The organism is Vibrio tetraodonis (genome assembly GCF_003350295.1).
Classification (GTDB): domain Bacteria; phylum Pseudomonadota; class Gammaproteobacteria; order Enterobacterales; family Vibrionaceae; genus Vibrio; species Vibrio tetraodonis.
Genome location: NZ_QLYY01000009.1, coordinates 57,070 through 172,412, shown reverse-complemented (window position 1 = coordinate 172,412; position 115,343 = coordinate 57,070). Strand labels below are relative to the sequence as shown.

Genomic DNA, 115,343 nt, shown 5'->3' with positions numbered 1-115,343 from the left:
TATCAAAATCAATCAATATGGTATTGAATCGAGCAATGGCATCGAACAATTCTGCGATGTAATCATGCGGCTCAATCTGAGTTGTGTATGGATTCCAAGTCACGCCCAGAGATTCAGTGATGAAGTCTTCAGAAAACTGATGCCAGTTTAACTCTGGATAAGCGGACAAATGGGCATTGTAGTTACCTACTGCACCATTTATTTTTGCGAGAATTTCGACACTAGCAATTTGCTTATACTGACGCTCCATGCGGTACGCAACATTGGCCATTTCCTTACCCATAGTTGATGGAGACGCGGGCTGACCATGAGTTCGAGAGAGTAGTGGAATATCTCGATATTCAACAGCAAGAGCTTTGATGGCATCAATGATGTTGCGTATTTCGGGCAGAATCACAGTCTCACGCGCTTCTTTTAGCATCAGTGCATGAGATGTATTGTTGATATCTTCAGAGGTACAAGCAAAATGCAGAAATTCATTAACAGCGTGCAATTCAGGAATGCCAGCCACTTTTTCTTTCAGGAAATACTCTACTGCTTTGACATCATGGTTGGTTGTGCGCTCAATGTCTTTTATTCTACGTGCATCTTGTTCAGAAAAGTTGGCAGCAAGATCGTTTAAAAACTGATTCGCTTCTGCGCTAAAAGCTGGGACTTCTACAATTTCGGCTGTCGCTGCAAGCTTTTGTAACCAACGGATTTCGACGATAGTACGGTATTTAAGTAGACCATATTCACTAAAAATCTCGCGTAAAGCTGTAGTCTTGCTTCCGTATCGGCCGTCTACTGGTGAAACAGCAGTCAATGCTGACAGTTCCATGATGTTCTCCTGAATTGAGTGTCTAAATGTCGTGAGCTTTATACCAATAACTTACACTATTGTCACGCACATTGCGCAAACGTTTGCTGTGATGGTTTTTTGGATAGAACAGCCAACTCTGAATGAATTAAGTTGGCTTTTATGCTTAAATTCTTGCTAGTAGGATTCGAGCTTGTTCAACCATTTTCTTTCGCCCAAAGATTAGGTGTCGCCTTTTGCCTCCTACTTGGCGCCATAAAACAGCACTGCGAATACCCGAAAGTAATAAAGCTCTGACTTTGTGCTGGTTATTTATTTGTTGTAGTACGGATGGTGTTCCTGTTACTTGTATTCTTGGGCCTATTGGACTAATCACGTCGAGATAGATACTGGCGAGATTACTCAGCATTTGTTCTTCTAGTAAGTCAAAATGATCAAGCTGTCTGTCAATCATTTGGATTCGGTCTCCCAGTTGAGACATCGCATCTTTACGTCCACTTAGCTTTCTTTCAAGTGCCATCAAACTGATGATGTAACGAGTAACTTCACTACCAGAAGGGGTACTATCTATCCCTTTAACAATGCATTCTAGCCCGATTTTTAAATTTGACTCTCGGCCAAAAACACCCACAGTATTGGCTGGGGAGGTGCTTAAAATTGCTTTTAGCGATGCTTCAAATGCGTCAGAGTCACAGTGACCGTTTTTCGCTACTTGTTGAACGAGAACAACAGCTTGGCAAATTCCGGCAAAAGCGATAGTTTGGTCATAAAGTGCATTAGCCACAGACAGTACTCCTAAATACGTTCTTTAATAATGCCACCACCTAAGCACGCCTCACCATGATAAAATACAGCGGATTGGCCTGGTGTAACGGCGACTTGAGGATCATCAAATATGACTTTAATGGTGTTGTCGTCGACCGGAATAATGGTACAGGGTATATCGGCTTGGCGATAACGTGTTTTGACAGAACATTGGAAAGGTTCTGTGATTGTTTTTCGATTGACCCAATGCAGTTGTGAGGCAATTAATCCCTGAGATTTTAGTAAAGGGTGATCGGCACCCTGCACGGCAATCAGTACGTTTCTCTTGAGGTCTTTATCTGCAACATACCAAGGGTCTTCATTACCGCCGCCACCTTTTTGGCCACCTATATGTAGGCCTTTTCTTTGACCTAGAGTGTGATACATAAGCCCTTGATGCTCCCCGATCACCTTGCCCTCTGGAGTTTCAATTTTCCCCGGTTGTGCTGGAAGATAACGTGAAAGAAAGTCAGTAAACTTACGCTCACCAATAAAGCAAATACCGGTCGAATCTTTTTTCTTAGCGGTAATGAGATCTTGCTCTTCTGCTATTTTTCGCACTTCTGGCTTTTCTAATTCACCAACAGGAAAAAGGCTACGAGCAACTTGCTCATTGCTGAGTGTATATAGGAAATAGCTCTGATCTTTATTAGAGTCTAAACCACGAAGCATTTTTACTTCGTCTACATTGTCTGAAAACGTCCGGCGCACGTAATGGCCCATTGCAATGTAGTCTGCATCAAGTACTTCGTCGGCAAACTCTAAAAACGCTTTGAATTTTATTTCCTTGTTGCAGAGGATGTCAGGATTTGGAGTACGCCCAGCTTTATATTCTGATAAAAAGTACTCAAAGACATTGTCCCAATATTCCGAAGCAAAGTTAATTTTATGTAGGTAGATACCCAACTTGTCACAAACCGCTTGCGCATCTGCTAAGTCTTCGGCTGCTGTACAGTATTCCTCGTTATCATCTTCCTCCCAGTTTTTCATGAACAAGCCTTCTACTTGATAGCCTTGCTGTTTGAGAAGAAAAGCGGAAACGGATGAGTCGACACCGCCGGACATGCCAACGATGACTTTCTTTTTACTGTTGTCAGTATAGTTCTGAGACATTTCAAAACACCACACAAATTAACTGGAGGCAAATCTTAACAGAAAGCGTTAGCGGGTGACAGTTTCTCGGTTGAAAACACTGTTCATTTCTTAGTTGAGAGTTCATGGGGAGCGACAACTTTCGCCAAAGCTAGCCAGTATAATTCGGTGATTTATTATTTTATTAATAATGCAAACGTTTGCTAAAATTGAAAGGTTGCTGCATCTGATCGCACACGGTAGAATCCAAACCCTTTTTCATCCCTTACTCAGAAAATTTGCTATGAAGTTCCCAGGCCAACGAAAATCTAAACATTATTTTCCTGTCCATACACGTGATCCTTTGGTTAGCCAGTCTCAACAAAGTAAGAAGGTATCGAGCACACACATTATTGGTATTGATCAAACTTTGGTAGATATTGAAGCCAAAGTAGACTCGGAACTTATTGATAGATATAAGTTGAGTAAAGGGCACTCATTAGTTATTGATGATGACACAGCGGAAGCTCTCTATAACGAGTTGAAAGAAAACAATTTAATTACTAATGAGTACGCTGGTGGTACCATAGGTAATACGCTTCATAATTATTCAGTCCTTGCCGATGATCGCTCAACACTTTTGGGAGTGATGAGTCAGGACATTAAAATTGGTAGTTATGGTTATCGCTATTTGTGTAATACCTCTAGTCGTATGGATCTTAACTATTTACAAGGTGTTGACGGTGCAATAGGAAGGTGCTTTGCATTAATTTCAGATGATGGTGAGAGGACCTTCGCAATTAGTGAAGGCCAGATGAATCAGCTTCATGCAAATAATATCCCTGAGTCTATATTCAAAAATGCATCAGCATTAGTGCTGACATCTTACTTAATTCGTTGCAAGGATGGTGATCCTATGCCAAATGCAACAATGCAAGCTATTGAGTATGCAAAAAAGTATAGCGTTCCGGTTGTGTTAACTTTGGGGACAAAATATGTTATTCAAAATGACCCTATATTTTGGCAAGCGTTTTTACGAGACCATGTAAGTGTAGTGGCCATGAATGAAGATGAAGCTGAAGCATTGACGGGAGAGTCTGATCCTCTTGTTGCTTCCGATAAAGCTTTGGAATGGGTTGATTTAGTATTATGTACGGCGGGGCCGGTCGGATTATTTATGGCTGGCTACACAGAAGATGCAGCTAAACGTCAAACCTCTCTTCCTTTACTTCCTGGCAGTATTGCTGAATTCAATCGTTATGAATTTAGTCGACCAGCTGAAAAGGCAGCATGTGAAAATCCAATTAAGGTTTATTCTCATATATCACCTTATATGGGTGGGCCAGAGAAAATTAAGAATACAAATGGTGCAGGAGATGCTGCACTTTCTGCTTTATTACATGATATGGCAGCAAATAAACACCACAGAGAAAATGTGCCTAATTCTAGTAAGCATGCTCATACTTTTTTGACTTATTCGTCATTTTCACAGGTTTGCAAATATTCTAATCGCGCTAGTTATGAAGTGCTAGTACAACATTCTCCGCGTTTATCGAGAGGATTACCCGAGCGAGAAGACAGTTTAGAAGAAGCGTACTGGGAACGCTAACATATTGATGATAATAAAAAAGCCTCATGAAAATGAGGCTTTTTTATATTATAAAATTACATATTTAAAGTTTATTTATATATGTAATTAGATTAGGAAATCATCCAGAGATTTGCCAGCATCTAATTTTTCTTGGATTGCAGAAGGCGTACGACCTTGGCCAGTCCAAGTTTTCTTCTCACCGTTACTGTCTACATACTTGTATTTAGCAGGACGCGGTGCACGCTTAGATTTCTGTTTACCTGCAGACTCTCCAGCCAATGCAGATATAACCATGTTTTTATCTAGCCCTAACTGTTTAATTTGTTCAGCAATATCCGCTAGCTTAGCTTCTTGTGCCGCTTTTTCCGCTTCCTCTGCTTCCTCTGCTTCTTTGCGCTCTGAGACAACAGTTGATAGTTTGTCTAGGGCTTCTTCCAGTTGCTCCAGTGTTAGCTCACGAGCAAATGCACGTAGGCTACGAATGTTTAATAAAGTTTTTGTTAGTTCCGACATATAGTTTCTCACTTAATTAAGGAGTCGATGGAATAAATATTAAACCCGTATTATCTGCAATACAATATTTTATAGTTAAATTCTTATAAAAAGTTATTATTTAATGTCTTAACATTAGAATAATGAGACCTTTCTTATTAACTGATTAAAATTTGTTACATAAAATATCGAAGCTTTTGTGATTATGACAATACTTATTGCCAATAAGTTTCATAATAGAGTGATATTTATTTATACAAACATGTTATTTAGTGCTACCTAGTTTGATGATCGTTATCACTGCACCAAGAATTTTTTCAGTAAATTACTTTTTTACACCCTATTATTCATATTTTTGCCTGAAAAAATATGAAATAGAGACTAATTGCATAATTAACAAAGATGTTTTTCTAATCACATGAATCAACTTGTTATTATAGCAGCTATTAATAATATGTTTGAACTATTAAAAACTTACTAACAACCTGATATCGGGTTCACTTGTTATTTCGCTGAGTCTATTGAAATCAAGGCCTAGATAAGTACAATAGCGAGCACCTGAAGCGATGCGTTGTGATGGTTTTGTTAAATTGTCGTGGTTTTTTGCTAATTTTAGTTTCAAATCCCAATCATCGCGGTAGAGGAGCAGGGCAAATAAGTAGGGCTTGTTGGGGTGATGCCAATGAACAAGTGTGAAAGGTTGTTTTGCCGAAGTGGGTTTCCATATCAAAGGAGCTTGCTGGGGTTGCACCCGAAAGGGGTAACACTGCCATAGTCTATTACTTTTAACACTATGGAGCGCTACTGTAGGGCTAAAGATAGGTAAACTAATGTCTTTTGCTTCGTCCGCCACTTATTGTTCTGGAATTAATCCTTCAATCAGTCTGCAGTAGATCTCTAACCATTAATTACTGGTTTTTGAAGATCATGAATTTAATTGATTTTGCATCATCGCCGATATCGCTGTTGCCACCACTAGTGGCTCTTAGCTTGGCAATTATTACTCGACGCGTCCTTTTATCTTTGGGTGTGGGTATTATCTTAGGAGCAGCGCTTCTAAATGACTATTCACTCGGCAATACAGTAGGATACGTTGGCTCAACAGTTTCTAGCGTATTCGTTGAGGATGGCGGTATAAATACTTGGAATATGAGTATTTTAGCCTTCCTAGTCTTGCTGGGTATGATGACAGCACTGTTGACTTTATCTGGTGGTACCCTAGCTTTTGCTGAATGGGCTCAATCCAGAGTCAAAAGTAAACGTGGTTCAAAACTATTGGCTGCGTTCTTAGGCGTATTTATTTTTGTTGATGACTACTTTAATAGCCTCGCAGTTGGAGCTATTTCTCGTCCTGTCACAGATAGATTTTACGTTTCTCGAGCAAAGCTTGCTTATATTCTTGATTCTACCGCGGCTCCAATGTGTGTGATTATGCCTGCATCAAGCTGGGGCGCTTACATCATCACGATTATAGGTGGTATCTTGGTCTCACATGGGGTTACAGAATATTCCGCCTTAGGCGCATATGTCCGTTTGATACCAATGAATTTTTATGCGGTATTTGCTTTGCTGATGGTGTTCGCCGTTGCTTGGTTTGGACTTGATGTAGGAAAAATGCGCAAACACGAAATAGCGGCATCTCAAGGTCGTGGTTTCGGGCAACAAGAAGCAGAAGATACTCAACAAGCTTATGAGATAAACGAAGAACTCGATATCACTCAAAGTGAGAAAGGCAAAGTATCTGATCTAGTTCTACCCATTATCTTTCTTATCGTCGCGACCGTTGCATCCATGCTCTACACAGGTGGACAGTCTTTAAGTGCTGATAGTAAGCCTTTTACTTTACTTGGTGCATTTGAAAATACAGATGTTGGAACATCACTGGTTTATGGTGGTCTTGTCGGACTCGCTTTGGCATTAATCACGGTTGTGAAGCAAGGTATAGCGGTAGGTGAGATTTCTCGTACGCTTTGGATCGGTGCTAAATCTATGTTCGGTGCGATCCTGATCCTAATATTCGCTTGGACAATCGGCTCTATTATCGGTGATATGAATACCGGTAAATATTTGTCGACTCTTGCACAAGGTAATATTGGTGTCCATTGGCTTCCTGTTATTCTTTTCCTTCTCGCAGGTCTCATGGCGTTTTCAACCGGAACATCATGGGGTACTTTTGGTATCATGTTACCTATTGCTGGTGATATGGCCGCTGCGACAGAAATTGGTTTAATGCTACCTATGCTCAGTGCTGTGCTTGCTGGTTCAGTTTTTGGTGACCACTGCTCTCCGATATCTGATACCACGATATTGTCATCAACCGGCGCGCGTTGTGATCACATCGATCATGTGTCTACACAGTTGCCGTATGCGCTTTCAGTCGCTGCTGTATCATGCGTTGGTTTCACTTCGCTTGGAATAACAGCATCGATTGGCATTTCATTTTTAGCATCTTTTGTGACATTTATTGCTGTGTGTGTTTTGCTGTCTTCTTTGTCTAAAACTAAGATGGCGAGTTGCCCAGATGTATAATTGAACCCAAAGTTTTTAAGGGAGCAAATGCTCCCTTTTTATTTGTATAAGACAAATTCAAAAAATCTTTAATTTTTAGTTGAAAAAAAAATCATCCTTGGGTAGGGTGTTCGTTAAGCAAGCCAACTAAGCAATATATAAGTATGCGTAATTCTACAATGAACATTCATCACCATCATCACCCAGACTAGTCTTTCGGGAGATGCGCGCATACCCGGGAGGCAAGAAGCTCCCGGAGGAATAAATCGCTAACACAAGATTTCAACCCTCGGGAGATAACTCCCGAGGGTTTTTTGATTTTTACGATTTAAGATTTGATTTATACAGGGAAACGAGTAATGACAACACAACGTTTGAGAATAGCGATTCAGAAAAAAGGTCGTTTGAGCAGAGAATGCCAAGAGCTACTTAAAAAGTGCGGTGTTAAGTTCAATATCATGGGAGAGCGTCTGGTTGTCCACTCTTTGAATATGCCAATCGACCTTTTGCTTGTTCGTGATGATGACATCCCCGGCTTAATTATGGATGGTGTCGTAGACCTTGGCTTTATTGGCGAGAATGAACTAGAAGAGGTTCGTTTAGATCGACGAGCACTTGGCGAACCATGTGAATTTATCCCACTTCGCCGACTAGATTTTGGTGGTTGCCGCCTCTCTATCGCAATCGATAAAGATGAAGAATACAGCGGACCTCAAGATCTTGCAGGTAAGCGTATTGCGACCACCTACCCGCAACTTCTTAAGGCCTATATGGATAAGCAAGGTGTTCCGTTTTCCACCTGCATGTTAACCGGATCGGTCGAGGTTGCACCGCGAGCAGGTTTAGCCGATGCGATTGCCGATCTTGTCTCAACAGGCGCAACGTTAGAAGCTAATGGACTAAAGGAAGCAGCGGTAATTTTTGAGTCTAAAGCGACTTTAATTCAGCGTGTGGGGGATTTTGAATCAGATAAGACAGCGTTGATCGAAAAACTTCTCACGCGAATGCAAGGAGTTCAACAAGCCAAAGAATCAAAATATATCATGCTACATGCACCAGTAGGTCAGTTAGAGCAGGTAAAAGCCTTACTTCCGGGCGCTGAGGATCCAACCGTTCTTCCTCTCTCATCCGATAAAGAAAAAGTTGCGATTCACTTAGTGAGTACGGAAAACCTGTTCTGGGAAACGATGGAGCAGCTCAAAGAGCTGGGCGCCAGCTCAATCCTTGTTCTGCCAATTGAAAAAATGATGGGGTAGTTGCAATGAAAACCGTTGTCTGGGAATCTTTAAGCCAAGTACAGCAAGATTCTATTTTGAAGCGTCCTGCCATGCAAGATGGAGCGAGCATTACTTCTGCTGTTTCAAATGTTATTGAGCAAGTTAAGGCTGACGGTGATAAGGCGTTATTTTCCCTTACCGAACAGTTTGACCGTATTCAACCTGAATCAATACAAGTCGCTTCTCAAGATATTGAACAAGCCTCACAACGCTTATCCTCTCGAATGAAAGCAGCACTGGAACAGGCTTACTCAAATATTTCCAAGTTTCATACCGCGCAAAAACCACAGCCAATTAAAGTAGAAACCCAGCCAGGAGTAGTATGCGAACAAGTTTCACGCCCGATCCAGAAAGTTGGTCTGTACATACCTGGTGGTAGCGCGCCACTACCTTCAACGGTATTGATGCTGGGCGTTCCAGCAAAGATTGCTGGTTGTCGTAAAGTGGTGCTTTGCTCTCCGCCACCGATTGCTGATGAGATCCTTTATGTCGCCAAACTCTGCGGCATTGATGAGGTTTACAATGTGGGTGGTGGTCAAGCTATCGCGGCCATGGCATATGGAACAGAGACAGTCTCAAAAGTCGATAAAATTTTTGGTCCGGGTAATGCTTATGTGACAGAAGCGAAGCGTCAAGTGAGTAATGATTTTCGTGGAGCATCAATTGATATGCCAGCAGGGCCTTCAGAGGTGCTTGTTATCGCGGATGAAAGTGCTGATGCAGATTTTATTGCGGCAGACTTATTGAGTCAGGCAGAGCATGGACCTGATTCTCAGGTAGTGCTTGTAACCCCATCGCCAATTATTGCCGATCAAGTTACAGATGCAATTAGGCGTCAGTTGATAGACTTACCGCGTGCTGAAATTGCAGAACAAGCGCTTGCGTCTAGCTTAGTGATTATTGCTGAGTCTTTAACTCAAGCTGTATCAATATCCAATTACTACGGTCCTGAGCATTTAATCGTTCAGACTAAAAATCCTCGCGAGCTTCTTCCTTTGCTTGATAACGCTGGTTCGATATTTCTTGGTGACTGGTCCCCAGAATCAGCAGGTGACTATGCGTCTGGAACCAATCATGTACTTCCAACTTATGGTTACACCCGTACGCACTCGAGCCTTGGATTATCGGACTTTACAAAGCGTATGACAGTACAGGAACTATCCGCTGAAGGCTTGAAAAATCTTGCGCCGACCGTGATAACCATGGCAGAGGCGGAAGGCTTAGATGCTCATAAACGTGCAGTGACTATTCGAGTCGAAAAATTGAAATCTAAAGGATAATCACAGTGGAAAAGTTAGTAAGAAAACAAATCCAAACTCTTACTCCCTATATGTCTGCTCGCAGAATAGGGGGAAGTGGTGATGTGTGGCTCAATGCCAACGAGTCACCATTCAATAACGAATACAAAACCGATTTTGCACGTCTTAATCGCTACAGTGAGTGCCAGCCTAACGAGCTTATTTCTGCCTATGCCGCTTATGCTGGTGTAAGGCCTGAGCAGACCATTACCACTCGTGGAGCCGATGAAGGGATCGAGCTGCTAATTCGCGCTTTTTGTGAGCCAAGAGAAGATGCTATTTTATACTGTCCACCGACTTACGGTATGTACTCAATCAGTGCTGAAACCATGGGGGTTGAGCAAAAAGTAGTGCCGTTGACATCAGATTGGCAACTCGATTTAACAAAAATCGAAGCAAACTTAGATAAGGTGAAACTGATTTTTATTTGCTCCCCGAACAACCCGACAGGGAACTTAGTTAAGCGTGAAGACATAGTAGCACTTCTTGAGATGACCAAAGAGCGTGCCATTGTTGTCATGGATGAAGCCTACATAGATTTTTGTCCCGAAGCTTCAACGGTTGATTTGCTGTCTCAATACGCAAATCTGGCCATTTTGCGCACTTTATCCAAGGCATTTGCTCTAGCTGGACTACGCTGCGGATTTACCTTAGCAAATCAAGACCTAATCAAGATCCTGCTCAAAGTTATTGCGCCATACCCAGTTCCAGTTCCTGTTTCCGAAATCGCCACACAAGCACTGTCTGAAGCGGGCTTAGCACGAACCAAATTCCAAGTACTGGATTTGAATGCTAACCGCGCTTATTTGCAAGTGGGTTTGTCTATGATCTCGGGCCTAGAGGTTTTTGAAGGCTGGGGTAACTATTTATTGGTTAAGTTTCCCGATGGCACCGCCCTATTCAAAGCGGCATGGGACACAGGTGTTATTTTACGCAATTCACCGATTGAGAACTGTGTGCGCATCAGTGTTGGTAACCGTGATGAGTGTGAAAAAACGCTCGGTTTTATAAGAAATTACTACTCATAGTTAGTGAAAAAATACAGTGCGCTGACTAAAGGTAAGCGCTAAAAATTGCAATAAGGAAATTCGAGTGAGCAAACAACAAAAAATCCTTTTTATCGACCGTGATGGAACCTTGATAGTTGAACCACCAACTGATTTTCAGGTAGATAGATTAGACAAACTCAAGTTAGAGCCCTTTGTCATCCCAAGTTTATTGTCCTTGCAAGAGGCGGGCTATCGTCTTGTGATGGTTACCAACCAAGATGGGTTAGGGACAGACAGTTACCCACAAGAAGATTTCGATGGACCACATACTATGATGATGGACATCTTCGAATCTCAAGGGGTAAGGTTTGATGATGTGCTGATTTGCCCACACTTTGAACATGACAACTGTTCGTGTCGCAAACCAAAATTAGGGCTTGTTAAAGAATATCTCAGAGCAGGCAAGGTTGATTTTCAGAACTCAGTTGTTATTGGTGATCGTCAGACGGATCTACAATTAGCAGAAAATATGGCCATCAGAGGCATTCAATACCATCCACAGACAATGGGCTGGCAGCAGATTGTCAACGACTTAACTATCAAAGCACGAGTTGCAGAAGTAGCGCGCACCACCAAAGAAACAGATATCAAAGTTGCGGTTAACCTTGATCAGCAAGGAAGCAATGATATTTCAACCGGACTAGGCTTTTTTGATCACATGCTGGATCAAATTGCGACGCACGGCGGGTTTCAGATGGTGTGTAAAGTCGATGGTGATTTGCATATTGACGATCACCACACAGTAGAAGATACCGCTTTAGCTTTGGGACAAGCACTAAAAGAAGCCTTGGGTGATAAACGTGGCATTGATCGATTTGGTTTCAGTTTACCCATGGATGAGTGTTTGGCCCAATGCGCGTTGGACTTGTCTGGTCGCCCTTACCTGAAGTTCGATGCGAAGTTTAGCCGTGAACAAGTAGGAGATTTATCTACTGAAATGGTTGGACACTTTTTCAGATCGTTAACAGACACTCTAGCTTGTACGCTACACCTTTCTTCATCTGGCGATAACGACCATCACATTGTTGAAAGTCTGTTTAAAGCTTTTGGCCGCACAGTTCGCCAAGCGATTAAAGTTGAAGGTACTGAGTTACCTAGTAGTAAAGGTGTACTTTGAAGGAGAACCATGCAGTGAAAGAACAGAAAGTGGTTATTATCGATACAGGTTGTGCCAATGTGTCATCGGTAAAATTTGCCATCGAACGTCTGGGTTACACAGTGACTATTTCAAGTGATCCTCAGGTTGTGTTATCGGCCGATAAATTGTTTTTACCCGGTGTAGGCACCGCAAGTGAAGCGATGAGAAACCTTCAACAACGTGATCTTGTCCGCTTGGTTAAACAAGTCGACAAGCCGCTTCTGGGTATCTGCTTAGGTATGCAACTTTTGGCCAAGGCCTCTCAAGAAAAAGGCCAGAAAGCAGATGAGTTTGTTGAGTGTCTTGGGCTTTGTGATAGCGAGGTGATTCGGCTTGAGGCAGACGATTTGCCTTTACCTCATATGGGCTGGAATACAGTGTCTGCTAAAACAGGCCATCCCTTATTTAAAGGTGTTGAAGAAGGGGAATATTTCTACTTTGTACACAGTTTCGCAATGCCAGTCGGCAGCGACACGATAGCTGAAAGTGATTATGGCAGCCCTTTTTCAGCAGCGGTGCAAAGCGGCAACTATTTTGGTGTCCAGTTTCACCCTGAACGCTCTTCTAAAGCAGGGGCCAAGCTTATTCAAAATTTCTTAGAACTTTAAAAGGGATTGATTGTGATTATTCCAGCTCTTGATTTAATCGAAGGACAGGTGGTTCGCCTTTATCAAGGTGATTATGGTCAAGTGACCGAATACAAAGTTGATCCAGTGGAGCAATTTAGCTTGTACCACCAAGCGGGTGCAAATTGGCTTCACCTAGTTGATCTGACTGGCGCAAAAGATACGGCTGCGCGTCAGCTTGATTTGATTGCGAAACTGCTCTCAAGTACTCCAGCAAATATTCAAATTGGTGGCGGTGTTCGCACCGAGCAAGATGTAGTGGATTTGCTAGAGGCAGGAGCGCAGCGAGTAGTCGTCGGTTCGACGGCAGTGAAACAACCTGAACTGGTAAAAGGTTGGATGAAAAACTACGGTGCTGAAAAAATCGTTCTCGCTTTGGATATCAATATCGACCGAAATGGAGTACGTAAAGTAGCAGTTTCCGGCTGGCAAGAAGACTCAGGCGTAACCATTGAGGCGCTTATTGAAGACTTCCTAAAGGTGGGCTTAAAGCATGTTCTATGTACTGATATTTCACGTGATGGCACTTTGCAAGGCTCCAACGTTGAGCTTTATGTTGATTTATGTAAACAGTATCCGCAGGTACAGTTTCAATCTTCAGGGGGAATAGGTTCACTTGTTGATATTGAAGCCTTGAAAGGCTGTGGTGTTGCAGGCGTGATTGTTGGCCGTGCGTTGCTTGATGGTAAGTTTACAACAGAGGAGGCATTTGCATGCTGGCAAAGCGAATAATCCCATGCCTTGATGTCCGTGATGGGCAGGTTGTCAAAGGTGTTCAGTTTCGTAACCATGAGATCATTGGCGACATTGTGCCTTTGGCAAAACGATACGCTGAAGAAGGAGCGGACGAGTTAGTGTTTTACGATATCACCGCTTCAAGTGATGGCCGTGTAGTGGATAAGAGCTGGGTGGCGAGAGTTGCTGAAGTGATTGATATCCCTTTCTGTGTCGCTGGTGGTATTAAGTCGTCGCAAGATGCCTCGAGAATATTAGAGTTTGGTGCTGATAAAGTTTCCATCAACTCTCCCGCATTAGCAAAGCCGGAATTGATTACTGAACTCGCGGATAAGTTTGGTGTTCAGTGCATCGTGGTCGGCATCGACTCGTATTTTGATAAAACCTCAGGCCGATATCAGGTTTATCAGTTTACTGGTGACGAACAACGAACAAAGGCCACGCAGTGGGAAACTCGTGATTGGGTCCAAGAAGTTCAAAAGCGAGGAGCAGGAGAAATCGTACTTAACATGATGAACCAAGATGGCGTGCGAAATGGATACGATATAGAGCAGCTCAACATGGTGCGTCAGGTGTGTAATGTGCCGCTTATTGCTTCTGGTGGGGCAGGAAAAATGGATCACTTTGCTGCGGCCTATTTAGAAGCGAATGTAGATGGCGCCTTAGCCGCTTCTGTTTTCCATAAACAAGTGATTAATATTGGCGAATTGAAACAGTATTTAAAACAACGGGTTATTGAGGTACGGTTATGACGTTCAAAGTGGAAGAAGCCAGTTTGCTAACCGAGAGAATCAACTGGAGTAAAGTCAATGGACTTGTGCCTGCTATCATGCAGGACTTTCGTTCCAGCCAAGTACTTATGATGGGGTACATGAATCGGGAGGCGCTGGCTAAAACGGTCGAAACAGGCAAGGTAACGTTTTTCTCCCGAACTAAGGAGCGCCTTTGGACTAAAGGTGAGACATCGGGCAATGTGTTACAGCTGGTCAATATGTCCTTAGATTGTGATAACGACACCCTGCTTGTTAAAGTTGAACCTATTGGTCCTACATGTCATTTAGGCAACACCACTTGTTGGGATGTTGATCCTCAAGAGGAGTCACAAATGGTATGGCTTAATCAACTGGAGCGCTTGCTTGAAGCGAGAAAAAATGCTGATCCGGAATCTTCCTATACGGCAAGCCTATACGCTAAAGGAACTAAGCGTATTTCGCAAAAAGTCGGTGAAGAAGGGGTTGAGGTTGCGTTAGCTGCGACATCTGGAGACAAGTCTGAGTTGGTCTGTGAATCTGCAGATTTGGTGTATCACCTTATGGTATTACTTCAGGATCAGGGTCTTTCAATCAACGATGTCATTAACAAATTAAAACAGCGTCATGGTTAACGGTGTTTTTACCTAACTTTCACTCTAAACTTGTTTTTCTGTGACTTAAGCTATTTATCTTCTGCCTGTGCAACATCTGGGTAGGCGGTAAATAGCAACTTATTTAGTTCTATTTTTAATTGATACTTATAATACTAACCAATCAGCGCCTATAATTGCCTTAACTGATTATCGAGAAAGAGATAATGATCAACTTCTTTAGGGCAGCCCCACTTTTGACACGATTTGTTCTTACCTCTTTTGCATTCTTACTACCTGTTGTTCTTGGTACTATTCTTCTATTTGTTTTGGCACAGGACAGCTTACAGCGTGAAACCAATCGTTCACTCCAATCTGGCGTTGTATTACTTGATAGACTTTTGTGGAATGCGGACGCTGCCGCTCAAAGAGCATACCCGTTTACTCATGGGCAGTGCGATGAGGTTTTGCCTTATATTCGAGACTTAGTTGTCATCATCCCCGATGTTAGGATGATAACTTTGATTAAAGATGGACGAATATATTGCAGTTCGTTACTTGGAAAAGTTGACTCTCCGTTACCCGATTATAGGCTGGTTGATAACTCTTTAGTCCTTATACCAAGCTCCCCTATTAACCCAAAGGAGCCCGCCCTTAGCTTTGTAATAACTCATGGCAATGTGAGTGTTGCTTCTTCTGTTGCTGGTTATTACCTAAAAAATATTTTGACGTTGACTAGCCAAGAAAGATTGATTCACTTACAAATTGGCGATTCTTGGATAGATAAAACAGGTAAAGTCAGTACAAGCTCGATAAGAAGCACCTTAGTAGTCAACTCCAAACACTATCCATACTCCTTGAGTGTATGGCTATCGCATGACGATTATTTGGACTTTATGGTATCTCATAAGCAGACCGCAATGGCTATTTTGATACTCTTTTGCGCAGCAATATCTTGGTATACCTATTGGGTTACCGGAAAACCCGAATCCATGAAGGACAAGATAGAACGAGCTATTCATAACAAAGAGTTTGTCCCTTATATTCAGCCTTACGTTGACAGCCAATACAGGGTTGTCGGTGCAGAAGTCTTAATGCGTTGGGATGATCCACAAGAAGGTCTTGTCCGCCCTGACTTGTTCATCCCCCTAGCGGAAGAGACTGGCCTAATCATACCAATGACTCAATCAATTATGACTCAGGTGAGCGATCAGATTTCGCCTCATCAAAAGTTATTGAGCGATAATTTTACAATATCATTTAATATCTCAGCTAAGCACTGCGTGAATTCTGATCTCTTGGCAGATAGCCTAAGCTTTCTTAACGCTTTTTCACAAAATCAAGTTCGTTTATGCTTGGAGCTGACAGAGCGAGAATTAATCGAAAATACGCAAGAAGCTAGCAACTTATTTAATGCTTTACATGATAACAAGATTCAGCTAGCGATAGATGATTTTGGCACTGGACATTCGAGTTTGAAGTATTTGCATCAGTTCCGGTTCGATGTATTGAAAATCGACCAAAGTTTCATTCGCATGATAGGCACAAACTCAGTATCTGCGCATATCGTTGAAAACTTGTTGGATCTCGCCTCAAGACTTGGGATGAAAACCGTAGCCGAAGGTGTCGAAACAATTGAACAAGTTGAATATCTTACAGCTCGCAATATTCATTGTTTACAAGGCTATTATTTTGCCAAACCAATGCCTATCAAAGATTTTATCCAATTTATTCAACACTCCGGCTAATCTAATGTATAGCTACCTCTCAAACATAAAGTAAAAGCTGTAACCCACAATTAAAGCAGGTATGGCTGAATAAAAGGTTGCAGCAAGGGCTGCCCTTGGAGCAAGAGCGATTGCTGGGAATAACGCATCTCCGTCATTTGATATTGCATTGGCTAGTTGTGTGGAAAGAGGAACTGCTCCTGAGATATAAAGACTCGTTACCAGTATTTGCGGTCCACAACCAGGCAGTATGCCCACAGCAAGGCCGACTAAAGGCATCCACACTCCCCACCCAGAAAAGGCACTTGCAAGGTCAATATTACCCAGTGCGGTCAATAATTCAAAAGACATGAATGCGACTATCACCCAAGCGGTAACAAAATTGGTGTCTTGAGCCGCCTTTTGTAATGGATGAGAAGTGACGGTCTTTGTGTCTTCAGACACGGTAGAGCGATAATCCTTGATTTCTTTGGTCAGTGACCAAAGTAACATGCTGATCACAATGAGTATTGCTCCTAGCCACTCCATTGTCTCCGAGGGTAAAGCAAGCAGTTGATTAATGTCGATTTGAAATGATCCCAATAAAGCAACAACTGTCGCTGGAACGATTAGCCATTTCCAAAATGCACCTTGAAGGTTAATGGCTTTTTTCTCAAAACTACTGTGTTGGTTACTATGTGATAGGCAGATTTGAGAGCCATCTGTGGTATCTTGATTGAGTGGACGTAAGAAGTCATCGGTATGAATAACATTAACTACCCAACCAGACAGGCATCCAACGACAATACCTATACTGACAACCAGTACGCCTATATCAGGCTTACTTGCGATAAGTAAGAAAGCAGCGTCGCCCATTGTTGATGTCAATACAGCGACAATAGCACCAAAGCCCACTTTACCACTGACAAACTGTGTGGTTACAATGATGGCGCCTCCACACCCCGGAAGGGCACCAAGCAATGAGGCAAACAGCACTTGATAGGCTCGAGAGCTCTGGTATAGATTGACTATTTTATTATCTTTGCTCATCCATAGGGAGAGGTAATGATAAATAGCAAGAGTGAAAGCGACATAAGCCGAAACAGCCCAGAATGCATCAGAAAGGGTTACTACCGTTACCATTCGCGTTGCATCATTTAAGAGTAACGCGATGAGTATGGACGGCAACAGGAGCCTTTTATAGGCTGGACGAAACTGAGAAAAGCTCAGCCATGCAGGCAGAGAAAAAGAGAGTCTAACCGAATTCATTGAGCTACAAATGCAAATGATAATGCTTATCAATTTAGTTTTGTGTGACACTAATTGCAACAAAAAATTGTGATTTGGGCATTTATTTTTTCTAACCCATGACAAATCTCAAAATTCAGGTAAAGTATCCCGTTTTGTGAGTAATTGCCCAATATGGGCCTATTTTAGTCGTAGTAGGAAAAAAGATGATTCTAGTTGTAGGTCACAAGAACCCTGATAGTGACAGTATTTGTAGTGCATTAGTAGCGACTGAGCTATTAAAAGCACGTGGTTTGGATGCCATGCCGATTCGCCAAGGTGAAATAAACCGCGAAACTCAACATATTCTTGAAGTTGCTGGGGCTGAGCTACCAGAGCTTCGCACTTCTGTTGCGGGTGAAAAAATTTGGTTAGTCGATTACTCAGATTTAGCCCAAGCTCCAGATGACGTGGCTGAAGCAGAAATTTTGGGTATTGTTGATCACCACAGGTTAGGTGATGTGATGACGATTAACCCAATGGAAGCTTGGATCTGGCCAGTGGGCTGTACCAACACTGTACTTTTCAACATGTTTAAAATTGAAGGGCATGAAATCACCGCTCAAATAGCAAAACTAATGATGTCCGCCATCTTATCTGATACGGTTGGCTTTGCTTCTCCAACTTGCACGCAAAAAGATAAAGATGCAGTAGAGGAGCTAGCCAAGATAGCAGATGTTTGTGATATTGATAGTTTCATAAAAGATCTGTTGATTGCTAAAACAAACATTGAAGGGCTATCTGCTGCTGAGTTAGTTGAGAAAGATCTTAAAGGCTATCCATTCAATGGTCGTGATGTTGTGGTAGGTCAGGTTGAACTGGCAACTCTAGAACAGGTTGATGGCATGATTGATGCGCTAGAGCAAGATTTAGAGCGTCGCTGCGAACAAGATAATCTCGCTTTTTCTGCCGTTATGTTGACCGATATTACGACTGCACAAACTCGACTATTGTATAAGGGTGAATGGGCAGAGAAGCTGGCTAAACATGAGTGTGATGGCATCCTGATGATGGAAAATACCTTGAGTCGTAAGAAACAAGGTTGGCCTTGGCTACAAACTGAACTGGTATAATTACTTAGTTAATATCGTCAAGCGCCAGCAGAAATGTAGGCGTTTTATTTAAGGAAAACTCAATGTCACAATCACTATCAGCACAAGAGATTGAAACTGTACTTAAAATGCGTGAAGACGAGCGATTTAGCTACGCAATCAAAGAAATCGTTAAGCACAAGAAGGTTTGGATACTCACTGATGAGCATGGCTGTGTGATGCTTAATACCGAAGACGAAGATTGTGTCCCTATTTGGCCTCATCATGAATTTGCTAGTTTATGGGCGACAGGAGAATGGCAACACTGCAAAGCCGAGTGCATTTCAACCGCAAAGTGGTTCAGTCGTTGGACACGCGGCTTAGAAGATGATGATTTGTCTGTAGTGGTCTTTCCTAACCAGAATGAAGAAGGGTTGGTTGTATACCCAGATGAATTTGAATTCGAACTGAGAAAGGCAGAGAAAAAACGTTAGTTGATATACTCATTCACACATAGGTGATATCAGTAGGCGATAAGCTTATACAGCTCCGTTGATTTCGCCTCTTTGACTGCATTTTTCAACACACCTTGGCTCTGATAGCGTTTGAGTATAATATCGACCGCGCGTTTTGTATCGACCAAGTTCATACCTGATTTTAGCTCTGGTTCGTAAAGTATTTTAAGCAATATCACGTCTAATGGAGAAAGCAGGTCTTCGGGCGTTTCATCATTAAATATGGAAGGGTAGGCGGCTTTTGAATCGTTAGGGAGTCCCATTGTTTGGGTGACTTCTTCAACAATACAAGCTAGCAGCTTGCCGTGTTCCCTTGCTTGATCAACCGGTATAATAATCACTGCTGAGTCAATTTCATTGGTCGTCTTGTTTGTTCTGTATCCCGCTTTACATATTGCGCCGTGAGCGTACTTCAGCGCTTCCTCTCCAAGCTCTCGTTTAATATCATTGTACCACTTCGATTGCTGAGTATAGATCCACACAATGTTTGCATCGGTTCGTTTTGACACTCTCGTGATCCTGTGCCCTGTAATCGAGGAGAGATCACTAATATGGGTATTGGCCAGTTGGTTATGCAAAGCTTGATCTGCGACTTTATGCTCAATCCATATTCGCACAGGCTTGTTCCATTTGGTTAGGCGCTGGATACCCTCAGAATACTCATTTTTTAACGCGACTTCTAAAAACGCTTGTTTGACAAAGTCAGTATCTAGCCAAGTTTGGTTCGCACATAGAGCGTTGCTAGTTGCCCCCAAGCTAATTAACAACCCTAATACCATCCTTGGTGCGTAGTACATAATCCTGAGCCTTTATTTAAAGCATGTGGCTTTGTTGAAATGACTCTCAACCATACGTTGAGTGATAATGTTATTTGGACAGGTTAGGATCTCCTGAGTATTGCCAGCTTCAACAACTTTACCGTCATGCATCACCATCACTTGGTCTGTGATGTGTTTCACCACGCCTAAATGCTGAGAAACGTATATGAAGGATACGCCCATTTCTTCCTGTAACTCGAGGAACAGATTAATGATTTGGGAGCGCATCGCCATATCCAATCCATTGAGCGCTTCGTCAGCAACAATGACTGAAGGTTGTAGTATTAAAGCTCGTGCTAAGCATATTCTTTGCTTTTGGCCTGCTGCGAGCATCTGAGGGTAAAAGTAGGCGTGTTCAGGAAGTAAGCCCACTTTGAGCAACACATCTTTTACTCTCGACATTCTCGCTTCGGGTGTCATCTCGGTGTTTCGTTTCAGTGGTCCTTCGAGAAGATGCCCGATTTGCAGCCGTGGATTGAGAGAGGTATTGGGATCTTGGAATATCATCCTGATTAGTTTACAGCGGGTAGAGTAATCTTTGTGCTCTAATCGCTCACCATTAACTTTTATCTCACCTTCTGTTGGTTCAATGACCCCCGCGAGCATTCTCGCAAGTGTCGATTTACCTGAACCATTCTGACCAATTAAGCCTAATGTTTGTCCTACTTCAAGTCTAAAACTGACCGGTTTTACTGCTTGATGAACTTTTTTATGGAAAAGACCCGCTCTGGTGACAAAGGTTTTGCTGAGTTGATCGACTTCTAGTAAGGCACTCATACTTTTTTCTTCTCCATGTTCAGCGGGAAGTGGCAGGCGAATTTGTGCGTTTTTACTCGACGAGTTTTAGGCATTTCAACACACTGGCGCTGCGCATGCGGGCAACGAGGGCCAAGCCTACACCCAATCGGTAAGTGCTGTAATGGAGGTATGGCTCCCGGTAGAGACTCGAGTTTCTGTTTGTGCGGAATAGCTTCGCTGAAATCTGGCATTGCCTTAAGCAGAGCAACGGTATAAGGGTGCTTGGGTTGGGCAAGAATCTTTCTCGTATCGGCTGATTCTACAGATTGGCCACAGTACATAACGGTAATTCTGGTCGCCCACTGCGTGATTGTTGTAAGGTCATGTCCTATGAGCATGATCGACGTGTTATTGATTTGATTCATACGACTGAGCAAACGCAATATTTGCGATTGAGTGATAGGATCAAGATCATTGGTCGGCTCATCGGCGATAAGAAGTTTTGGTTTAGCCGCGATCGCCATGGCTATCATAACCATTTGACACTCACCATCAGTGAGCTCATAGGGATAGCTTGACATGATCTCGACGTGATTCTTAATTCCTACTTTGTGCAATAAGGTAATCGCTTGTTTTTTGCGCCATTTAAATCGCTCCCACCATTTTCCTGAGAATGCATGTGAGGGTATGGACTCGATTAACTGTTTGCCGACTTCTTCAGAAGGGTCAAGACAAGTAGAAGGTTCTTGAAATATCATCGCGATATCTCTGGCGATCACCCGCCTGCGCTCTTTGGCTGTGAGTTGTAACAAGTCAACATTACCTAAACGCATCCGATCAGCGGTGACTTTCCAGTTCTCTTTGCAAACACCGACAATGGCTTTTGCGACAAGACTTTTACCTGAGCCTGATTCTCCTACTAAGCCACGAATCTCACCTTCGTTCATGGTTAGACTCATGCGATCGACCGCCTTTACTAACCCTTGAGGGGTCTCAATTTCGATCGTTAGATGACGAATATCGAGTAATGGCATTATTCTATCCCTGCATTGAGAGCTTGGCGGACCCCTTCACCCACGAGGTTGATCACAACAACGGTAAACATAATGGCTAAACCAGGCAAGGTAACTGTCCAAGGTGCTAGGTAAATCAACTCAACGGAATCGCCAAGCACGGCCCCCCATTCTGTACTTGGGGCTTGAGCGCCTAACCCCAAAAAGCCAAGCGCTGTGATATCTAAAATGGCTATTGATAGTGCAAGAGTAATTTCTGATGCGATAACGACCAGTATATTGGGCAATATAGAGTTCCAAAGTAGGTAAAAGTCGTTTGCGCCATCAAGGCGGGCGGCGATGATGTAGTCTTTTTCAACTTCGGTGTGCACCGCAATATAAATGGAACGAACGAAACGAGGGATCAAGGCTAAACATATCGCGAGAAGGATATTAAACTCGCCAAAGCCAAGAAAAGCGACAAATATGATAGCGAGCAGAAGTGAAGGAATTGACATTATCGTATCGAGCAAGTGGTTGAGAACGCTCGATAACAGACCTTTCGTCATTCCCGCCAAAATACCGATTAAGCAACCTACGATTGTGGCAACGAGTGTAATGATAACCGCTGCACCAAAAGTAAGCTGAGACCCGACAATTAGGCGGGAAAGAATGTCTCGTCCTAGGTCGTCGGTTCCTAGAAAATATTCCACAGTACCGGAAGGATCCCATGATGGAGGGATAAGCAGTTCGCCAGTTTGAGCCTGAGGATCATGTGGTGTGAGCCAAGGTGAGGTTAGGGTAATGATGATGATAATTCCCAGACACCAGAGTCCAAACATTGAAAGCCCGTTCGAACGGTAACTGCGCCAGAACCGCTCGAATTGCGTAGGAATACGCTCTTCCTGATAAATATTATCGGTTAGCATACCACTCTTTCCTTACCAGCGGGTTGACCATAGCACCCATTAGATCCGATAAAATATTGGCCGTCAGTACCAAGGTTGCCACTACCATTACCCCTGCTTGAATCGAAACATAGTCTTCATTAGACAAAGCATCTAATAGCCATCGTCCAATACCGGGCCAGTTGAAAATGGATTCGGTAATAATTGCGAGTGTTAACATGCTTGATAACTGCACGCCGATTTTAGGAATGATCGGGGGAATGGCGTTTCTTAACACATGTTGGGTGACAATTTCGTAGGTAGCAAGCCCTTTAATTTTTGCCGCTCGAATATAGTTTTGGCTCATGACATCGGCAACCGATGCCCTCATCAAACCGATAACTTGAGTGGTTGGTGTTAAGGCCAACACCAAGCATGGCAGTATCAGATGCTCGAGTACGCTTTTAAGCGCATCTGCACGGTATTCACCTTGAGTTAAAAATGAGTCTATGACGGCAAATCCAGTAAAGTGGTCGATTTCATAAAGGAGGTCGTAACGCCCTGCAACCGGGAAAAACTCAAAATGGAGTGAGAATGCCATGATCATAAGCAGTGCGACCCAGAAAATAGGGGCTGAATAACCTGACATAGAAGTAAATGAAATAGCAGTATCGATCCATTTCCCTTGTTTCATCCCAGCCAGCGTCCCAACTGGAATACCAATCAGAAGAGAAAAAACGAAAGCGATTAAGCATAACTCAAGAGTGGCTGGAAACACGACAGCAAGTTCATCCACTATCGGTACCCCATTTTTGGTCACGCCGAAATTGAGGTGCATTAGCTCACCTACATAGGTCATCCAACCTTGCCAAAAACTTTCCATAAGCCAAGGTGAGTCAGGATCTAATCTAAGCAAACTAAAGCCGACCATAGACAGGATAAGCATGGTGATGATAAAAAGATTAAAGCGTTTAAGCGTGTAGAGAAACATTATTTTATCCTCTCTACGGTATCAAAAGGCTGGACATTAAACGGGCTCACTTTAAATCCTTTTAATGACGAATCGTAAGCCTGAAATTGCATTCCGTGACTAAGAGGAATCACAGGAAATTCTTCGTTAAGTATGTTTTGCGCTTGTTTATATAAATTGAGTCGGTAGCGTGGTTTGTCGACCTCAAGCGCTAGATCGAGCAAAAAGTCGAAATCGGCGTTACACCAGCTAGAGACGTTAAGACCCACTTTTTTAGAATCGCAAGACAGTAAAGGCCTTAGGAAGTTATCAGGGTCACCTGTATTGGCGATCCAGCCCGTCAGATAGAGATCAACCTCTTGGTTATTAGCAACATTAGTCCGATCGAAGCGATCGTCTGTGAGTAGTTTTAACTTGATGCCTATATCGGCAAAATTTGCTTGAATTAATTCCGCTGTTTTTCTTGGACTTGGGTTATAGGCTCTTGGCTCAATTGAGACTGACATGGTTAACTCTAAACCTTTACCGAACCCTGCTTCCTTGAGCAAAGCAATGGCATAGTTTCTGTCGTAGCGAATTTGGACACTGTCTTTCAGATAGGCCCAGGAGTTGGGCGGAAGCACCGAATACGCTTGGCTTCCAGTACCATAATAGACAGATTCAAGTATGTTCTGGCGATTGATGGCGTAGTTTAGCGCTTTTCTCACTCTAGCATCACTGAGTGCGGGATTAGTGGTGTTGACGGCGATAAAGGAGATATTCATCGCCGGTTTTACCATAAGCTTGATGCTCTCTTGTTTTTTGATCGTCGGGATTTGGCTTGATAGGGGAGAGCTTAATACGTCACATTCGTTGCGTAGTAGCTTGGCCAGAGTTCCCGTGCCGCGGTGAGAAATATCAAATACGATTTGACTCATTTTTGGCTGACCTTGCCAATAACTATTGTTGCGTTTTAGTCGTATCAGGTCGTTAACCTGATAATCAGTTAAATAAAATGGCCCAGTACCGATAGGGTGAGTATCTATTTTAGGTTTGTCATCGGCGAGCATGAGGCTTCTGGCATATTCTGCTGAATGAATAACCGCATGACTGGTCGCGATATTAGATAAAAATGTATTGTCTGGACGGCTCAAAGTGAAGCGCACTTGATGATCTGAGAGCGCCTCAATATCGAGCAAAAGGTCTTGGAAATCGATACCGCTAAACCAAGGATAGAGCCCGCTCCCCACATTATGATAAGGGTGTTTCTCATCGATAATACGTTTGAAGCTAAAGACCACATCTTCAGCGTTTAGTGTGCGTGTCGGTGAAAACCATGGCGTAGTTTGAAAAGAGACGTCTTTACGCAAATCAAATACATACACTGTCCCTTCTTTATTGACTGACCAACGGGTTGCAAGATTTGCCACTGGTTTGAAATTGTCAGGGTCAAGAGTTAACAGCGTATCGAAAATTTGCGGACTCAGTGTTTCGGATGTGATCCCGCTATCGACAAGTTGCGGATTAAAGCTGTCAGGGCCGCCCTGGCCGCAGTAAACGAAGCCAGTTTTGCGAATCTTATTGTGATCAATGCCATCACCACAAGCGGAGAGTAAGGTAAGGCCACACAGACTTAATGTCAGTTGAATAAATGCTTTCATAGCGAGAACGATTGTTATGGGCGAAGCACGATATAACGTGCCATTATGCCCTAATAGTTCAGTAATTTACCATTGTTAGTTAGGGATTATTGACTTTTATGTCCAACAAGACAAATCAGCTCACAGTTGAAATGTCATACTTTCGAATCATGCCTCTTAGCTGATGATAGCTCAGACCCAGCATATCGGCAGCTTTACGTTGGTTAAACTTGCTTTGCGTTAATGCCGCAGTGAGTAAGTCGATATCCTGATCTTGCTGCCATGTTTTATAGTCCATTGGGAAGTGGTAGCTGGCTGTGTTTTTTGTCTCTGCGGGGTCTTTTTCCTCGCCATTCGGTTGGGCTTCTTGCCACTGATTGATGAAGGGGTCGAATATCAGGCTATCGATAGGCTCATGATGACGGCCATTTTGGTAAACGGCTCTTTCAACAACATTCTTTAGTTCACGGACATTTCCCGGCCATTGATAGTCAAGTAGCGTTTGCTCTGCGTGTTGTGAGAAACCAACAAAGTACTCAAGATCGAGCTCACGACACATTTTAATGGCGTAATATTCGGCCAGTAACAGAATGTCTGCTTTTCTTCGGCGCAGTGGGGGTAAATGAATCACGTCAAAAGCAAGCCTATCAAGCAGGTCAGCTCGAAAGTTACCTTGTGCAGCCATTTCAGGGAGGTTGGCATTGGTAGCACAGACGAGGCGAACATTAGCGTTAAGGAGTTGGTGCCCGCCCACTCGTTCATATTGACCGTATTCAATGACTCTTAGCAGTTTCTCTTGAACCAAGAGTGGCGCCGTGGCTAGTTCATCAAGAAACAAGGTGCCATTTTCAGCACGTTCAAAGCGACCTTTATGTCTTCCCTTGGAGCCAGTAAAAGAGCCTTGTTCGTGACCGAACAGTTCAGAGTCAATCAGGCCTTCACTCAAAGTTGCACAATTGAGGGAGATGAGGGGCTGGTCCCAGCGTTTGGACAAGTAGTGCAAACGCTGAGCGATAAGCTCTTTACCAGTGCCTCGCTCTCCAATTATAAGTACGGGTCTTTCTATTGAGGCGAGTTTAGAGACTTTGTCGAGGACTTCAAGAAAGGCTGGAGATTCGCCGATAAGGTTTTGTTGCATTCACTCGCTCCCTTGGTGAAATTTACCTAATGTTGGTTAAATTCATCATAGATGAATCACGCTATCAATACAAAATATATTAACTGATTGTTTTATATGACTTTTAAAGTTGGCATGTATCTTGGAATAGGAATAAGGGTTACATTCATCTGAATAATGTTGATAATCTGGCTACAACGACAATGGCCAGAGTATTGGATAAGGAGCTAAGTCATGGGTATTTTTTCTCGTTTTGCTGACATCGTGAATTCAAACATCAGCGCGCTACTGGATAAGGCTGAAGATCCAGAAAAAATGATACGTCTTATTATCCAAGAGATGGAAGACACACTGGTTGAAGTTCGTACTAACTCAGCAAAAGCCTTAGCGGATCAAAAAGAGCTGGCACGTAAAGTCAACGCGATTGATGAACAAATTGATGAGTGGCAAAACAAAGCAACGCTGGCGCTTACCAAAGAGCGTGAAGATTTGGCCAGAGCTGCTCTGATAGAAAAGCAGAAATTGCAAGATATGCTCAAGGGCCTACACACAGAACAAACGCTGGTTGAGGAGACAATCGAAAAACTCACTGGCGAAATCACCAAGCTAGAAAGTAAAATCACAGAAACTCGCGCCAAGCAGCAAGCGCTGGCAATTCGCTCTCAAACCGCGACGGGCCGCCGTGACGTGCAAAAACACTTGCATACAGCACGTACTTCTGAAGCCATGGCAAAATTTGAGCAGTACTCGCGAAAAATTGATGAGCTGGAGGCCGAAGCCGATGTCTACGCACAATCTGGTGACGCCAAGTCTTTAGACCAAGAGTTCGCTGAACTTAAAGCTCAAGATGACATTGAAAAAGAGCTTGAAAGCCTAAAGCAGCAAGTCAAAGGCAAAAAGTAGTTACTGATTAAATCCAGCCTCACACAAGCTGTTATTGGTAAATGAATTGCTCTCACCGATAACAGCGCAAAAACCCGGTTATCCTTGCTTAGCTAAGGGCAGACAATCGAGCTAAGCAATCCGTATTTAGGAGTTTTATATGTCATCATTTTTTTTAGCAGGGCCATTGATTGTTTTTTTGATTTTTGTGGCGCCACTTTGGTTGATATTGCATTACCGCAGCAAGAAAAAAACCGCTGGTGGCCTGTCAGAAGATGATTTTAATCGGCTGCAAACACTATCTGAAAAGGCAGAACAGATGCAAAAACGCGTCGACACTCTAGAGCGAATATTAGATACAGAAACGCCAAACTGGAGACGTCGCTATGAATAACAGAGAGCTGTATAGAGATACACAGAATGGCAAACTTTCTGGCGTATGCGCTGGCATTGCCAACTATTTTGGTTGCGAAGTTTGGCTTGTCAGAATCCTAGTCATCTCAGCCGCTCTTTTGGGAGGTAGCTTTTTGGTACTGCTCGCCTATATAGCCATGACCTTTATGATAGAAAAGCAACCTGATAATTATGTGATGTCCCTTAAAGCCGAGCAGGAGCACAAGCTAAAAAACAAACCTTGGCAACAAGGCCAGACTCCTGATGCATTGCTAAATACGATTGAAAACGACTTTGAGCAACTAGAAGGTAAGGTGCGCGAAATAGAAGCATACGTCACCTCTGAGACCTTCAAAGTAGACAAGGAATTTAGTCGTTTATAAATCAATTGTGGGAGCTAAAGTGACATTTAACAGAAAATAACTAATTATTATAATAATTTACTGGTAAGTATTTGGCAGTCGTATAATCATTCATCTATCTTTGGCCTTGTTGACCTTTTAGGTTGGTTTTTGCGTTGGGCGAACATTCAACCAAAATGCGCAGGCCTAAATATTTCTTTGTGACTATTGGATGACTGATTATGCAATCAAAGCTATTGCTTCTTGCCGCAGCCGCTTTATTGGGTGGTTGCGGTAAAGAGTTACCTCCCGTTCCTGAACCTGACTCTCGGCCCGCAAAACTCTTTACTGTTTCAGTCGGCAATGCACAATTTGAAAGACATTTTCCCGCAACTTCTGAAGCTGGTGATAAAGCCGTTTTGACCTTTCGAGTCCCCGGCCAGCTGCAATCGATAGATGTTTTAGCTGGTCAGCCTGTTGAGAAAGGGCAAGTACTGGCAACCTTAAATCCGGATGAATACGCCTTACTTGCCAAGCAAGCGGAAGCTCAGTTTCGCCTTGCCGATGTTCAATACGAACGATACAAAAAATTGCGCCTTGATAAAGTGGTGTCTGAGCAAGACTTTGATCAAGCCAAAGCCAATCATAATTCAGCAAAAGCGACGTTAGAACAGGCCCGCGCCAACTTACGTTATACCAAGCTTATCGCCCCCTATGATGGCACAGTATCAATTGTACCCGCTGAAACTTATCAATATATCGCTGCCAAACAAGGCGTGATGAACATCCAAACCAATAGTCTAATGAAGGTGCAATTTCAGTTGCCCGATCATTTGTTAAACCGTTTCGCCTCTGGAATTAATCTTACCGCAACCATGAAGTTTGATGCTTTTCCTGAAAAAAGCTACCTACTGGAGTTCCAAGAGGTAGACACAGAAGCAGACCCTAAAACTGGTTCCTATAAAGTGACTATGGTGATGGAGCGTCCCCTGGATATAGGGATCCTTCCCGGAATGGCAGGGGAGGTTAACGTCAAAGTCGACTCTATCGGTGCGACGAAAATTCCAAGTTCCGCGATTTTTGAACAAGACGGCAAAACTTGTGTTTGGCGCGTCGACTCCTCCGGCGTGGTCGGGAAAGTCAGCATAGTACTGGATGACAAGCGTCAGGTGAAAAGTGGTCTTGATGATGGCGATCTTATTATTGTTTCCGGAGTGAACGGTATCGAGCCTGGCATTAAGGTTCGTGAGTGGGTCAAGGAGAGAGGGCTATAACATGAAGTTATCTATAGGTCTTAGTGTGCTCGCTTGCGCTATCGCACTCACTGGGTGTGGTAAGAAAGTCGAGTATGTTGACTTTGGTATGCCCAAAGTCAAAGCCGTGCAAGCCAGCAGTGATGTAGAGCAAGACAGTTTGTACTTTCCGGCGGTAGCCAATGCTGCCGAGCGCGCTCCTTTAAGTTTTCGAGTCTCTGGTGAAGTCAGCAAGCTCAATGTCAAAGAGGGCGACAGAGTGAGAAAAGGCGATGTGCTAGCTGAGCTTGACCCAACGGATTATCAGCTAGATGTTGATAACGCGAGCGCTAAGTACTCAGTCATCAATAGCCAATATAAACGCTCAAAACCTCTGGTTGCTAAAGGCTTGTTGGCGCGTTCTCAGTTCGATGAAATTGCGGCGAATCGCTTGATCGCTCTAAGTGAATTGGAGCTCGCTCAGCTGAGATTATCCTTCACCAAACTATTGGCGCCTGTGGACGGGATTATTTCGCGGGTTAATCTCGATCAATTTGAAAATGTTCAAGTTGGCCAGCAGGTGGTCAATATACACAGCATAGATAGCGTTGAAGTGCTGATTCAACTTCCAGATAGCCTCTACACCAATCAGCCTGAGCCAGAGACTTTATCTCGCATCGAAGCCTTGGTAAAAGTGCCAAGTGGTAATGAATACCCAGCAAAGATTAAAGAGTTTACCACAGAGCCAGATCCGAACACGGGCACTTATACCGTTACCTTAGCTCTGCCTATGCCAGAGCAAGAATACATATTAGATGGTATGGCGGTGGAGGTGACCACAGACAACTATCAGATTGGTATGAGCCGAAGCAATGGCGTATTAATCCCGATTGAAGCTGTGTTCAATGCCGATGGGGATGATATAGGTAGAGACAATAAATTTGTTTGGCTGCTGGATGAAAACAATACAGTGAGCAAGCAAAAAGTTACCGTTGGCAAAGTCACTAAAACGGATTTGCAAGTGGTTAGCGGTTTGAAAAACCAGCAGCAAGTGGTTGTTGCGGGCATTTCAAGACTACAAGAGGGAATGAAAGTGGAAGTGATTAAGCAGGAGACGGGAAATGAGTGAGCAAGTAAACCATCAGTCTTCGCAAGATGAAAACATTACTGGTATCGCCGCCTATTTCATTCGTAATCGCGTCATTAGCTGGATGATTTCGCTGATTTTCCTTATCGGTGGTGTGTCGGCTTTCTTTGGTCTGGGACGCCTAGAAGACCCTGCCTTTACTATTAAAGATGCCATGGTGGTGACCTCTTACCCAGGGGCAACGCCGCAGCAGGTCGAAGAAGAGGTCACATATCCGATTGAAAAAGCCATTCAGCAATTAACCTATGTTGACGAAGTGAACTCCATCTCCAGCCGTGGTTTGTCGCAAATTACGGTCTCGATGAAAAACAACTATGGGCCTGATGACCTGCCACAAATTTGGGATGAGCTGCGTCGCAAAGTCAACGATCTCAAAGTGCAGCTTCCCCCCGGTGTCAATGATCCAAAAGTGATTGATGACTTTGGTGATGTGTACGGCATCTTGCTGGCAGTGACAGGTGATGGCTACTCATACAAAGAGCTGCTCGATTATGTCGATTATCTGCGCCGAGAGCTTGAATTAATCGATGGCGTGAGCAAGGTATCTGTATCGGGCCAGCAGCAAGAGCAGGTGTTTATTGAAGTCTCGATGAAACGCTTAAGCAGTCTTGGTTTGGCGCCCAATACCTTCTTCAATTTGTTGTCGACTCAAAACGTGGTGTCTGATGCTGGCGCAATTCGAGTGGGCGATGAGTATATCCGCATCCAACCAACGGGAGAGTTTGAAAACGTCGACCAGCTTGGTGACTTGATCATCACCGAAAGTGGTGCCCAAGGTTTGATTTACTTGCGAGATGTAGCCGAAATCAAGCGCGGTTATGTGGATGTTCCTGATAACATCATTACCTTTAACGGCCATCTTGCACTTAACGTCGGCATTTCTTTTGCCCAAGGCGTGAATGTGGTGGAAGTGGGTGAGCGCTTTGATCGAAGACTTGCCGAGCTTAAATACCAACAGCCAGTAGGTGTTGAGATTGCTGAAGTCTATAGCCAGCCCAAAGAAGTCGACAAATCCGTCAGCGGCTTTGTGGTCAGCCTTGGCCAAGCGGTTGCCATCGTTATTATTGTCCTGCTGTTTTTTATGGGGCTTCGTTCTGGACTATTGATTGGGCTTATTCTGCTGCTGACCGTATTTGGTACTTTCATTTTCATGAAGTACTTTGCGATTGATCTGCAACGTATATCTCTTGGAGCACTGGTGATCGCGCTTGGTATGTTGGTTGATAACGCCATTGTGGTGGTCGAAGGCATATTGATAGGCACGCAAAAAGGGCGATCGCGAATGCAAGCGGCGACCGATATCGTCACGCAAACTAAATGGCCACTACTTGGTGCAACCGTGATTGCCGTAACCGCATTTGCGCCAATCGGTTTATCGGAAGATTCAACCGGTGAGTATTGTGGAACCTTGTTTACGGTTTTACTTATCTCTTTAATGCTCAGCTGGTTTACCGCTATTTCTTTAACGCCGTTTTTTGCCGATATGTTTTTTAAAGGGCAAAAAATCAATGCTGATGGCGAAGATAACGACCCATATAAAGGTATGGTGTTTACCCTTTACAAAGGGTTCCTTGAATTTTGTATGAAGCGTGCTTGGCTCACCGTGGTTGTCATGATCTTAGGCCTTGCCGCAAGTATTTATGGCTTTACTTTTGTTAAGCAGTCTTTCTTCCCATCATCGACTACCCCTATGTTTCAGGCCGATATTTGGCTGCCAGAAGGCACGGATATTCGCGCGACCAACACCAAACTTAAAGCGCTGGAGTCTTGGTTATCTGACCAAGAGGGGGTCGAGCATATCACCACCACGGCAGGTAAAGGTTTACAGCGCTTTATGCTGACCTATGCGCCAGAGAAGAGCTATGCCGCTTACGGTGAAATTACGACTCGGGTGACAAGCTACGAGCAGTTGGCAACGCTGATGTCCAACTTCAGGGCGCATGTGGAGCAAAACTTCCCTGAAATTAACTACAAGCTCAAGCAAATTGAACTTGGCCCAGGCGGCGGCGCAAAAATTGAAGCGCGTGTGATTGGTTCTGATCCTACTGTGCTGCGAAGCATCGCAAAACAGGTCGAAGACATTATGCACGCAGACCCAGGTGCGACCAATATTCGTCATGACTGGCGTGAGCGAACTAAAGTGCTAGAGCCACAATTTAACGAAGGTCAGGCAAGGCGCTATGGCATCACCAAAGCCGATGTCGATGAGTTCTTGGCCATGTCTTTCTCTGGTAAGTCGGTGGGTGTGTATCGCGATGGCACGACGTTAATGCCGATTGTGGCGCGTTTACCTGAAGAAGAGCGGATTGATATTCGCAACATTGAGGGCATGAAGATCTGGAGCCCAGCGCTGAGTGAATATATTCCACTTCAGCAAGTCACTTTAGGGTATGACATGCGTTGGGAAGATCCGATCATAGTGCGTAAAAACCGCAAGCGTATGCTGACTGTAATGGCAGACCCAGATTTGCTTGGAGAAGAAACAGCCGCCACATTGCAAAAGAGACTGCAACCTCAAATTGAAGCGCTTGAGCTGCCTTCAGGCTATGCGCTGGAGTGGGGCGGGGAGTATGAGTCTTCTGGTGATGCGCAAGCCTCGCTCTTTACCACTATGCCGATGGGTTACTTATTTATGTTCCTCATCACTGTGTTCTTGTTTAACACAATCAAAGAACCACTGATTGTGTGGCTCACAGTACCATTGGCCATCATAGGTGTAACAACCGGGCTTCTTGTGCTGAATACACCATTTGGCTTTATGGCGCTGCTGGGTTTCTTGAGCCTGTCGGGTATGCTGCTGAAAAACGGTATTGTCCTTTTGGACCAAATCGAGATCGAGATGCAGTCAGGTAAAGATCCTTATCTTGCGGTAGTGGATGCCTCGCTTAGCCGTGTGCGCCCAGTGTGCATGGCGGCAATTACGACCATTTTGGGCATGATCCCGCTACTGCCTGATATCTTCTTCAAACCTATGGCGGTGACCATAATGTTTGGATTAGGGTTTGCCACTGTATTAACTCTAATTGTTGTGCCAGTGCTTTATCGAATCTTCCATAAAGTACAAGTGCCAAATTAATTGATATAGAAAAGCGCCTCCACAGTGAGGCGCTACTAATAAGTGACGTAGGAAAGAAAATGGATACCACATGTGCTTGGGCGATGAATCATCCGCTCGAAAGAGACTATCACGACAAAGAATGGGGCGTTCCCGTTTATGATGACCGAGTCTTGTTTGAGTTTATTACTCTAGAAGGCGCACAAGCGGGCTTAAGTTGGATCACGATTTTGAAAAAGCGAGAAGGTTACCGCGCGGCATTTCAAAACTACGATATCGACAAATTAGCCAAGTGTGATGAAACATCGGTCGAAGCGATCATCAACCAATTTGATGTGGTTAAACACAAAGGAAAAATCAACTCAGTCTTTAGCAACGCGCGCGCCGCAAAGGCTCTGATTAAAGAATACGGCAGCCTATCAAACGCCTTGTGGCAGTTTGTCGATGGCAAACCCATAGTCAACCACTGGAGCGCCATGGAGCAAGTCCCCGCTTCCACAGAACAATCCAAAGCCATGAGTAAATTTTTAAAAAAGAATGGTTTTAAATTCGTCGGTGAAACTATCTGCTACGCCTTTATGCAAGCCATCGGCATGGTCAATGACCATTTGGTGGAGTGCCCGAAGAGGGAAGTTGAGTGAAAGGTTCGTTCATTGTTGGAACCATTAGACTTAGGTAGATTCCCGTCATATTCCTTGGGGCTATTGTCTACGTAACAGGAACTTTCTTAACTCTCTTTCTGAGCGCATAACGTGCAGAATAAATACCTTGTCATCTTCTTGTTTGTAGAAAATACGGCACGGATTAACAATGACTTCACGATAGTTTAAATGTTTGAGCTCGGCCGTAATGCGTCCAGATTCAGGAAAAGCTTCTAGGCGCTCTACTTTGGAAAATATTGTTTGAACCAACCGTTTTGCCATTTGAACATTTTCAAGTGCGATGTATTCAGCGATATCATTCAGATCAGATAGTGCAGGATCAGTCCAAATTACTTGAGCCATTTTGCCATTTTGCCATTTTGTCCTTAGCTTCTTGATGACTAACAACGTCGCCATCCGCTAATGCACGCTCACCCCGAGCAATCCCCTCAAGAATAGCTAATCGATTTTGCATAAATTCATAGTCTTCAACATCAATTAAATACGCTGAGGGTTTACCATGTTCGGTAATTAAGACAGGCTCTTTCGTATCGTGGAGATCTGCAAGAATTTTAGTTGCTTGACGTTTAAGTGAGGTAACGAGTTCTACTTTCATAACAGCAGCTCCAAAGAAACACAAAAGTGATACTATTCTATCACTTTGAGTATAGCAAGTGTTGACTCTGCAGTGAAACCTGAACAATGTATGCACCAGTTAAGTATTTTGGAACGAATAAGTAATATACCAATAGTTGATGGAAAAAGTTGTGGTGCGATAGGTTTGGGTGGGACAACCATACTTATTTGGTACTTTCTTTCTACTCACCAATTCTTAGAGGCACTCCAAATTCCTTACCGTTTAGGCTAAATGCCTACCAAATTAGTCATTTCGCTTAATGTGCAATTAATGGCGCATTGATACAATGCGGCCTTTGTCTTTGTTGAGTGCTGAGTATGCCGCTACATTTTCCTAGACCAACACGAAGAGCAGGGTATGCACCTGTTCAAGAAGAGATCAAATTATCGCCGCAACCTCGTATTGCTGAAACCAACAATACCCCTGTGGCAAAATTTGAATGCCGGATTAAAATTCATGCACCGAAAGACAGTTTAAGTTCTTTGCAAACGGGTGTATTCAGTTTGGCTAAAACCCCTGAAGAAACACGCATCCAGAGCTGGAAAAAAGCCGAAGAGATACAGCCTCATCGCCATATTATTTTGACTGCCAAATGCTTTAAACCAGAGCAGAAATCACTTATCTGTGAGCGGTTTTTAAATATGGGGATAAGTCAATCTTATACTCTTTCGCCAAAACCGATCGACTCTGAGCATATTAATGCCGAGTTTATTCCTTTTATCCCTGTGGTCGAGAGTGATGACAGGCTAGGTCACGCAGCGCACGGTTATTATTATTACTTTTATGATGGCCAGCTAGTCTATGAAATGGCGATACTCGGCAAAGGCCGAAGTGCTTGGCAAATTACCCGCTCAGCACCGAGTGGGATCAGTCAAGAGCTTATCAGCAAACACACCTACACTACGTTAATGGTGCCTGTGAAAATAGAGCAGGCTTCGCCAGCGCCTCAACATATCTTTTATCGTCGTCAAAAACTCACCAATGATGAACTGGCTGAAATTAACCCAGCGTGGCTGGATGAAAACGCGACTAAAATCGATGTCAATGCCCTAGTTGCAGCGTGCTCTGAGCCTTTACTGGGAAGAGAACAAGTCAATCAGGAGGAGGCTCAAACCACAAGACAAACTCATACCGTTGGTATTAAGTCTGATGGTAAGCCTGAAATGTGGTCTGATATTGCGCCGCAATATGGTCTTACAGCCAAAGCGCTGGTAAAGTTAAACCCTGCTTACGAAAGTGATCCCATGTCATTAAAAGTAGGGGATACGCTAAATGTCAGCGAGCAAGCTTTTTTTGAGTCAGGTACATTAATAGCAGAGCAGCCTTGTCCCCAAACTGACTTTACCGTTGGCAAAGCTTACCCTTATGGCAATGTATGGGGACAATACGCTAAACCCCAGCTGTCGCCCTCGGTATTACATCTTTTTGAAGATGCGCGCATACCAGAGCACAGTCCTGTTTTTAATGTGCAAAAAGTACAAGAAAAGACGCTGCGTATTGGTGTGTTTTTTGATGGCACAGGCCAAAATCGTCTCAACGACTTGTACAAAGAAAGCCGTGGGGTTAAATCGCGCACCAATGTTGCACGATTGTTCGAAGCTTATCCACTAGATGATGATTCGCAGAAAACTTATGTCTCGGGAGTGGGTACCGTTGATGATGCTTGGCAAAACCCAACGGTGATTGATGAAGGTGACGATGAGAGCGACTTAGGCCAAGCGTTCGGTGTGGAGCCAAATCGTCTGCCTTCAGCGTCAGTTTTTCTTGCACCGCCGCTTAATCATATTGTTAATGGAACATTGGAGTTGATTTCAGGCGAGACAGGCGCGTTTTATAAATGGCAAAATTGGACCAAGCAGTATTACGATATTATTGACAGCTTAGTGGATAGTGATGAGTTTAAAAACATTACTCATATAGAATTTGATGTGTTTGGTTTTAGTCGTGGGGCGGCGCTGGCTCGCCATTTTGTAAATGCGATTAAAGATGGGTTACCTGATTACAATAAGCCACGAAATGGCGAATCTTACGGCGAGGTTTTCCCGAACTTACTCGCTCATATTGATGACGAAAGCGTTGAGGCAAAGCATGGTTATTACCCAGATGAAAGCCGCACTTGTAGTGTTCGCTTTGTTGGCTTGTTTGATACTGTAGGCTCGTTTTATCAGGCAGGGGATAATGAAGAAGGTAACTTCCAATTAGATCTTGATTCCAAATGCGCCGAGCGAGTGTTTCAGATCACTGCTCATCACGAATATCGTAAAAATTTTCCGCTTACTTCGCTGCGCTCCAATAAAGGTATGCTCCAAGGCCATTTTTATGAAGAGGCGTTTGCGGGATGTCATACGGATATTGGTGGTGGCTACCCTTCCAAGCATCAATACGACAAACAAGGCTTGCCGGAGCGCTATGGTATGCCGCGCTCTGCCACTTTTAATCGAGAATTGTTCAAAACCGAGTCAATCAGTGGTTTATTCTCAGAAACTATTCGCAGCTCTAACCCTCAACATGCACAGGCTGCGGAGAGTCGCAGGCAAATGTTAATCGATAAAGAGGCGAAAGCTTGGGAGAAAGAATGCCGAGCAAAAGGTCGGTATGGTGTATTAAAAGAGGTGAATCAAAGTTTGTATTACTACGTGTATCACCCGATCAGTAATGGCTTATCAGCTTTGTCTTTAGAGCGCATGAGGCAACAAGGTGAAGTCATGGGTATCAAGTGGCAAATGGATGACTATCAATTACCGCAAGATTTTGATGTATTAACTGGCAGTGATGTTTCACTAACTGCCCTAAATAACAAGCTTTTAGCTCAGCCTCTTGGTAGCATAACCCCAGAACATTGGATGGCAGAAATTCGCCAAAATGATCGAGATTGGATTCATAGACCGCACGATACGGTAATTAACCCCGGGTTTGACACTCTCTACGAAAAAACCGTCAATGGTGTAACAACTGAATCTAACCAACTAAAACGAGTGGTATTTACCAATGATAGTTAGAACACTCCCCATAATTTTTTTATCACTTTTGTTAACTGGCTGTTTTAAAGAAAAACCAGTCGCTGTAGCTAAGATAGGCAATGCAGGCAGCTTGACAGGACCACATGGTATTAATGATATGTGGGTAAGCGATATTTATGGTGGTGGCGCCAATTTCGCTTATGGTGCGGTTCAAGGTTGTTGTGCGAGTGCTTCAATTGGTATTGGTGTGCCAAATGCGATCAAAGGCGAATGGCGGCAAGGTTGGCGAGTAGATTTTAAAAGTAAAGAAAGATGGCGCGCTAAATGGAATGATGACTGGGGGTCATTTTACGAAATACCACATTGGTACCGGATTGATGATGTGATTGATAGCGAATTGGCAAAACAGAAAATCCAGACCATGACAAACTATTACAAAAATCACAAAGCCATTCCTGTAATGCAAGTGTTGGTTGATGGGCCTAAAATCATGGTGCTGTATAAATACTCTTGTAATAGCTCTCGCCCGCAAAATGATTGCACCGTTCGCGATAATGCCGATCCCAATGGTTGGGTTAAACCCACGCCATTCAGTAAGCTTGGTTACTCTACATCAGTTGTTCTTTATGAAGGTATGGGTGAGATATCCGACAAACCATTTGAAGGTTAATGGATTGAGTGGCGTTTACGTCTTATTGGCGGTGAAAACGTACAATCGTGATATAGGCCTCTATCGCAAGTACTGAACAAAGCCATGTCAACCACCCAATAATTTCTCGAATTACCACACTTTAGTGACGAACTGAGGCTAAACTTGCATAGTGTTCAGTACAAGGTTGGTGGCAGCTTGATGGCAAAAATATGTACGGCAATTCTTACTCTAATGCTGGCGTCATTTCAGACTTATGCATCTAATACAAGCTTTCTTACTTTTGAGTTTCCGCCATTTAGCTACAAGTTTGAAGGCCACCCTTCTGGTCCATTTCGAGATATGATCGATGACGTATGTTTGGAGTTAGGCAGTGAGTGCAGCTTTGAAACCTTCCCGACAAGAAGATCCAAGTTTCTGATATCAGAAGGCAAAGGTGATGCTATATACCCAATTGCTTGGTTTGAAAGTCGGGCAGAAAACTTTTATTTCTCCGTTCCTTTTATGATGACCGAATATGGTGTTTTCCTTTCAGCAGAAAACAAAACCACTATTACAAGTGTCGACGATCTTCAAGGCTTACATGTGGGTGTCTTTGGCCCATCAAACACATCAAATTCATTGGAAGATCTAAATGCTATATTGGTCGACAAAGGGCTGAAACCAATGAAAATCATGATTCAAAGAGATGAGAGCGGTAACTTAATGAGAATGTTGGATTCAAATCGGATTGATGCTTATTACAGTAACCGCTCGTTAGGAGAATTTCGTGCAAAACAGTTTGGTATTGAGGGCGTTAGGTATGCATGGAAAGACAAACGTCTGTTGTACTTTGTGGCATTCCCCAAGGCAACAACCGATATCAAGTTTGTCGAAAAATTCAATAAAGCGGCATTGAAGGTTTTTTCAAAACAAGGCTATTTAGAAAGCAAGCTAAATCCATGGGCTATCTCCTCTCCACCGCTTACGGCCGAAACACTCAATCAATACTCGATACCACGTTAGACTGGTTTGTCAAAGCAAGTAAAATGGTGGCTTAACTAAATTGGGTGATTAACTCTCTACCATCAAGGACCAGCTAACGTCTGTCATGTATCCAAGATACAACTTGGCTATGTTCATCATCCTGCTTGTAATAAAAAAGAACACATTAGATAAAACTCAATTAAGAACTTCCCTCCTTAAATTAACGACCATATGTTATTTATATTTCTAATATTTATGGTTTGTTACTTTTGTTTACTCCAACTTACCTTAACTTCTTGAAGACGGCTTGACGGTATAAGGAGCTAGGATAGAATTCATTTGCCTCATGAATGAGGTTAGTATAACTATTATGAATACATATTAAATTACCAGAGATTAGTAATGAAAAATAAATTGGCTCTAACTGCCTTGCTGTCATCTTTATCTTTAACTACTGCCGCACCAGTATTCGCGCAGGGCTTTACAGGAAATTCAACTGGAAATGTCGCTAGCCAAGGATTTAACGGCCCGCATCAAGGAATAAATACTATTAAGCAAGTGTTGGCCGCTGGTTTTTTTAGTGATGATATGCCAGTCACTCTAATAGGGTACATTAAGGCGTCCCTTGGCGGTGATATGTACCTGTTTACTGATGGGACGGGTGAGGTCACTGTTGAAATTGATCATGATAAGTGGTTTGGTCAATCTGTTACTCCAAAAAACAAAGTTCAGCTTTCAGGAGAAATTGATAAAAATATAGTTGGAGTGAAAGTGGATGTAGATAGCGTCCGAGTAATTCAATAATATGAGGTGCTCTTAAAAAGCATCTTCCAGTGCGACCAGATATTGGTCGCACTATGAATATATTTAATGCATACAGTAAGCCTACCCATGATAAGGGCGCGAAGAGGGGGAGACTTTTACTGCTGATCATAAATACGTTCTAGCGCTTCAACTCTTCGCCATTGCTTAGTATCAAAGCTTTGCTGCCTTAGTTCTGCGATTTGACTGTGTTTAATATCGTCAGATAAGCTTGGGGAGGAGAGGATGTCTTGTCTCTTTTCTAGGTAGTTTTCCAAGCTTTGGTTAAATATTTCTCTTTGTTGGTCAAGTTGTTCAAGTCTTTGCGCACCTTCTTCACCGACGAGATTAACTCGGGTTAAGTATTTGTTTTGTATATCTTGTTTAAGAGATTGACTGAGTTGTGCCATCAGCAAGTTATCTCGTTCGGCGCGCTGAATATAGTCTGGTTGATTGGCTAGTGTTTCTTGCAGCAGTAGCGCTTTGGAATCTAGGTCCAAGTCGCGGGTGTTGATGTCTATCTTATCAATGGCCAGTTGGCGCAGGCGGTTTTCTTCATCAAACAAAAGGGTAATTTGCTGCGGGGTAAAATATTGGTTTTGCAGATCTAGGATTTGTTGGTTGAGTTGTTGTAAGGCTGATAGATTGAGAGTGTGAAATTCATTTGGCTCTAATTCAGCTAATGCCGTTTTATAAAAGATGAAGGTGTCAAACAGGCTTTCATCAATCGCTAAGTCTTTCTCATGCTGCTGGGCTGAAAATAAACGCTCTCTGATTTGGGTAAGATCCTGTTCACCCATGCTGGTTAACGTATAGTCGAGCAGATCTCGAGTTGACGAAGTATCGATATGGGTATCACTTTGTGACGGTGACTGAGTTATGTGAGACTCAGTGTCTTGTGAGTGATAAAGAAAATACACCACTCCCGTCAAGATTGAGATGGATCCAAACGTGGCAAGAGTGGTGGTATTCATAACTTGCTCCTTTATAGGCCTTGTAGTTTCAGGCGATTGGCATGTTGGCGGTATAAAGAAACAGGATCAGTTTCAAAAAGATGATGTATACCGAGCAGGCCATTAGTCTCATCGAGATGGTTCATTCGATAGTCATCTCTAATGACTTGGCCTAAGTGTGAGCTACACACGTCAACCAAGCCATCGTTAGGCCCATCAAAGGCGAGACCAAGAATCGCTAAGGGCGTATCAATAGGGTCAAATATATTGGTGAAGGAAGAAGCACCTGTCCAAGAGTAATAGTAGACGCCGTTCGTCTCTAGAAATTCACCATTGCCACATTCAGTACTAGGAACCCCTTGAGGATGGTGCTGGTTAAACCTTGCTAAGCCTTCAGTCGTTAACGCATCAAGGGTTGCCAGCGGATCTTGGTCAAGATCGCGCCCGCCAGATAAAAGCCCGATGATTGTTGTTAGCCCAGTTGATAGCTTTACGGCCAGCGCTTCTAATCGTGAGTCTCTGGGCACGGTATTACGCACTAAGTCAGCGACTTTTGAGCCTTTATTAACCCCGCCAATACTGGTAACCGAAGCGATTAAATCGGGTCTAACTGAAGCCACATAACGAACTGTAGGACTGCCTTGACTGTGTCCGAATAGATTGACTTTCTCAGCCCCAGTGGCTGCCAATAAGAGTTCAACTTGCTCAAGCAGTTGTTCTCCGCGTACTTCTGAACTGTTGGTTGCCGAAACTTGTGCGATATAAACGTCGGCGCCGCCTCGGGCAAGGGCGTGTGGAATGCCATAAAAGTAATCAACGCCGGCAAGTGTATCAAAGCCAAATAATCCGTGGACGAGCACAATGGGATACTTGGTTTGTGTATAGCCGCTGGCGTTAGTTAAAGTGGGTAGCCCTAGACACACGAAACAGAGCAAAGTAAGTACGAGTTTGTTTTTCAAAATTGACCTCTTCTGGTTTGACCTCTGATGAGTAAATAAACATTAGAAGAGGCAAACATTTATACGAAGCTTGAGGTCTATTCTGTCTTGATATTTGCGAATTGAAAAACAAAAACAACACAAAGTATTAACATTAATTTAACCTTTTATTTTAATGATAATATATTCAATAATTTCATACTGTTAGCATGATGTCACTCGTGTGGATTGGGCGGAATAAGCTGTGCTATCAGCATTAATTTGCTGAAAGAAGCTTGGGTAAGAAAAGATGATGTGGGAGAGTGATAACAGCAGGAAGGTGCTTAGATGAAACACAACATCCTGCTTTTGGATTTATTGATTTTGTATGCTTGCGGTGTAGCGCTCTAAGCCCTGCTCTAAATCATCGATAAGGTCGTCTACATTCTCTAAACCTATATGCAGCCTAACCAGTGTTCCGTTAAAGTTTGGATTCGCAACACGTCGTAAAGTTTTAAAGCTATTGGGTTCGTTAGCTAGTATTAAGCTCTCAAAGCCACCCCACGAATAGCCCATTTTAAAATGTGTCATGCCATCTAAAAGTGCTGTGGTTGCCTGAGGTACACTGTTTTTGAGAACGAAGGAGAATAAGCCATTTCCTCCGTTAAAATCCCGTGCGAAAAACTCATGACCAGGGCAAGTGTCGAGGGCAGGGTGACGGACATGATCCACTTCTGGCCTTGATTGAAGCCACTTTGCAACCTTAAGGCTGTTTTCAGCATGTTGTCTTAAGCGTACATCTAATGTCCTTAAGCCACGCAGTCCGAGATAGACATCATCGGGCGAGACACATTGGCCCATTAAGTAGCTTTGCTCCCTTAGCTGTTCCCAGTATTTTTCACTGGCGACTGCTGTTCCCAGCATCACATCCGAGTGCCCGATAATGTACTTGGTTGCGGCTTGTATCGAAATGTCGACGCCGTGCTCAAATGGATTGAATAGCACACCTGCAGCCCAAGTATTGTCGAGCATGACGATAATATCGTGTTTGTGAGCAATCTTAGCGAGCATGGGAACATCTTGAACTTCCATAGTAATAGAGCCAGGAGATTCTAAGAAAAGAACTTTTGTGTTCGGTTGGATGAGGGACTCAATATCTTTACCGATAACTGGGTCGTAGTAGGTGGTATCCACGCCCATTTTTTTCATGATTTTGTCGCAAAAATCACGGGTCGGCTCATAGCAGGTATCGACCATTAAAATGTGATCGCCAGTTTCGACAAAAGAGAGGATCGCATTAGTCACTGCTGCGGTGCCACATGGGTATAACGCACAACCCGCGCCACCTTCGATTTCTGCCATGGCGTCTTGGAAAGCGAAATGGGTGTGGGTGCCTCGTCGCCCGTAAAAAAGCTCTTTGTTACCACGGTTGATTGTGGCGTGGCGCTTGTCAGCCACAGTTTCAAAGACGATAGTCGATGCGCGCTGGATAGGTGGATTGACAACACCTTTGGTCCACTTTTGCTTTCGTCCCGCAGTGATTAATTGGGTTTGTTTGCCTTTTGGCATTGGAAGTCCTTATCGAAAAATGCATTGCTTTATTTAAACCACGCCGATACATGAATATCAAGCTGCTACCGAGGGTTTCTCTATATTATTGTGTTATCTGTAATTATTTAATGCTATTGATACCTAAAGCAAAGGGCTAAATTGGTAGTAAACATGTTCAAGAAAGCGAGAATAGAACGAGCGCTTTTGCCAATCTTTGAGTACAACTTCGTGAGAAGATTCGATGTAGCTTTGCTGCAAAAGATGCATTTTTTCAGTGAACGATTGATCGTCTATTGCAAGCGTTAATTCAAAATTAAGCCATAGGCTGCGCATGTCCATATTGACGGTGCCAACTAAGCAAAACTCTTGGTCGATCACAACAGATTTGGTATGCAGCAACCCACCATAGAACTCAAAAATTTTAACCCCAGATTTTAGAAGCTCTGAATAGAACGCTCTTGATGCCCATTGAACCATCAAGGAGTCATTTTTATGTGGGATGATCAATTCGACTTTGACACCTCGTTGAGCCGTTAGTTTTAGGGTTTCAAGCAGTCCAGCACTGGGGACAAAATAAGGTGTCGTGATTCGTACTGATCGGTTTGCTTGATTAATCGCTAGGGTGAGTACTTGCGATATTAAATGATCGGGCATTCCTGGGCCCGATGGGACTACTTGTATTGGGTGCAACGGGTCATCGGCACTTAAACGGGAAACTGGGGGCTGGGGGAGCGAGCGAGATCCTGTTTCGACCTCCCAATCCCAGCAATGTATGGCAGACAATACGTTAACTGTCGGTCCGGTAATTCGCACCATGATATCAATCCATTGGCCAACTCCTGATCCTTGCTTGAAGTAGGCAGGGTCGACCAGATTCATAGAGCCTGTGTACGCGATCTCGTCATCGATGACTATGATTTTGCGGTGTTGGCGTAAATCGAGACGGCGCAAAAAAATTCGCCAAGGACTGACTTCAAGTGCTTGAACTATCTCGATGCCGGCGGATTTCATCATTGCTACCCAGTGACTTTTAAAAAATCTTGGGCTGCCAGCAGAGTCAAGCAGCAGTTTTACTTTGACGCCTCGTTTTGCTGCCTGTATCAAGGCAGAGGAAACGGCATCGGCTAAGCCACCGGGATGCCAGATGTAAAATACCATACGAATACTGGTTTGAGCGTGTTCAATATCGTCAATGATTGAATGAAGAATCTGTTCAGGAGAGTCTTGTAATGCGAGGGTGTTGCCGCTCAAGGCTGGCAGCCCGAGGCGGTTGTTACAAAGCTCATCGATACGATAGATATGTCGACCAAAATTCCTTGTGTCGTGCGCATGGCAATCGTTGAGTTTGGTAAACCAATTCGCGAAGGGTTTGAGCATTTCTCTTGCTCTGTCTGCTCTTTTTCTACCCAGGTTCAACTCACCAAATAAGAAATAACAGAAAACGCCCACAATAGGGATGATATAAATGATCATTAACCAAGCTAGGGAAACACTGACAGCTCGCCTTTGAAAGACAACACGCAGAGTGACGCCTACAACAAGCAACCAATACACAGCGATGCTTGCTAAGGTTAGAAAGTGATAAAACTTTTCCATTCAATTTCTACTTAAATCAATTCATTGGATAAATGCGATAGAAGTTAAATAGTAAAGCGAGTTGCTCCCTACGACAATAAACATTTGTCAGCACAGATTTGATTTGCGTAATGTGATCCGTGCTGTGCGTAATTGAGCGTAGCTTTATTAATATGTTAAAGGTGTGTTAATACTTAATGTGTAAAAAGAAACGCATAGTTAAAAAGCAACAATTCAACTGTTCTAAATGTTAATTGCTTATCATTTTTTATACGATGGACTTCCAATCATAATTTAGAGCTGCTTTAATTGCCATGTTGTTAGCGCTTCATGAAAATTCTTATAGTGTAAATAAATATATACACCCACTTTTTAGCGCCTAACGTATGCAAACACAACTTAATAAATGGAGTAATCGTGGCTACGAGTACAAGTACGCAACCTCGGGATACGTGGGGGTCAAAATTAGGCTTCGTAATGGCAGCTGCAGGCTCTGCGGTTGGTCTGGGCAATATATGGAAGTTTCCTTACACTGCGGGTGAAAGTGGTGGTGGTGCGTTTGTTGCCATATACCTAGTTTTCGTCATCTTTATTGGCTTTAGTGTCATGCTGACGGAGTTCGCAATAGGACGGAAAACAGGTTTGTCTGCGGTTGGTGCGTTTAAATCGACCGATCGTCGTTGGACATTTACTGGTGTGATGGGCGTGGTGAGTGGTCTACTCATCATGGGGTTCTATCCAGTCGTTGGTGGTTGGGCATTAGCCTATATCTTTAAGGTCGGGGATGGCCTACTGAGTGCACCGAGTGCTATTGGGGATAGCTTTGGTGGCTTTATCTCAGATCCTATCCAACCCATTATGTGGATGGGCATTTATCTTCTGATGAATGTTGTAATCGTCATGAGAGGGGTTTCTGGTGGTATTGAGAAGGCTGGTAAAGTACTCATGCCACTCCTTTTCGTCATACTGATTATTGTTTCAGTGAAAGGTTTATCCCTTCCTGGAGCGTCTGCTGGACTTAAATTCTTGTTTACTCCAGACTTCTCTAAAGTCGATAGTAGTGTGGTACTTGCCGCTTTAGGACAGGCGTTTTTCTCTCTTAGCCTTGGCATGGGTTGTATGATGACTTATGGCTCTTACCTTAAAAAGAAAGAAAATTTAGTTCAAACAACAGGTATGGTCACTGCAATGGACACAGGCGTGGCTATTTTAGCGGGTATTGCAATGTTCCCTGCTATGTTCGCCTTTGGCATGGAGCCGGCTGCAGGCCCTGGTTTGGTCTTCGTTGTTGTGCCTCAGCTTTTCGCTGAAATGGGCGGAGCGATTGGTATTCTGCTTGCTTTGTTGTTCTTCATTGGTTTGACCGTTGCGGCGCTGACTTCTTCTGTTTCTCTATTGGAAGTGGTTGTCTCTTACCTTATCGATGAAAAAGGTATGAAGCGCTCAACGGCGGTACTTTCAGCAAGTGCTGTGATGTCAGTTCTGTGTGTCTTTGCTTCTCTTTCATTAGGTGGCGTTGGTCCAACACTATTTGGCACGGGTGCATTTGACATATTTGACTTGCTCACGGATAAGATTTTCCTTGCGGTAGGCGGAATGTTGGTGTGTATCTTTGCTGGATGGCGTTTGAACAAAGCGGATCTAGAGAAAGAAATCACCAACAATGGCGAGGTACCTTTCCCACTGTTTGGCTTATGGTATAACCTAGTTAAGTACATTATCCCTGTTGCCATCGCCATCGTTGCTATCATGGGTATAAAGTCAGGTTTTGATAGCGGTAAAGGCGCGATCATGCTGCTTGGCATTGGAATCATAGCTATCGCAGGTCTCTTTTCTAAGAAGCTTTGATAGATACTCGGCTATATTTCAGATGTACAGGGGCCTTGGGCCCCTGTTTTATTATCTCGCCTACCAAGTTCTGGAATTAGCAGGCATAACAGGTATACTCATGCCTTCTAATTAGAGTTGCCGTTTTATGTTTGATATTCTTTTTTCTCACTCGGACTTTGTCGTCATCAATAAACACCCGCAAGTGTCAGTTCACAAGGATGATGGTGATACTATGTTGCTTAAGGAAGTTTCAAGGTCATTAGATGGGAAGCCGTTATATCTAATACATAGATTAGATAAAATGACCTCTGGCATTTTGCTACTAGCGCGTAACAGGCAGGCTGCCAGCGAGCTCTCACAGTTATTTGCAGAGCGAAAGGTTGCTAAGTTCTATTTGGCAATTGGCAGTAAAAAGCCGAAAAAGAAGCAAGGCCTAGTTAAAGGGGATATGGAACGTTCACGCCGCAGCACATGGAAGCTAGTGAAAACACAGTCTAATCCTGCTATCACTCAATTCTTTTCAGCCAGTGCTGAGCCTGGAGAGCGTCTCTTTATTTGTAAACCCTTTACCGGAAAAACCCATCAAATTCGCGTTGCTCTAAAATCCATAGGCTCACCAATTGTTGGTGACACTATCTACAATCCTTCCTGCCAAGCTAGCAGGGGATACTTGCATGCTTTTGCGATTATGTTTGATTTTCAAGGTGAAAGCTTCCGGTTTGTCTGTGATCCAAGAGACTGGGCAAGTGACAAAGAGAAATGGCACCAAACAAGTGTAAGTGATGGTATACAAATTTGGCTTTCTCCTTGGGACTTGCCATGGCCAACAATAAAATAACAACAGGACTTTTCTATGCAGGTTTCAAAGCTGCCTATTTTCTTTTCTCATGTCAGTGATGCACTATTCAATGCACCCGATGAAGTTAGACGTTTGTTTCATGGCAGAGGCCGTGTTTACCTTGGACTTGAGCAGATAACGTGCGATTGGGTAGACAGTCAGCTTTTAATCAATATATTTAAACCCGTTGAAGAAGTGTTCATCGAGGCGCTAAAAGCTGGTCTTGATACCTTATCTCAAACCAAATCATGGCGTGATAAAGGGGGAACTTGCGCAGCTATTCAGCATCGTTATCTTGATGGTGCTCCTGTGGAAGTGGTGTTTGGTGAACTCAATGACAAGCCTATCGTGATAGAGTCGGGTTTGAAATATCAGTTGAATATTGGCCGAAATCAAAACTTTGGTTTGTTTCTTGATATGCGCTTGGGCCGAGACTGGGTTAAGAGTCATGCGGGCAATAAAAGAGTACTCAACCTGTTTTCTTATACCTGCGGATTCTCGGTCGCGGCGATTGAAGGAGGTGCAACGCAGGTAGTGAATGTTGACATGGCCAGAGCCTCTTTAAATAAAGGGCGAGATAATCACAGACTTAATGACCACAATCTTAGCCAAGTAAAGTTTTTGGCTTACGACATATTTAAATCATGGGGGAAAATTAGAAAATTAGGTCCCTATGACTTAGTCGTTATCGACCCGCCCTCGTTTCAAAAAGGCAGCTTTGCTCTAAGCAAAGATTATATTCGAATTCTGCGCCGTCTCCCTGAGTTACTTGCTGAAAGGGGCAAAGTATTGGCTTGTGTTAACTCACCACAAGTCAGTGGCGATTTCTTGATCACCAGTATGCAAGAAGCGGCGCCACAGATCGGCTATCAGTCCCGCCTTGATAATCCAGTGGAGTTTTCAGACATAGACACTGATGCGGCCCTTAAGGTGATGCTGTTCGAACACCACCCTGAGGCTACTTAAGGGTTTGAAAACCAGAGTAGATACGAGTTAAGGTTGTAAACCAGCAAGCAATACCAAACACAACGGCAATAATAGCGAAGTACTGAGGTACTAGACACATGGCAACAAAACAAGCGATTGTCTCAGTGCCTTCTGTTAGGCCGCTCATGTAATACAGCGATTTGTTTTTATAGATTGGATTTTCAATCCCTTGTTTACTTGCCATGACGGCAAACGCGAGAAAGCTAGAACCTGTGCCGATAAAAGAAAAAATCAGAAATGCCCCAGCTACCGCGTTTTGTTCTGGATTGGCGACGACGAAGCCAAATGGGATTAGAGAGTAGAATAAGAAATCTAAGCTAATATCAAGAAACCCGCCAGCGTCAGTGATCCCTTGTCGCCTCGCTAATGCTCCGTCTAAACCGTCACACAGTCGATTGAGGAGTATCAGAATTAAAGCCAGATCATAGTGATTAAAATACAACGCGGGGAAGGCAAGCACGCCTATTCCAAAGCCAAAAACAGTTGTTTGATTGGCAGTTACTCCTAGCTTATCTATTCCGGTGGCCAATAAGGCGAGTGGAGAGCGAATGATTTTTATACTGAATCTATCAAGCATGGCAATGACTCCATGGCCAGTTAAACACTCGTCCATGTTTTGGAACATCGTCCTCATCATGGGTTACCATAATTGTAGGAATATTAGCCCGAGCGAGCTGCTCCATGACCCAGTCGCGAAATTGCGTTCTGAGCGCTTTGTCCAACTTGCTAAAGGGTTCGTCTAGCAAGGCAAGATCAGGTTTCGCAAGAAGCATTCTGACCAAACTAATTCGGGCGCGTTGGCCTCCTGATATTTGGTCTGGGTAAGACTCTGCTAAGGATGTAAGCTCGACTTTGTTGAGTGCCGATAGTGCTTCTTGATATCTTTGCTGACCTTTAACATGGTTTGGAAGGGCAAATGCGAGGTTTTGCCAGATGTTTAAGTGGGGGAACAAAAGATCATCTTGAAACAGAATACCGACCTTTCTTTTGTGTGGTTCAAGTACTTCCAGATCTCGTCCGTTAAGCATAATATGGCCTGAGTGAGTAAACTCAGGGCCTAAGTGGCCAGCAATCAAACTCAGCAATGTAGACTTTCCGCATCCACTTGGCCCCATTAAGCAGATCACTTCATCTGCGGAGGCTGAAAATGTTAAGTCTGATAACAGTGTGTCACCATTATTTTTATAGATGGCGATGTTTTCTAATGACAGCGTCATGTGAAACGGTATCCCTTTTGGTCTTTCTACGGTATGTGCGACGCCCTGCTAATGCACTCATTCCAATAGCTGTAGCGAAGAAAATAAATGGCAGTAACGCTTGCCAAATGGCATAAATAGCGGTGACTCGCCTATCGAAGCCGCTCGACAAAGCTACGGCCTCTGTAGTTATTGTTGTGATTCGACCCCCACCCAACATGAGAGTCGGTAAATATTGCGCTAAGCTGACACTGGCACCTACCGCCCAAGCATACCAAATAGCGGGCAGTAACAATTTTACCTTCACTTTGAAAAAAACCATGAGAGGCGTTTGGCCCAAACTTAGTGCGACTTTACTAAATTGATGGTTATAAGTCTGCCATGGACCATCAAGTGCCAAATACACGAGGGGGAATGCGAAGAATATATGTGACCAGATTACCCATAGATAATAGCTGCTGTCTGACAAATACAAGCTAGCTACCTGAATGCCAAATAAGATAGAAAGCTGGGGAATAAGCATAGGTAAGGCAATAACATATTTGGGTAAATGTATTTTAAACTTGAGTCGACATTCGTGTGCTAATATGGCGAGTATTAAGCCGATACATGCCGTAATGGCAGCAATAGCAAGACTTTGCCCAATGGTCGGGAGGATATTGTCCCACTCATTGGTCCAAAATCTCAGGCTATAGCGAGATGGAAGCACATCTGGGAAACGCCAGCGTTGAGCGAAACTCCAAATCACCATCAGAGGTAGCATAACCCCGGCCAAGATTACTGAAAAAGTAAATAAAGTTTTACCAGGTAGACTTGTGCCATGTCGCCCAGAAAATTGCCAATTTCCCCAAGGTCCTACGACGACTTTTTCTATTAAAACAACCAATGCTAATAACAAACTTGCTATGCAAAAGAGCATCACGGCACCGGTTGCCGCTCGTGGGATGAGGGAGAGATCCGGGTCGCTAAACCATTGCCATACTAAAACGGCAAGTGTAGGAGGATTGGTTGGACCAAGGATTAAACTTAAGTCAACGACAGAGACGCCGTAAGCAATCACAGCAAACAGAGCGAAGCGCATTTTGACTAGCCACTGAGGTAAAATGGCTTTCCACCACATTTGTACCGGAGAATAACCAAGCGACGTACTGACCTTATGGACTCGATCTACGTTTAGTTGATGTAAAACAGGAATGCTCATTAAAAGGAGAAAAGGCACTTCTTTTAATGTTAGCGCTATTGTTAAACCCAGTGCATAAAGGTCATGAACCAACCAAGCTGAGTGTTGTGTATCTGGCGTGAAAGCCGTGGTCTCGACTAAAACGCGTGCCAGTATGCCTGTCGGGGCAAAAAGAAATGCAAAACCAATCGCAAACGCAACATGAGGCATGGCCAGTAGTGGGGCAAGCAGAGTCTCAACTTTTGACCAATGCCTACCTAACCATAATTTTTGTAAAATCGCAAAGCAGATAAAACATGAGAGATAGGTACTGAAAATAGCACTAAATAGGGTGAGTAGTACCGATTTATGGATCCCTGGCCAAGAAAAGAAACTTGTGTAATGGGACAGTGACCAATCGAATAGTCCAACTGGTGGAACGTATCCTAATGATGAGAGCATAACACCGACTAGCCCAGGGATAGTCGGTACTATACAAATAAGGATTAATGCTAAATATGCGGCTCTATACATTTGGCTATATCATTGCAGCTCTAGTTACCATAGCGTTTTTGCCATTCATTCTCTAACGCGGCTTGCCAGCTTGGATGTGGTTCAGCAATCGACTTAAATAGAGAGGTTTTGTTAGCACTTCCAGTCAAGAACTGGTTCTTTAGGACTGATGGATCCCCCCATACAGAGATGTCACCTTTTCGAGACTGCGCCTCAGGGCTTAACAAAAAATTAATAGCGATAAGCGCTCCTTCTTTGGCATTTGCATTCCACGGAATAGCCAAAAAGTGGATATTCGAAAGCGCACCTGCATCCATTGCATAAACGGCGGTCGTTTTGGCTAAATTGCCACTGATTTGAGAAGAATAGACAGAGTTTGGGTTGAAGGTGATGGCAAGATCCAATTGGCCGTCATCAAGCAACTGTACGGTTTCTGCTGCGCTTGTGGGAAATTGTTGTCCTTTACGCCACGCAACTTTATGAAACTTATCTAAATATTGCCATAACGAGCGAGTGACTTCATTAAAGTCGACCTTATCAACTGGCTGCGATAGGGAAGGGTCATTGTTGGTTAGCTCGATAAGTAAGGCTTTTAAGAAGCTTGTGCCATGAAAAGCAGGTGGCTTAGGGTAGCTTAACCGGTTTGGAAACGCTTTTGCGTAACTAAGCAGTTCATTGAAAGATGCGGGAGGATTGTTTAACTTAACCTTGTCATGGATAAAGACGAGCTGGCCTACTCCCCATGGAGCTTCAAGTCCCTCTGTAGGTTCTGAAAAATCGCTATCAACAGGAAGTGATTTGTTTACTTTTTCCCAGTTTGGTAGGCGCTCAACGAAAGGACCAAATAATAATTGGTTGTTTTTCATAGATTTGAAGTTTTCACCATTGATCCAGACCAAATCGACGCTTCCTTGGGTGTTTTTTTCGGCCGCTTTTTCTGCGATCAAACGAGAGGTCGTTTCAGCGATATCAGACACTTTTACATGTTTGAGTGTCACACCGTATTCTTTTTGTAGCCTTTTATTTGCCCATCTAAGGTAGTTGTTAATTTCTTGGCTGCCTCCCCAAGCATGAAAGTAAACAGTTTGTCCGTTTGCTTTTTGCGTTACGTCTTGCCAATTGGTTTCTGCCATCAGGCTTAGAGAGAAAAGAAAACTAGAGAAAAGTGTGATCAGCTTTGTCATGAGGGTCCTTTTAAAAATCGTATTGCCGACGCCTTGATAGACCGTTCTATCCGTCGCTTTCCTTCATTATGACGGAAAAAATTTATTTTTTTAACTATTTGAGACAAGTGAAGAAAAAACAATCAGTCTTGCTCAAAGCTGGTTGATTGCTGGTCGTTGAACTTTGCTCGCGATAGAGTATTTTCACAAATCTATGGAAAGTTGATGTATCTTTTGGCTTCTACCTAAATATTCAGCGTCTCAATGAACAGGGTAAGCTATAAATGTGAGATTGAATTCAGAAGGTTTAGAGTCGGATATAAAAAACCCTTATGAATAGGAAGGACATAAGGGTTTAGGTTAGAAGAGGAGTATTTAAAACTTATTTTTTCCAGTCTTTGAGCTTGAACGTGAGAGTGTGTGTTTCGTTCATTAATATCAAGCTGTCTTTAGTCAGAGTGATATCACTCCATTGTGACAATGTTTTAGAAAATGTTTGCTCAAGGTTCATTGATTCGCCGATACACATTTTCATCGTCATACCCATTTTTGCGATGCGCAGCTGATTATTTTTTAGCTCTGCTTGACCAAAGAAATTATTGCAGCCAGCGTTGCCATTTGCCATTAGCTTTTCACCAATTTCTAGACGCGGCTTTTTATGCCCTTCGCCTGAAGGTATCATTTCACCATCAACACTAACTAGTTCCCAATTATGATGCTGAAGATCTTGGGCTGTAATTTGTTTTTCGCCGCTACCATTGCTTGCACATGCTGTCATCATAATAGGAAGAGCAACAGCAGCAAGTAATGTTTTTGGACTAAACTTCATAGTAGGAAACTCCGGAATATAAATACCTGTATCGACATTTAGACGATTTTTATGCCTCAAAGTATAGGTGAAAATGCTTAGGTTTTGTCAGTCTAGAGTCATGGTTTATTTATCATTTCGTAGTGTAATATGCTGAGCGATTGATCGTACAACCCAGAGCAATAAACCTGTACAGAGAGGATATTATGGAACAGTTAGAACTTTTTTCTGTGCCGAGTCCTTGTGTTGGAGTGTGCACCACGGATGATAAGGGGTATTGCAAAGGCTGTATGCGCAAGCGAGAAGAGCGCTTCAATTGGTTATCGTTTTCGCCAGCAGAGCAGCTACACATCATAAAGCTTTGTCGTCAACGTTACAGGCGAAGATTGGCAAACAGTAGGGAAGAACAAGAAGTGACGCCGTCACAAAAAGATCCCCAGCAAAAATTGTTTTAGCATGCCATCATGTTTGGTATGTCGGCGCCTCTATTCCCAGTCATCACTGACCCAACCGCCAATATTTTCATCGAAATGGTTGTCATGAAACCTATGAGGATGCTCTTTCTGTTTTTGAGGATTGGATTCGGTGTCGAGAAGCTCATGGATATAGCTCGCCATAGGATCATTGCACTCTAACCTTTCTTTCTTCGTTGCAATCTCTTTTATTAACTGTAAACGGTAGGAGTTGCTTGCGCGTTTCATTGGCGGCACCTGTCGTTGCTCTCACACTCAAACATTAGGAGTGGGAAAGTTAGTCGTCAACACTGGAAAATCGTGGAAAGTTATGGATTAGTTTTGAGTCAATATGCATTTGGCTTATCAACTAGTGATAATATTGTTGACTAACTTGTACTTAGATAATTAGACCAATGTAGGGAGTGCTTTTTCTGTCATAAAAAGTTCATAAAACAACCCATGGAACGATATTCATCTGTGACCATGTCACTAGGGATTTTAGAAAAATATCTTGAAGAAAGGATTAAAGTGATGGCCGTGCATAGAGCTAAGGAGAGTCATTACAGTAATGATTCTCCTTTCTTGATATGTTGGGACTGCAGCTATCGAAGCTCTACTTTAGAGTATGAAAAGTTGATTACTTGGCCTGACATGTTTGCTTTGAGACAATTTGGTCAACCATTAACTGACCTCTAGTATTGCGCATTTTTATTCTGTAGGTTAGGCCTACATCCAAGTTATCTTTAGTTTCCTCATCGCTGCAGTAACTCTGAATGCTAGTCTTGAGCACATGCTGGATTGGTTTTGCTTTTGGGGCATCCTGATTGTAAACCATCATTATTTCTATCATAGTCCCCTTAGAATTGGCTCTTAAGATAGAAAGTGGACCTACCTCCATTGGAAGCTCCGCAGCGATTACACTGGCTCTGCTATGAGCTAACATCTCAAGCTGACGTTGTTCTCCTGAAGAGGAGCATCCAGCAACGATTGAGGCTGCTAGTATTCCGAGGATAATTTTGAATTTCATTTTAGAACACTTTTTTGTACGGCTTAATTGTCACCTGTTTATAAACACCAGCATCAACGTATGGGTCTGCATCTGCCCAGTCTTGCGCTTGTTGGAGTGATTCAAATTCTGCAATAACGGTTGAACCTGAGAAACCAGCTTCTCCTGGGTCATTTGAGTCTATCGCTGGCATAGGGCCGGCCGTGAGTAGACGGCCTTCGTCTTGAAGCTCTTGTAAACGAGCTAAATGAGCAGGTCGAGCGCCCAGTCTTTTTTCGAGTGAATTTTCAACATCTTGAGAAAAAATTACGTACCACATATTTCTGTCCTCATATTTAAATTTGTTGAGAGGCATTGCCTAAAGCCTTTTAAGCCTAACTGTACAGAATGTAACAGCTTTTAAAAGAGGGTCTGACAATAAACTGTGAAATTAGTTCTGTTCGATTGCGCGAGGTCTACCTTCTGTATCTATCGCAACATAGTTAAATGTTGCATCACAGACCATGAAGCGTTCTCCTATGCCATGCTCTTTTATGGGCTTTACCCATACTTCTAAGTCGATATTCATCGAGCTTCTTCCGATTTTTCGACATTTTCCGTAGCAGCAAACGACATCACCAACGCGGACTGGCTTTTTAAACGTGATACTTGATACAGATACAGTGACAATACGTCCTCCCGAAATCTCTTTTGCCAGAATACCTCCTGCTAAATCGAGTTGTGACATTATCCAACCTCCAAATATATCACCGTTCGCATTCGTATCTGCAGGCATGGCTAAAGTGCGTAGAAGAAGTTGACCACGCGGAGAACTGATGGTTTGACTCATAATTGACATCCATAAAATAAAACAGCGACCAAAAATGGTCGCTAAAAGCCCCGTAGGAGATATTTAGATCTTGTTACGCATCTATATATGATTATATCAATTCGCAATGAAACTAGTCACCAGGATTCGACTCGGATTTTTGTTTTGGTAAGTGTTTGTATATATAAACACCAGTAATGACGGTAAAACCAAAGGTTGCAGCTAACAGTCCAAATACTTTGAAATTGACCCATACATCTAGGGGAAGTTCGTATGCGACATAAATGTTGAGGCCCGCACAAAATGAAAAGAATACAACCCAAGCCCAAGTTACTTTTGCCCATACAGGATCGGGGAGACTAATCTCTTTGCCTAGCATCCCTTTAATTGCCGATTTACCTATGGCATGACTGATGGCAAGACCAAGAGCAAAAACCACATATACTATCGTTACTTTCCATTTGATGAAATTGTCATCGTGAAGGAAAATCGTCATGCCGCCAAATAAAGCAACCATGACGAAAGTAATTAATTGCATTTTCTCTACTTTTTTATATAGCAAGTAAGTGAGTATGACCTGAACTGCTGTGGCAATAATCAGTGCTCCAGTCGCGACATATATGTCTTGCATCTTATAAAGCACAAAAAATATAATCAGCGGGATAAAATCTAATAGTTGTTTCATTGCAAATATCTAAAGTTTCAACACTGGAGACAGTCTAACTAAATATGGGCGATGAAAATAGGCCTTGGAAGCATTCTGAGACAAACTTGTTGGAACTTGGGTAAATGTTTAGTGAAGGGCTGGGTATTTGACTCTGTTTTTTGCGGCTTAGCTGGCTAAGGTCAGCCAAGCCGCTTTTTGTTAATACACTTCTAGAGATGAGATCATGAGTTTAATGTCTTCGAGGTAACCCTCTTCTCGCAAATTTGACACGGCTACCTTTAGCTCCTCGTTACTCATGGCAAAGCAGCTTGATTTGCCCGTCATGTGGTTTAAGTAGTCATGGTATTCATGCTCTGTAAAGTGGCCGAGTCTATCTACCAGTAAACATTTAATCCCATGGTGAATAAGTCTGTAGTACGTATGACGATGAAGTTCCATATCAGGCCTCTCCTAGCTATGCCAATCTGATAACTGCTCAGAAAGGGTGTGGCTTCGACAAAATGTTGCCACTTATGATTGATAACTCACTCAAAGCATAATGAATGCCAAATGCGAATTGTTTATCTACTATCATGGCTTTATTCATACTTTTTAATTAGTTAGGATAAAACGTGGAGTCGAGTAGCGGAGGGAGTAAATTCACAATTCTTATTGCTTTTTGTCGTTAACAGACAGTTTTCAAATTGCAAGTCGTTTTGAGATTGAAAAAAAGAACAAATTTTATTTTCTTCGATACCACTTATTTTATGTTTAATTATTAAGCAATTCTTCATTTTAATGTATTGAAAATTAAGCTTTTAATGAACTAGTACTGGATGAAATGTTTTTTTCATTATGATAGAATTAACATTAAAGGCGTATTCAGCCAATAAAAAAGTTGGCGTAAATCAGAAGGTTGGCATACACTTTCCCAAGTGTGGCCGATATGTTGTTGATTGGCTGAGCAAAATGCTTTGGCGCTGCCAAAAACGGCAGCAATGTTAAACACAGCTTTGAGGAAAGTTTTATGGCGCTCACAAAGGCCGATTTGGCTGAGAACCTGTTTGAAAAGCTCGGATACAGTAAACGGGATGCCAAGGAAACGGTTGAGGCGTTTTTCGAAGAGATTCGTAAGGCACTGGAAAGTGGCGAACAGGTAAAACTGTCTGGATTTGGAAATTTCGATTTACGCGAAAAAAATGAACGACCGGGTCGAAACCCAAAGACAGGTGAAGACATTCCAATTAGTGCTCGCCGCGTTGTTACCTTCCGCCCTGGGCAAAAACTGAAGGCTCGCGTTGAAAATGCAAAGGTGAAAGGCTGAAGCTTTTAAGCTAACTGCTTGTTCAGTCTAGACACTAATATTCTAGAAGACGGAGTGATACTAAACCCGTCTTCTAGTTATATGCGGTATTTTAGTTTAGTCACGTTTCCACAGAGCATGACAGAACTTATGTTCGGGATCTCTGCTGATTAGCAGACGGGCAAACACGTCATCAAGAGTATCATCTTCCTCATTGACTAAGCCTATTCTCACCTCAGCGTACAGACTTTTATCAACATCGAACCCGACATGGTGTGACCAGTCATCGCCAGTTTCAACCAATTCTGCTGCTCCTCTGTCATCGAACTGCGCAGTAAAAATGATGACATCGGCAGGTTCGAGGTTGTCTTGTGCCATTTCGAGAAATATATCATAAGCCGTTTCTATGGCGTCGTCATAAGACATCAGTGTAGACATAATTACGCTCGGCTCATATACTTTCGCTCAGCCGTATTGATCACAATACGATCACCTGTTGCAATGTATTCGGGCACTTGTACTGTCAAACCAGTCGCAAAGCGAGCGGGCTTTGTTCTTGCTGAAGCAGAAGCACCCTTAATTGATGGATCCGTTTCTTCTATAACAAGCTCAACGGAAGCGGGAAGCTCAAGACCAACGGCATTGTTGTCGACAACAATGACGTGAAGACCTTGAATCTCCTCGGTCACAAACAGCAACTCATCTTCAATATCAGACTTCTTAAATGTGAACTGGGTATAGTCTTCATTGTCCATGAATATGTATTCATCACCATCTATATATGAAAATGCAACCGCTCGTTTGAACATGTCGACAGTATCGACCACATCATCAGATTTGAACCTTTCATCGACGCGCCCACCAGTAGACAAATCTACACAGCGTAATTTATATATTTTTGCTCCTCCTCGACCTCCAGGAGTGGTGACTTCAATATCTTTGATTAGCAGTGTTTTGCTGTTTGATTCGATAGCAAAACCTTTTTTGAGCTCGCTTGCCCTTGGCATAAATAAATATCCTTAGCATGGAATGGAATTGTCGTATTATATACATAGAGTTTAAACGAAGGAATATCTTGATTCGTGCCAATGTGTGGGCGAACATTAGAAGAACCAGAGTCTAAAAATTAATGTAGTCAATTATATGCATCTTTCAGTTATCGACCCTAACCAGCCACTTCAGGAAATGTATCAGCCAGCTGTGGGTGAACTTGTGACTTTTCTAAAGAGTGGGCTGGGAGAGAATCTCCATAGTGTGTACATTTATGGGAGTGTTGCCCGAAAGCGAGCTGAACCAAACCTGTCTAATCTTGACGCTCTAGTAGTATCAAATGAGAGCTTTAGTGATACAAGAACAACCTTGTTTAACTCGATAAAGTTTCGTTTTCAAAAAGCTTACCCATTTATCAACGGGATTTCCCTAACAAATGCTTTAGCTCAAGAAGTCGCGAGTCTTGACAGTATATTCTCTTTGGGCTTTCAGCTGCGCCATTGCTCAGTCTGTGTCTATGGTGAGAACTTAGCAGAATGCTTCGGTGATTACGAGCCGAGTTGGGAAGTGGCCAAACACTGGAATATGGATGTCGAAAATTGGGTTGCTGTGTATCGTAACCGAATAGCGCGCTCAGCGACACCAGAGGATCAAATCAAGGCCCAAGTGATTATTGCAAAAAAGCTACTTAGAGCCAGCTATTCTCTTGTGATGTATAAAGACAAAAATTGGTTTGATGATCCCATTGAGTGCGGGAATAACTTTTTGCGTTATTATCCAGAAAAGCAAGTAGAGATAGAACGCTTGGGGATTTTGCTATCAGGTCGCTTTATTGCTAAGCGTTCTGTTATAGGTATCCTCGATGGCTTTGGAGAGTGGTTGGTCAAGCAGTATCAAAAAACAGAGTTCCGTATTGGCTAGCTTCCTCTGTTAGAACAAACCAAGCTGAGGCTCGTATAGGCTAGTAAAATTGATTCCCACAAATGGCAGAATGGCTTGTGCGACAGGCTTAAGTTGCTTATCGATGTAGTGCTGATAATCGATAGGGCTTTTTAAGTATTCCAGCGGCTCTGGCCCATTCACAGTAATCACATACTCAATTCTGCCTTTATTTTGGTATTGAAGAGGCCTTCCCAATTGTGAATTTATTTCATCGGCTAAGCGAGCTGCCTTTACTTGAGGAGGAATATTCTTTTGATATTCATGGAGCCTGCGCCGAAGGCGCTTCTGATACACCATTTCTGAATCAAACTCCCCAGCTAATGTCTGTTCGACAAACTCACGAACAAAGTCTGAGGGATCTTGTTCATGGAAGATCATTGAATAAAGCTGGTACTGAAAACGTTGGGATAGAGGAGTCCAATCGGTACGAGCACTTTCTAGACCTTTGAATACAATTTTTTCTGACTCTCCGTCACCAATGAGTCCGGCATAACGTTTTTTTGATCCTGTTTCTTGGCCTCGAATCGTGGGCATAAGAAACTTTTTATAATGCGTTTCATACTCGATCTCAAGGATTGAGGTCAGGTTGTACTGTTCTATGAGATGCTTTGTCCACCAATCGTTAATGTAGTCTACGAGCTTTAGCCCTATCTTGTCAGCTTGAACTTGTGAGAACTGACCGTTTAAGGCAACAAAGGTTGAATCGGTATCACCATAGATCACTTGATAACCTTGTTGCTCAATTAGCTGCTTAGTTTGTTTCATTATTTCATGCCCACGCATAGTGATACTTGATGCTAAACGAGTATCAAAGAAACGGCAGCCAGAAGACCCAAGTACACCGTAAAATGAATTCATGATAATCTTAATGGCCTGTGAAAATACCTCTTCGTTATTGCTTTTAGCTTGGTCTCGAGCTGCCCAAAGGCTTTCAATCATAGCCGGAAGAAAATGTTTACTACGATGAAACTGTGCTCCTCGAAAGCCTTCTACCGCTTGATGTTCGTCCTTACCAGCTTCTAATTTTAGTCCTTCGATTAAGCCCATAGGGTCAATCAGAAACGACCGAATTATTGATGGATAAAGGCTCTTAAAATCAAGTACCAAAACAGAATCATAAAGATTTGGTATTGAATCCATGACATAACCACCAGGGCTTGCGAACCAGTTCTCAGAATGTAAATTGGGAGCGGCATAGCCTGCTCGGTGAAGTTGAGGCAGATATAAATTGGTGAATGCTGCCACTGAGCCTCCGACACGGTCCAGCTCTACGCCTGTGAGTTTCGAGCGCTCGATAGCAAACTCAAGTAAATGAGTTTGAGAGAATATTTTATTTACCAGGACACAGTCTTGAAGGTTATATTTTGCCAAAGAAGGCTTATCTTTAAGAAACATCTGGTTTATTTCATCCATTCTATCGTGGACATTATGGATTTTTTTCCCTTCGCCCAATAACTCTTGAGAGACAGATTCAAGTGACCAACTGCGAAAGTGAAAAGTCGCCGTTTTAAGTGTGTCAATGCCGTCCATCACGACTCTACCTGGAATAGACACAAAAGCTTGTTGGGTATTTGATGAGGTACGAAAGAAGCAATTCTGTCTAGCCCGGCCTATGTTCAATTTGAGCTTATGCCACTGAGCGCGCTTGTGTAGAACTCGAAAATCAAAATCAATCACATTCCAGCCAATGATGACGTCAGGGTCAAAGTGCTCAAACCAGCGTATCATGGCAGTTAAGAGTTGGCGTTCGTTTTCGACCCACTCGATCTGAGTCTCCGATTCCTGATGGGGACCTATCATGATGACTCGACTGTCCATCGAGCTATCGAGCCCAACCGAATACAGTATGCCTTTTTCTGAGCACTCAATATCTAAGGAAACCACTTTTAACTGCGGTGTATAATCGTATTTTCGGCATTGAGCGTGATGAAACTTTGTGTAGCCTCGCTTTTGCTCTGGTATTCCAGAAAATTCAAGGCCGCCTTGGATAAAGCGTTCCATTAAATAACGATCTGCAAGACGAATATCATCTTCAAGAACCAGTATGTCCTTTTGTTTGAGCTCTTGGCTTAGCTGTTGCGCTTGCTTGATGGTTTGGCAATAGCAAGCGGCGAGCTCTATGCCATCAAAGCTGGTAAGCGGTACGGCCTTGATTTCAGCGTTAATGTTTAAAGAGCGTACCAAGGTTTGGCATGGCAACATCTCTTCTTGAGGAATAAAAAATACAGACTTTTCCCCGTTGATAATGAGCTGAACGGGGCCGGTCTCTGTTTTTAGCCAGAGCTCTATCTGGGTTTGACCTGAGATGTCTCTGGCTTGGCGAGTCAACAAAAATCCTTGTTGTATTGACATTTGAAATGCTCTTATAGTAATTCGTCGCTAGCTTAGCACATGCCTCTAATAGTCTAATAGTAAATTAATCCACTCACTTTAATGCCAATATCTTCCGAATACCATTGCTTATAACCAATATGAGTTCTGAGCGCAAAATTGGAGGTGAGTGACCAATTCCAACTGATATTTAGGTTTGAATGGGAATATTGATCAGAATGTATGAGTGCAAGATATTGCGCTTGTAAACCAAGCCTATGCTTTGTGGCTATCTGGAATAAAGCACCAGCTTCAATACCTACTCCGGAAACGAGGTCATAGTCAGTGAGTTTTCCACCGTTTAACTCACCGGATAATAGCGTATAAACATGTGTTTTGTCCGAATCACCCCATGATTTACCATAGCCGCCTTGGGCAAACCAGCGTTCATACATAGCGTCTGATTTTGGTTGGCGATCCGTCCCGGTGCGTACATTCCAAGACCAGCTGTTGAAAATTCTGTTGCTGGGGGCGAGCGCCATGGCATCGAAGAGATAAAACTTATCCAGCCTAGTTGTACCCTCTTGGCTGAGCGTCAGCTGTGTGTCGAGAAAATTAATTTGTGCACCCGCGACAAAACCATCTTGAGAGTCAAATAGGTCATGATACGCGGCTCGCCATTCCAAAGTAGTTTGATTGCTTGTGTCGTCCCAATATTGATAACCGAAACCAAATCGAGCAGAAGCATGACCTTGCTCTGGTGAGACGAGCGGCGGTTCAACAGGTGAAAATGGCGAAGGGACTTTTATTTTGCTTCTTAGATAAAGGAGCTTAGTTAGCCTTTTTGCGGTTGGGTCTCGCTCTAAACCCTGATCATAAAGCTGGAAATTTAGCCATTCATAGGCAAGCTCTAGTATTGCTGCTCTTTCTGTATCTGAGAATTCAGACTTATCTGGGTAATTACCTTGGGTTGCCTTTTTTGCTGCTTCAAACAGGCGCGCATCGACTTCATTGGCTTGATGCAAAAGTCGAGTTCCGAAAGCGGCTCTATAATAGGGCGCTTCCAGTAAGTCGTTTTCAGCGAGAACGCGAACCGTGTCCGAGGGAATTGCTTGTACCGAAAACTCTTTTGTTAGAGCCAGATCTTCTCGGGCAATTTCCAGCAAAGACAGCAATTGATAAGAGCAGTTTTCATCAAGAAAGTAGTAGTCAAATTCAGCATTTTTCATCTCCCACAAATGGAGTAATATTTTTTCTACTTCTCTTGGGGTAAGTTTTAGCTTGTACTCCCAAATATCTCTTGACTCAATGTCGTTGTATTCGCGAACTTTCTTATAGTAGGGCATAACGGCAAATCGACCAGGGTACTGGCCAATTAAGCCCTTGATAGCAAATGCTGCAGAGTTGTCTTGACTGTCAGGTTCTGCGGCAAAGTTGACGGCAAAGGCGACTAATTCTTTGTGTCGAGTCTGATCCTTAGCATCGATACGAAGCAGAGTATGACCGAACATGGAAGACGGGTTATTCATAAATGCAGTCGGAAACACGAGTGTCAGTTCTTCTGGGTCAATGATTTCTTTCCACGTGCTTAATTCAGGGCATGAGAGTTTGGCTTGTCTACCTTGCAGGCTTTCTAACCAAGAGTATCTTGCTGGGAAACGGCATTGCATCTCTTTGGCAACGTCTTGATCCTCAGCGTAAAGCTTAGTTATGGTTGCTTGTAATTCTTGTTCTGGTGAGTGTTTGCCATTTGGCGAAATGAAGAATGGTTCATTATCTATAGTACTTTGGTAGCCGGATAAGAAACTGGGTAGGTAATGGCCTAGTTTGAGCCAATAGGGATCTTGAGCCAGCATCTTGACCTCAAATTTGTTGGCAGAAAAGGCATTTGGGACAAACAGATATAAGCTAAGCAGTGAGGCACTTTTGATAAGGTACGACTTCATAAAGGAAAGCTTCTTATATTTTGTTGATGGTGATGGAATTTGACCTATCTTGATGGCTGATAGAGAGAAAATGCCACTCGACTAAGTGGCATTAAGATGTAACCGAGTTTAGATAGCGTAGTGAGCAAGCTCGCTATCGCTTGCAACGACATTATTGAGGTTAGCGAACACTTCTTGAGAGGTAACATTCTCTGAAACGAAGACATCAGAGAAGTTGTCTTGTACTAACGCATTGAATCTTGCCTTGTCAGCGTCGTCAACTCCCCATACTTCGGAAAGTGTCGCTAAGGTTTCGCCTTGACCCTTTGCCATATCACGAGCGAGATTATCTATGTTTCCATCGATAAACATAGCGAGTTTTTCTGAAGAGGTGACTTTACCCGTACCGTCACAACCTAGAGTACCAAACGTAATACCAAAAGTTTGGTTGCCCAATAGGCCGTTTGTAGTTGCTGCAAGAATTTTGGGCACTTTCCCTTCACTACCATCAAATACCATGGTGCCGAAACCACAGCCCACATCAGAGTCTGCCAGTGCCAAACCAGACAAAGGTAATGTAGTGGCCAAAACTGTTGCTGCTAGAAGCTTTTTCATAACATATCCTTAGAAAATAATGTCTCGATAATTCCGTATAAAATGTGCTGCTGAACAATGCACCCTGTAGTCATAGTTTAGATTTTGGCTCCTTGCAATGGCGCTGATAAGAGAATGTGTTTATAAGCTGAATTTGTAGCTATTACAGTAATATACGGCTAGAATTATCAATAATTGTGTTATTAGGGCGTTAAGCTGCAGTTATGAAAATAAGTACTTGCTAAAGTTTGCGTTTGGGCACATATTCAGATTAAGTAACAAACCATAATTAGGTTAGAATAAGCAGCTATGCTGTTATCCATTTTTATTAGTGGCTGCAGAGCGAATTAAAAAGTGTGGAGATACAAGTTTGATAAATGTTTTCCTTGTAGATGATCACGAGCTGGTTCGCACAGGGATACGACGTATTATTGAAGACGTCCGTGGAATGAACGTAGCAGGGGAAGCTGAAAGCGGTGAAGACGCAGTAAAGTGGTGTCGGGCAAATCATACCGATGTCATTTTAATGGATATGAATATGCCGGGTATTGGGGGCTTAGAGTCAACCAAGAAAATCTTGCGTTTTAATCCTGATGTGAAGATCATCGTTTTAACTGTTCATACGGAGAATCCGTTTCCAACCAAAGTGATGCAAGCAGGTGCGGCAGGGTACCTGACAAAAGGGGCGGGGCCAGATGAAATGGTCAACGCAATACGTATTGTAAATAGTGGTCAGCGTTATATCTCTCCTGATATCGCGCAGCAGATGGCGTTGAGCCAATTTTCTTCTGCATCAGAGAATCCGTTTGCAGAGCTTTCTGAGCGTGAGTTGCAAATAATGATGATGATCACCAAAGGACAAAAAGTTACCGATATATCCGAGCAACTTAACTTAAGTCCTAAAACAGTGAACAGTTACCGATATCGATTATTTAACAAGCTTGGTATTAATGGTGATGTTGAGCTGACCCATTTAGCCATTCGCCATGGAATGTTAGATACTGAGACTTTGTAGTGACCGACCCTTTTGATTCGGCTTCTTTTTTAAAGACGGTCACCCATCAGCCCGGCGTGTACAGAATGTATAACGCTGAGGCTGTTGTGATCTATGTAGGAAAAGCCAAAGACCTCAAAAAACGCCTTTCTAGTTACTTTCGTACCAAAGTTGATAGTGAAAAAACTCGTGCACTAGTGAGCAATATTGCTCAAATTGATGTCACTGTCACTCATACAGAAACTGAAGCTCTGATATTAGAGCACAACTACATTAAGCAATACTTGCCCAAATACAATGTGTTGCTAAGGGATGATAAATCCTACCCGTACATATTTATCAGTGGCCACAAACACCCTCGACTTTCGATGCATCGCGGGGCAAAGAAACGCAAGGGAGAGTACTTCGGGCCTTATCCAGATTCAGGAGCGGTGCGTGAAACACTGCATTTGATCCAAAAAATTCTTCCTATGAGACAGTGTGAAGACACTGTGTACAGTAATCGTACTCGGCCCTGTTTGATGTACCAAATAGGCCGCTGCGCAGGGCCTTGTGTTAGTGACATCATCTCAGATAAAGATTATGCAGAGTTAGTTCATTTGGTTCGATTATTTCTGCAAGGTAAAGATCAGCAAGTCCTCTCTACACTTGTTGAAAAGATGGAGCTAGCGAGCCAACAACTTAGATTTGAAGACGCCGCAAAGCTGCGCGACCAAATACAGGCGATACGCCGTGTCCAAGAGCAGCAGTTTGTGTCTCATGACTCTCAAGAAGATATGGATGTGCTTGGCTTTGCTCAAGAAAATGGTGTCGCGTGCATTCATATTTTAATGATTCGCCAAGGTAAAGTACTCGGCAGTCGCAGCCACTTTCCCAAAATCCCCAGTAATACAAGCCAGCAAGAAGTCTTCTACAGCTTTCTTAGTCAGTACTACTTGAGTCATAACGAAGCACGTACTATTCCCGCAAGAATTATTGCTAATGCTGATTTGATTGATGATGCGAAACCACTGCAACAAGCGCTAGGTGATATCGCAGGGCGTAAGATTCATTTTCATATGAATCCAACTGGTCCAAGGGCGCGATATCTAAAACTGGCTAATACCAATGCCTTGACGGCGGTGACCAGCAAAATCAATCATAAAATGACCATTTCGCAGCGCTTCAAGGCGCTTCGAGAACTGCTCAATATGGATAGTATCTTGCGGATGGAATGTTTTGATATCTCTCATACTCAAGGTGAAAGTACCATTGCTTCTTGTGTGGTGTTCAACCAAGAAGGGCCGCTAAAACAGGAATATCGGCGCTATAACATCACCGGAATTACCGGTGGCGATGATTATGCCGCCATGGGGCAAGTGCTTGAACGCCGTTACTCGAAACAAATCGATGTGGAAAGAATCCCAGATATTGTATTTATTGATGGTGGAAAAGGGCAGCTTAATCGTGCCGTCGACATTATTTCCAACTATTGGCATGACTGGCCAAAACGTCCTCGTTTGATAGGCATTGCTAAAGGTGTGACTCGAAAACCCGGTCTAGAGACGTTAATTACACCGCAAGGAGAAGAGTTTCACTTGCCAAGCGATGCGCCTGCACTGCATTTAATGCAGCACATTCGAGATGAAAGCCACAATCATGCCATAGCAGGTCACAGAGCAAAACGTGGTAAAACCAGAAAAACCAGTGTGTTGGAAGGTGTAGAAGGCGTCGGGCCCAAACGTCGTCAGTCTTTGCTTAAGTTTATGGGTGGGCTGCAAGAGCTTCGCCGCGCAAGCGTGGAAGAAATCGCCAAAGTTCCAGGGATTAGTATCTCTTTAGCAGAAAACATTTATCAAGCATTGAAACAATAGAAAAAATCACGCACCATAGAGTCCTGTTGTGAAGCAGTGAACAGAACAATAACGATACGCAAACGATAAGAGTCTCAATAAATATGCGTTTAACGATCCCAAACATTTTATCTCTATTACGACTTCTTCTTATTCCAGTGTTTGTCGTTGTTTTTTATCTTCCCTACAGTTGGGCACCTTTTGCCGCTGCCATGGTGTTTTGGGTCGCGGGTTTCACTGATTGGCTTGATGGGATGCTCGCACGCAAGCTTGGACAAATGTCTCGCTTTGGCGCTTTTATCGATCCCGTAGCCGATAAAGTGCTTGTCGCGAGCGCCCTGATTTTAATTACTGAGCATTATCATAGTATTTGGGTGACGATTCCTGCGGTGACTATGATTGCTCGTGAAATAATTATCTCGGCGCTTCGAGAGTGGATGGCTGAGATAGGCAAACGCGCCAGCGTCGCTGTTTCTTGGGTAGGCAAAGTAAAAACGCTCAGCCAGATGTTTGCCTTGTGGGTGCTTATTTGGCGATATGATGATTGGATGATATGGCTGGGATATATTAGCCTATATGTGGCGACTGTGCTGACCTACTGGTCAATGGCTCAATATCTGATTGCTGCTAAAGATGATCTCCTCAATGAGGAACACCATTGAAAAACGGGCTTAGGCCCGTTTTTTTGTTATCGCATAGACTTTACGACAGCTAACTTAGTTAAATTCAACGAATTTATGCGACTAAATTAACCAAATTAACGCTTTTTGACGCTTAATTAGACAAACGATTCAAAAAATTAAAAATAGTGTTGACTCATTAATTCGAATCCGTAGAATGCATCCCGTACCCAAGAGGAACGCAGTAAAAGAAGCGGGACGATTGGAGTTACGACGGCGCGTTGGCAGAGTGGCTATGCAGCGGATTGCAAATCCGTGGACCTCGGTTCGACTCCGGGACGCGCCTCCATTTGCGACACTAGCTCAGTTGGTAGAGCGCAACCTTGCCAAGGTTGAGGTCACGAGTTCGAACCTCGTGTGTCGCTCCAAATTTTAAGATAGTGATGACCAACAATCATTATCAATGATGGTGTCTCCATCGCAAGTTTTAGATTTGCGTGCCCTGGTGGTGGAATTGGTAGACACAAGGGATTTAAAATCCCTCGGCGTTCGCGCTGTGCCGGTTCAAGTCCGGCCCGGGGCACCATCTAACCTATTACGCGACACTAGCTCAGTTGGTAGAGCGCAACCTTGCCAAGGTTGAGGTCACGAGTTCGAACCTCGTGTGTCGCTCCAAAATTAAACCGCCTTGTAGGCGGTTTTTTTATGTCTGATTTTTCTCCCCGGAGTGTACATTGAACCACTTAGGTCGCTGCTACCGCTTTTGTATCAATGGCCAGCAAAGGCTGGCCATTATTCAATAATGGTTTAATTTCTGAAACGAGGAAGCTGTGCTGGGGTCAGCGCGCTGCCATCACTAAATCCAGTGGTAGTTCTTTCAATGTTTCGCACGTCCCATTTGCTAAGGTTTTGACTAAAGGTCCTAGCTCCACTGAACATATTACTCATACTAGTGACATTAGAGGTATCCCAGTTACCAATATTCTGATTGAAAGCTGTGGCATTTCTAAACATCCAATCCATGTTAGTGACATTTGAGGTGTTCCACCCTCCAACGTCTCGGTTAAATCGGTAAGTTTGCTGGAACATAAACCCCATACTAGTGACATTTGAGGTATTCCAGTTACCAATATTTTGGTTAAAGCGCTCCGCCCTCCAGAACATACCATACATGTTAGTGACATTAGAGGTATCCCAGTTACCGATGTCACGGTTAAACTGGACAGCCCGAGTGAACATTGTAGCCATGTTAGTGACATTTGAGGTGTCCCAGTTACCGATGTCTTGGTTGAAGATGACGTTTCCTTGGAACATCGCAGCCATGTTAGTGACATTTGAGGTGTCCCAGTTACCGATGTCTTGGTTGAATGCTCTTGCTTCGCTAAACATATAGCTCATATCAGTGACATTATAGGTATCCCATTTACCGATATTTTGATTGAATGCTGTTGCTCTGTTAAACATAAGGCTGATATCAGTGACATTTGAGGTATCCCAGTTACCGATATTTTGATTGAAAGCTGTAGCATTTGAAAACATAAGGCTCATATCAGTGATATTAGAGGTGTCCCAAGTGCCGATATTCTGGTTAAAGCGCGTAGCCCCCCAAAACATCCCTTTCATATTGGTTACACTTGATGTGTCCCACGCACTTATATTTACATTAAAGTTAGATCCAAGCTCATGTTTAGGGCAATAGTTGTCCTTATGTCCACGGGAATGATTAAACATGTAAGACATATCGGTTACTTGTGACGTGTCCCAGTTACTTATATCTTGGGTAAACCGAGAGGCATATTGGAACATATGACTCATATTGGTCACCTTGGATGTATCCCAGCTGCCAATGGCTTGGTTAAAATTTTCCGCACAATGAAACATGCCGTTCATATTAGTCACATTTGAGGTATCCCAGTTGCTGAGATCGGCAGTAAATTTCTGACTTCTCCTAAACATTTCTTGCATATTAGTCACTTTTGATGTGTTCCAATGACTAATGTTTTGGTTAAAGTCCCATAAAAACATGAACATCCGGCTCATATCAGTGACATTGGTTGTATCCCACCGAGTAAGGTTTTGGTTAAAGAAGTAAGCTCCCATAAACATGTCACTCATATCGGTTACTTGGGAAGTGTCCCAATTGCCAATATATTGATTAAACTGATAGGGATACATTAAATAAAAAGAGAGCGGTTCTTGATTACTATAAGAAAACATTCCTCTCATGCTGGTGACATTTGAGGTGTTCCAATGACCAATGTTTTGATTAAATGACACTGCGTAGCGAAACATTTCACTCATATCGGTTACGTTAGCCGTATCCCAGCGTCCAATAGCTTGGTTAAATAGATAAGCTCCTTTAAACATCTCGCTCATATCGGTCACGCTATGGGTATCCCATTGACTGATATCTTGGTTAAATGAATGAAAATCCTCGCCCCAAGGTTTGTGGTTTGATCCGATATCTTTGTAGCGATGAATTGGGTTATCGGGTTTGCTGATAGGCACCGAGAACATGGCTTTCATGCTTGTTACGTTAGCGGTATTCCAACGACTGATGTCCTGATTAAACGCTTTAGCGTCCGCGAACATGTAGCTCATATCAGTCACTTTAGCTGTATTCCAATTCCCAATATTTTGGTTAAAGGGCGTACCCAAAAACATTTCACGCATATTGGTGACGTTAGCGGTATTCCAGTTGCCAATATCCTGATTAAAGGCTTTGGCGCCAGCAAACAGCCATGCCATGTTAGTGACCTTGCTGGTATCCCACTGACCGATATCTTGATTAAATTTTTCAGCGCCATTGAACATTCCAATCATGGTGGTGACATTTTGCGTGTCCCAGTTACTAATATTGGCGTTAAATTCTCTTCGTTCAGCCAATAAAACGCTCATATCGCTAACTTGAGTAGTACAAAACCTGATTTCACCATCTTGCAGTTGGTTAAGCAGCGTTTGATCTCTAATCAGGACGTCATCGACGACGAGGTAATTAGCGCCATTGGCGCTAATGGATGAGTTAGGCTCACTATTGGGGCAAGTGACCGTGTTAGCATAGGCTAAATGAGAGGAGCAGAGTAGCAAGCCACCAAAGGTCGCTTTACTAAGGCAGTGTCTGGTTATCATAGAATTTTATCCAGGTTTAAAGTGGAAATCGCTATCAACTATCGGTAAGTCCGAAGCCTAAATAAGGTGTCCTTTGTTTAGGAGAAAGCAAGGGTTCTATCGATATATTGATAACACTAGTTCTAGTTAATAATATAGATAACAATGGCTTATGAATATATATGACTGTGTGTAGTTTATCTCTATGTCTTGATATGAGAACTAGGTTTGGAATTACTTAATTAATAATGATTGATGTGTCAATTTTGTTGGGTGGAGGAGAAGGCCAGCGCTTGCTGGCCGTTGGTTAGAATGTGTTAGTATTTAAGGTTGAAAGGAGGATCTATTATCAAAGCAGTCTCAATAATTGAAAGGGGGGATCTGGTCAGAAGTAAGGGCGCTTTGATAGTCGAATAAAAACAGCATATGAGTCGCGCCTACTTTATCTACATTCCAGCCGCTAAGGTTTTGACTGAAGTTTCTAGCGCTCGCGAACATTTGATGCATATTTACCACGTTTGAAGTATCCCAGCGACTAATATCCTGGTTAAAGCGATAAGCTTCAGAAAACATTTCATTCATATTGGTGACGTTTGATGTATCCCAGTTGCCTATATCTTGGTTGAAATTTTCGGCCACAAAAAACATGGAACCCAAATTTGTAACTCTTGACGTGTCCCATCTTCCTATGTCTCTATTAAAGGCCTTTGCTTGTTTAAACATTACTGCCATATTAGTGACACTAGAGGTATTCCACCTGCCTATATCTTGGTTAAACGCGCCAGCATTCCAAAACATTTTACTCATATCTGTTACACTAGAAGTGTCCCAGTTGCTTATATCCCCATTGAAGCTAGATTCGTAGTAAGTTGGACTAACCCACATGAAACCGGGTTTTGCTGCTTGAAACATTCCGCTCATATTGGTGACATTGGCGGTATCCCAGTTGTTGAGGTTTTGGTTAAATTTGCTCGCACGGTAAAACATCTTACTCATATCAGTGACTTGATCGGTATCCCAATCTCCTATGCTCTGATTGAAGACTTTGGCACCAGAGAACATCTCGCTCATATTAGTAACATTAGCTGTATTCCAACTACCGATATTTTGGTTAAAGGATTCGGCATCGTAGAACATCTTGCTCATATCAGTGATGTTATCTGTATTCCAATTACCTATTGCTCCGTTGAACTTTGCAGCGTACGCAAATATCTCGAGCATATTGCTTACATTACTGGTGTCCCAGTTGTTGAGGTTTTGGTTAAATTTTTCTGCAAAAAGGAACATTTGCTCCATGTTTGTGACACTAGAGGTATCCCAGCCCCCGATAGGTCGGTTAAAAGCCTTAGTTYGTGAAAACATGTTCTCCATGTTTGTGACACTAGAGGTATCCCATTCACCAATGTGGCCGTTAAATTTATCAGCGTAATGAAACATCCTACTCATATCAGTGACCTTTGACGTGTTCCACTTATTTAGGTCGTGATTAAATCTACATGTGTTTTCGAACATATAGCTCATATTCGTAACATTAGAGGTATCCCAATCACTAATATTCTGATTAAACGAGTTTGGAAGCTCTTGACAGTTATTTCCCACATACGTTGTTGAAGAACTCGCCCCCCAACCATAAGAGTACGAATATGAATGCCTTGCAAGCATTCCTTCCATATTGGTAACGCTTGATGTAATCCAATCGCCTATGGGCTGGTTAAAGTTAAAGGCGCTTCTGAACATATAACTCATGTCAGTGACATTAGCGGTATCCCAGCTACTAATATTTTGGTTAAAGTTCTCAGCATACGAAAACATGTGGGACATATCGGTGACTTTTGAAGTGTCCCATCTCGTTATATTCTGGTTGAATTTTTTTGCGTCAGAGAACATGTGCGACATGTCGGTAACATTACTGGTGTCCCAATTGGCAATATTACTATTAAAAGCATTTCCGTAATATCGAGATGTAGTCTTAAACATTCCTTTCATACTCACAACATTTGAAGTATTCCAATTGCCGATACCTTGGTTAAATTTATAGGCATTAAGAAACATATAACTCATATCAGTCACGTTAGCCGTGTTCCAGTTGCTGATGTCCTGATTAAAAAGGAAAGCGTTGTTAAACATATAACTCATATCAGTTACTTTGGTGGTATTCCAATTACCAATATTTTGGTTAAAGGGCGCCTTAAAAAACATTTCGCGCATATTGGTGACGTTAGCGGTATTCCAGTTACCAATATCCTGATTAAACGCTTTGGCGCCAGCAAATAGCCATGCCATGTTGGTAACCTTGCTGGTATCCCACTGGCCGATATCCTGATTAAACTTTTCAGCGCGGTTGAACATGCCAATCATGGTGGTGACATTTTGCGTGTCCCAGTCACCAATATCAGCGTTAAAGTCAACTTCATCGGCAAATAAGACGCTCATATCGGTAACCTGAGTGGTACAAAACCTGATTGTGCCGTCTTGTAGTTGGTTAAGCAGCGTTTGATCTCTGATCAGGGCGTCATCGACGACGAGGTAATTAGCGCCATTAGCGTTAATGTATGAATTAGGCTCGCTATTGGGGCAAGTTACCGTGCTAGCATAGGCTAAATGAGAGGAGCAAAGTAGCAAGCCACCAAAGGTCGCTTTACTAAGGTAATGTCTGGGTATCATAGAGTTTTATCCGAGATTAATAGAGGGTAAATATTAAAAATATAAAGCTTGACAAGCTATTAATAGAAGCTCACTACAAGCAGTAATAGGGTTGGTTTAATTAAATATATCATCCTGATTATTTAATCATTTTGGTTTTTTCAGCTTATGTTGGTTATATTCTTTCAGGTTGCTAGGTACTTTTTTTGATTGATAAATGCTGTAATAATGGCCAGCTAATATCTGGCCATTTTCTCACAAATTTAGTGATTAAATTGGGGCGCTCTTTTAGCGGATAGAAGACTCATTTCAGAGAAATTATCAAATGACTCTACTTGGTTAACATTCCACTGGCTAATATCGTGATTAAACCCCCAAGCAATAACCATTGGCATACCTGCGTCTACAATTAAGCTCAAAGTATTATTGAACATTTTGCTCATACTTCTTACTTGAGCAGTATCCCAATCACCAATATCTTGATTAAAATTTCGAGCATCGTTAAACATGTCGCTCATGTCTTTTACACTTGATGTATTCCAGTTACCAATATCTTGGTTAAAGCTGGCGGCATTTTTGAACATGGCCTGCATGTTTTTCACCCTAAACGTGCTCCAGTCCCCAATGTCTTGGTTAAACTTTTTTGCACCGCTAAACATTTTGTGCATGTCTGTAACATTGGAGGTATCCCAGCGACCAATGTTCTGGTTGAACTTATCAGCATTTCTGAACATCATACTCATGTCTTTCACTCGGGATGTGTTCCAATTGCTAATGTCTTGGTCAAATGCCATGGTATTATCTTGTTCGTTCATAAAGCTATCTGTAATGCCAAACATCGCCTTCATGCTGCGGACTCTTGATGTATTCCAGTCCCCAATATCTTGGTTAAATGCCCTTGCGTTGGCAAACATGTAACTCATATCTGTTACTCTGGAGGTGTACCAATTGCCAATATTTTGGTTAAATGGTGTGGCAAAAAACATTTCACGCATATTGGTAACATTGGCAGTATTCCAGCGCCCAATGTCTTGGTTAAAATTGCTCGCTCCTGCAAACATCCATGACATATTGGTGACTTTTCGTGTATTCCACTGGCCGATATCTTGATTAAATTTTTCAGCGCGGTTGAACATACCTATCATGGTTGTCACATTTTGCGTGTCCCAATCACTAATATCGGTGTTAAAGTCTCTTCTATCTGCAAACAGGACGCTCATATCGGTAACGTGAGTGGTACAAAACTTTATGGTGCCATCTTGTAATTGGTTAAGCAGCTTTTGATCTCTGACGAGCGTGTTATCGACGACCAGATACTTTCGCTTGCCTTCGATTATCAGTGATTTGGGTTTGGCATCGGGGCACGTGTAGGTCGACGCTAACGCTAGGTTACTACTGGTTAATAAAAGTGTGGCAAGTGCGGTTTTGCAATAGTGTTTTGCAGAATTCATTGTAGTTATTTTCCCCTAGGTAAAGGTCAAGAAAAAATTAGAGAGTCAAATGCATGCTCAACCCTATTCAGCAATAATGGAGACTATTAGTGAGCTAATCTTTGATGGGTTATAGCTGTCTTTATCACTGTTTATTATAAAAATAAAAACAAAATATAATCAGTAGATATTTCTACGATTATATTTTCTAAGCATAAATATGTGATACCCGATGCATTAATTTAACTTTTTAATGATTTTTTTATTTTTAATAATGTTGGTATTTAATGATAAATGGCAATGGTTTCCTATATATAAGATTTTATAACTAAAAATAATCTTTTTCTTGACCTTAATGATTTTCTATTAAATGCATTACCTGTTTCAATTAAATGAGCTTCAATAAATATATTTATATTAATTTCATGTCAAAAATATTTGAGGTGCTTATTTTTTGTTCTTTTTGATTAAATTAATTTTTAATGATTAATTAAATGTGATTTGTATTTGTTTATTAATTATTTAGATGAATATAATTATCAGCTAAATTACATGCTAATTATATAAACTCTTAATGTGATGGCTAACCATGAAATAGTGTTGACTACATAACTCACCAACGATTTCAATATTTAGCCGGTTTCTTTTATCTATATTATTAAGGTAATTAAATGAGGTTTTACCCAAAGACATTGGCATTACTTACTATTCCTAGTTGGGCAGTTTTTGCAACGCCTAGTTTAAATGACTGTAATCACCTAAACATTCTTCCTGAAGATGGGACTGTATATTTTAACCAGTCTTGTTCAACAGCATATGTACTACCCAAAGATACAGGTGTTTCAACCGAAGGTGTGTTTACGCCAAACTCATATGGGAGGAATGTGTGTGGCCATTACCAGTCTACGGAAGATGCCATTGTTCGTGTAACTAATGAAATCAATGACGTTTATAAAAATGCAGGTCAGTTTATAGAGAGAAAGGCCTCTATATTAAGTAGAATCAATAGTTTAAAAGCTGAAGTCTACGCTGTTCGTGACCAGTATGCTGAAGAAGTTTTTCATTATGAGATGGCAAAAGAATATGCGGACCAATGGATGGAGGCATACAGAGTAGCTAGCCGTGCATTATCAGATTGCCGACAGTCATCAAGTCAATGCCAAAGTGAGCAGGACAAAGTTGCAGAAGTGAGAGCTGAGTTAACCTTCGCTACTAAGGAACTCAGTGAAGCGAGAGTTGGATACCGACCAGTCAAGGGTATTGCTGACCAAGCACGCAGGGCGATTTTAAGTGCGGAGGAAGAACTCTCTCTACTTACATACAGGAACAAAGCGCACCTCGATGCCATGAAAAGTTTAGAAGATTCTCTTAGCGAAATGCTGGCTAAATACGCGGTCGCAGAAGCAGGAGACGCGGTATTTACTTTTGATATACGCCATCAGGCACATGTGGATGCACTAGCAAATAAATATGCGCATTTAGGTTTAGATTGGCAAAAGATGCCAGCGATGCAAACCGATATTTCGGTATTGTCTCCATTTGACAATATGGATAGTGCTGAAAGAGTTCAATACCAGCTTCCCGTTCTAGGTAGCTATATTGTTGGTGATTCACAGAAATCACAAGTGGGCTTGAATCAATCGGGGAATACGATTCCACCTCAAGAACAGCCGCTGTCCAGTGATATGTTGACATCATCATTAAATAATAGAGAACGCTTTCAAGCTGGAATAAAGCTCAATGCAATTGGAGCATGTCAAGTTCAATCCAGTAGTAACTTAAACGGATTGGTTGCCACGGTTGCTCCTTCACTCTTTTTTAAATATGGCGTAGAAGTGCCGTTTGGTTATACCGCAAAAGTGGATCGTACTGCTGTGATTGAACATCTGGAAATTCACCGCTCCAAAGGTAGTTGGTTCTGGAAGAAAAAATGGACTGAAATCAGAGACCATCGCAATTTTAGTCACTTGATTGATATTCGTTTTGATGCGGGATCATCTGATGTGGCTGTGTTGTCGCCAGAAATGAAAACTAAGGTGATCCGTTCAATTCTAGACCGCACCGCACTTCATTATATGGATAGTTTAGGAAAGCGTCTGCCCACGCCTCCTCAAGCTGCGTTTGATATTGCCGCTGGTCTTGGTGGTTCAGGTATGAGTGCAGGCTATGAAGGTTCATTTGACTCACCAGGCCTGTCTTTTACATGGCAAAGATTTAGCCACAACGCTAAGGATGATTTTGTTTCACGTGGCAATAATTACAGAAGAGATGTAGCTCAATATTACACAGAGAGTGTCAGCGGGTCGTATCTTGTTCCGCAGGCAAAATTGATCGCATTCGAGGTGGAAAGATGAAAAAGCTGTTAGTTGCAATTGTTATTGCGGGTGGGTTAGGTCTAGCAGGATATCAATGGTTCAGTTCCAACTCTGATATGTCTGAATCGCAGAGTACCAGCACTAATGAACAAACATCGCCAGTAGTACTATTTGAAAAAAGCGTTAAGCAAGAGGCGATCCCGGACGATGTAAATGTACAAAACACATCATCACTTACCTTGGCGAAAACAGAAGCACAAGAGATACAGCAAGCATCTGAGCTTATTGACCAAGCTCAGACATTTTTCAGCGCAGGTTCCATGCCGAAAGATTTGTCGGACAAAGAACTTGCGGCAGAATTTTCAGCAATTTCTGAGTTTATTGATTCTAGTGGGCTGATTTCTCGCATCAACGAAGAAGCCTTTGATGAAACACAACTGGAAGTCATTAAGCAGATTTTTGAACGTCACGATAGCTTGGGTATTGAGCAAGCTCAGCGACAATTTCGAGAGCTAGCTAAATTGTATCCACCAGAGGAATTGGAGCGACTAAATAGCGAGCTGGATGACTTGGAAGCCATGATAAAAGAAGCGGAAGCCTTTATGGCAGAGATTGATAGTGAGGAGAAGCGAAACATAGACGATAAATCGCAAAGTTAACAATAAAAAAACAAAACATACCTCTTTAGGACAAAAGGAAAAATTAACTAATGTTAAGAAAAACAGCAGTGGCATTAAGTATTGCCATGGTCAGTAGTAGCGCATTGGCAGTACCAAGTGTATTTAAGTGTAAAGATAGCGTTGGACTGGCGGATAATATCTTCTTTAATGAAGCCTGTACGGAAGCTTATGTCGGTTTTCCACCGTTTGGTGAAGCAACAGTAGACAACTTTTCGAAAACCAATGAATCTTTATGTGATGCTTACGATAGTGCGATGGATTCGTACGTTGATACTCAGAAAACCTATGAATACTTAATTGCTCAAAGTAATGCTCTTGCAAAGCAAACTCTGAGTATTACTCAGAGCATGGATGATAAGCGTGTAGAGCTCAATGTGCTAAAGGCTGATCTTGAGGTCGCGGATACGAAAATCCTGGATCTTTCAGAGGAGCAAGCGGTTGCAGATCAAAAGTACGTTGATGCTCGAGACACGCTTCTTGAATGTAAAGCAATTGCAATAGACTACAGAGCAGATTGTGCGGACGAAATAACTGAATTTACGTCGGCAGCCCGGGAGCGTAGAGCTATCAAATCTGATGTTGCAGCTGCGAAAACGGAGCAACGCGCAATCAATCGTAAAATGGTTGTTCTACAGTCTACTCTAGATACTTTGAAAAGCAATTATGATAACGCACTCGCGCAGCTACTCAATATTAAGAGCTCTGTTGCTGCTGCAATGGAAACTTCTTTTGATTTGTTAGACAAATACGCAAAGACATACGGCGGTAATGCAACCTTGCTGTTTGAAACAAAATATGCCGAATATGTGCGTCAAAAGAAGCAAGAGTTGGAAGGCAAGTATGACAATATGACATGGCGAGATATCCGTCCTCGTGAGGCGGGTATTGGTTTTATTGTTCCATCAGATGAAATCGAAAAGCGTCAGCTTACCGCTCTACTGAGCCCAGTTATTGTGGTGGGCACGCCTGACTTCCCTGTATTTGAGGCAAGTCAATCTGATTACAACACTGATACTGGTACACCAAGAGAGCCGGTGCCAATTGCCAAAGCGACGTATTCTGATAATGAGTTTGATAACTTAAGTAAACCATTCCCTGATTCCTTTCCATCAACAGTAACACTTAGTTTACATGGGTCGTGTCCAGTATCTCAGGCGGAAAAGAAACAGTTACTTACTCATGTTGCCCCTTATGTTTCAGTTTCGTACGAGCTTAAAGGTAAAGTCTCTTATGAAGCAGTGGTAAACCGTGAAGCGGTAATATCATTTGTCGAAAAGACAACCAGTATAGGATTTGTAGGTTTCAGCTATGTAAAAGATAAAATTCGTGCAGAGCAAGATATTGATGTTTATGTATCAATTAAATTCACTTCTTCAACTTATGAAGGAACTTTGGAACAGCAACAAGTGAAAAGAACGCTTCAAGAAAACTTACTTGAGCGTGCGACCATTGCGGTTCTTGACACCATTGCTGTTCGTAAAACCGTCGATCCAGCTAGCGCTGGATTATTGAATGGTACGGAAACACCTTCAGAACAGCCTAAACCACCGGTTCAGGTGCAGTCGAACCTTGAACAAAACACGGGTGTATCAACGGCATTGTGCTCGACCGCAGATGCCTACACTTGTGCAGCAGGTTGGGTAATCGATAACACCAGCATTGGTGTGAAAATAACTGATTATAAGCAGAAGATTTCACACAGATATGAAGAAACTGTAACTGAAGATTTTTATATTCCAATGAATAAAACATTTGGCTTTAAAGCTAAATAACCTTCCATGCCTCCCATTCGGGAGGCTATTTAAAAGGAAATCGTGATGTCTATTCGAACTTTAGGGCTAGTGTTGAGTATGACTAGCTTGAGTGCTTATGCTATTCCTAGTTTACAAAGTTGTGGTGTACCCAATGCCATAGCAAATAATATGTATTTCGATGAAACATGTTCTACTGCCTATGTAGGCCTGCCTGATATTGGTCAAGTGAAGGTAGACAGTTTATATCGAGCAAATTCAAATTTTTGCGATAATTATCATAGCTCAATGGATGGGTACTCAGGCATTGCAGAGGCAATGCAGCGAGTAAATCAAGAAAGGAATAAATTAGCACGCCAGTCAGTTGAGTTAGAACAAAATTTTGCCGATTTACGGCTTACGCTTAATTCGAAAAAGGCACTAATACCTTTGGCTATGCGTGAATTAGCCGAAGAGCAAGCCGAGTATGAGGTACTTGAAAGCCAATTATCTTCTGCACAGCAAATATTGCACAGCTGTTTAGACATTGCTTCAGAGGAAGACTGTACGATAGAGCGTCAAAGTTTTGTGACATTGTCCTCCGAAAAAAATGCGTTACGCAGACAAATAAGTCGAATTCAATCTCGAGTAGGGTATCTAAATAGGCAAGTGGATCTAGTGGAGAATCGTATCGCTGACCTAAACATCTCTATTCAAAGAAATAGTGATCAAATAAGTCAGATGGCTCTTGAAGTTGACGATTACTTTTCAACAATAGAGCAACGCTTGCTCAAATATACAGAGACTTTTGGTGGTACAGCAAAGTTACTCTTTAAAGTGGATCAATCATCTTATTTAGCTGAAAAGAGAGCCAATGCTGAAGATGTGCTAGCAAGTATGCAATGGCGTAGCATCGATCCTAAGCGTTCTGAGATTCAATTTGTTGCTAATTTCCAGTCACCGGACATTAATGATATTCAGCGTATGATGCTGCCAGTAATGTCTATTACCACCCCACAGTTTGAGCGCTATGGTACTGCTACGGTGAATATCGATAAGTCCGAACCAGAACCAAAGTCAATAGACCAACTAACCTCTTCGAGTATCGTGCAATATCGAGAATCGCACTCTGCTTTCCCTGCTGCATTTAACTCTCAAATCAATTTAAACCTGCACGGGGCTTGTTTAATTAACAGTGATAACAAGCAGCAGTTGGCAAGTTATGTTGCTCCATTTTTGTCATACAGTTATGAAATTCAGGGTAGAGCGGGGTACAGAGCTAAAGTACATCAACGAGCCATGATTGAGTTCTTGAAAAAGAGTAAAGGTGGTCGATTTATGAGCTTTAGTTACGTAAAAACTAAAATTCGTGAGCGCCAAGAATACGATACTTTGGTTGAAATTACGCTTACCTCAGACAGTAAAAAAGGTGAAGAGATTACCAAACGGTTCAAGCGTGAAATAGCCATCAATGTTCTTGAAAGAGCGGCGGTTGCAATATTGGATTCCATTGCCACACGAAGGATGCCAAGTTTTGCGTTTGACCCTCAAACATCAGCCGATGATAACCGTAATCTCAGTCACCATATCGCAACATTAGGCTCTGGTCTTAATATGACCAGCATGATGTGTAGCTCCGCAGGTTCATTTGCATGTTCACTAGGTTGGGATCTTGACTCTTTTAGCTTTGGTCGTCGAGGACTTCATTATATAGGCACTGTAGGTGCGACTTATGAAGAACAAATAGATGATTACTACTTCGTACCAATGAATCGTGGTATGGCTTTTGAAGTTAGTCAGGATAATTAATTTCTATAAAGGTAAAAGATGACAAGGTATCAAAACGATACCTAATAATCTATTTGCAAATTTTAAAACTCTATCAGTCATCGTGTTTAATTTTTTAAATACGGTGACTGGCTATTAGTAATAAGAATATATTGGGCATTTAAAATGACGAATGTAATAACTGGTACTCCTAACGACGATACACTATTTGGTGATGAGCGAGACGATACAATTGAGGCAGGTCGCGGTAACGACACGGTTTGGGCTGGAGAAGGAAATGATCATGTTTATGGCGGCACAGGTGACGATAGGCTAGAAGGAGAGAACGGAAACGACATCATTTTTGCGGGTGAAGGAAACGACACCTTAAATGGTGGAGATGGCCAAGATATTCTTCAAGGCGATGAGGGTGACGATACTCTTAGTGGAGGAGACGGTGATGACCGACTAGCTGGAGGCCATGGACAAGACAGTCTAGATGGTGGCAATGGCGATGATATTTTAGTGGGTGGTCAAGGGCACGATACACTAAATGGTGGTCATGGTGATGATACCGTACTTGGCGGTGATGGAAATGACACTATATTTACTGACAATCAATCGGGTATTGGTAACGATAAGGCTGAAGGCGGCGCTGGCAATGATAAAATTTATGGTTTAGGCGGCAACGATGACCTAAGTGGTAATGAAGGCAACGATACCCTCGAAGGAGGGGCAGGTAACGATACACTGGCAGGTGATGAAGGGCACGACAACCTCTTTGGTGGAGAGGGTGATGATCTTCTTGATGGAGGTAGTGGTAACGATGTCCTGAAAGGTGAGGATGGAAACGATCAGATAAAGGGTGGGCTTGGCGATGATAGGCTTCACGGAGGTGCTGGCAACGATATTCTCACTGGTGGAGATGGAGAAGACGCATTATTTGGGGATCAGGGTGATGACCTGTTCTACGTTGATGAAAATGATGTCGTGGTTGGCGGCTCAGGCAAGGATGTCGCTGACTTTTCACAGGTTACTAAAAGCACGATAACCTTGAAGCATTTCTATGATGGTGTTGAAGAGCTTCGTTTTGGCGCTCGAGATAATACCGTCATTGGTACGCAGCATAACGAACGATTATTTGGTGATGCTGGCAATGATCGTCTGTCAGGTAATAAAGGTGATGATCATCTATATGGCGGGTTTGGAGATGATGTCTTACATGGTGGAGAAGGTAATGATGTTTTGTATGGTGAACAAGGCTCAGACACGCTAATAGGAGGCGATGGCGATGACACCTTCTACTTTGATAGCGAGGATACGTTAGATGGTGGAAGCGGCTTTGACCAAGCTTACCTTTCTGCCAATAGAGCTGATCTTAGTGATGAAAATGCCATTAAGGATATCGAAGTAATTCATGGAACAAGAGCAAACGATGCCATAACGAGTGCCGTCGATAATGTTACATTTAAAACAGGTCATGGCTCTGATCATTTAGAAGTTAAATTTGGTGAGTATCAGCAGATTGGGTATCAAGGCGGGGAAGGCAACGATACCGCTAGAGTCAACGGAAGATACAAAAACCTTGTGGTATCTGGTGATAATGGTAATGACACCATCAATGCTGATAAATGGCTATGGATGGATAGTGGCAGTTTATCGGCTGAAAAAATTAACTGCAGTCGGCACCAAGATAGAATTATATTTGATGCGTCAGTTCAAGGCGCCACGGTTAATACTGGCAAAGGAAACGACTATATTTTAGCGCAGTCATTAAGTGACAATGGTAATGCTGCTAAAGTTTATGGTGGTGAAGGGGTAGATAACCTCTTTATAGCGGACAGCGATATAAAAACAATTAATGTCTACGAATCAACGGATAACTTTCGTGTCACGGTAACGTTTAACGATGATACGCAGGGCTATTTAGAAACAGGTAAAGATATCGAATTTATTTCATGGAAAACTGGTAGCAGTCGTCATAATGATGTAACAGTACTGAATACTAGAACCATGTCTATCTCTAAACGTTCAAGTTTTGGTTCTGACAACCCTATTTTAGGTACAGGTTATGAAAGTACCGCTCGTCTCGCCCAAGCTATGGCTTCTTTTGATACAGGAGAAGGTATTTCTGCAGAATCGAATAGTGTTCAGCCTCAGGAAAATTCAATTTTAGTGACGTCACTATTGAATCACTAATCTACTTTTTTAATCGATAAGGCCATAAATATATTATGGCCTTTACATCCCTACGTTTGACTTAAATTAAAAGCAAATAATTATCTAAAGCAATCTTTATTCTAAGGAAGAATATTATGACAGTGGAAATTAACGGTACTCCAAATGATGACACATTATTTGGTGATGAAAATAATAATGTTATCGACGGTGGCAGAGGAAACGACTTTATTCTCGCTGGTGAGGGTGATGATAGGGTATTAGGTGGCACGGGTGATGATGAAGTGGAAGGCCAAAATGGCAATGACACTTTATTTGGTGGCGACGGAAATGACCTTTTAAATGGCGGCGATGGTGATGACACCTTGCAAGGCGATAATGGCGATGACACCTTAAATGGTAACGATGGCGACGACAAATTAGCCGGAGGCCATGGTCAAGATAAATTAAATGGCGGTAATGGCAATGACATCCTTGTTGGTGGTCAAGGTCATGATGAGCTTAATGGTGGTCATGGTGACGACCAACTGTTTGGCGGTGATGGTAATGACATTATCTATGCAGACGATGAATCTGCTGATGGTAATGATACCGTAGACGGCGGTGCGGGTAACGATGAAGTACATGGTCTGAACGGCAATGACAAGCTGAGCGGTAAAGCGGGTAATGACATCCTTAATGGCGGCGACGGTGAAGACGAATTAAGTGGCGGTGATGGCGCAGATATTCTCTCTGGCGGTCGCGACAATGACATCCTAGTTGGCGGTCGTGATAACGACAAGCTTGATGGGGGTGAGGGTGATGACAGCCTAGATGGTGAAAGTGGCGATGACACACTCGCCGGTGGTCAAGGTAATGATACTTTAACAGGCGGTTTGGGTACTGATGCCCTTGATGGTGGTGAAGGGAACGACACGTTAAAAGGTGGCGAGGGTAACGATACACTTATTGGTCAAAGTGGCGATGACAGTTTATCAGGCGAAGCCGGTAATGATGTTCTGGATGGCGGTCAAGGCGACGACACACTTGATGGTGGAGAGGGCAGGGATGAGTTATCCGGCGGTCTAGGTAATGATAAGCTAACTGGCGGTACAGAGAACGACCTTCTCGCGGGCGGGGAAGGAGACGATAAACTCTACGGCGAAGAAGGTGATGATACGCTGACAGGTGGTGTAGGTAACGACACATTAGAAGGTGGAGCGGGTAATGACACGCTCACGGGCTTAGAAGGTCGAAACCATCTTGATGGTGGTGCGGGTAACGATGTTTTCCATATCGACGGTGATGACAGTGTGATTGGTGGTGAAGGTCATGATGTTGCGCATTATCAAGGGGCAACGAGAGAATCGTTAACCTTAACTCAGAATTACCATGGCGTGGAAGAAGTCCATTTTGGTGACCTGCACAATACTATTATCGGTAGTGAGAATAGCGATAATATCTATGGTGATGGGGGCAACGACAAATTATCGGGTGGCTTAGGTGATGACGTACTGAGTGGCGGACTAGGTGACGATGAGTTAAGAGGCGACGCCGGGGCCGATACCCTGCTTGGTGGTCAAGGTAATGACAAGCTCTATTTTGACGCCCAAGATACGATTGATGGTGGTGAAGGGTATGATCAGGCTTACATGACAGAGTCGATGGAACTTAAGTTAACCAGTCAAAGTGCGATTAAAAACGTTGAGCGCATCTATGGCTCAGAAGGTAATGATACCATTACTAGTAGCATCGATGAAATTGCATTTTCTTCGGGGACAGGGAATGACCATTTACATGTTCTCAGTGGTAAAAAGGTACGTTACAGCGGTGGTAGTAGCGGGGATGACACCATGATTGTCGAGCGCGGCAACTATGAAGAGCTTAAATTTAGGGGTGGTAACGGCACTAATATGATGGAGTACAAAGGTGGCTATACCAAAAGGTTAGAGTATCAGGGAAGAGATGGCCAAGATACCTTACAAGTGAATGGTCGTTTTAGAACCTTGAATTTTGACGGGGATAAAGGTTATGACAGGGTTGTGTCAACGACAGGTCTCTGGATGACAAGGAAAATGGGCTGGGGAGGATATATCGACGCCGACAACATTCAAGGGAGTAATAATCAAGACCGAATTCTTTTCAAACGGACGAGACAAGACAGTTTAACCGTTAACGCTGGAGGCGGTAATGATTTTCTCTACAATGGCAGGCTTGCAAGTGATCCAGGGAAAATAACGGTTTATGGCGGTGCTGGAGTGGATAAACTCCACATAGGTGATGGTTTGCAATGGACCGACCGCACGGCTGGAGTGAATGAATTCTCAAGAATTACCCGTCAAGATATGGGAAATAAGATACGCTTTACACGAATGGCAAGGTTTGCTGATACCAGCCGAGGCAATAATCCAGTCATCTATGACACAAAGAGCTATATCGATGTGGGTAAGGATGTCGAGTTTGTTTCATGGGGAGGTGGGAATCGTTCTGGAAATAACCCTTTATATACCTATAATATGCGAACAGGAGCTATCCAAACAACGAGATATCATGATGAGATGGATGATCCTTTGTTGGGTGGCCGCTATGAAACTTCTGCTCGTCTCGCTCAAGCCATGGCTTCTTTTGATACGGGTGGAGGTATTTCTGCAGAATCGAATAGTGCTCAGGCTCAGGAAAATTCAATTCTAGTGACGTCACCATTGAATCACTAATGTACTTATGTAGTGGTCAATATTCTTGACCACTACAGTTAAATAACAATAGATGCCTAGACAAGCTGTGCGAGCATATCATCCGAGTAGTCGGTAAGTGCTTCGCCGGCTTTGACTTTAGCAACATACTCGGGGTTAGCAATTAGTGGGCGCCCTATTGCTAATAAATCAAATTTCCCAGCGGCTAAAGCGGCATTGCCCGATTCTGGGGTAAAGCCACCAACTCCCATTAAGATGTTGCTGTAGTGAGCACGCATGTAGTCAGATACCTTGCCACCTAAGTAATCAAAAGTCATATTATCGTCGAATATACCCACATGCAGATAGCATAATTCTCTGCTTTCTAAAGCTTGTAGTAAGTAGTCAAAAACCTGTTTGTCCCTTGGGTCAGATTCCATATTGAAATACGCTCCAGGTGAGAGACGAAGCGCCGTCCTTTGTGAACCAATCGCTTCGGATACAGCGTCTACCACTTGTAAGGCAAAGCGAGCCATATTTTCGGCATTTCCACCAAACTCATCCTCGCGCTGATTGCTGGCAAAGTGTAAGAATTGATCAATTAAGTAGCCATTGGCTCCATGGATTTCTACGCCATCAAACCCAGCTTCAAGCGCATTAATTGCTGCCTGACGATAATCTTCAACCAGCTCTTGGATCTCTTCCCGGCTTGCAGGCTTTGGTGTGATGTATTCGAGCTCTCGCATGCGTGGAACCGTGCCTTCTACACCTATTGCCGAAGGAGCAAGTACATAATCACCGTCATAGAAGTGCGGGTGTGCGACTCGACCTGTGTGCCATAACTGAAGGAAAATCTTTCCCCCATTTTGGTGAACGGCATCTGTCACTTTGCGCCATCCTAATATTTGTTCTTGAGTGTAGATGCCTGGAGTATTGGGATAGCCTTGCGCATCAGGTCGTATGATGGTTGCTTCACTGATGATAAGCCCTGTATCAGCGCGGCGCGCATAATACTTCACCATGTCATCAGTGGGGACAAGATTGGCATCAGCCATGCAGCGGGTCAAGGGTGCCATAATAATGCGATTGTTAAGGGTAATAGCGTGATTAAGTTTTATTGGTTCGAATAAATGTTGCATGATTTTTCCTTGATGATTTCTTGAATGTCCATTCAAGTTAGTCTAATTTGAATGAACATTCAACATATTTTTTGAATGTCTGTTCAAAATCCGTTAAAGTAGGGTGTTGTTGATAATTTAAATGTGAGTGATGATGCGCAGCGCAGAATTTGATCGTGAAACAGTGCTACGTTCTGCAATGGAAGCCTTTGTAAGTAAAGGGTATTCAAAAACCAGTATGCAGGACCTAAAAGCCGCAACAGGACTACATCCTGGCTCAATTTATTGCGCGTTTGAAAACAAGCGTGGGCTCTTGATCGCAGCGCTTGGCCAGTATCGTGATGACAAATCTCGTGAGTTTGAAGCCTTGTTCAAAGAGCAAGAAAACGTTTTCTATGGCTTAAACTGTTACCTAGATTCAGTGGTCGAAGAATGCGAGAAAGAAGCAATTAAAGACTGTTTATTGCAAAAGTCCTTGAGTGAATTGGCGCAGCAAGATGCGGAAGTCGAGCAGCTCATTAGCTCTATGCTACAAGACTGGCATCGCTCGATTGAGAACAAAATTTCTCAGGCTCAAGATGCGGGATACGTAAACAAGCATAAATCTGCCGGACAACTGACCCAGTTTGTCGTCATGGGTATTTACGGGATACGCACCCTTTCACATACCCAACCTAAACCGGGCGTGTTGAAAGAGTTAAAGCAAGAATTGATTCATTATCTTACCAGTTAGTAGCCTTTTATAAGGCGATATATATTGCCTTGATCGGTACTAAAAATAATCTCGCCTTTTGGGCTCACGATCACATGTCTGATCCGCTCTTTGAGATGCTCAAGAATGCGAGTTTCTTCAATCGCTGATTGAGTATTATCGAGAGTGATAACATTGATATGCGTGAGCTTTAGCGCTGGGGCGAGAAGTTTTCCATTCAACTCAGGGTAGTGGGTACCTCTATAAAGTAGCAGGCTTGCAGGAGCAATTGATGGAATGTAAACCTTAATTGGTGACTCTACTCCTTCTTTTTCTGTAGCATCAGCAACATTAATAGGTCCCCAATATTCCTTACCGTGTGAGGTTATTGGCCAGCCATAGTTAGCACCTCTCTTAATAAGATTGAGCTCATCACCACCTCTTGGCCCATGTTCAATTGACCAAAGGGTTTGTGACTCGTCATCATAATACAAACCTTGTGGGTTTCTGTGGCCAATGCTCCACAGCGCTTTTTGCGCATTGGGAATTGAGATAAAAGGATTGTTCTTAGCTGGGCTGCCGTCTGGATTAAGCCGCAAGATAGAACCAGCATGAGTACTAAAATCTTGCCCGTTTGGCCTTTCTCCTCTGTCACCAATACTCATAAATACATGATCTTTATCAAAAGCTAAGCGACTTCCGTAATGTCGGCTTGTGTCAGAATTAGAGGTTGAGGTAAAAATGGTTTCGAATTGAGAAAGTTTTCCAGATTGATAGAGAAAACTTGCTAATGCTGTGTCTGATCCGGTATGAGTTTTCTGGCTATACGTGACGTACAACTTATTTTTTTCAAATGGAGATAGTGCAATGTCTAGCCAGCCACCTTGGCCTGCTGAATACAGGTCAGATGGGTTCTCCATCAGTTTAGATGTCTCTCCGGTTATGGTACTAAGAGCGAGTATATGGCCATTTCTTTCAGTGACAAGCAATGTATTAGCATCAAAAAATGCCATGCCCCAAGGTACTTTAAGGCCTGATGCAATTTTCTGAGTTTGGTAACCTTGGCTATGCGCAAAGCTTACCCATGCGGTTAACACCAAGCATAATGCTGTTCTTATCACTGGCAACTCCTCCCTATTTACTCTGAGTATGAACCTCTAACCCAACTCTAGACAGCTTTTTATTTTATACAACTTGTTGCCTTATGAGGGATGAAGTATTGCTCCCAGAAACATGTTTTTCTGTTGCTAGCGTATGTCGTAGTGTCACAGCGAGGACCATAAGGCAAAAAACTTGGACTAAATTACCCCTCAGCGCATTTTTCAGATTGGCTTTATACAGCGGTTTCGTTACTATGTAGGGCTATTTACGAAGCCTGAAATCCCTATCGGGAAACCTTATGGAAACTACCAATAGGTAGATGAGGAAACGATGCAACATCTAGAAGAGATTATTGCTAATGCTAACGCTGCTATTGACGCAGCAGATTCATTAGTCGCACTCGACGAAGTGCGTGTACAGTATTTGGGTAAAAAAGGTGAGCTAACTGCTCAGCTTCAAAGCCTAGGTAAATTGCCACCAGAAGAGCGCCGTAGTGCAGGTCAAGAGATCAACAAAGCGAAAGGTGTTGTCCAGCAAGCGATCGCTGCTCGTAAAGATGCGTTGCAGCGTGCTGAGCTGGAAGCCAAATTGGCAGCAGAAACGATTGACGTGACTCTACCTGGTCGCCGCATAGAAAATGGCGGTCTGCACCCAGTGACTCGTACCGTTGAACGTATTGAACAGTTTTTTGGTGAACTCGGCTTTAATACTGAATCAGGCCCTGAGATTGAAGACGCATTTCATAACTTTGATGCGCTGAATATCGCAGAGGATCACCCTGCGCGTACCGATCATGATACTTTCTTCTTTAATCCAGATCTTATGCTGCGTACCCACACTTCAGGTGTTCAGATTCGCACAATGGAAAATGGACAACCACCGTTTCGTTTCATTGCTCCTGGGCGCGTATATCGAAATGACTACGACCAAACTCACACACCCATGTTCCACCAAGTGGAAGGCATGCTGGTTGATGAAAACGTTAATTTTGCCCAGCTTAAAGGAATTCTCCATGACTTCCTGTGTAACTTCTTTGAAGAAGAAGTTGAAGTGCGTTTTCGTCCTTCATACTTCCCATTCACAGAGCCTTCAGCAGAAGTGGATGTGAAAGGTAAGAATGGCAAATGGTTAGAAGTATTAGGTTGTGGCATGGTCCACCCAAATGTTCTTCGCAGTGTGGGCATTGATGCTGAAAAATACTCTGGCTTTGCATTTGGTATGGGCGTAGAGCGTTTAACTATGCTTCGCTATGGCGTAAACGATTTAAGAGCGTTCTTCGAGAACGATCTGCGTTTCTTAAAACAGTTCAAGTAATCTAGGGAACCATCACTATGAAATTTAGCGAAACTTGGCTTCGTGAGTGGGTAAACCCTTCGGTTTCAACAGATGAGTTGACTCACCAAATTACTATGGCAGGCCTTGAAGTTGACGATGTTCTGCCTGTCGCTGGCTCTTTTACGGGCGTTAAAGTTGGTCATGTTGTTGAATGTGGTCAACACCCTGATGCAGACAAATTACGAGTGACTAAAGTGGATGTTGGCGAAGCTGACTTACTTGATATTGTCTGCGGCGCACCAAACTGCCGTCAGGGCCTAAAAGTTGCTGTCGCAACGGTCGGTGCAGTACTACCGGGCGATTTTAAAATTAAGAAGGCAAAACTGCGTGGTCAGCCCTCTCACGGTATGCTTTGTTCATTTACAGAACTTGGTATTGATGTTGAATCAGATGGCATCATAGAGCTTGCTGAAGAGGCAGTCGTTGGTACAGACTTTCGCCAATTTTTGGGGCTTAATGATGTGACCGTTGATGTTGATCTAACGGCAAACCGCGCTGATTGTTTTAGCATTCGCGGTCTTGCTCGTGAGGTCGGTGTACTTAACCGTGCAGACGTCACTGAGCCAGCAATAAACCCAGTGGCTCCTGCTATTGACGATACAGTTTCTATTGACGTTAAAGCGCCAGCGGCATGTCCTCGCTATCTAGGCCGCGTGGTCAAAAATGTCAACGTCAAAGCCCAAACGCCGCTTTGGATGCAAGAGAAACTGCGTCGCTGTGGTATTCGTTCTATCGATCCAGTTGTTGATATTACGAACTACATCTTGCTAGAGCAAGGCCAACCAATGCATGCTTTCGATCTGAACAAAATAGACGGTGGTATCGTGGTTCGTATGGCAGAGCAGGGTGAAAAACTGACACTTCTTGATGGCAGTGAAGCGGAATTGAATGCTGATACGTTGGTTATTGCAGATCATAATAAAGCACTCGGAATTGCGGGAATTTTTGGTGGTCAAGATTCTGGTGTAACGTCTGAAACCCAAGATGTGTTACTAGAGTGTGCCTTCTTCGCGCCTGATTATATTCGTGGTCGTGCTCGCAGTTATGGTTTACACACAGACTCATCAATGCGCTTTGAGCGTGGTGTCGATTACGCCCTGCAAGCAAATGCGATGGAGCGAGCAACCGAGTTGCTGGTTGATATCTGTGGTGGTGAAGTGGCTCCTGTGGTTGCTGTTGAATCAGCCAGTGATTTGCCAACACCGAATACTGTCGCATTACGCCGAACTAAACTCGATCGCCTACTTGGCCATCATATTGCTGATGCAGATGTGGTTGAGATTTTGGAGCGTTTGGGTATGCAGGTTTCGACAACCGAAACAGGCTGGACAGCGACTGCACCAACGTGGCGCTTTGATATTGCCATTGAGCAAGACTTGATCGAAGAAGTGGGTCGTATCTATGGGTATGACAATATTCCAAATCAGAGCCCAGCCGCTGATCTAAAAATGCACGATCATGTAGAAGCGAATATTCCACTTAAACGTGTTCGTAACTTGCTTGTAGACCGTGGTTTCCAAGAAGCTATCACCTATAGCTTTGTTGAGCCAGAGCAACAAAAACTCATTGTTCCAGATGTTGAGCCTCTGATCTTACCTTTCCCTATTTCTGCTGATATGTCAGCGATGCGTCTGGGTTTGATTCAAGGTCTTCTCAATACGGTTGTTCACAATCAAAAGCGTCAGCAGCCGCGTGTTCGTTTATTCGAGTACGGTTTGCGTTTCATCCCATGTGAGTCTGCAGAAAACGGCATGCGCCAAGAGCCTATGCTGGCTGGTGTAATTGCTGGTGCTCGTAGTGAAGAGCATTGGGATGTAGAAACCAACACGGTTGATTTCTTCGATTTGAAAGGCGATCTTGAAGCCATTCTTGAACTGTCTGCGAATGAAAAAGCGTATTCTTTTGCTGCGGCAAGGCATCCGGCATTACATCCAGGTCAATCGGCGGCAATCATGGTTGATGGAAAAGAAGTCGGTGTAATTGGTACTGTTCACCCCGAACTTGAGCGTAAGTTTGGCCTCAACGGTCGCACTATTGTGTTTGAAATCGAGTGGTCTGCTATCAACACAAAGGTGATCCCAGAAGCGGTACAGCTTTCTAAGTTCCCTTCAAACCGTCGTGATATTGCACTGGTTGTTAAAGAAGAAGTTGCATCTGGCGATATCGTTGCAGCGTGTCTCGAAAAAGGAGGAGAATTCCTCACAGATGTTCGCTTGTTTGATGTTTACCTTGGTAAAGGGGTAGAAGAAGGCAAGAAGAGCCTTGCCATTGCCCTAAGTCTACAGTCAGTAGAGCGTACATTGGAAGACTCGGATATTGCAGGCGCAGTTGATGCTATTGTTGCTCATGTTTCCGAAAAATTTGGTGCTTCTCTTAGAGATTAATCAGCCTTATTCCTTATAATAAAAACCTGCCACAAGGCAGGTTTTTTTATTATTACATATTTAAAAAGAAGACTAACTTTCGTTTAAAATCACCATGCTTATTAAGCCTTAGGCACCAAACATCCCTCCAGAAATATTGTGGCACTTCATAAATTATGGTGATTAAATATAGAAATCCATAATCATTATGGATGTCATTATGGATGTCATTATGCTTGCCATTAAATAAAACTATTTGAAAATTTAATTTTAAATTCTTAATGATCAATTCTGTGAATGTAAAGATATATTCACTATCCTCAAAGTATTAATAAGAAAGAATAAATTACGTAATTCATTATTCATTTTTATTATTTATATAATAAATTTTCACATTGTTTTAGCTTAAAAATTGAATAATTTACGATCAAAAACACATAAAATTTACACTTTATGAACATTTATTAAACCAATATCCCATAGTGATATTATTGTTATTTATTTTGTTAAATTGATAACGCAGTATTTTGAATGATATTTGAACACATAATCGTTTGTTAAATAATCCAATCTATTCAGTAAGAAAACGATCTGATGAGGTATAAATATGAAATTCAAAAAAACTGCTCTCGCTACATTATTGGCTTGTAGTTTTACTGCAAATGTTCTTGCAGAAAAAATAGGTGATGCACCAGAAGATTTTACCTACATAAGTGAAGAAGCAAATGAAGAAAAGTTTGTTTTAAGTACAGATGAGTGGGCTGCCATTCAAATTTTTGCTGCGACAGCTAGGGCACTCCCTATTACAGAAGATGACATGCGCAACGAATTTTTATTAGGTTCACTGGACTTTGGCAGTAACTACCAAGAACTTTTGACAAGTTATCAGAGCGTGCATGATATTTCTGGGCAGTGGCTAAATGCGGGTGGTTATAGAGATCAAATGGTCGGCTTAGCCACAGATATTGTTATTTACTCAGATGACGTTTTAACTGGGAGTGAGCGTATTTCACTTTTCGTTGACAGAATATGGTCAGCCATCTTGGAAGATGATCTTGCAGCGGGTGACAGATATTTAACCGTTACTCGTACACTGCTGGAGAAAATGCTAACGGATACTCAAGAATATTATGATAAGGCTGATGATCTCGGTACAAAACTTACAGAGTTTGTTAATACGTTAGATGCAGAAGATCAAGAGCTACAAGAAGTTCAGTCGACAAATGCGGATATTCTTGAAAATGACGGCTCAGCGACAAAAGATGAGATTGACGCTCTACAAGATAGAATTGAAGAAGTAAATAGGGAATACAGTAAGTGGGTAAAAGTAGCAGCAACGTCTCCCGTCTATTCTACGGTTGCGTTTCCTTTTGGTTTAATCGCGTCGATTGGCGCGGCCTCCGGCGGGACAGCGCAAGCTATTGCGTTAAAGAATGAAATCGGATTCATCAAAGAAGACATTGAAAACCTGTCCAAGCGCCTCAGGACAGAGGAGCTGACTTACGCATCATGGCAGCTTGCCAATAGCAGTATTACTAACACCCGAGATCAACTATCAGAAGCACTTAATGCACTTGAGAAACTCAAAGGTGCTTGGGTACTCGTTGTTGCTCAGCTTCAAGCGGCACTTGACGGAATACAATCAGCAAATAGTGAAGATGTTATCAATAACCCAGATTTGCTGACTGCTTTAGCGCTAACCGCTTCAGAACTTGAAGACTTGGAGACCCGCTGGGGAGAAATTAAAGAGTCTACAGAGGAATGGGTACGAAATGCTTACGTGACTCAAAGCAACCAATAGCAGCACTAAGGCAGCCACAGATTAGGCTGCCTTAAATTTTTCCCACTACGTTGATGGAGTAACGCTTATGTTTTTTAAAAAGAGCAAAATTCTTACTGGGTTGCTGCTAGCAAGTTTTGGCGTGTCAGCGAATCCATGGTCTGATTTTTATGATGTTTCTGTACCAAGTTATATGCCTGGTCAAACAAAAGAAGTGACAGACGTTAGTAGTCGAAAAGTGGTTAGACAAGCGATGTTGCTTGATTCTGCGGAGCTCAACAAAACCTTTGAGCAGTATCCAGACAGAGGGCGGTATATTTTTATTGCCGATACATTATTGCTTGATGAAGTAGTTTCGCAAAATATCCAAGGCAAGCATATTGTGATACTAGCTCGTTTTATCCAGGGCGAGGGTCTGATTGGTTTTAGTCAATTAGAAGATGCCAATACATCGGTCACTATTATTGCGGATAAAATTGATGCCGGAATACTGATTACTTCACATGAAGGAACGGTTACGCGAGTTGAAGACAAAGGGGAGAATTTCAAATTTACCTATAGAAACTTACTTGGTAGGGAAACCGTTAGTTATGATAGCGAAAGTATTGAAAGTATTATTGTACAGTTAAACGAAGGTAGAGATTATATTTTTAACCTTGCTTATGATTATGGTTTGTCTGCGTATGACAGTAAGCCTCAGCTTAGTATTGATATACTAGAATGGTATGCGAATTTATTAGCAAGCAGTGATGCGCTGATTAATGAGGAAAACGCTTGGAATTTTGACGATACCTTTCGCGCTCTAAAAAGCTTGAGTCTATTTTATTCTTCCTCTCAAAAAGATCAGAATTTTGTTCCAGTACTTGATTTAAATTTATATTCCAATAGCTATAGTCAAATCTTGGACGCGATGGAAGCATTTCAGAGCGAATATGATCAGTTTGAGAACCACCAAAATGATATTCAAGCTAGAAAAGACAGTGCACGTTTGATGTTGGATAAGTTAGATAATGCATTGAGCGCCCAGCACGCGATTATTGAAAACCAAGAAAGGCAGATTGCCTCTTTCCAAAATAGTATCGAGAACAAAATTGAAGGATTTAAGGAGCAAGAGGGTGTCGTCGAAGTTGCAAAGCAGAACTTCAGGCAAGGCATTATTGACTACCAGCGTAAGTTTATAGCTGGTATCGCTATTGAAGTGTTTAGCTCATTGGCCGATCTAGGCTCGTCGGTGATCTCTGCCTTTACGATTGGCCCTGCTGGAATAGAAAGCGCAGCTCAAGCGATAGGTGATGCAGCTCAAGATGCTCAGCAAGCAGTGACGATTTCAAAACGTTTAGAGCAACTGAGTAAAGATATTAAGAAGATTAAGGATCTCAGTGCCAATCTAGAGACCATATTGAAACTGATAAAAAGCAATCAGCTGACCGCAGAGCTTAACGGACTGATGAGGGAAACAGAAATCGATATCCCTGATCTCGGTTCGTCGAGTACTGGTTGGGAGCTTGCTAGAATCGATATTGATACTGCGCTGGGCGCAGCTCAAGAGTTGGGTGTTTTAGGTACAAGAGAGTACAAGAATGAGCTGAATAAACTTATGACTTGGGGCTCGAGTGTTTCGGGTTTGCAAGTCAAGGCTGTCATCGCAACCTATAGGTTAACCGAGCTTCAGTTAGCCAAAGAAGCGATTGAAAAAGACTATGATAGTGTTGTTCAGTACATAAACGACTTGGATACGGATGAGCAAGCTCTGCAGGAAGTCGAACAGTATCTGTTTAGAGCATATAGTTTGTTTAAACGCCCTCTTTATGGCGCAATGCTCAACTATAACGCGGCATATAAGTATCATACATTCGAAGATAGTACAGTTACTCCGCGTATTAACGCCAGCTACTTAGAATACAACCAAAACTTGGTCTCTATGGATGAACAGCTCACTCATGCTATCGAGGGTTTTTATGAAAATCCTCCTCAGAGTTTTTCAATCAATGCAGACATTAATGATCAAGCAATACTGGATCAATTAAAAGAGACTGGTGAATTTAGCTTTATTATTAATGAGCAAAACCATGAAACGTTTGGCCAGGGTATTTTTAATAATAAAGAAAGAGTGCGCCTAGACAGTATTGGTGTTGAGATCTTTGGACCAGAGCTAGCAGATGGTAGATATGAGTTTCAATTAACCCATACCGGTGAGTTTAGAGATTTTTATAAAAATCAATCATATATATTTAATACTAAGGAATCTCATCGTATATATTCCTACGAAAAAGAGGGAGATGAATATAACGTGATTACTCCCGGTGACATATCAGAGAACTTTGGTAAGTTCATTTTCAAACCCACGCCGTTTTCTACTTGGACGGTCAAATTATTCGAGCATGAAAAAGTCGACTTAAGCAAAGTTGAGAATATTAAGCTTTCCTTCTCTGGAGAGTGGGTAACGCCCGAGTTTTAGATTTCAATTCTTGTCCTTGCGCTATATAGAAGTGTTATAGCGCAATCTAAACCTCATTATTATTAAAACCTTAGATCTTAAGAGGCAACTATGGATTGGTGTAAAGCAGTGTTAGCAGCGTCATGTATGCTGGCAGTACACAATGTATCATTGGCAGAAAACTATAATGGGTTAGGCAATTTGGATGTATTCACATCTGAAAGCGATGACGTCCTATTAAACGAAGAAGAATGGATTAAATTGAATATGTTGGCTCGCAGCGCGAGTACACTACCAGTTACTCAAGAGAGCATGCGTAAGCGTTTTTATATGAGTAATTACGTGGCCTTCGATGGAGTCTATCAAGACTTGCTGTCTAACTATCAAAATATCAATCATATATCGAGCGATTGGTTAGGAGACACTGGCTATCGCAATAGGATGATTACTTTGGTTGAAAACCTTATTGAGTACTCTCATGAGGTGAATGATTCTTCTATTGGGATGTTACAGCAAACACAACTTATTGTTGAAGCGGCGGAGAATGCAGATTATTTAGCGTTTGAACGGGTAAAAGCTGATTTACTCGCAATATTAGAGGCAATGCTTGAAGATGCGACTAGGTATTACCAAGATGCAGATTCACTCGGGCATGGCTTAACCGACTTCATCAATTCTCTTGATGCTCAGGTACAAGACCTCCATCGATTGCAAAGTTCAAACAAAGACATTCTTGATAATGACGGAAGTGAGGCCAGTAGAGAAATTGATGCCCTAAAACAAAGAATCGATGAGCTAAATAGTGAATATCGTAAGTGGGTAACCGTAGCCGCAACAACGCCTACTTATGCGTGGATTTTTCCTTTTGGAACGATTGCCGCAATAAGCACCGCAGGTGCGGGCTCTGCTAAAGCAGTGGCTTTGAAAAATGAAATTCAGTCTATTCGAGAGGATGTTATTGCTTTGAGAGAGGAGATGGCACACGATCAAGCTGTTTATTTATCATGGAACATTGCCACAGATAGCATAGAAAACATACTAGAAAGCACACGCTCTGCGTTGGCGGCGCAGCAAAGATTGAGAGGCGGTTGGGCACTCATTTCCAGTCAACTAGAAAGTGTTATTAAAGGAATTAATGACATAAACAGTGATGATGTTCTTCATGATCCAGATAACTTTATTGCAGCTTACTTAACTGAATTAGAGGTCGAAAAACTACAATCCCGATGGGAAAACCTCGGCAATGAAGGAGAAATTTGGTTGGCCAACTCTGATGTAACAGGCATATCTTCAACACAATTTAGTGTACCAATTCGAAGCGACCTGGCCGATGAACTGGGTATTTCATACTCAACTGAAATTACAGAATATACTACGGGCTTATCCTGGCCTACCTATGATTTTCAACAAGCGACTGACCTATGTAAAAATCAAGGTATGCGTCTGCCAACCAAATTTGAACTAGAGGAACTACAAGCTTGGTTTAAGCAATATGAAGATATTGATCCTAATGTATGGCCAGTTGCCAGCCATTATTGGTCAGCGACGATTGACCCTCAAGGACGTTACTATACGGTTGGCGTAGATGGTGGAGGGTCAAAACTCTATCCACACGGTCATCAATACGTTGCTTGTACTGGTGGTGAAGTGCTAAACGCACCTGTTCCGCCTCCGCCAGAAGTTTCCAATGAATTTTCGTTGCCCTTAACAAAGGAAGAAGCCGACAGAGAAGGGTACACTTATACTGGCTATAAATCTGAGATAGATTTTGGGCCTAAATGGGTAACCTTTACTTATGAACAAGCGAAGAATATGTGTCAGAGTAGAGGTATGCGCCTACCCAATGCTGAGGAACTAAGCGCTTTTTCACAACAAGGGGCAGTGGGCTGGCCAACTCACAGAGTGTATTGGACCGATAATAACCCGATAGACTATAACTGGGATTACACTATGTATATCAGTAATTCGAATCCTATTGTATCTATGAAATCTTGGACAGGATACGTTTCCTGTAAGTAATGTGCTCAACCTTCATCGATTGATTATTAGATATTAATTGTTAAGCAGTTAGCGTTAAATAAGATGTTAACTGCTCATTTCAGAAATAGCATTCATCTCGATCTCTAATAGTGTTGATGATGAGAATTGCTGGTGGAAGCAAAACTATCTGTGCGACTAGTTTAGCAACACTGGACCAAAACATAATGATGATAAGAATATCATTATCTTTCACCCCGAAGTAAGCTAGAGCAAGAAACAATTTTACATCAACTAAAGAGACAACAATCGTCGATATTGAGATCCTAATACTGATGCTATTAATCTTTAATGACGAGAATATTATGCCAAACATAAACGTAGAGACAAAGTAGGCACAAAGAGATGCCAAATAGACCCGATAATTATTCAAGCTATAGATCAAATTGAAGCTTTGACTGTAGTTTGAATTAGGATCTGAGTCGGGAGTAATGGACGCTAAGTACATCATGCTTATAAAGGTGAGGTACCCAAGGTAAGCCAAAGTTATGCATCTAAAATATGTCTTGGGTGAGCGGGTTGCGATAATAATCGAAGAAAAAAAATAAACAAAGGGGTAGGTAAAGAAGCCACCGGTTAAGTGAATACCTAGTGCCTGTATCGCTTTGGTGGAAGCCAAGTTCGATGTTGTAAGGAAACAAAACAGGCCAAGAGTTGCTGCTATAGTTGAAGTTTCTATCACCCTCAAAGACTAACACTCCATGATGTGGTAAATGGCGATAAAATTTTCATTGCTTATCTTTAGCTTTCTTCTGACTGAAGGAGCGAGTAAGCTTTTCATCGAGATGGTGACTGGAATATCAGATATTTCCATTTCGACGGTTTTATCTTCAACATTGATAGCACGAATTCTGTCATCAGAAATACAATACTGTCCGCTATGAAGTTTGACGTCATGCCTATCAATATAGGCATGCTCAAACATTTCTTTACCAATAAAACCTACTAACCCATCGATAGAATATAGATTGGATTGTTTTTTTCTTATCTTAAATAAGTTAAATCTTGACATTTTTAAGTTGCATGATTGGATAGTTATCTTCGTGAATTATCCTGTTGGAAGATATGAAAATGAATTTATTGTCTTCTTCAATGACTTTCCTAAGAACAACTTCCCCTGATGGTGTGGTACAAATATAGTGATTTTTGTTTTTTAAAGGAAGAGAGAATTTTTCGAATATTAGTTGACTACTTTTAGGTAAAGTGTCGATGAGTGTGTTGTTTTTTATGTATATGTTTGTGTTATTTTTTTCAGATAGCGGAATTATATCAGAACTAAGTCGGTCAAAATGGCATGGTGGAGCAGCATCATCCGATAAGTCGGAGAAAGTAATGTTATAATAGTCACATATTTTTCCTACAGTTTCTATTGTTGGATTACTATTTTTACCGGAATACAAACTATACAAAGTACTATACTTAATGCCCATTTCTTGAGCGAGAAATTTAACGCCACCGGTATCATGTTTACTGTCGGTTATAAGTCTTATTATTTTATTTATCATTTTAAACTAGCCAAAGTGTGATTACATTCATGTTAGCGTCGATTTAATAGTTATTAATCTATTTTTGACACTTGTATATTTTTATTTTTAATTAATTCTAATGTTTTATTATAAATTATCCAGCATTAATTTCTCCTAAAATAAATATTAAAAATGAAAATTTACAACTTAACTATCAGAAAATAAATTTATGTTATAAAGTAACGTTAAATATAGTTTCAGGGTAAAAGCTAGGCTTGTGGTTCACATAACAATATTTATTGGATAACGCCTTTGTAGACCTCATTAAATATGGTACTGTGAATAAATACAGTGCATGAGCGAGGTACTGTATGTTGGTCTGAACATAGAGTAAGAGAGTACAATCATGGACATTCGTCATAATGAAGGCTTTACAGTAACAGGATTTGCTGTCCGGACTTGCAACCTATCAGAGCAAGTAACATCGACTGCAAAAATAGCGCTACTTTGGCAGCATTTTTACCAGCAAGCTTCAGTACACCTAGAAGAACAGTCGTGTGTCTATGGTGTATACAGCAATTATGAATCGGATGTTTCAGGGAAATACGATTTGACAGTTGGTGCAACCAGTATGCCTCTTGATTGTTTAGATGACCAAGTAGAGCTCGCCGTACCTGCTGGTAAATACCTAGTATTTTCTGCTAAAGGTGAGATGCCTGCTGCGGTGATTAATTTGTGGCAAGAGATTTGGACATATTTTGCTGATAGTGATTGTCTTCACAAGAGGGCTTATTCATACGACTATGAAAGATATCTTGATGATTCATCCGTTGAAATTTGTATTGCGATTGATTAGTCCTAACACTCTGGTTGGCTGCTGAGTTTTATCTGTTGATAAGCTTAATTTTTACTAACTCAAGCCTTTGATAAACTGGTTTTTCCGGGCTTTTGTACCAATCTGCAGGCATCGAATCTCCAAGCCTAGCTTTGCTAAGCGCGGCTTTTTCCTTGTGAGTAATGACAGCGTAGTCCAATAGCTGGTTAAGAATTCGCTGTAGGGATTGCCTCGTCAGTCGACCGTCGCGCCAATATCGCTTTATTTCTCCGATGATAGTTTGGTGAGGTACTACGGGTTCTAATATGGCGTTTTCGATAGCAGTGACCTTGGCAGAGCGCGCGCTCATCAAGCGTGCGCTTTCCCAATCAGGTTTGTTTTTACGAGTTAGGTAGTTTTCTCGAAAGCAAAAGTAGCTGAAAAGAAAGCGTTCTATACATTGCCAGCGCTCAGCTTGCGCTTCTATATAAATGTGTTCAAATTCGATATCGAGATCAGTCATGGCTGCTTTATTCTTCTGCGCTTATGACGCATAGCTTGGTTTATTTTTGTTTGCTTTTGGAGTGCTATGCTTTTGTATCACAGATACAAGCTGTGCAAGCAAGAGTATACCAGAAACGCCGAGACCAATACCGATCCCCCCCCAGACGCCGGCTAAACCGTACTCTCTGAGTAATAGCCAAGCTGAGGGCAGGCCGAATAACCAATAACCAATGGCTGTGACGAAAGTCGGCGCTAAGACAATTTTCATCCCTCGAAGTAGGTTAATAGCCAGCAACTGCCATGCATCAACAATAAAGGATAAAGCGACAACCCATATCACCCCAATCAATAAGGTGGATAGCTCAGCATCTAAGTTAAACATTGCGCAGATAGCTTGCGGGTAACAGATAAAGAGTGCAGCAAGTATCGTACTTAGACCTGTGGTGATGATAAAGCTGCGTTTGACCGTGCGCTTTATACCCGTAAAGTTGTCTGAACCATAATCTTGCCCAACAAGGATGGCTGCAGCTTGAGACAAGCCGAAGTTGATATTCCAAGTAAAACTCAGACATTGAATAAGGATTTGGTGTAGTGCGAGTGCTGCTACACTAATCGCTCCTGCCATTAAGGTGCCACCATAGATCAATCCATGCTCAAGTAAAGCCGCAATCATAATTGGTATACCAAGAGATAATAACGGTTTGAGCAGAGATAGAGAATATTCGTCTAAATTCTTCCAAGGTGAGAATGCTTGATATTCCGCACGTTTGAAAACCCAATAACCATAACCCAGCATTACGACTAGGGAAGCTAGCGCAGTCCCTGCTCCCAAGCCAGCCAAACCAAATCCCAAGGTAAATGCAAGTAGGTAACTTAATGGAACATTGAGCACAACAGTTAAAAATGACATTACCATGATAGACCGAGTGCTACCGAGAGCGCTGGTTAAACCACGAAGTACAAGTAAAATGAGTGAGGGTAGCATCGCCCATTTTAGTGTGTCCAAGTAGCTCATCGCAGGGTCAATTAACTGCTCAGGTTGATTGGCGATGAGGAGCAAGTCAGGAACGTACCTGAAGCTTAGCGTTAGTGCTAGGGTCAAAATAATAGACAGTAATACGGCTCCTTTGACGGCAAAGCGAATTTGCTGATTACCGAAATCCGGTCTCGCGATTCTTTGGCCGTAAGCGATGGCAATCAGGTTTGCAACACAGCCTACACAGCTGCTTGCGATAATAAAGATAAAGCTATAGACAGAGGCACCAAGCCCTCCAGCTGCTAGAGCCGAAACACTGAGTTGTGACATCATCCAAACATCAGTTAAAACCAATGCCATGGTAATGAGTTGTGAAATGATGAGCGGGAATGCCAATGAGAGAATTTTTTTCATTATATGCCTCGTGTCTGAATGGGCATAAGGTATGCTTTTACTGTGTAGCGTTCAAATGATATTTATGTCATGCTTACATGAGCTGAGATCATGTGAGAAGCCGATGTCCACTTATCAATTTCTTCCATATTCGCATAATGGATTGAAAGTATTTGAATCCGTAGCGCGTTTGATGAGCTTTACCAAAGCTGCCGATGAGTTAAATGTCACCCAAAGTGCCATTAGTCGACAAATAAAGCAGCTTGAAGATGAGTTAAATGTTTTGCTTGTTGTACGTAAACACAGGTCGATTGCCCTAACTGACAGGGGGAATGAGTTATATCAAAGGCTCAATAATAACTATCGTGCATTGGACTCCTTAATTGGAGACTGGTCTAAAGCGTACAAACAAAGGATTGTGATAAAAAGTGCGCTAAGTTATGCGACTCGAGTTTTGCTGCCTAAAGTGGTTAGCCTCAATGAAAAGTACCCAGAACACGAAATTGTCATCATTCCCGCTATTGAAGAAGATCCTGATTTGGATTCAGGAGATTGTGATTTATGGATAGTAAACACATGTAAAAGCGATAAATATATAGGTAAGAAAGGCGTTACGTTTTTGCGAGAGGAGTATATGGCACCCGTATACGCCAATTCGCTATCAGAGCAAAATGTACCGCTCCAAGATGTACTCACCTTGCCACATTTGCATGCTACGCTCGACCATCAAGACTGGAAACATTGGTTGACTCAGGCCAACCTTCAAGGAATAAAGGAAGGTAGAGATACGGTTTTTTATAGCTTAGACTTAGCACTCAGTGCGTGTATCGCGGGTCAAGGGGTAACGGTCACTGACTTATTGTTGGTGTTACCAGAACTTAATCGTGAGTTTCTCAAATGTCCAAACGATATGGTTTTACAACATAGTCAATGGCAATACTTATGTTATCAACCTAATCAAAGTCCGATTATCGATGAGATACACCATTGGCTCGTTGAGCAAACCCAAAACGAGTTGGGTCAGCTCAAAGCTATGTGTGAAAGTTTTGGCTGGGACAGCCGGCAAGTAAGCTGGGGTTAACTTTAGCAGCAATTGCAATTGCGCTTATATTTGCTCAATTTCCCAATGCCCGGATTAAAGGTATTGGTTGGGTCTAACAAATGGTAGAAAGCTTGTAGTTGCTGTTCCGCCTCATAGAGATGTCCCACGTTATGCTCCGCAGGGTATTTGGCACCTTTCTGAGTAAGGAGCTCGAGCATCTTGTGTTTGATCTTTTTCGTGTCAGCGCCTTTTTTAAAGATATAATCCTGATGAAATACATGGCACATAAAGTGACCATAGTAGAGAGCCACCACCAGGTCTTTTGTGATCTCTTTTGGTAGTTGTTCTACCCAATCAAGATCATTGCGACGCAGTGCGACATCAAGTGCCAATATATCTTCTACCTCATTCGAATGTACAGTTTCATACCGGATTGCTGCCCCTGCGGCAGCAAAACGATGGAGTAGGGCTTTCTTACTTTCGTCTTGGCTACAGATGAAAAAGCCACAGTCTTGTTGCTCTGACCATTCCTCTTCTAGATAGGTTCGCGCTTCTTCAATACCACCATCACTCATCTTAAGAATCAAATGGTGCTCATATTTGTCCCTAAACTCTAACATGCGTTGTGGCAAGTGTTGTGGGAATAGCTTACTCATCCAATACATAAACATATCTGGTAGATTGTGGGAAACAAAGGGAAAACGTTTGAGTAAAGCTTCTACCTGAGCTTTAAGCGCGAAGAACTTGGGCAGCCTTTCAGTGCCTAAATGATGTATAGAAAGAAAAACATCTTTACCATAATGTTCAGCAAGGTTAAATATCTCTCGGTGCATGTATTCGCCCATTTCGGGAAGGTGCTTGAACTTGCTTAACATATCTCGTCTAAGTTTGCTTAGCATGGCGGGATCATTACAGCCAATATAAAACACTTGCTCTTTATTTGGTATTGGGTTGGTATCAACTCTCACTGCAAAGACAGCTAATTTGCCTGCGCAGCCACTGGTCTCAAATAGTCGCCTCGAATCTGCATTAAATCGAGAAGGAATATCTGAGTCTATATCGCGCACTCTCCGTTCATATTCCTTATCAGACGCCATGGCATCTGTGTGTTTGATATTCTCTTGTGTGAAGTTTCCGTGTTCTATATTGGTAAGAATATCTTCAGGTGTTTCACCAAGTCCTTCTATTCCAAGGTGGTTAACCAGCTCTAATTCGCCTTCTTTATTAACCTGTCCAAATAGCGCGAGCTCCGTGTAGGCTGGACCGCGTTTAACCAATGCACCACCTGAGTTGTTGGCTATTCCGCCGACAACCGTCGCGCCAATGGATGAAGAACCAATAACGGAGTGTGGGGCACGATTGACCTTTTTGAGTGTTTTTTCTAATTGGTGGAGACTAACCCCAGGTAGGCTAACAACTTGTTTGCCGTCATCGATAACATGCAAGGTATTGATGCGCATGATGTTGATCACAACGACCTCACGATCATAATCTTCACCACTAGGGGTAGATCCTTCTGTGAGCCCAGTTTTTGCCGCTTGCATGATGATGATGCAATTGGCTTTGACGGCCGCTTGTAGTACGCGCCACTGCTCGACCAGTGAACCAGGAAAGAGTATTGCAAGCGCTTTTCCTTTCCCAGAACGAAAGCCAGAACGATAGTAATCTGTTTTTTTATCACCTGTTAATACGTGTTGTTCACCAACAATATCTACAAATGTCTGAATTATTGCTTGTTTGTCCATAATTTTCTTTAACTTCCAGCATGTAGGGCTTTAGTTTTTGACAGTCTAAAGTTGAAATGAATACAACACCACAGTGTCACTCAAGAACTTGACTAAAGTCTACTACGGCTAACTCGCTAACTGCTCTTTAAATTCTTTTATATCAGTCTATTATAGTGTTTAAGCTGTTTGATTAGTGAATCTAAGAACAATGTGTTTTTCCCAAAGGAATGTAATATTTATGGTCAAATAATTTACTTTCTTTTTATCATAGTTTTTTAACTGCGCTGTAAATGAAGTGCTCATGCTGAACAAACTGCGACAAAGCGACCATACCAATTGTGAGTGGAATGATATAGATTGATTTAATAAACAAATTTTATGAGAGAGTTAATATGAAAAAGATACTCCACTTATTACCTTTATTGTTATCCTCTACTGTCTGTGCGTCTAACCATCAGATAGGCTTAGCTGTGGGTTACGGTGATACTGAGGGCGCTGATAACTGGGCTGATTCAGGTTTTGCGGTAAAAATAGACTACGCTTACCAGTTTCATCCTAATTTTGCCGCTGAATTTGGTTATGCTGGTGTTGAAGGCATGACAAGCAATGTCATAACTTCCCTTTTTGGCAGCACGACGCAAGAAGTTAGCTATTCTACAGGTTTCGCTGGAATAAAATCAGGTATATCCCCTGTTTCATTCTTAAACTTTTACGCTGTTGGTGGGGTAAACTACTCTGAGGTTAAAAAAACCTATACGCCTACAGGTGGTATACAACGTACTGATTCTCATACTGGCGTTAATCCATATTATGGTATTGGTGGGGACTTAATACTTTTTAGTCGTGTGGGGCTAAACTTGGAATACCGTAAGTTTGTTTTGGCAGATAACTTTGATTCAGATGCAGTATTTACGGGGATAAATTTTAGATTTTAACCTTAGACTTTTTCAGTACCTTGACTCTGGGTCTGCACCTAATCTGACCTCCTAACTGTTGGATTGACACTGATATGAGCAATTAGGTTTGAATTCAAAATATTTTAAAGGCACATTATAAGTTAACCATGTCAATTACCCTGAGAACTTGTTAATGACGTCCATAGATCAGCAGTTAGCCAAACTGAAAGTCATCCCTGTTATTGCCATAAATGATCTCAATGATGTTGTTCCTTTGGGGCGCACACTTATTGAAAATGATCTGCCATGTGCAGAGATCACGTTTCGTACCGATTTTGCCACACAAGCGATACAACAGCTTCGAGCTGTCTATCCGGATATGTTGATTGGAGCTGGCACTGTGTTGACGATAAAGCAAGTGGATGACGCGATTGAGGCGGGCGCTGATTTTATTGTCAGTCCTGGTTTTAACCCTAAAACAGTGCTGTACTGTTTGGATAACAATGTCACTATTATCCCCGGAATCAATAATCCTAGCTTAGTCGAGCAGGCAATGGATTTTGGTTTGAAAACCTTGAAGTTTTTTCCAGCCGAACCCTCTGGTGGCACCGCTATGCTCAAAGCTCTGTCAGCGGTTTACCCTGTTAAGTTTGTGCCCACAGGTGGAATAAGTATCGATAATATAAATGATTACCTTTCTATCGATTCTGTGCTGGCCTGTGGTGGGACATGGATGGTTCCATCCAAGCTTATTGATCAAGGATGTTGGCAGGAAATAGGAGAACTTGTAAGACAAGCTTGCTTAAAACTTACCTAAATTAAATAACGCTAAATCGTGTTTAAATTGTCATAAAACCAGAGTCTCCTCAGCCAAGTGGTCTACACAGAGCTGATGGAATATCTTAGCCTGAGGTGAAAGCGTTCGGTTTTTAAGTGTGAAAACGCCTATTTGCCTCTCTATTTTTGGGTCTGATAATGGCAACCAAGTTAGAGATGATGTCTTTAGTGGGAAGGCAAGTTTGGGCAAGGTTGTAATACCAATTCCGAGCTCTAGAACCGAATACAGAGAAGTAATATTTTCCACCGAATACAATGCTTTTTGACTTAATACTCGAGCTGGCGTTGATTCAAGCAGGCTGCAAGTGCCGTTGCGTATAAAAGGCTCGTTTTGTATAGATTGCCAATCTATTTCCTGACGATCGATGGCAATAGGGTTGTCTTTTAGACATACCACACCGATTGGATCAGACAGTAATGGGGTCAAGCTGATCGCATCTTGGTTAAGTGCCGAAGGATTGCCCAAGGCTAAGTCAACTTCTCCAGATAGAAGCCTAGCTTCCACACCTGCTACATTATCATCAATTAAACTCACTTCGACATTGGGGTAGGTTTTATTGAATACACCTAAAATAGTCGGGATAAGTTTTGCGGCAACAGAAGGTACGCTAGCAATACGTACTTTTCCTTGTTGGCCACTTGCGATAGCTCGCAGGTCGCTATCGAGCGCAGCATATATATTAAGAAACCTTGCTACCTTGGGTAGACATAGTTCACCGAAGGGCGTTAACTCGCATTTGTTGCCTGCTTCAAATAGCGATTGCCCCAAGATTTTCTCCAGTTCTTTTATCGATGTTGATAGTGCTGCTTGAGAGCGATTTGCTCGATGAGATGCGGCGCGAAAGCCCCCTTCCTCGACGACCATCACAAAATGTCGTAATTGTTGCAGTTTGATACTCACTGATTTTCTTCCCAACCCATTCTAGCTAGTAGCTTCACACAAAAGTGATAAAGTTTATTTATCAAATGAATAAAATTTACCGTTGGATTTATCGCATGTCAAAGTGCAGGATTTAACTTTTAGACACAAAGATGTAACAAAGGTTAAAAGCCAGTGAATACAAGAAATAAAAAATATCCGATTAAAACAGAGTTATATGCATCAAAGGCTCCTCTTGAATGGGCTGTTGTGGGGAATGGCACCTTATATACGGCACAGATTCCGATTGATGCTAATGGTGATGTGGTTACGGGTGGAATAGAGGCACAAACTCGCCAAGTATTTAGCAATCTTATTCACACCCTTGAATGTGCTGGCGAGTCGTTGGATTCAGTGTGCCAAGTCATGATTTATGTGACAGACCATCAATATCTAGAGTCCGTCAATCGGCTCTATGCCGAGTATTTTGTGTCACCTTATCCGAATCGAGCAGCAATTGTTGTCGCAGGTCTAGCCCGAGAAGAAATGCTGGTTGAGTTTGTTGTCTATGCATCCGTGACCGACAACTATTAATCCCAAAGCGGCAAGTGAGCCAGTCTAGAAGTTATCAAGCCAATTAAGGAAGTTCCTATGTGTTTATTTGACAAGATAAAACCAGAGCAGTCACTTTTTATTCAAGGAGAGTGGCAATCAGGTATAGATACCGTTTCTAATATTAACCCTTCCGACATCAGTGACACTTTGGGCGACTTTGCTCAAGCAAGTAAAGATCAAGTCGAGCAAGCAATTCAAGCTGCCAAGCAAGCCCAGCCTTTATGGGAAAGAACATCGATCGAACACAAACAATCTGTTTTACAAGCGATTGGTAATGAGTTGATTGCCCGTTGTGATGAATTGGGTCAGTTACTTTCTAGAGAGGAAGGTAAGCCTTTTGCCGAAGGGCGCGGTGAGATATATCGGGCAGGACAATTCTTTCAATACTTTGCTGCCGAAGTGTTACGCCAAATAGGTGATACCGCAGATTCGGTTCGTCCGGGCGTTTCTGTGGAAGTGACACGTGAAGCTATCGGTGTGGTTGGTATTATCTCTCCTTGGAATTTTCCAACCGCTACCGCTGCATGGAAAATTGCGCCTGCTTTGGCTTTTGGTAATAGTGTGGTTTGGAAACCAGCTAATCTCACTCCGGCAAGTGCGGTCGCATTAACCGAGATCATTCACCGCCAGGGCCTACCAGCAGGTACATTTAATTTAGTTCTAGGTTCTGGCTCCGTTGTCGGTAACACTTTGATTCATTCGCCTGATGTTGCTGGTATTAGTTTTACAGGATCGGTCGAAACTGGGCGTAAAGTGGCGGCTGCAACTGCGCCTAATTTTGTTCGATGTCAGCTGGAAATGGGCAGTAAAAATGCGCTAGTCATCGCCGATGATGCCGATCTTCAAATTGCGATTGAAGCGACGATTGCAGGTGCTTTTTCAGGAACAGGTCAGAAATGTACTGCGTCTTCAAGACTTGTTGTGATGGATAATATTCATGATGCCTATGTTGAAGCCTTGATAAAGAGGATGAGTGAGATAAAAGTTGGGCATGCGTTGGAAAAGGGTATTTTTATGGGCCCTGTCGTGGATGGTGTCCAGTTAGAGGCTAACTTAGATTGGGTTGAGAAGGCTCGTCAAACCGGGGCTGAGCTTGCATTTGGTGGGGAACGACTCGCACTAAAACATCAGGGCTACTATATGGCACCAACTCTTTTCATAAACACTCAGAGTCATTGGGATATCAACCAAGAAGAAATCTTCGCTCCTTTGGCAAGTGTTATACGCGTGAAGGACCTCGACGAAGCTATTCAAGTGACCAACGATACTCGCTTTGGTTTAACCGGAGGCATTATTACTCAAAGCCTTAAAACTAGCACCATTTTCAAACAGCAATCTCAAACTGGATGTGTGATGGTTAACCTACCTACTGCCGGAACAGACTACCACGTGCCATTTGGAGGACGTAAAGAGTCCAGCTTTGGACCTCGTGAGCAAGGTCAATATGCTAAGGAGTTCTACACTGTTGTGAAAACCGCTTATCAGCGTCCTTATTAGGGTCTTCTTATCGGCAGCAAGCTGCCAGTGAGTAGAGAAATGATAGGAACAATATAGGAGTGGTTATGTTCCAAGATAAAATCATCATAGATGGACTGCAGTATTGTCGTTGGGATAGAGAATACTTCCAAACTTTATTAGCAAGTGGTATTACCGCTTTGCATGCGACGATCGCTTACCACGAAGATGCACGCCAAACACTGACCCGTTTTGCTGAGTGGAACAGGCATTTTGAGCAAAACTCGGATCTCATCATGCCAATACACTCTATAGACGATATTGAGCAGGCAAAGTTACAAAGAAAAGTTGGAATCTTTTTCGGTGCGCAAAATTGTTCACCTATTGACGATGAGATTGGCTTAGTTGAAGTCATGCGCCGGCAAGGCCTTTTAATCATGCAGCTGACTTATAACAACCAAAGTTTGCTTGCGACAGGGTGCTACGAAAAAGAAGACTCAGGAGTGACTCGATTTGGCCGACAAGTCATAGAAGAAATGAACCGGGTCGGAATGATTATCGATATGTCACACAGCGCTGAGCGCTCGACACTAGAAACGATAGAACTTTCCTCGCGGCCGATTTGCATTAGCCATGCAAACCCCAGCTCTGCGCATAATGCACTGCGTAACAAATCTCATGCGGTTATTGAAGCTCTGACCAAACGAGGAGGCTTGATCGGCTTTAGCTTATACCCTTTCCATCTGCCCAGTGGTAGTCAGTGTCGATTGGAAGACTTTTGCCAAATGGTTGCCGAAACGGCTGAGCGATATGGCGTTGAACATTTGGGTATAGGGAGTGATTTATGCCTAAACCAGCCCCAGCATGTTCTGGAATGGATGCGTAATGGCCGTTGGTCTAAATCGATGGACTATGGTGAGGGAAGTGCTACAAATTCTGGTTGGCCTGAAGCCCTACCTTGGTTTGATGGCCGACAAGGCTTTGAAAACATCTATATCGGACTACTTAAGTTTGGTTTTAGTGACCATGAAGCGGGAAAAATATTGGGTACCAACTGGCTGACTTTTCTGACAAATGGCCTCAAAGCCCATTCATAAATACAATCCTTACAAGCATGGATTACCTCGCCACCGTTCTTTCGGTGGCAGGTTCTCTATTGCTGGATAACAAATATAATATGGAGTCAGTGTATGGCTAATTTCACTCATAGTATCAGCGGTACGTCGTCTGATGCGCACCATATCGGGGATAATACTCACTCTGCCGATAGGCTTGGTTTAACCAATCCAGCATTTTGGTATAGCGGTGGCTTGATTGCCTTGTTTGTTGGTCTAGCACTTTATGATGACCAATTGCTTACTTCTATTGTGAATACGGGGTTTGCTTGGTCGGTAAAAGTGTTTGGGCCGTATTGGCAAATACTATTATTGTTAACTTTTTTGATCGCCATTGGGCTTGCCAGCGGGAGAACTGGTCGAGTCATTTTAGGTGGAACCAATCAGCCAGATATGGATGCATTTCGTTGGACTGCAATCATCTTCTGTACTTTGCTTGCCGGAGGCGGTGTTTTTTGGGCTGCAGCAGAGCCGATAGCACATTTTGTTAACCCACCGCCTATTTATAGCGCGGGTTCTAGTCCTCAGCAGACCGCGATTCATGCACTGTCGCAATCTTTTATGCACTGGGGGTTTCTTGCATGGTCAATTGTTGGAAGTCTAACGTCCATTGTGGTGATGCACCTTCATTACGATAAAGGCTTCCCACTTAAGCCGCGAATACTCCTGTATCCTATTTTGGGTAAACGGGTACTTGATGGTCATATGGGCGCGCTAATCGATGCTTGCTGTATTCTTGCTGTCGCGGCCGGAACTATAGGTCCAATAGGATTTCTCGGCTTACAGGTTAGCTATGCGTTAAATGCATTGTTTGATGTACCAGATGGCTTTACTACCCAACTGATTATCGTCTTATTTGCGATTACCTTATACACCTTATCTGCTTTAAGTGGATTGCACCGCGGAATGCAAATGCTGAGCCGCTATAACGTCATCTTGGCAATTGCACTCATGCTCTACATTCTGATATTTGGTCCAACGAGTTTTATTTTTAATGGCTACATTCAGGGTGTAGGGACTATGCTGGATAACTTTATTCCTATGGCGACATATCGTGGTGATGAGGGGTGGTTGAGCTGGTGGACAGTATTTTTTTGGGGCTGGTTTCTTGGTTATGGACCAATGATGGCCATTTTTATCGCCAGAATTTCGAGAGGCCGTAGCATCCGTAAAGTGGTCACGACTATCAGTGTTATTGCGCCATTGACGACGTGTTTTTGGTTTACCATAGTCGGTGGCTCTGGGCTGGCGTTTGAACTTGCCGAGCAAGGTAGCATTAGTCATGCCTTTGAGGGCTTTAACTTACCGGGTGCGTTATTAGCCATCACTCAGCAACTGCCATACCCAATGTTGACCTCAGTATTATTCCTAATTCTTACCACTATTTTTATTGTTACCACTGGAGATTCAATGACCTATACCATTAGTGTCGTGATAAGTGGTGATACTGAGCCTAATGCCTTGGTAAGAATGTTCTGGGGCGCCATGATGGGAGTGACTGCCCTGATTCTTATCTCTATGGGAGCAGGAGGCATTTCCGCGTTACAATCTTTTATTGTTATTACCGCGGTACCTGTGTCTTTCATCTTGCTGCCGTCTCTTTGGAACGCTCCGCAGATTGCACTAAAAATGGCTAAAAAGCAGGGCTTATAAGCTTACCAAAATTTCCAATCCTTATATTAAACAAATAACAACAAAAGGTAGTGAGTAAAATGGATGCACAAAAAACTACTGATAAATCAATGTCACTGCGTGATAGAAATATTGTGATGGATGCGAAAAGACTAGGTGTGATGCATCAAAATAGAATCAGTTTTTCACGTAGTCTAATCCGTAGAATGTCTCGAGAAAACTGGCAGTTGGCTTGTCAGAGATGGTGCTTGAATGAGCTTGGCTATGGGCACGTTATTTACCGCTTAGCCACAGTAGAAAATACGTATCACTTGGTTGTGTTTTGCGATGAAATCGCCGACCAAGAACGAAATGATCGTGTTATTGCTGAAAAATGGGACGTCACTTTTGCTCTTGTTATCGGAGAAGTTGACGATCAACTCTTGGCGTTGTTGCGTGATAATGTACCCATGCAAGAAGCTGGGCGTTATAAAAATTGCGTCCTAGTTTTAGGGCGTGCAAACAAAAGTGTCCGTGTTTTCGACAGCTTAGTTTCTAGTCTTGCACATGGCGCTCAACCTGCAGCAGAGATGCTTACAGAAACGGGTTATGTACTGCGGACAACAGCAGTATATGGCAATGGAAAGTTCGGGATCGCCGATTTTAAAGCACTTGAGAAGAACTCAGACTTTCGATATTCATTTAGTGCACAAATGTGCTCCGTATACCTTCTTCGAGAGTTTAGTTTAGACTGGATTAACTTTTTGGCTAAGCAGGCTGGAGGTAGAGAGGCTGTCACGTTGAATAAAGAACTAGCGCGTTATCTCGGTATTGGTAATGCGACGGGTTTAGGTATGGCGCCATACCTTATCAATCACCCATGTGTTGTCGATCAGTGGATGACCTCAAGAGAAAAGGCGCTATCCAGAACTTTATCTAGGTCACCAGATAAGAATGTACGGGGTCGGTTTTATCAATTAATAGAGAGAGCGAGCCAACACTTTAAGCAAATACGCACTATCAACACGGCTCAAGAATCAGCGAATCACCAAACGATAGTGGAACTGAAAGTCATCATTGAACATTCGCGGGATGGCAGTCGTCATAATAAAACTTGGTTGGATACATTTGAGTATTTTGCTGACTATTCAGCGCAAACCCAAGAAGTGGCCCTTTCTTGCTTGATGGAACTCTATCCTGAATCTGTCGATGAGTTTGAGGTGCTTATGAATGCGCAAGAGGCGCTAACCATAGATGCTAATTATTCGATAGGTGAGTTAAAGAAACTTATTGATGAAAAGTATCGTTGGGCGATTGATGACGATTACTCTCAAACTGAAAACACCTATTGGTTTTGGTATCGCTCGCAAGATAAAGAGGAACCTAGATTAGGAGTTCGTGGTCTTGAAGAGGGCGAAGATAGAGAGTTAACTCTTGATATTGGCCGCCAAGTGAATCAACTTTATCACCAAGTGTGCGCCTATGACTCTCAATCTAGCATTGCTCAATTTTTGCTGCATTTTCCTCAATATCGAACCATTGCTCGCAGAGTATGGACAATGGCTCATAGAGCCATGGGAGATATTCAAGTCAACATATTGAGAAAAGACGCTTTACCTATTGATTTGCTACGTTGCAAA

99 protein-coding genes, 4 tRNA genes, 1 pseudogene, 1 riboswitch and 1 other annotated feature (2 of these 106 only partly in view) are annotated in these 115,343 nt (G+C 42.6%); of the genes and pseudogenes, 58 read left to right on the top strand and 46 right to left on the bottom strand.

Going from position 1 to position 115,343, the window contains the following annotated elements; translation table 11 throughout:
* The 3 genes from purB to mnmA all read right to left on the bottom strand — a co-directional run.
* Positions 1-820: the 5' portion of an adenylosuccinate lyase gene (gene purB / locus DPF90_RS06975; RefSeq protein ID WP_114785604.1), read on the bottom strand. The gene continues 551 nt to the left of window position 1, outside the view; only the first 820 of its 1,371 coding nucleotides appear in the window; the start codon lies at positions 818-820; its stop codon lies off the left edge, out of view.
* A 145-nt stretch (positions 821-965) separates the two neighbouring features.
* Positions 966-1,583, bottom strand: coding sequence for a high frequency lysogenization protein HflD (gene hflD / locus DPF90_RS06970; RefSeq protein WP_114785603.1), 618 nt, complete (start codon positions 1,581-1,583; stop codon positions 966-968).
* A gap of 11 nt (positions 1,584-1,594) precedes the next feature.
* Positions 1,595-2,716, bottom strand: coding sequence for a tRNA 2-thiouridine(34) synthase MnmA (gene mnmA, locus DPF90_RS06965; protein WP_114785602.1), 1,122 nt, complete (start codon positions 2,714-2,716; stop codon positions 1,595-1,597).
* Between the two features lie 262 nt (positions 2,717-2,978).
* On the opposite strand from mnmA, the gene DPF90_RS06960 reads away from it, so the two are divergent.
* Positions 2,979-4,283, top strand: coding sequence for an inosine/guanosine kinase (locus DPF90_RS06960; protein WP_114785646.1), 1,305 nt, complete (start codon positions 2,979-2,981; stop codon positions 4,281-4,283).
* An 87-nt stretch (positions 4,284-4,370) separates the two neighbouring features.
* Here the strand turns inward: DPF90_RS06960 and DPF90_RS06955 are convergent, their stop codons facing one another.
* Complete coding sequence (locus tag DPF90_RS06955) at positions 4,371-4,778, bottom strand: H-NS family histone-like protein (protein ID WP_114785601.1); 408 nt, start codon at positions 4,776-4,778, stop codon at positions 4,371-4,373.
* A 609-nt stretch (positions 4,779-5,387) separates the two neighbouring features.
* A riboswitch (Lysine riboswitch) is annotated at positions 5,388-5,569 on the top strand.
* 115 nt (positions 5,570-5,684) lie between these two features.
* Here DPF90_RS06955 and DPF90_RS06945 point away from each other — a divergent pair.
* The 10 genes from DPF90_RS06945 to DPF90_RS06900 all read left to right on the top strand — a co-directional run bounded on the left by DPF90_RS06945 (position 5,685) and on the right by DPF90_RS06900 (position 16,478).
* Positions 5,685-7,286, top strand: coding sequence for a Na+/H+ antiporter NhaC family protein (locus tag DPF90_RS06945; RefSeq protein WP_114785599.1), 1,602 nt, complete (start codon positions 5,685-5,687; stop codon positions 7,284-7,286).
* Positions 7,287-7,452: 166 nt separating this feature from the next.
* Positions 7,453-7,584, top strand: a sequence feature (His leader region).
* A 40-nt stretch (positions 7,585-7,624) separates the two neighbouring features.
* Positions 7,625-8,521, top strand: a complete 897-nt coding sequence (gene hisG / locus DPF90_RS06940) for an ATP phosphoribosyltransferase (protein WP_114785598.1) — start codon at positions 7,625-7,627, stop codon at positions 8,519-8,521.
* A 5-nt stretch (positions 8,522-8,526) separates the two neighbouring features.
* Entirely contained in the window at positions 8,527-9,822 is a 1,296-nt protein-coding gene (gene hisD, locus DPF90_RS06935) for a histidinol dehydrogenase (RefSeq protein WP_114785597.1), read from the top strand.
* A 5-nt stretch (positions 9,823-9,827) separates the two neighbouring features.
* Positions 9,828-10,868, top strand: coding sequence for a histidinol-phosphate transaminase (hisC, locus tag DPF90_RS06930; RefSeq protein WP_114785596.1), 1,041 nt, complete (start codon positions 9,828-9,830; stop codon positions 10,866-10,868).
* Between the two features lie 64 nt (positions 10,869-10,932).
* Positions 10,933-12,006: a bifunctional histidinol-phosphatase/imidazoleglycerol-phosphate dehydratase HisB gene (gene hisB, locus DPF90_RS06925; protein ID WP_114785595.1), complete on the top strand. Its 1,074-nt coding sequence runs from the start codon at positions 10,933-10,935 to the stop codon at positions 12,004-12,006.
* 14 nt (positions 12,007-12,020) lie between these two features.
* On the top strand, positions 12,021-12,635 hold the full coding sequence (gene hisH / locus DPF90_RS06920; protein ID WP_114785594.1) for an imidazole glycerol phosphate synthase subunit HisH: 615 nt from the start codon (positions 12,021-12,023) through the stop codon (positions 12,633-12,635).
* Positions 12,636-12,647: 12 nt separating this feature from the next.
* The gene (hisA, locus tag DPF90_RS06915) at positions 12,648-13,385 is read left to right on the top strand and encodes a 1-(5-phosphoribosyl)-5-[(5-phosphoribosylamino)methylideneamino]imidazole-4-carboxamide isomerase (RefSeq protein ID WP_114785593.1); all 738 of its coding nucleotides are present in this window, start codon (positions 12,648-12,650) and stop codon (positions 13,383-13,385) included.
* Complete coding sequence (hisF, locus tag DPF90_RS06910) at positions 13,367-14,140, top strand: imidazole glycerol phosphate synthase subunit HisF (protein ID WP_114785592.1); 774 nt, start codon at positions 13,367-13,369, stop codon at positions 14,138-14,140. The genes hisA and hisF overlap by 19 nt, the downstream gene beginning before the upstream one ends.
* Complete coding sequence (gene hisIE, locus DPF90_RS06905) at positions 14,137-14,772, top strand: bifunctional phosphoribosyl-AMP cyclohydrolase/phosphoribosyl-ATP diphosphatase HisIE (RefSeq protein WP_114785591.1); 636 nt, start codon at positions 14,137-14,139, stop codon at positions 14,770-14,772. Before hisF ends, hisIE begins: the two co-directional genes overlap by 4 nt.
* A 185-nt stretch (positions 14,773-14,957) precedes the next feature.
* The gene (locus DPF90_RS06900) at positions 14,958-16,478 is read left to right on the top strand and encodes an EAL domain-containing protein (protein ID WP_114785590.1); all 1,521 of its coding nucleotides are present in this window, start codon (positions 14,958-14,960) and stop codon (positions 16,476-16,478) included.
* A 12-nt stretch (positions 16,479-16,490) separates the two neighbouring features.
* Here DPF90_RS06900 and DPF90_RS06895 read toward each other — a convergent pair whose 3' ends face one another.
* Positions 16,491-17,705: a putative manganese transporter gene (locus DPF90_RS06895; RefSeq protein WP_114785589.1), complete on the bottom strand. Its 1,215-nt coding sequence runs from the start codon at positions 17,703-17,705 to the stop codon at positions 16,491-16,493.
* Positions 17,706-17,890: 185 nt separating this feature from the next.
* On the opposite strand from DPF90_RS06895, the gene DPF90_RS06890 reads away from it, so the two are divergent.
* Both DPF90_RS06890 and DPF90_RS06885 read left to right on the top strand, forming a co-directional pair.
* Positions 17,891-18,796 carry a manganese-dependent inorganic pyrophosphatase gene (locus DPF90_RS06890; protein ID WP_114785588.1) on the top strand — a complete coding sequence of 302 codons (906 nt, stop codon included), beginning with the start codon at positions 17,891-17,893 and terminating at the stop codon, positions 18,794-18,796.
* Positions 18,797-18,858: 62 nt separating this feature from the next.
* The gene (locus DPF90_RS06885; RefSeq protein WP_114785587.1) at positions 18,859-19,248 is read left to right on the top strand and encodes a DUF2750 domain-containing protein; all 390 of its coding nucleotides are present in this window, start codon (positions 18,859-18,861) and stop codon (positions 19,246-19,248) included.
* Positions 19,249-19,277: 29 nt separating this feature from the next.
* Here DPF90_RS06885 and DPF90_RS06880 read toward each other — a convergent pair whose 3' ends face one another.
* The 7 genes from DPF90_RS06880 to pspF form a co-directional block, all read right to left on the bottom strand.
* The gene (locus DPF90_RS06880) at positions 19,278-20,066 is read right to left on the bottom strand and encodes a DUF2927 domain-containing protein (protein WP_420855725.1); all 789 of its coding nucleotides are present in this window, start codon (positions 20,064-20,066) and stop codon (positions 19,278-19,280) included.
* A 12-nt stretch (positions 20,067-20,078) separates the two neighbouring features.
* Positions 20,079-20,864, bottom strand: coding sequence for a peptide ABC transporter ATP-binding protein (locus DPF90_RS06875; RefSeq protein ID WP_114785586.1), 786 nt, complete (start codon positions 20,862-20,864; stop codon positions 20,079-20,081).
* Positions 20,861-21,859: a peptide ABC transporter ATP-binding protein gene (locus tag DPF90_RS06870; protein ID WP_114785585.1), complete on the bottom strand. Its 999-nt coding sequence runs from the start codon at positions 21,857-21,859 to the stop codon at positions 20,861-20,863. The genes DPF90_RS06875 and DPF90_RS06870 overlap by 4 nt, the downstream gene beginning before the upstream one ends.
* Complete coding sequence (gene sapC, locus DPF90_RS06865) at positions 21,859-22,746, bottom strand: putrescine export ABC transporter permease SapC (RefSeq protein WP_114785584.1); 888 nt, start codon at positions 22,744-22,746, stop codon at positions 21,859-21,861. The genes DPF90_RS06870 and sapC overlap by 1 nt, the downstream gene beginning before the upstream one ends.
* Complete coding sequence (locus DPF90_RS06860; protein WP_114785583.1) at positions 22,733-23,695, bottom strand: ABC transporter permease; 963 nt, start codon at positions 23,693-23,695, stop codon at positions 22,733-22,735. Before DPF90_RS06860 ends, sapC begins: the two co-directional genes overlap by 14 nt.
* Positions 23,695-25,314, bottom strand: coding sequence for an ABC transporter substrate-binding protein (locus DPF90_RS06855; protein WP_114785582.1), 1,620 nt, complete (start codon positions 25,312-25,314; stop codon positions 23,695-23,697). Before DPF90_RS06855 ends, DPF90_RS06860 begins: the two co-directional genes overlap by 1 nt.
* Before the next feature lie 115 nt (positions 25,315-25,429).
* Complete coding sequence (gene pspF, locus DPF90_RS06850; protein WP_114785581.1) at positions 25,430-26,431, bottom strand: phage shock protein operon transcriptional activator; 1,002 nt, start codon at positions 26,429-26,431, stop codon at positions 25,430-25,432.
* A gap of 213 nt (positions 26,432-26,644) precedes the next feature.
* Here pspF and pspA point away from each other — a divergent pair, with 213 nt between their 5' ends.
* From pspA to DPF90_RS06815, 7 genes are all read left to right on the top strand, one after another.
* Positions 26,645-27,313 (top strand): phage shock protein PspA, encoded by a 669-nt coding sequence (pspA, locus tag DPF90_RS06845; RefSeq protein ID WP_114785580.1) that lies wholly within the window; start codon positions 26,645-26,647, stop codon positions 27,311-27,313.
* Between the two features lie 139 nt (positions 27,314-27,452).
* Entirely contained in the window at positions 27,453-27,686 is a 234-nt protein-coding gene (pspB, locus tag DPF90_RS06840; RefSeq protein ID WP_114785579.1) for an envelope stress response membrane protein PspB, read from the top strand.
* Positions 27,679-28,068, top strand: coding sequence for an envelope stress response membrane protein PspC (gene pspC, locus DPF90_RS06835; RefSeq protein WP_114785578.1), 390 nt, complete (start codon positions 27,679-27,681; stop codon positions 28,066-28,068). Before pspB ends, pspC begins: the two co-directional genes overlap by 8 nt.
* A gap of 200 nt (positions 28,069-28,268) precedes the next feature.
* Positions 28,269-29,300 carry an efflux RND transporter periplasmic adaptor subunit gene (locus DPF90_RS06830; protein WP_114785577.1) on the top strand — a complete coding sequence of 344 codons (1,032 nt, stop codon included), beginning with the start codon at positions 28,269-28,271 and terminating at the stop codon, positions 29,298-29,300.
* A gap of 1 nt (position 29,301) precedes the next feature.
* A complete protein-coding gene (locus DPF90_RS06825; protein ID WP_114785576.1) occupies positions 29,302-30,387 on the top strand; it encodes an efflux RND transporter periplasmic adaptor subunit in 1,086 nt (361 codons plus the stop codon).
* On the top strand, positions 30,380-33,481 hold the full coding sequence (locus DPF90_RS06820; protein ID WP_114785575.1) for an efflux RND transporter permease subunit: 3,102 nt from the start codon (positions 30,380-30,382) through the stop codon (positions 33,479-33,481). Before DPF90_RS06825 ends, DPF90_RS06820 begins: the two co-directional genes overlap by 8 nt.
* A 59-nt stretch (positions 33,482-33,540) precedes the next feature.
* Complete coding sequence (locus tag DPF90_RS06815; RefSeq protein WP_114785574.1) at positions 33,541-34,101, top strand: DNA-3-methyladenine glycosylase I; 561 nt, start codon at positions 33,541-33,543, stop codon at positions 34,099-34,101.
* A 60-nt stretch (positions 34,102-34,161) separates the two neighbouring features.
* Here DPF90_RS06815 and DPF90_RS06810 read toward each other — a convergent pair whose 3' ends face one another.
* Both DPF90_RS06810 and DPF90_RS06805 read right to left on the bottom strand, forming a co-directional pair.
* Positions 34,162-34,464 carry a type II toxin-antitoxin system RelE/ParE family toxin gene (locus DPF90_RS06810; RefSeq protein ID WP_114785573.1) on the bottom strand — a complete coding sequence of 101 codons (303 nt, stop codon included), beginning with the start codon at positions 34,462-34,464 and terminating at the stop codon, positions 34,162-34,164.
* Positions 34,442-34,717 carry a type II toxin-antitoxin system Phd/YefM family antitoxin gene (locus DPF90_RS06805; RefSeq protein WP_114785572.1) on the bottom strand — a complete coding sequence of 92 codons (276 nt, stop codon included), beginning with the start codon at positions 34,715-34,717 and terminating at the stop codon, positions 34,442-34,444. The genes DPF90_RS06810 and DPF90_RS06805 overlap by 23 nt, the downstream gene beginning before the upstream one ends.
* 338 nt (positions 34,718-35,055) lie before the next feature.
* Here DPF90_RS06805 and DPF90_RS06800 point away from each other — a divergent pair, with 338 nt between their 5' ends.
* The 4 genes from DPF90_RS06800 (at position 35,056) to DPF90_RS06785 (ending at position 40,117) form a co-directional block, all read left to right on the top strand.
* Entirely contained in the window at positions 35,056-37,737 is a 2,682-nt protein-coding gene (locus DPF90_RS06800) for a phospholipase effector Tle1 domain-containing protein (protein WP_114785571.1), read from the top strand.
* Positions 37,727-38,368: a hypothetical protein gene (locus DPF90_RS06795; protein ID WP_114785570.1), complete on the top strand. Its 642-nt coding sequence runs from the start codon at positions 37,727-37,729 to the stop codon at positions 38,366-38,368. Before DPF90_RS06800 ends, DPF90_RS06795 begins: the two co-directional genes overlap by 11 nt.
* Before the next feature lie 180 nt (positions 38,369-38,548).
* Entirely contained in the window at positions 38,549-39,352 is an 804-nt protein-coding gene (locus tag DPF90_RS06790; protein WP_114785569.1) for a substrate-binding periplasmic protein, read from the top strand.
* A gap of 363 nt (positions 39,353-39,715) precedes the next feature.
* Positions 39,716-40,117, top strand: a complete 402-nt coding sequence (locus tag DPF90_RS06785; protein ID WP_114785568.1) for a NirD/YgiW/YdeI family stress tolerance protein — start codon at positions 39,716-39,718, stop codon at positions 40,115-40,117.
* Between the two features lie 116 nt (positions 40,118-40,233).
* Here the strand turns inward: DPF90_RS06785 and DPF90_RS06780 are convergent, their stop codons facing one another.
* The 4 genes from DPF90_RS06780 to cls form a co-directional block, all read right to left on the bottom strand.
* On the bottom strand, positions 40,234-41,088 hold the full coding sequence (locus tag DPF90_RS06780) for a lipase secretion chaperone (protein WP_114785567.1): 855 nt from the start codon (positions 41,086-41,088) through the stop codon (positions 40,234-40,236).
* Between the two features lie 11 nt (positions 41,089-41,099).
* Positions 41,100-42,026, bottom strand: coding sequence for a lipase family alpha/beta hydrolase (locus DPF90_RS06775; RefSeq protein ID WP_114785566.1), 927 nt, complete (start codon positions 42,024-42,026; stop codon positions 41,100-41,102).
* Between the two features lie 333 nt (positions 42,027-42,359).
* Entirely contained in the window at positions 42,360-43,553 is a 1,194-nt protein-coding gene (locus DPF90_RS06770) for a cystathionine beta-lyase (protein ID WP_114785565.1), read from the bottom strand.
* Between the two features lie 123 nt (positions 43,554-43,676).
* Positions 43,677-45,131, bottom strand: a complete 1,455-nt coding sequence (gene cls / locus DPF90_RS06765) for a cardiolipin synthase (protein ID WP_114785564.1) — start codon at positions 45,129-45,131, stop codon at positions 43,677-43,679.
* Between the two features lie 396 nt (positions 45,132-45,527).
* Here cls and DPF90_RS06760 point away from each other — a divergent pair, with 396 nt between their 5' ends.
* The 3 genes from DPF90_RS06760 (at position 45,528) to DPF90_RS06750 (ending at position 48,744) form a co-directional block, all read left to right on the top strand.
* The gene (locus tag DPF90_RS06760) at positions 45,528-46,958 is read left to right on the top strand and encodes a sodium-dependent transporter (RefSeq protein ID WP_114785563.1); all 1,431 of its coding nucleotides are present in this window, start codon (positions 45,528-45,530) and stop codon (positions 46,956-46,958) included.
* A 127-nt stretch (positions 46,959-47,085) separates the two neighbouring features.
* Entirely contained in the window at positions 47,086-47,778 is a 693-nt protein-coding gene (locus DPF90_RS06755; protein WP_114785562.1) for a TIGR01621 family pseudouridine synthase, read from the top strand.
* 15 nt (positions 47,779-47,793) lie between these two features.
* Entirely contained in the window at positions 47,794-48,744 is a 951-nt protein-coding gene (locus DPF90_RS06750; RefSeq protein WP_114785561.1) for a class I SAM-dependent methyltransferase, read from the top strand.
* Here DPF90_RS06750 and DPF90_RS06745 read toward each other — a convergent pair.
* The 5 genes from DPF90_RS06745 to DPF90_RS06725 form a co-directional block, all read right to left on the bottom strand.
* Positions 48,737-49,342, bottom strand: coding sequence for a CDP-alcohol phosphatidyltransferase family protein (locus tag DPF90_RS06745; RefSeq protein ID WP_114785560.1), 606 nt, complete (start codon positions 49,340-49,342; stop codon positions 48,737-48,739). The genes DPF90_RS06750 and DPF90_RS06745 overlap by 8 nt on opposite strands.
* Positions 49,335-49,982: an ATP-binding cassette domain-containing protein gene (locus DPF90_RS06740; protein WP_114785559.1), complete on the bottom strand. Its 648-nt coding sequence runs from the start codon at positions 49,980-49,982 to the stop codon at positions 49,335-49,337. Before DPF90_RS06740 ends, DPF90_RS06745 begins: the two co-directional genes overlap by 8 nt.
* Positions 49,948-51,654, bottom strand: a complete 1,707-nt coding sequence (locus DPF90_RS06735) for an ABC transporter permease (RefSeq protein WP_114785558.1) — start codon at positions 51,652-51,654, stop codon at positions 49,948-49,950. Before DPF90_RS06735 ends, DPF90_RS06740 begins: the two co-directional genes overlap by 35 nt.
* 20 nt (positions 51,655-51,674) lie before the next feature.
* A complete protein-coding gene (locus tag DPF90_RS06730) occupies positions 51,675-52,766 on the bottom strand; it encodes an ABC transporter substrate-binding protein (RefSeq protein WP_420855728.1) in 1,092 nt (363 codons plus the stop codon).
* 412 nt (positions 52,767-53,178) lie between these two features.
* Complete coding sequence (locus DPF90_RS06725) at positions 53,179-53,625, bottom strand: META domain-containing protein (protein ID WP_114785556.1); 447 nt, start codon at positions 53,623-53,625, stop codon at positions 53,179-53,181.
* Positions 53,626-53,810: 185 nt separating this feature from the next.
* Here DPF90_RS06725 and DPF90_RS06720 point away from each other — a divergent pair, with 185 nt between their 5' ends.
* Positions 53,811-54,059, top strand: coding sequence for a DUF1289 domain-containing protein (locus DPF90_RS06720; RefSeq protein ID WP_114785555.1), 249 nt, complete (start codon positions 53,811-53,813; stop codon positions 54,057-54,059).
* Positions 54,060-54,089: 30 nt separating this feature from the next.
* Here the strand turns inward: DPF90_RS06720 and DPF90_RS06715 are convergent, their stop codons facing one another.
* From DPF90_RS06715 to DPF90_RS06690, 6 genes are all read right to left on the bottom strand, one after another.
* Complete coding sequence (locus tag DPF90_RS06715; protein WP_114785554.1) at positions 54,090-54,305, bottom strand: hypothetical protein; 216 nt, start codon at positions 54,303-54,305, stop codon at positions 54,090-54,092.
* Between the two features lie 391 nt (positions 54,306-54,696).
* On the bottom strand, positions 54,697-55,086 hold the full coding sequence (locus tag DPF90_RS06710; protein WP_114785553.1) for a GspS/AspS pilotin family protein: 390 nt from the start codon (positions 55,084-55,086) through the stop codon (positions 54,697-54,699).
* A gap of 1 nt (position 55,087) precedes the next feature.
* Entirely contained in the window at positions 55,088-55,384 is a 297-nt protein-coding gene (locus DPF90_RS06705) for a YciI family protein (RefSeq protein ID WP_114785644.1), read from the bottom strand.
* A 111-nt stretch (positions 55,385-55,495) separates the two neighbouring features.
* Positions 55,496-55,894, bottom strand: a complete 399-nt coding sequence (yciA, locus tag DPF90_RS06700) for an acyl-CoA thioester hydrolase YciA (protein ID WP_114785552.1) — start codon at positions 55,892-55,894, stop codon at positions 55,496-55,498.
* Between the two features lie 112 nt (positions 55,895-56,006).
* Entirely contained in the window at positions 56,007-56,558 is a 552-nt protein-coding gene (locus tag DPF90_RS06695; protein ID WP_114785551.1) for a septation protein A, read from the bottom strand.
* 180 nt (positions 56,559-56,738) lie between these two features.
* Positions 56,739-56,978, bottom strand: a complete 240-nt coding sequence (locus DPF90_RS06690) for a hypothetical protein (protein WP_114785550.1) — start codon at positions 56,976-56,978, stop codon at positions 56,739-56,741.
* 568 nt (positions 56,979-57,546) lie between these two features.
* Here DPF90_RS06690 and ihfA point away from each other — a divergent pair.
* Positions 57,547-57,843: an integration host factor subunit alpha gene (gene ihfA, locus DPF90_RS06685; RefSeq protein WP_114785549.1), complete on the top strand. Its 297-nt coding sequence runs from the start codon at positions 57,547-57,549 to the stop codon at positions 57,841-57,843.
* 96 nt (positions 57,844-57,939) lie between these two features.
* On the opposite strand, the gene DPF90_RS06680 is transcribed toward ihfA, so the two are convergent.
* Positions 57,940-58,260: an HI1450 family dsDNA-mimic protein gene (locus DPF90_RS06680; protein WP_114785548.1), complete on the bottom strand. Its 321-nt coding sequence runs from the start codon at positions 58,258-58,260 to the stop codon at positions 57,940-57,942.
* A gap of 2 nt (positions 58,261-58,262) precedes the next feature.
* Positions 58,263-58,829, bottom strand: a complete 567-nt coding sequence (yeiP, locus tag DPF90_RS06675; protein ID WP_114785547.1) for an elongation factor P-like protein YeiP — start codon at positions 58,827-58,829, stop codon at positions 58,263-58,265.
* A gap of 136 nt (positions 58,830-58,965) precedes the next feature.
* Here yeiP and DPF90_RS06670 point away from each other — a divergent pair, with 136 nt between their 5' ends.
* The gene (locus tag DPF90_RS06670) at positions 58,966-59,733 is read left to right on the top strand and encodes a nucleotidyltransferase family protein (RefSeq protein ID WP_114785546.1); all 768 of its coding nucleotides are present in this window, start codon (positions 58,966-58,968) and stop codon (positions 59,731-59,733) included.
* A 9-nt stretch (positions 59,734-59,742) separates the two neighbouring features.
* Here the strand turns inward: DPF90_RS06670 and DPF90_RS06665 are convergent, their stop codons facing one another.
* The 3 genes from DPF90_RS06665 to DPF90_RS06655 all read right to left on the bottom strand — a co-directional run bounded on the left by DPF90_RS06665 (position 59,743) and on the right by DPF90_RS06655 (position 64,604).
* Entirely contained in the window at positions 59,743-62,106 is a 2,364-nt protein-coding gene (locus DPF90_RS06665) for a DNA polymerase II (RefSeq protein ID WP_114785545.1), read from the bottom strand.
* Positions 62,107-62,159: 53 nt separating this feature from the next.
* A complete protein-coding gene (locus DPF90_RS06660) occupies positions 62,160-64,010 on the bottom strand; it encodes an Lnb N-terminal periplasmic domain-containing protein (protein WP_114785544.1) in 1,851 nt (616 codons plus the stop codon).
* A 108-nt stretch (positions 64,011-64,118) separates the two neighbouring features.
* Positions 64,119-64,604, bottom strand: a complete 486-nt coding sequence (locus DPF90_RS06655) for a DUF3015 domain-containing protein (RefSeq protein ID WP_114785543.1) — start codon at positions 64,602-64,604, stop codon at positions 64,119-64,121.
* A 349-nt stretch (positions 64,605-64,953) separates the two neighbouring features.
* Here DPF90_RS06655 and uvrY point away from each other — a divergent pair, with 349 nt between their 5' ends.
* The 7 genes from uvrY to DPF90_RS06620 all read left to right on the top strand — a co-directional run bounded on the left by uvrY (position 64,954) and on the right by DPF90_RS06620 (position 68,704).
* Positions 64,954-65,598, top strand: coding sequence for a UvrY/SirA/GacA family response regulator transcription factor (gene uvrY, locus DPF90_RS06650; protein ID WP_114785643.1), 645 nt, complete (start codon positions 64,954-64,956; stop codon positions 65,596-65,598).
* Positions 65,598-67,430, top strand: coding sequence for an excinuclease ABC subunit UvrC (uvrC, locus tag DPF90_RS06645; protein ID WP_114785542.1), 1,833 nt, complete (start codon positions 65,598-65,600; stop codon positions 67,428-67,430). The genes uvrY and uvrC overlap by 1 nt, the downstream gene beginning before the upstream one ends.
* 83 nt (positions 67,431-67,513) lie before the next feature.
* On the top strand, positions 67,514-68,071 hold the full coding sequence (gene pgsA, locus DPF90_RS06640; RefSeq protein WP_114785541.1) for a CDP-diacylglycerol--glycerol-3-phosphate 3-phosphatidyltransferase: 558 nt from the start codon (positions 67,514-67,516) through the stop codon (positions 68,069-68,071).
* A gap of 233 nt (positions 68,072-68,304) precedes the next feature.
* A tRNA-Cys gene (locus tag DPF90_RS06635) sits at positions 68,305-68,378 on the top strand.
* A 3-nt stretch (positions 68,379-68,381) separates the two neighbouring features.
* Positions 68,382-68,457 (top strand) — tRNA-Gly (locus DPF90_RS06630).
* A 71-nt stretch (positions 68,458-68,528) separates the two neighbouring features.
* Positions 68,529-68,615, top strand: a tRNA-Leu gene (locus DPF90_RS06625).
* A gap of 13 nt (positions 68,616-68,628) precedes the next feature.
* A tRNA-Gly gene (locus DPF90_RS06620) sits at positions 68,629-68,704 on the top strand.
* A gap of 132 nt (positions 68,705-68,836) precedes the next feature.
* Here DPF90_RS06620 and DPF90_RS06615 read toward each other — a convergent pair.
* From DPF90_RS06615 to DPF90_RS06600, 3 genes are all read right to left on the bottom strand, one after another.
* Positions 68,837-71,158: a BspA family leucine-rich repeat surface protein gene (locus DPF90_RS06615; RefSeq protein ID WP_114785540.1), complete on the bottom strand. Its 2,322-nt coding sequence runs from the start codon at positions 71,156-71,158 to the stop codon at positions 68,837-68,839.
* Positions 71,159-71,497: 339 nt separating this feature from the next.
* Entirely contained in the window at positions 71,498-73,801 is a 2,304-nt protein-coding gene (locus DPF90_RS06605; RefSeq protein ID WP_240314478.1) for a BspA family leucine-rich repeat surface protein, read from the bottom strand.
* Between the two features lie 242 nt (positions 73,802-74,043).
* Positions 74,044-75,231 (bottom strand): BspA family leucine-rich repeat surface protein, encoded by a 1,188-nt coding sequence (locus DPF90_RS06600; protein ID WP_240314477.1) that lies wholly within the window; start codon positions 75,229-75,231, stop codon positions 74,044-74,046.
* Positions 75,232-75,881: 650 nt separating this feature from the next.
* Between DPF90_RS06600 and DPF90_RS06595 the strand changes: the two genes are divergently transcribed.
* The 6 genes from DPF90_RS06595 (at position 75,882) to DPF90_RS06570 (ending at position 86,573) form a co-directional block, all read left to right on the top strand.
* Positions 75,882-77,564 (top strand): hypothetical protein, encoded by a 1,683-nt coding sequence (locus DPF90_RS06595; RefSeq protein ID WP_114785539.1) that lies wholly within the window; start codon positions 75,882-75,884, stop codon positions 77,562-77,564.
* Positions 77,561-78,184, top strand: a complete 624-nt coding sequence (locus tag DPF90_RS06590) for a class-II aminoacyl-tRNA synthetase family protein (protein ID WP_114785538.1) — start codon at positions 77,561-77,563, stop codon at positions 78,182-78,184. The genes DPF90_RS06595 and DPF90_RS06590 overlap by 4 nt, the downstream gene beginning before the upstream one ends.
* Before the next feature lie 50 nt (positions 78,185-78,234).
* Entirely contained in the window at positions 78,235-79,977 is a 1,743-nt protein-coding gene (locus DPF90_RS06585; protein WP_114785537.1) for a coiled-coil domain-containing protein, read from the top strand.
* A 45-nt stretch (positions 79,978-80,022) separates the two neighbouring features.
* Positions 80,023-81,744 (top strand): hypothetical protein, encoded by a 1,722-nt coding sequence (locus DPF90_RS06580; protein WP_114785536.1) that lies wholly within the window; start codon positions 80,023-80,025, stop codon positions 81,742-81,744.
* Positions 81,745-81,888: 144 nt separating this feature from the next.
* Positions 81,889-83,901 carry a calcium-binding protein gene (locus tag DPF90_RS06575; RefSeq protein ID WP_114785535.1) on the top strand — a complete coding sequence of 671 codons (2,013 nt, stop codon included), beginning with the start codon at positions 81,889-81,891 and terminating at the stop codon, positions 83,899-83,901.
* A 116-nt stretch (positions 83,902-84,017) separates the two neighbouring features.
* Positions 84,018-86,573, top strand: a complete 2,556-nt coding sequence (locus DPF90_RS06570) for a calcium-binding protein (protein WP_114785534.1) — start codon at positions 84,018-84,020, stop codon at positions 86,571-86,573.
* 56 nt (positions 86,574-86,629) lie between these two features.
* On the opposite strand, the gene DPF90_RS06565 is transcribed toward DPF90_RS06570, so the two are convergent.
* Complete coding sequence (locus DPF90_RS06565; RefSeq protein ID WP_114785533.1) at positions 86,630-87,670, bottom strand: alkene reductase; 1,041 nt, start codon at positions 87,668-87,670, stop codon at positions 86,630-86,632.
* A gap of 133 nt (positions 87,671-87,803) precedes the next feature.
* Here DPF90_RS06565 and DPF90_RS06560 point away from each other — a divergent pair, with 133 nt between their 5' ends.
* On the top strand, positions 87,804-88,382 hold the full coding sequence (locus tag DPF90_RS06560; RefSeq protein ID WP_114785532.1) for a TetR/AcrR family transcriptional regulator: 579 nt from the start codon (positions 87,804-87,806) through the stop codon (positions 88,380-88,382).
* On the opposite strand, the gene DPF90_RS06555 is transcribed toward DPF90_RS06560, so the two are convergent.
* Entirely contained in the window at positions 88,379-89,467 is a 1,089-nt protein-coding gene (locus DPF90_RS06555; protein ID WP_205395171.1) for a PQQ-dependent sugar dehydrogenase, read from the bottom strand. The two genes, DPF90_RS06560 and DPF90_RS06555, sit on opposite strands and share 4 nt — an antisense overlap.
* Before the next feature lie 304 nt (positions 89,468-89,771).
* On the opposite strand from DPF90_RS06555, the gene pheS reads away from it, so the two are divergent.
* From pheS to DPF90_RS06530, 5 genes are all read left to right on the top strand, one after another.
* A complete protein-coding gene (gene pheS, locus DPF90_RS06550) occupies positions 89,772-90,755 on the top strand; it encodes a phenylalanine--tRNA ligase subunit alpha (RefSeq protein WP_114785531.1) in 984 nt (327 codons plus the stop codon).
* 17 nt (positions 90,756-90,772) lie between these two features.
* Positions 90,773-93,160 carry a phenylalanine--tRNA ligase subunit beta gene (gene pheT / locus DPF90_RS06545; RefSeq protein ID WP_114785530.1) on the top strand — a complete coding sequence of 796 codons (2,388 nt, stop codon included), beginning with the start codon at positions 90,773-90,775 and terminating at the stop codon, positions 93,158-93,160.
* Positions 93,161-93,746: 586 nt separating this feature from the next.
* Positions 93,747-94,940, top strand: a complete 1,194-nt coding sequence (locus DPF90_RS06540) for an alpha-xenorhabdolysin family binary toxin subunit A (protein ID WP_114785529.1) — start codon at positions 93,747-93,749, stop codon at positions 94,938-94,940.
* Positions 94,941-95,007: 67 nt separating this feature from the next.
* On the top strand, positions 95,008-97,377 hold the full coding sequence (locus DPF90_RS06535; RefSeq protein ID WP_114785528.1) for a hypothetical protein: 2,370 nt from the start codon (positions 95,008-95,010) through the stop codon (positions 97,375-97,377).
* A 90-nt stretch (positions 97,378-97,467) separates the two neighbouring features.
* A complete protein-coding gene (locus DPF90_RS06530) occupies positions 97,468-99,375 on the top strand; it encodes an alpha-xenorhabdolysin family binary toxin subunit A (protein ID WP_114785527.1) in 1,908 nt (635 codons plus the stop codon).
* 79 nt (positions 99,376-99,454) lie between these two features.
* Here DPF90_RS06530 and DPF90_RS06525 read toward each other — a convergent pair whose 3' ends face one another.
* The 3 genes from DPF90_RS06525 to DPF90_RS06515 are packed head-to-tail and all read right to left on the bottom strand — an operon-like array spanning position 99,455 to position 100,898.
* Entirely contained in the window at positions 99,455-100,075 is a 621-nt protein-coding gene (locus tag DPF90_RS06525) for a VUT family protein (RefSeq protein WP_240314480.1), read from the bottom strand.
* Positions 100,076-100,084: 9 nt separating this feature from the next.
* Positions 100,085-100,405, bottom strand: coding sequence for a hypothetical protein (locus DPF90_RS06520; RefSeq protein WP_114785525.1), 321 nt, complete (start codon positions 100,403-100,405; stop codon positions 100,085-100,087).
* Complete coding sequence (locus DPF90_RS06515) at positions 100,392-100,898, bottom strand: helix-turn-helix domain-containing protein (RefSeq protein WP_114785524.1); 507 nt, start codon at positions 100,896-100,898, stop codon at positions 100,392-100,394. The genes DPF90_RS06520 and DPF90_RS06515 overlap by 14 nt, the downstream gene beginning before the upstream one ends.
* Positions 100,899-101,265: 367 nt before the next feature.
* On the opposite strand from DPF90_RS06515, the gene DPF90_RS06510 reads away from it, so the two are divergent.
* Positions 101,266-101,715 (top strand): GyrI-like domain-containing protein, encoded by a 450-nt coding sequence (locus tag DPF90_RS06510; RefSeq protein WP_114785523.1) that lies wholly within the window; start codon positions 101,266-101,268, stop codon positions 101,713-101,715.
* A gap of 28 nt (positions 101,716-101,743) precedes the next feature.
* Here the strand turns inward: DPF90_RS06510 and DPF90_RS06505 are convergent, their stop codons facing one another.
* Positions 101,744-102,196: a hypothetical protein gene (locus DPF90_RS06505; protein WP_114785522.1), complete on the bottom strand. Its 453-nt coding sequence runs from the start codon at positions 102,194-102,196 to the stop codon at positions 101,744-101,746.
* 21 nt (positions 102,197-102,217) lie between these two features.
* Positions 102,218-103,567: an MATE family efflux transporter gene (locus DPF90_RS06500; protein ID WP_114785521.1), complete on the bottom strand. Its 1,350-nt coding sequence runs from the start codon at positions 103,565-103,567 to the stop codon at positions 102,218-102,220.
* A 103-nt stretch (positions 103,568-103,670) separates the two neighbouring features.
* Here DPF90_RS06500 and DPF90_RS06495 point away from each other — a divergent pair, with 103 nt between their 5' ends.
* The gene (locus DPF90_RS06495; RefSeq protein WP_114785520.1) at positions 103,671-104,627 is read left to right on the top strand and encodes a LysR family transcriptional regulator; all 957 of its coding nucleotides are present in this window, start codon (positions 103,671-103,673) and stop codon (positions 104,625-104,627) included.
* A 2-nt stretch (positions 104,628-104,629) separates the two neighbouring features.
* Here DPF90_RS06495 and dld read toward each other — a convergent pair whose 3' ends face one another.
* Entirely contained in the window at positions 104,630-106,333 is a 1,704-nt protein-coding gene (gene dld, locus DPF90_RS06490) for a D-lactate dehydrogenase (RefSeq protein ID WP_114785519.1), read from the bottom strand.
* 374 nt (positions 106,334-106,707) lie between these two features.
* Between dld and DPF90_RS06485 the strand changes: the two genes are divergently transcribed.
* Both DPF90_RS06485 and DPF90_RS06480 read left to right on the top strand, forming a co-directional pair.
* A complete protein-coding gene (locus DPF90_RS06485; RefSeq protein WP_114785518.1) occupies positions 106,708-107,250 on the top strand; it encodes an outer membrane protein in 543 nt (180 codons plus the stop codon).
* A gap of 154 nt (positions 107,251-107,404) precedes the next feature.
* Positions 107,405-108,028 carry a bifunctional 4-hydroxy-2-oxoglutarate aldolase/2-dehydro-3-deoxy-phosphogluconate aldolase gene (locus DPF90_RS06480; RefSeq protein WP_114785517.1) on the top strand — a complete coding sequence of 208 codons (624 nt, stop codon included), beginning with the start codon at positions 107,405-107,407 and terminating at the stop codon, positions 108,026-108,028.
* 30 nt (positions 108,029-108,058) lie between these two features.
* On the opposite strand, the gene DPF90_RS06475 is transcribed toward DPF90_RS06480, so the two are convergent.
* Positions 108,059-108,949 (bottom strand): LysR family transcriptional regulator, encoded by an 891-nt coding sequence (locus tag DPF90_RS06475; protein WP_114785516.1) that lies wholly within the window; start codon positions 108,947-108,949, stop codon positions 108,059-108,061.
* Positions 108,950-109,102: 153 nt separating this feature from the next.
* On the opposite strand from DPF90_RS06475, the gene DPF90_RS06470 reads away from it, so the two are divergent.
* The 5 genes and pseudogenes from DPF90_RS06470 to DPF90_RS06450 all read left to right on the top strand — a co-directional run.
* A complete protein-coding gene (locus tag DPF90_RS06470) occupies positions 109,103-109,501 on the top strand; it encodes a RidA family protein (protein WP_114785515.1) in 399 nt (132 codons plus the stop codon).
* A gap of 57 nt (positions 109,502-109,558) precedes the next feature.
* Positions 109,559-111,019, top strand: a complete 1,461-nt coding sequence (locus DPF90_RS06465) for an aldehyde dehydrogenase family protein (protein WP_114785514.1) — start codon at positions 109,559-109,561, stop codon at positions 111,017-111,019.
* A 65-nt stretch (positions 111,020-111,084) separates the two neighbouring features.
* Entirely contained in the window at positions 111,085-112,074 is a 990-nt protein-coding gene (locus tag DPF90_RS06460; RefSeq protein WP_114785513.1) for a membrane dipeptidase, read from the top strand.
* A 168-nt stretch (positions 112,075-112,242) separates the two neighbouring features.
* Positions 112,243-113,745, top strand: a pseudogene (locus DPF90_RS06455) (BCCT family transporter); the annotation flags it as partial.
* Between the two features lie 59 nt (positions 113,746-113,804).
* On the top strand, positions 113,805-115,343 hold the 5' portion of the coding sequence (locus DPF90_RS06450) for a hypothetical protein (RefSeq protein WP_114785511.1). The gene runs 171 nt beyond the window's last position; 1,539 of the gene's 1,710 nt are visible here — the first part of the coding sequence; it begins with the start codon at positions 113,805-113,807; the stop codon falls past the right edge of the window.

Excerpts from the sequence above, each read along its gene's own strand:
- mnmA (WP_114785602.1), bottom strand. The coding sequence starts at position 2,716 with ATGTCTCAGAACTATACTGACAACAGTAAAAAGAAAGTCATCGTTGGC.
- DPF90_RS06960 (WP_114785646.1), top strand. The coding sequence starts at position 2,979 with ATGAAGTTCCCAGGCCAACGAAAATCTAAACATTATTTTCCTGTCCAT.
- DPF90_RS06955 (WP_114785601.1), bottom strand. The coding sequence starts at position 4,778 with ATGTCGGAACTAACAAAAACTTTATTAAACATTCGTAGCCTACGTGCA.
- DPF90_RS06945 (WP_114785599.1), top strand. The coding sequence starts at position 5,685 with ATGAATTTAATTGATTTTGCATCATCGCCGATATCGCTGTTGCCACCA.
- hisG (WP_114785598.1), top strand. The coding sequence starts at position 7,625 with ATGACAACACAACGTTTGAGAATAGCGATTCAGAAAAAAGGTCGTTTG.
- hisD (WP_114785597.1), top strand. The coding sequence starts at position 8,527 with ATGAAAACCGTTGTCTGGGAATCTTTAAGCCAAGTACAGCAAGATTCT.
- hisF (WP_114785592.1), top strand. The coding sequence starts at position 13,367 with ATGCTGGCAAAGCGAATAATCCCATGCCTTGATGTCCGTGATGGGCAG.
- hisIE (WP_114785591.1), top strand. The coding sequence starts at position 14,137 with ATGACGTTCAAAGTGGAAGAAGCCAGTTTGCTAACCGAGAGAATCAAC.
- DPF90_RS06900 (WP_114785590.1), top strand. The coding sequence starts at position 14,958 with ATGATCAACTTCTTTAGGGCAGCCCCACTTTTGACACGATTTGTTCTT.
- DPF90_RS06895 (WP_114785589.1), bottom strand. The coding sequence starts at position 17,705 with ATGAATTCGGTTAGACTCTCTTTTTCTCTGCCTGCATGGCTGAGCTTT.
- DPF90_RS06890 (WP_114785588.1), top strand. The coding sequence starts at position 17,891 with ATGATTCTAGTTGTAGGTCACAAGAACCCTGATAGTGACAGTATTTGT.
- DPF90_RS06885 (WP_114785587.1), top strand. The coding sequence starts at position 18,859 with ATGTCACAATCACTATCAGCACAAGAGATTGAAACTGTACTTAAAATG.
- DPF90_RS06880 (WP_420855725.1), bottom strand. The coding sequence starts at position 20,066 with ATGTACTACGCACCAAGGATGGTATTAGGGTTGTTAATTAGCTTGGGG.
- DPF90_RS06875 (WP_114785586.1), bottom strand. The coding sequence starts at position 20,864 with ATGAGTGCCTTACTAGAAGTCGATCAACTCAGCAAAACCTTTGTCACC.
- DPF90_RS06870 (WP_114785585.1), bottom strand. The coding sequence starts at position 21,859 with ATGCCATTACTCGATATTCGTCATCTAACGATCGAAATTGAGACCCCT.
- sapC (WP_114785584.1), bottom strand. The coding sequence starts at position 22,746 with ATGCTAACCGATAATATTTATCAGGAAGAGCGTATTCCTACGCAATTC.
- DPF90_RS06860 (WP_114785583.1), bottom strand. The coding sequence starts at position 23,695 with ATGTTTCTCTACACGCTTAAACGCTTTAATCTTTTTATCATCACCATG.
- DPF90_RS06855 (WP_114785582.1), bottom strand. The coding sequence starts at position 25,314 with ATGAAAGCATTTATTCAACTGACATTAAGTCTGTGTGGCCTTACCTTA.
- pspF (WP_114785581.1), bottom strand. The coding sequence starts at position 26,431 with ATGCAACAAAACCTTATCGGCGAATCTCCAGCCTTTCTTGAAGTCCTC.
- pspA (WP_114785580.1), top strand. The coding sequence starts at position 26,645 with ATGGGTATTTTTTCTCGTTTTGCTGACATCGTGAATTCAAACATCAGC.
- pspB (WP_114785579.1), top strand. The coding sequence starts at position 27,453 with ATGTCATCATTTTTTTTAGCAGGGCCATTGATTGTTTTTTTGATTTTT.
- pspC (WP_114785578.1), top strand. The coding sequence starts at position 27,679 with ATGAATAACAGAGAGCTGTATAGAGATACACAGAATGGCAAACTTTCT.
- DPF90_RS06830 (WP_114785577.1), top strand. The coding sequence starts at position 28,269 with ATGCAATCAAAGCTATTGCTTCTTGCCGCAGCCGCTTTATTGGGTGGT.
- DPF90_RS06825 (WP_114785576.1), top strand. The coding sequence starts at position 29,302 with ATGAAGTTATCTATAGGTCTTAGTGTGCTCGCTTGCGCTATCGCACTC.
- DPF90_RS06820 (WP_114785575.1), top strand. The coding sequence starts at position 30,380 with ATGAGTGAGCAAGTAAACCATCAGTCTTCGCAAGATGAAAACATTACT.
- DPF90_RS06815 (WP_114785574.1), top strand. The coding sequence starts at position 33,541 with ATGGATACCACATGTGCTTGGGCGATGAATCATCCGCTCGAAAGAGAC.
- DPF90_RS06810 (WP_114785573.1), bottom strand. The coding sequence starts at position 34,464 with ATGGCTCAAGTAATTTGGACTGATCCTGCACTATCTGATCTGAATGAT.
- DPF90_RS06805 (WP_114785572.1), bottom strand. The coding sequence starts at position 34,717 with ATGAAAGTAGAACTCGTTACCTCACTTAAACGTCAAGCAACTAAAATT.
- DPF90_RS06800 (WP_114785571.1), top strand. The coding sequence starts at position 35,056 with ATGCCGCTACATTTTCCTAGACCAACACGAAGAGCAGGGTATGCACCT.
- DPF90_RS06795 (WP_114785570.1), top strand. The coding sequence starts at position 37,727 with ATGATAGTTAGAACACTCCCCATAATTTTTTTATCACTTTTGTTAACT.
- DPF90_RS06790 (WP_114785569.1), top strand. The coding sequence starts at position 38,549 with ATGGCAAAAATATGTACGGCAATTCTTACTCTAATGCTGGCGTCATTT.
- DPF90_RS06785 (WP_114785568.1), top strand. The coding sequence starts at position 39,716 with ATGAAAAATAAATTGGCTCTAACTGCCTTGCTGTCATCTTTATCTTTA.
- DPF90_RS06780 (WP_114785567.1), bottom strand. The coding sequence starts at position 41,088 with ATGAATACCACCACTCTTGCCACGTTTGGATCCATCTCAATCTTGACG.
- DPF90_RS06770 (WP_114785565.1), bottom strand. The coding sequence starts at position 43,553 with ATGCCAAAAGGCAAACAAACCCAATTAATCACTGCGGGACGAAAGCAA.
- cls (WP_114785564.1), bottom strand. The coding sequence starts at position 45,131 with ATGGAAAAGTTTTATCACTTTCTAACCTTAGCAAGCATCGCTGTGTAT.
- DPF90_RS06755 (WP_114785562.1), top strand. The coding sequence starts at position 47,086 with ATGTTTGATATTCTTTTTTCTCACTCGGACTTTGTCGTCATCAATAAA.
- DPF90_RS06750 (WP_114785561.1), top strand. The coding sequence starts at position 47,794 with ATGCAGGTTTCAAAGCTGCCTATTTTCTTTTCTCATGTCAGTGATGCA.
- DPF90_RS06745 (WP_114785560.1), bottom strand. The coding sequence starts at position 49,342 with ATGCTTGATAGATTCAGTATAAAAATCATTCGCTCTCCACTCGCCTTA.
- DPF90_RS06740 (WP_114785559.1), bottom strand. The coding sequence starts at position 49,982 with ATGACGCTGTCATTAGAAAACATCGCCATCTATAAAAATAATGGTGAC.
- DPF90_RS06735 (WP_114785558.1), bottom strand. The coding sequence starts at position 51,654 with ATGTATAGAGCCGCATATTTAGCATTAATCCTTATTTGTATAGTACCG.
- DPF90_RS06730 (WP_420855728.1), bottom strand. The coding sequence starts at position 52,766 with ATGGCAGAAACCAATTGGCAAGACGTAACGCAAAAAGCAAACGGACAA.
- DPF90_RS06725 (WP_114785556.1), bottom strand. The coding sequence starts at position 53,625 with ATGAAGTTTAGTCCAAAAACATTACTTGCTGCTGTTGCTCTTCCTATT.
- DPF90_RS06720 (WP_114785555.1), top strand. The coding sequence starts at position 53,811 with ATGGAACAGTTAGAACTTTTTTCTGTGCCGAGTCCTTGTGTTGGAGTG.
- DPF90_RS06715 (WP_114785554.1), bottom strand. The coding sequence starts at position 54,305 with ATGAAACGCGCAAGCAACTCCTACCGTTTACAGTTAATAAAAGAGATT.
- DPF90_RS06710 (WP_114785553.1), bottom strand. The coding sequence starts at position 55,086 with ATGAAATTCAAAATTATCCTCGGAATACTAGCAGCCTCAATCGTTGCT.
- DPF90_RS06705 (WP_114785644.1), bottom strand. The coding sequence starts at position 55,384 with ATGTGGTACGTAATTTTTTCTCAAGATGTTGAAAATTCACTCGAAAAA.
- yciA (WP_114785552.1), bottom strand. The coding sequence starts at position 55,894 with ATGAGTCAAACCATCAGTTCTCCGCGTGGTCAACTTCTTCTACGCACT.
- DPF90_RS06695 (WP_114785551.1), bottom strand. The coding sequence starts at position 56,558 with ATGAAACAACTATTAGATTTTATCCCGCTGATTATATTTTTTGTGCTT.
- DPF90_RS06690 (WP_114785550.1), bottom strand. The coding sequence starts at position 56,978 with ATGGAACTTCATCGTCATACGTACTACAGACTTATTCACCATGGGATT.
- ihfA (WP_114785549.1), top strand. The coding sequence starts at position 57,547 with ATGGCGCTCACAAAGGCCGATTTGGCTGAGAACCTGTTTGAAAAGCTC.
- DPF90_RS06680 (WP_114785548.1), bottom strand. The coding sequence starts at position 58,260 with ATGTCTACACTGATGTCTTATGACGACGCCATAGAAACGGCTTATGAT.
- yeiP (WP_114785547.1), bottom strand. The coding sequence starts at position 58,829 with ATGCCAAGGGCAAGCGAGCTCAAAAAAGGTTTTGCTATCGAATCAAAC.
- DPF90_RS06670 (WP_114785546.1), top strand. The coding sequence starts at position 58,966 with ATGCATCTTTCAGTTATCGACCCTAACCAGCCACTTCAGGAAATGTAT.
- DPF90_RS06665 (WP_114785545.1), bottom strand. The coding sequence starts at position 62,106 with ATGTCAATACAACAAGGATTTTTGTTGACTCGCCAAGCCAGAGACATC.
- DPF90_RS06660 (WP_114785544.1), bottom strand. The coding sequence starts at position 64,010 with ATGAAGTCGTACCTTATCAAAAGTGCCTCACTGCTTAGCTTATATCTG.
- DPF90_RS06655 (WP_114785543.1), bottom strand. The coding sequence starts at position 64,604 with ATGAAAAAGCTTCTAGCAGCAACAGTTTTGGCCACTACATTACCTTTG.
- pgsA (WP_114785541.1), top strand. The coding sequence starts at position 67,514 with ATGCGTTTAACGATCCCAAACATTTTATCTCTATTACGACTTCTTCTT.
- DPF90_RS06615 (WP_114785540.1), bottom strand. The coding sequence starts at position 71,158 with ATGATAACCAGACACTGCCTTAGTAAAGCGACCTTTGGTGGCTTGCTA.
- DPF90_RS06600 (WP_240314477.1), bottom strand. The coding sequence starts at position 75,231 with ATGAATTCTGCAAAACACTATTGCAAAACCGCACTTGCCACACTTTTA.
- DPF90_RS06595 (WP_114785539.1), top strand. The coding sequence starts at position 75,882 with ATGAGGTTTTACCCAAAGACATTGGCATTACTTACTATTCCTAGTTGG.
- DPF90_RS06590 (WP_114785538.1), top strand. The coding sequence starts at position 77,561 with ATGAAAAAGCTGTTAGTTGCAATTGTTATTGCGGGTGGGTTAGGTCTA.
- DPF90_RS06585 (WP_114785537.1), top strand. The coding sequence starts at position 78,235 with ATGTTAAGAAAAACAGCAGTGGCATTAAGTATTGCCATGGTCAGTAGT.
- DPF90_RS06580 (WP_114785536.1), top strand. The coding sequence starts at position 80,023 with ATGTCTATTCGAACTTTAGGGCTAGTGTTGAGTATGACTAGCTTGAGT.
- DPF90_RS06575 (WP_114785535.1), top strand. The coding sequence starts at position 81,889 with ATGACGAATGTAATAACTGGTACTCCTAACGACGATACACTATTTGGT.
- DPF90_RS06570 (WP_114785534.1), top strand. The coding sequence starts at position 84,018 with ATGACAGTGGAAATTAACGGTACTCCAAATGATGACACATTATTTGGT.
- DPF90_RS06565 (WP_114785533.1), bottom strand. The coding sequence starts at position 87,670 with ATGCAACATTTATTCGAACCAATAAAACTTAATCACGCTATTACCCTT.
- DPF90_RS06560 (WP_114785532.1), top strand. The coding sequence starts at position 87,804 with ATGCGCAGCGCAGAATTTGATCGTGAAACAGTGCTACGTTCTGCAATG.
- pheS (WP_114785531.1), top strand. The coding sequence starts at position 89,772 with ATGCAACATCTAGAAGAGATTATTGCTAATGCTAACGCTGCTATTGAC.
- pheT (WP_114785530.1), top strand. The coding sequence starts at position 90,773 with ATGAAATTTAGCGAAACTTGGCTTCGTGAGTGGGTAAACCCTTCGGTT.
- DPF90_RS06540 (WP_114785529.1), top strand. The coding sequence starts at position 93,747 with ATGAAATTCAAAAAAACTGCTCTCGCTACATTATTGGCTTGTAGTTTT.
- DPF90_RS06535 (WP_114785528.1), top strand. The coding sequence starts at position 95,008 with ATGTTTTTTAAAAAGAGCAAAATTCTTACTGGGTTGCTGCTAGCAAGT.
- DPF90_RS06530 (WP_114785527.1), top strand. The coding sequence starts at position 97,468 with ATGGATTGGTGTAAAGCAGTGTTAGCAGCGTCATGTATGCTGGCAGTA.
- DPF90_RS06520 (WP_114785525.1), bottom strand. The coding sequence starts at position 100,405 with ATGTCAAGATTTAACTTATTTAAGATAAGAAAAAAACAATCCAATCTA.
- DPF90_RS06515 (WP_114785524.1), bottom strand. The coding sequence starts at position 100,898 with ATGATAAATAAAATAATAAGACTTATAACCGACAGTAAACATGATACC.
- DPF90_RS06510 (WP_114785523.1), top strand. The coding sequence starts at position 101,266 with ATGGACATTCGTCATAATGAAGGCTTTACAGTAACAGGATTTGCTGTC.
- DPF90_RS06505 (WP_114785522.1), bottom strand. The coding sequence starts at position 102,196 with ATGACTGATCTCGATATCGAATTTGAACACATTTATATAGAAGCGCAA.
- DPF90_RS06500 (WP_114785521.1), bottom strand. The coding sequence starts at position 103,567 with ATGAAAAAAATTCTCTCATTGGCATTCCCGCTCATCATTTCACAACTC.
- DPF90_RS06495 (WP_114785520.1), top strand. The coding sequence starts at position 103,671 with ATGTCCACTTATCAATTTCTTCCATATTCGCATAATGGATTGAAAGTA.
- dld (WP_114785519.1), bottom strand. The coding sequence starts at position 106,333 with ATGGACAAACAAGCAATAATTCAGACATTTGTAGATATTGTTGGTGAA.
- DPF90_RS06485 (WP_114785518.1), top strand. The coding sequence starts at position 106,708 with ATGAAAAAGATACTCCACTTATTACCTTTATTGTTATCCTCTACTGTC.
- DPF90_RS06480 (WP_114785517.1), top strand. The coding sequence starts at position 107,405 with ATGACGTCCATAGATCAGCAGTTAGCCAAACTGAAAGTCATCCCTGTT.
- DPF90_RS06465 (WP_114785514.1), top strand. The coding sequence starts at position 109,559 with ATGTGTTTATTTGACAAGATAAAACCAGAGCAGTCACTTTTTATTCAA.
- DPF90_RS06460 (WP_114785513.1), top strand. The coding sequence starts at position 111,085 with ATGTTCCAAGATAAAATCATCATAGATGGACTGCAGTATTGTCGTTGG.